This is a genomic window from Actinomadura madurae, from assembly GCF_900115095.1.
Taxonomy (GTDB): Bacteria; Actinomycetota; Actinomycetes; order Streptosporangiales; family Streptosporangiaceae; genus Spirillospora; species Spirillospora madurae.
This window is the reverse complement of record NZ_FOVH01000023.1, coordinates 1-112,749: the sequence shown is the minus strand read 5'-3', so window position 1 is coordinate 112,749 and position 112,749 is coordinate 1. Positions and strand designations below refer to the sequence as shown.

Here is a 112,749-nt window from a genome sequence, read left to right as displayed (position 1 = left end):
ACCACCTTTTGGCTTTGGTGTCAGTCCCACCAGAATGACCAGTTGGTCTTGCCGCGGATCTCCTCGGCGTAGCCGGCCAGCGTCCCCGGGCCCTGGAAAAGGATGTCCGGGCAGAACGCCCAGTGCTCGGCCGCGACGTGCACGGCGTGCCGGGTGGTGACGGGGGGCGCGGCGACGCTGAGCTCCAGCGTGTTGAAGCCGAGCCCGATGACGCGCGCGCCGAACCGGTCCTCCCAGCCTCGCAGGACGGCGGCGAGCGGCGCGGTCCACTCGTTGTGGTTCAGAGCGCCCTGCCAGCCGACGGCGGCGAGCGCGTCGGCGCCCCGGTCCACCGCCACCAGGCCGAGCGACAGGCCGCGGGCGGCGAGCGCGCGGGCGTGCCGGTCGGCCACGGCGTCCGGGTCGTCGACCGGGACGCCCGCCGGGGCCGGCCCGGGGCAGTGCCGGCCGAACGGGGCGAGGTCGTCGTGGTCGCCGTCCGCCTGCTCCGCCCAGTCGGCCCACACCTCGTACATGAACGCGTGGGGCTGGTAGTTGCCGACCTCGGCGACCGGCTCGGGGGCGATCTGGCCGGCCGCCCAGGGCTGGTCCGTCTCGTCCATCAGCAGGGGCCACAGGCCCGAGCGCGGGTGCTCGGCGCGGAACCTGGCCCACACCTGCCCGCCGACCGGGTCGTCGCTCAGCCAGAAGGCGGGCCGCATGAGGAACTGCCGCTGCGGGTAGCCGGGGTCGGGCCAGATCAGGTCCCCGTCGGGCAGCGGCGCCGACAGCGTCCGCCCGGCCGCGCCGTCCCCGGCGCCGCCGTCGAACAGCTGCGGCAGATCGCCCGGCAGGTGCCGGACCTCCACATCATCCATTTCACGCCGTTCCGGTACAGAGCATGCCAGTGGCGATCGTAACGGCGGCGGGGCCGCCCGGGGGACGAGCCGTGCGGTTCGTCCGTCCCGGGCGGCCGGGGCGGGGCGGGATCAGCGCTCGCGCCGCCCCCGGAGCAGGTAGTCGATCAGCACCGCGACGACGGCGGCGCCGGTCACGGCGCTGACGACGATCTGCAGCCAGGCGTCGCCGAGGACCACGTTGGAGATGACGTTGACGGCGATGAGGATCGCGAACAGGGTCCAGCGGGTGGAGTTGGTCATGATGACGTCTCCTTTCAGGAGAGGGAGGGGGAGGTGCGCCGGCGCAGGACCGCCCGCGCCGGCAGGAGGATCGCGGCGGCGGCGGGGCCCGCCGTGCCGAGCAGGACGGCCGCGCAGGTCAGCGGCGGGACCGAGGGGAGCGGGAGCCCGGTGACGGCCGCCGCGAAGGTCAGCAGCGTCACGGTCGCGATGAGCGTCCCGGCCGCGATGCCGGTGCCGAGCACGATCGCGGCCTCCAGCCGCAGCATCCGCAGCACCTGGCGGCGGGTCGCGCCGACCAGCCGCAGCAGGGCGAACTCGCGCCGCCGCGCCGCCGTGGCCACCGCGAGCGTCGTGACGAGCCCGATGAGGATGAACCCGGTGATCGCCGCGACGATCACGCGGCCGACGAACCCCTGCAGCCTGATCTCCTGCGAGAGGCCCGTCCGGAACGCGGCGGGGGAGACCACCCGGACGCCGGCGTAGGCGGCGGTGACGGCCGTCAGGTCCGCGTCTCCGCGGACGAGGACATGGTCGTCTAGCGGAGCCGACGAGTGCGCGGCGACCAGGTCACGCGGGAGCAGCACGTCGCCGAAGCCGAAGCCCCGGCCGTAGACCGCCACCACGCGGGCGCGGACGCGCGTTCCGTCGGCGAGCCACAGCGCCGCCGTGTCGCCGACGTCGAAGCCGCCCGCCACGTCCCGGCTGAGCGCGACCGCGTTCCCGCGCAGGTCGGCGAGCCGGCCCGAGGAGACGTCGGGGTCCATGGTCGCCGCGGCGTCCGGGCCGATGCCGCGGGCGTCCAGCGAACGGAGGTTCTTCTCGCCCAGCTCCTTGACCGCCATGACGACGCCGGTGCGCCTGACCGGCGTCGCGGCCGTCACGCCGGGGACGCGGCGCACCGCCTCGGCGACCCCGTGCGGGAGGCCGGGGCCGGACGACACCACGACCCGGTCGGCGCGAAGGCCCTCTTCCGCCTGCACCCGCGCGGCGTGCGCGACTGTGGACTGCGCGAACAGCTGGACGCCCGCGAAGGCGACGGCCAGGGCGACCGGCGTGATCAGCGACCCGGCGCGCAGCGCGGCGGCGCCGGCCGCGTGCTGGGCCATCCGCCCGGACACCGGGGCGACGGTCCGGGCGGCCCGCCCGAGGACCCGGTTGCCGAACCGGGCCAGCAGGGGGCCGAGGAAGGCCGTCGCGATGATCAGGGAGATGACGAGGCCGCCGAGCGAGGCGTTCGCGGCGGGCCCGGTCGCACCGGCCGAGAAGCCGAGCGCGTTCAGGCCGATGACGAGGAACACCACGCCGGTGACGACGCGCCACCGGGGCAGGCGGCCGGGCTCGGCCGCGGTCTCGCCGAGCGCCTCCACCGGGCGGATCCGCGACACCCGCAGCGCGGCCACGAGCGAGGTCACGGCGGCGGCGAGGACCGCGGTCGCGACCGCGGCCAGCGCGGGCAGCGGGCTGAGCGACAGCCCGAACCCGTCCGGCAGCACGCCCTTGCGGATCATCGCGGCGTGCATCCCCGCGCCGAGCGCGAGGGACAGCGCGCCGCCGGTCAGCGCGGCCGGGACGGCGATGCGCGTCGTCTCCCGCACGACCGCGCCCCGGACCTGGCCCGGCGTCGCCCCGACCGCCCGGAGCAGCGCGAGCTCGCGGCCCCGCTCCCGCACCGACAGGACGATCAGTCCGCCGAGGACCACGAGCGCGGTCAGCACGGCCAGGCCGCCGAACGAGGCGGCCAGCTCCACGATGCCGGGGCGCGCCGCGGCCACGGCCGGGTCCTCGGCGTCGCCGCGCGCCGCCCCGGTCGCGACGGTGAGCCCCGGGGCGGCCTCGCGGAGCGCGTCCCCGTCCGCGTCGCCGACGACCGCGAGGGCGTCGGCCCGGCCCGGGTGCCCGCCGAGGGCGGCGGCGGTCGCCGTGGTGAAGAAGGCCGCGCCGGGACCGTCCGCGACGAGCCCGGACACCCGGTACGGGCGGGGCGTCCCGCCGGCCTGCACCCGGACCGGGTCGCCCGGCCTGATGCCGGTGGAGGCGCTCAGCACCACCTCGTCAGGTGCCTGTGGCGCGCGGCCCGCGCTGAGGCTGTAGGGACGCAGGGCCGCCGACTCCCAGCCGTGGCCGGTCACGGCCCGGCCGGTGGAGAGCAGGACGGGGAAGGAGACGTCCGCCACCACGGCCCGCACCCCCGGGACGGCGCGCAGCTTCGCCGCGACCGCGAGAGGGACCGGCGCGCGCTCGGTCAAAGGGCGGCTCTGTTCCTCCGGCTCGTCACCGAACCGCTTCATCCGGTCCTCGACGCTCTGCGGCCCTGTCACGATCGCCGTGGCGGCACCGAACCGCTCGACCGGGGCGTGCGCCCGCAGCGCCGACTCCAGCAGGACCCCGCACGCCCCGACGAGCGCCGCCGCGAACGCCAGCGCCACGAAGATCCCGGCGGACGGCCCCCTGCCCTTCACAGCGTCTCCCAGCGGGCCATGACGGCGGACACGGTCGGGGCGGCCAGCTCGTCCACGATCCGGCCGCGGCTGAGGAAGACGACCGAGTCGGCCCACGCGGCCGCCATCGGGTCGTGCGTGACCAGCACGACGGTCTGGCCGGTCAGGTCCACCGCCTCGCGCAGCATCCGCATGACGTCGCGGGCCGTGCGCGGGTCGAGCGCCCCGGTCGGCTCGTCCGCGAACACGACCTCCGGACGGGTGATCAGCGCGCGGGCGAGCGCGGCGCGCTGCTGCTGCCCGCCCGACAGCTCCGACGGCCGGTGCCGGAGCCGGTCCGCGAGCCCGACCCGCGCGACGACCTCGCCGAGCCAGGCCGGGTCCGCCTCGGCGCCGCCGAGCCGCAGCGGGAGCGTGATGTTCTGCTCGACGTCCATGGACGGGATCAGGTTGAACGCCTGGAAGACGAACCCGATCCGCTCCCGGCGCAGCCGGGTCCGCTTCGCCTCGCCCAGTCGGCCGAGCTCGACGCCGCCGATCCGGACGGTGCCGGCGGTCGGGCGGTCGAGCCCGGACGCGCAGTGCAGGAACGTGCTCTTGCCCGACCCGGACGGCCCCATCACGGCGGTGAACCCGCCGCGCGGGAACGTGCGGGTGACGCCGTCCAGCGCCCGCACCTCGCCGTAGGTCTTGCTGACCGCGTCCAGGCTGACCGCGTCCAGGACCGTCGCCGGCGCCGGGGCCCCGGCCGTCATCGTCGTCATGTCTTCCCTCCGGGGGACGCCACCTCTCACCTGGACGAACCTAGGTTCCGGAGGGGGCCGGGCACATTGCACCGCACTACCGAATCGGTGGTGTAGCGGGCTACACCACGGCATGGGTGCAGGCCCGGGTGCGCGGTGCCCCGGCGTCCCTTACGGTGTCCTGCGAGGTGACATGGACGGGGCTCTGAGACGCAGCGCGGACGCGACCGCGGAGCTGGTGCGCGCGCTGCGCACCGGCCTCCCCGCGCTGGCCGGGCTCGTCCCGCTGGCGGCCGTCCTGGCGCTGCTTCCGATCGCCCTGCCCTCGCTTCCGTCGGCCGTGAAGCCGCTGCGGGCGCTGGCGAGCGCGGAGCGGCGCCGCGCCGGCCGCGTCCTGGGGCGCGAGATCCCCGAGCCGTACCCGCCATCCCGTGGGGAGGGCCTGGCCGAGGCGCGCCGGCTGCTGCGGTCGCCGTCCACCTGGCGGGACGTGGCCTGGCTGGCGCTCCACGGCGTCACCGCCCTCGGGACGGCGATGATCGCGGTGGGGATCTGGCCGTCGATCCCGTTCACGCTGTCGCTGCCCCTGTGGTGGTGGGCGGCGCCGGAGGGCTCCCAGTCGGCGTTCATCACGCTGGACAGCTGGCCGAAGGCGCTGACGATGCCCTTCCTCCAGGGCGCCTTCGATCTCGCCGTCCTGCTGTGGCTGGTGCCGCGGCTCGTCCGCTGGCAGGCGCGGCTCGCCGAGGCCCTGCTGTCCCCGACCCGCCGCACGAGCCTCGCCGAGCGGGTCGAGGAGCTGACCGAGACCCGCGCCGAGGCCCTGGAGGCGCACGGCGCCGAGCTGCGCCGCATCGAGCGCGACCTGCACGACGGCACGCAGGCCCAGCTCGTCGCCGCCGCGTTGCGGCTCGGGCTCGCCGACCGCCGCTTCGACGGCGACCCGGAGGCCGCGCGGGCGCTGTTCCTGGAGGCCCGGGAGGGCATCGAGGAGGCGCTCACCCAGCTGCGGACGGTGATCCGCGGCATCTACCCGCCGATCCTGTCCGACCGGGGCCTGGCCGGGGCGCTGCGCGCGCTCGCCGCCGGGCAGCCGATCCCCGTCGAGATGGACGTCGAGGACGGCCGGGCGCCCGCCGCCGTCGAGGCCGCCGCCTACTTCGTCGTGGCCGAGGCCCTCACCAACATCGCCAAGCACAGCGGCGCCCGGTACGGCCGGGTCGCGGTCCGCCGCGAACCCGGCCGGCTGACGATCAGCGTGCGGGATGATGGCAAGGGCGGGGCCGACCCGGACCGCGGCAGCGGCCTCGCGGGCATCCGCCGCCGGGTGGCGGCGCTCGACGGGACGACCCGCCTCGACAGCCCCGACGGGGAAGGGACGACGCTCGAGGTGGAGCTGCCGTGCGGATCGTGATCGCGGAGGACAACGCCCTGCTCCGCGAGGGCCTCGTCATGCTGCTCGAATCCGACGGCCACGAGGTCGTCGCGGCCGCCGCCACCGGGCAGGACGTGCTGCCCGCGCTGCTGGAGCACCGCCCGGACGCCGCCGTCCTCGACGTCCGGCTCCCGCCCGGGTTCCGGGACGAGGGGCTGCGCGCGGCGATCGAGGCCCGCAAGAGGCTGCCGGACCTGCCGGTCCTGGTCCTGTCGCAGTACGTCGAGGAGACCTACGCCGCCGAGCTGCTCGCGGGCGGCGCCGGCGGCGTCGGATACCTTCTCAAGGACCGCGTCAGCCGCGTCGACGAGTTCCTGGACGCCCTGTCCCGCGTCGCCGCGGGCGGCACCGCCCTCGACCCCGAGGTCGTCTCCCAGCTGATGACGTCGCGCCACGACCCCCTCCAGGCGCTCACCCCGCGCGAGCACGAGGTGCTCGGTCTGATGGCGCAGGGCCTCGGCAACGCCACGATCGCGACCACCCTCGTCATCACCGAGCGGTCGGTCAGCAAGCACATCGGCGCGATCTTCGCCAAGCTCGGGCTGCCGCCGTCCGACAGCGGGCACCGCCGCGTCCTCGCGGTCCTCGCCTACCTGAACCCATGAGGGTCCGCCGGGCCGTCCGCGCCCTCCTCCTGGACGGCGACGCGCTGGTGCTGCTGCGCCGCACCCGTCCGGACCGTCCCGTCTACTGGACGACGCCGGGCGGCAAGATCGAGCCCACCGACGCGAGCCCGGAGGCCGCCCTGCGCCGGGAGCTGGACGAGGAGCTCGGTGCGACCGCGGGGCCGCTCCGCCAGGTGTTCGCGTGCGGCGAGCAGAGCCCCGAAGTGCACCGCCTGAACACCTTCTACGTGTGCCGCCTGGAGACGATGGACCTGTCCCGCAGGCACGGCCCCGAGTTCGACGACCCGGCCAAGGGCCGCTACGACGTCGACCTCGTCCCGTGCACGCCCGCCGGTCTCGCGGAGATCGACCTCATCCCCGAGACCCTCGCCGTCTACCTGAGCGAGTACGCGGACGACCTGCCCGGCCTCCTTCCCTAGCTGGGGCGGGCGGCCAGCGCGACCAGGTCGGCCAGCTCCGGGATCGGGATCGGGGTGTCGTGCAGGCGGCTCGTCGCGATCCGCAGGTGCGGCGCGGACGGGACGACCTGGTAGCGGCTGCCCGGCGCGGCGGCGACACCGTGCGCGGCCAGCGTGACCAGGGCGCCGGACTCGTCCGCGACGGGAACCCACAGCATCAGGCCGTCGCGGTTGCCGGTCGCGACGCCGCGTTCGGCGAGCGCGGAGGCCAGCGCGTCGCGGCGCTCGGCGTAGGTGCGGCGGGCATGGGCGACGACCTCGCGGGTGGCCGCGTCGGCCAGCAGGTACGCCAGGGCGTCCTGCAGGATGCGGCTCGTCCAGCCGGTGCCGAAGCTGCGCAGCACCCGGACCCGCTCGACCGGCTCGGCCGCGCCGCCGATCACGGCGATGCGCAGGTCGGGCCCGTGCGACTTGGAGTACGAGCGGACGAGGACGGTGCGCTCCGGCAGGTGCGTCCCGACGCTGACGGCGGGGGAGGCGGACACCTCGCCGGTGCCGTCGTCCTCGATCACGAGCGTGGTGACGCGGGCGAGGAGCGCGGCGAGGTCGGCGGCGCGGCCGGCGGTCAGCGCGTGCCCGCGGGGGGTGTGCGCGCGCGGCTGGTAGACGAACGCCGCGGGCCTGGACGCGAGGGCCTCGGCGAGGGAGTCCGGCACGGGGCCCTCGGCGTCGCAGGCGACCGGGACGATCTCCGCTCCCTGCGCCTCCAGGATGTCCAGCAGGCGGGCGCCGGTCGGGTCCTCGACGGCGATCCGGTCACCGGGGACGGCGACCGTCTGGCAGAGGAGCTGGACGCCCTCGTAGCCGCCTCCGGCGGTCAGCAGGCCGGGTGCGGGGAACGGCCAGCCGGGCTCGACCGCCGCGCGCAGCGCGGGCGTGATCGTCTCGCGGGTGTAGTCGTTCAGGTTCGCGGTGCGCGCCCCGGCGGCGAGCGCCGCGTCGAGGGGCGGCAGCAGGGCCGGGTCGGGCGCGGCGACGGCGAGGTCGATCGCGAGCCGGGTGCCGAACTCGCCGATCCGCTCGTACCGGGCCGGATGCGGGACGTTGGGCGGGCCGATCACCACCGTGCCGCGGCGCCGCTGCGCGCTGACGACGCGGTGCCGGCGCAGCGTCGTCCAGGCGTCGGCGACGGTGCCGGGGCTGACCCCGAGCTCGGCCGCGAGGCCCCGGACGGTCGGCAGCCGGGTGCCCGCCGGGATCTCCCCGCTGCGGATCAGGCTCGTCAGCGCGGCGGCGATGCCCCGGGCCGTCCGGTCGCCGATGCGCTCGGCCAGCCATGGCGCGTCGATCACGAACCCCTCCGCCAAGTTTTGTGCAGTAACAAAAGCCCCATTGTACTGGCTACAAACAGACCCTAGAGTCGGGACGCGTCGCCCCCGAGGCGCCTTCGAAACCCCTCCCACATGCGGAAATGGAGCGTCGTGCCGATTCCACGGATACGCCTGGCGGTGCGGGACTGGGACCATGTCGTCCCGCTGCTGACCGGCCGGGCGCGCGCCCGCGGGGCGGCCCTGGAGATCGAGACCCGGGACATCACCCCCGACGTCCTCGCCGAGCCGGGCCTGCACGGCGGCGAGACGTCCTTCAGCCGGTACGCCCTCGGCCGCGCCGGCGGCGACGACCGCCTCGTCGGCCTGCCGGTCTTCCTGATGCGCGGCTTCCGGCAGCGCTGCGTGCTGGTCCGCCGGGACAGCCCGCTCACCTCGCCGCGGGAGCTCGCGGGCGCGACGATCGGCCTCACCGGCTGGCCCGACTCCGGCAACACCTGGACGCGGGCGCTGCTGCGGGCCGAGGGCGTCGACCTGTCCGCCGTCCAGTGGCGGATCGGACCCCTGACGACCGGCGAGACCGGCAAGGACCGCGTCGGCCCCCGCCCGCTGCCCGGCAACGCACGGGTCGCGGAGACCGCCCTCGTCGACGGGCTCGCCGACGGGACGTTCGACGCGATCTTCACGCCGTTCATGCCGCCGGAGATGTTTACCGCCCGCGGCCGGTTCCGCCACCTGTACGGGGACTACCGCGGCGCCGAGGCGGCGTACTTCGGTCGGACGGGCTTCGTCCCCGGGATCCACCTCCTCGCCCTCAAACGCGAGGTCGTGGACGAGCACCCCTGGCTCCCCGAATCGCTCCAGGACGCGTTCGAGGAGTCCAAGCGGATGTGGCTGGAGCGCCGGCGGCTGCTCGCCGACACCACGCCCTGGCTCCTGGACGAGCTGGAGCAGCAGGCGCGGATCTTCGGTCCCGACTGGATGCCCTACGGGACCGCGGCCAACGCCGCCATGACCTCCGCGTTCTGCGCGGAACTGCACGAGCAGGGCATCGCGCCCCGCCCGATCAAGGCCGAGGAGCTCTTCGGATGAGGATCGCCGTGGGCCAGTTCGCCTCCACCGAGGACTGGCAGACCAATCTCAAGACCTGCATGGGGCTGATCGACGAGGCGGTCGAGGGCGGGGCGGATCTGCTGGTCCTCCCCGAGGACTCCCTCGCCCTGTTCATCGACGAGCCGGAGCGGATCGCCGGGGCGGCGCAGCCGCTGGACGGCCCGTTCGTGACCGGCCTGCGCGCCCACACCGAGGGTTCGCGGACGACGGTCGTCGCCGGCGTCCACGAACCGGCCGGGGACGGCAAGGTCTTCAACACCCTCGTCGCCGTCCGGGACGGCGAGCTGGCCGCCGTCTACCGCAAGGTGCACCTGTACGACGCGTTCGGGGCGCGCGAGTCGGACCGGGTGACGCCCGGCGACGGCGAGCCCGTCGTCCTCGACTGCGCCGGCTGGCGCGTCGGACTCATGACCTGCTACGACGTACGATTCCCGGAGATGGCCAGGCTGCTGGTCGACGCGGGAGCGCAGGTGCTCGCCGTGCCGGCGGCCTGGGTGCGCGGCCCCGCCAAGGAATGGCACTGGCAGGTCATGGTGACCGCCCGCGCGCTGGAGAACACCTGCTACGTCGCGGCCTCCGGCGAGTGCGGCCGCCGCAACATCGGATCGAGCATGGTCGTCGACCCGCTCGGCATCGTCCGCGACCGGCTGGGCGAGCGTCCCGGCCTGCTCTGGGCCATCGCCGACCGGGACGAGCTCGCCGACGCCCGCGGCCGGCTGCCCGTGCTCGCCAACCGCCGGTTCCGCGTCGACCCGTCCATCCGTCCCGTAGAGGAGTCCGCATGAGACGCGCCATCGCCGCCCTGTCCGCGGCGGCCCTGCTCGCGGGGACCGCCGGGTGCGGGGCGAACCCGCCGGAGGCGGAGGGCATCCTGAACGGCAAGTCGTCGCAGGGCGTCGACGAGGCCCAGCTCCGCCAGACCCTCGACCGCGGGCTGCACGACCGGCTGCCCGCGAAGACCAAGGCGTCGGGCAGGCTGGTGTCGGTCAACAACGGGTCGTTCCCGCCCTACGAGATCGCGGGTTCGGACGGGCGGTCGCTGAGCGGCGCGTCCGCCGACCTGACGACGGCGCTGAGCCAGCTGCTCGGCGTCAAGATCGAGCACGTCACCGTGGACGGGCTGCCCAGCCTGCTCACCGGGATCAAGGCCGGCCGGTACGACTTCGCGATGGGCCCGGTCGGCGACTTCCCCGAGCGCGAGGCCGCCAACGACTTCGTCGACTGGGTCCGCGAGTTCGTCGTGTTCGCCGTCCTGAAGGGCAACCCCAAGCACATCAACTCGATCACCGACACGTGCGGGACGAAGATCTCCGTGATGGCGGGCGGCTCGGCCGAGGACGTCGTCAAGAAGCAGTCCGCCAAGTGCGTCCAGGAGGGCAAGCCCGCCGTGGAGGTGCAGTCCTACAAGGACCAGCCGACCGCGATCCTCGCGGTCCGGTCGCACCGGGCCGACGGGTTCTTCTCCTCGCAGGCGCCGCTCAGCTACTTCGTCAAGCAGTCGGGCGACGACCTCGAACTGGCCGGGACCGGCAAGCCCAACGGGTTCGACGACCTGTACCAGGGCTCGGTGGTCGCCAAGGACTCGCCGCTACGGGACGTTCTCCTCGAAGGGTTCCGCAAGCTCATCGAGAACGGCACCTACAAGAAGGTCATGACCAAGTGGGGCCTGGCCTCCAACATGCTGGACAAGCCGGGCGTGAACCTGGCGCCCAGAGAGGGGTGAACCGGACGTGACCCTGACCAAGGAGCAGTCCCGCGACACCGTCGCCGACGTCGACGTGGCGGGCGCCGCCCACGTCCGGCACCCACTGCGGTGGGTCGCCTCGCTCGTCGTGCTCGTCCTGGCCGTCCAGTTCGCGCACCTGCTGTGGACCAACGACAACTTTCAGTGGGACGTCGTCGGCCGCTACATGAACGCCTCGATCATCGGCGACGGCATCGCCATCACGATCGAGCTGACCGTCATCGCGATGGCGGTCGGGATCGCGGGCGGTGTCCTGCTCGCGGTCGGGCGGCTGTCCGACAACCCGCTCCTGCGCACCGCCTGCGGCCTGTACGTGTGGTTCTTCCGCGGCGTGCCCGTCCTCGTGCAGCTCGTCATCTGGTACAACCTGTCGGCGCTCATGCCGCGGCTTTCGGTCGGCATCCCGTTCGGGCCGGAGTTCCTGCACGGCGACACCAACCACCTCATCACCCCGCTGATCGCGGCCATCCTCGGCCTCGGCCTGAACGAGGCCGCCTACATGGCGGAGATCATCCGCGGTGGCCTGCTGGCCGTCGACCCCGGCCAGACCGAGGCGGCGCAGGCGCTCGGCATGGGCGGCGCCCGCACCTTCCGGCGGATCGTGCTGCCGCAGGCGATGCGGTTCATCATCCCGCCGACCGGCAGCCAGGTGATCAACATGCTGAAGGCCACCTCGCTGGTCAGCGTGATCGCGCTGGCCGACCTGCTCTACACCGTCCAGTCGATCTACAACCGGACGTTCCAGACCATCCCGCTGCTGCTCGTCGCCTGCCTCTGGTACCTGGTGATCACCTCGATCCTGTACGTCGGGCAGTCGTTCATCGAGCACCACTACTCGCGCGGCGCGACCCGCAACGCCCGGCAGGGCTTCTGGGACTTCGTCCTGATGCGGCGCCGCCGCCCCGCCCCGGAGGTGTCGCCGTGACCGCCGCTGTGAAGGAGTCCGTGCCGATGGTGCGGGCGCGCAACGTCCGCAAGAAGTTCGGGCACCTGGAGGTGCTGAAGGGCGTCGACCTCGACGTGAGCCCCGGCGAGGTCGTGGTGGTGCTCGGGCCGTCCGGGTCGGGCAAGTCGACGTTCCTGCGCTGCGTGAACCACCTGGAGACCATCGACGGGGGCTCCGTCCACGTCGACGGCGAGCTGATCGGCTTCACCGCCGCCGGCGGCAGGGTCCGGCACCTGCGCAAGCGCGCCATCACCCGGCAGCGCCGCGAGATCGGCATGGTGTTCCAGCAGTTCAACCTGTTCCCGCACCTGACCGTGCTGCAGAACGTGATCGAGGCGCCCACCGGCGTGCGCGGCGAGCCTCGCGCCGAGGCCCGGGCGCGGGCCGGCGAGCTGCTCGCCAAGGTCGGCCTCGCCGACAAGTCGGGCAGCTACCCCCGGCACCTGTCCGGCGGCCAGCAGCAGCGCGTCGCGATCGCCCGCGCCCTCGCCATGCGGCCGAAGCTGATGCTGTTCGACGAGCCGACCTCGGCGCTGGATCCCGAGCTGGTCGGGGACGTCCTGGACACCATGAAGACCCTCGCCGAGGAGGGCCTCACCATGATCGTCGTCACGCACGAGATCGGCTTCGCCCGCGAGGTCGCCGACCGCGTCGTCTTCATGGACGGCGGCGTGATCGTCGAGTCGGGCCGTCCCTCCGACATCCTGGACAACCCCACCAACGAGCGGACGAAGGCGTTTCTGAGCAAGGTCCTCTAGGCCCTGACCGGGACCGGACCTTGCCAGGACCGCTGGCATATGTCAGCTTTGCGGGGCCTCTGTGATCAAGGAGCCCCGATGCCGCGCACCGCATCGCCGGTGGCGGGAGCCGCCCTGGCCGCCGCCCTGCTGATCCCCGTCGCCCTCCTGACCCCAGGTGCAGCGTCCGCCGCGACCGTCGGCGGACGAGGCATGTCCGCGACGATCCGCTACACCGAGTACGGCATCCCGCACATCACCGCCAAGGACTATGCCGGTCTCGGGTACGGCACCGGGTACGCGGCGGCGAAGGACAACGCGTGCCTCATCGCGCAGGGCGTCGTCACCCTGCGCGGGGAACGCTCCAGGTACTTCGGGCCCTCGGAGCGGCCGGACGGGTCGCTGTCCTCGGCGTCCACCAACCTGGCCAGCGACGCGTTCTTCACCGCCGTCAACGACAGCGGGATCGTCGAGCGGCTGGCGGCGGCGCCCGCCCCGTACGGACCCACCGAGGACGTGCGGCGGCTCAGCCGGGGCTGGGCGGCGGGCTTCAACCGGTTCCTGCGCGAGGGCGAGATCACCGACCCGGCCTGCAAGGGAGCCCGGTGGCTGCGGCCGGTCACCGAAAAGGACGTCTACCGCCGCGGCTACGCGCTGGCGATGCTCGGCGGCTCGGGCATGGTGACCGACCAGATCACCAGGGCCGAGCCGCCCGCGGAGAACGCGGTGAAGCCCTCGACGCAGCCGCCTGAGAAGGCCGCCGAGGGGGCCCGGAACCTCATGGCGGACGCCGGCATGGGCAGCAACGCCATCGCCGTGGGCGGCGGCGCCACGGCGAACGGCCGGGGCCTCCTCCTCGGCAACCCGCACTATCCCTGGCACAACGGGCGCCGCTTCTGGCAGACGCACCAGACGATCCCCGGCGAGCTGGACGTGAGCGGCGGCGCCCTCCTCGGCGCGCCCTCGGTCAACATCGGCCACACCTCGACGTTCGCCTGGAGCCACACCGTCGCGACGGGCGTCCCCTTCACGCTCACCGAACTGCGCCTGGTACCGGGCGACCCGACGTCCTACCTCGTCGACGGCAAGAGGGAGAAGATGACCCGGCAACGGGTCACCGTCCAGGCCAAGCAGCCCGACGGTTCGCTCAAGCCCGTCACCACCACGCAGTGGCGCACGCGGTACGGACCGATCGTCACGTCCGTGTCGTCCATCGACCTGCCCTGGACGACCTGGAACGCCTACGCGATCACAGATCCGAACGCCACGAACCTGCGCCTCGCCAACACCTCGCTCGCGCTGGGCAAGGCGCGCACCACCGATGACGCCGTCCGCGCGCTGAAGGGGACCCAGGGGCTGCCGTGGGTGAACACCATCGCCGCCGACTCGCGCGGCAAGGCGCTCTTCGCCCAGATCCAGGTCCTGCCGAACGTCACCGACGAGTTCGCGGACCGCTGCAACACCCTGCTCGGCCACCTGACCTTCCGGCAGGGCGGCCTGGCGATCCTGGACGGGACCAGATCGTCCTGCGCCCCCGGCAGGGCCCCGGGCACCGTCCAGCCGGGCATCCTCGACCCCGGCCGCTACCCGGTGCTGACCCGCGCCGACTACGTCACCAACTCCAACGACAGCTACTGGCTGTCGAATCCGGGCGAACCGCTCACCGGCTACGACCGGATCATCGGCGACGAGAAGGCCGCCCGCTCGCTCCGCACCCGCAGCGGCCTGGTCGCCGTCCGGGACCAGCTCGCCGAGGGCCGCTTCACGCGCGCCGATATGCAGAGCCTCGTCTTCGCCGACCGGAACCACGCGGGCGAGCTCGCGGCGTCCGGCACGGTGGCCATGTGCCGCGACATGCGCCTCGGCGAGCCGTGCGACATCCTCGCCAAGTGGGACGGGACGGCCGACGCCGGCAGCCGCGGAGCCATGCTCTTCGACCGCTACTGGCGCAGGGCCACCGACGCCTGGGACCTGTGGAAGACCCCCTTCGACGCGTCCGACCCGGTCGGCACGCCCCGCGACTTCAACACCGGTTCCTGGGCGGCGCGCAAGGCCCTCCTGGACGCCGTCGCCGAGCTGAAGTCGTCCGGCATGCCGCTCGACGCTCCGCTGGGCGACCACCAGTACGTCGTCCGCAACGGTGAGCGGATCCCGCTCGGCGGCGGCACGGAGGACCTCGGCATCCTCAACAAGATCGAGGCGCCGTGGACGCCGGGGAAGGGCTACACCGAGGTCACGACCGGCTCCAGCTACGTCCAGGTCGTCTCCTTCGACGGCGACGCCTGCCCCGACACCCGGACGCTGCTGACCTACTCCCAGTCGGCCGACCCCACCTCCCCGCACTACGCCGACCAGACCCGCCTGTTCTCAAGGAAGGCATGGGTGACCGAACGCTTCTGCGCCGATGAGATCAGCAAGGCTCCCGGGCTGGACGTCATCGGTCTCAGCGGGAACTGAGCCGGCCGAGACCGTCGAGAAGGCAGTTCAGCCCCTCGGTGAACGCGGCGTCCCAGCCGTCGTCGTTGAGATGGCCGTGTTCGGCGAGGCTCGGATACAGCTCGCGGTTGCGGGCGAGGTACTCTGCGGCGCCCTGCTCCCCGCCGGCGTCCTGACCGCGGGCGCCGACCTCCATCAGCGCTGAGCCGATGACGTAGTTGGCCACCGAGTACGCGGCGGTGGCCAGGCGCGCGCCGCTCAGCCCCAGGCCGGCGAGCCTCGCGTAGAGGAAGTCGGTCCGGGCGAGGACGTTCGGGCCGAGGAGCGGGCGCCCGCCGAGGACCGCCGCCGACCACGGATGGCCGAGCATCGCGCGCCGCCAGCCCGACATCAGCGCGACCACATCGGCGCGCCAGTCCGGTCCCGGCGCGGGGACGGGGACGTCGCCGAAGACGGCGTCGAGCGCCAGTTCCACCACGTCGTCCTTGGTCTCGACGTGCCAGTACAGGGTGGTCGACCCGGTGTTCAGGCGTTCGGCGAGCCGGCGCATCGTCAGCCGTCCGGCGCCCTCCTCGTCCAGCAGCGCCACGGCCTCGGCGACGATGCGCTCCCGCGTCAGCGGCGGCGCCTCCCGCCGGGGACGGCCTTCGCGCAACCACACGCTCTCGTTCACGGACCCAGGGTAGTACATTGGACGAGTACCGGATCAATGATTTGGTTATCGAACACTGTGCGAGGGAGGTCCCGTGGGGCATGTCGAAGTGGGCCGCCTGACCTACGCGCTGCCCGACGGGCGCCTCCTGCTGGACGACGTCTCCTTCCGCGTCGGTGAGGGCGCCAAGGCGGCGCTCGTCGGCCCGAACGGCGCGGGGAAGACGACGCTCCTGCGCTTGATCGCGGGGGACGTCCGGCCCTCGGACGGGTCCGTGACCCGCACCGGCGGCCTGGGCGTGATGCGCCAGTTCATCGGCGGTATCCGCGATGACCGCACCGTCGGCGAGCTGCTGCTCTCGGTCGCGCCCGAACGCGTGCGGACCGCGGCGGACGAGCTGGCGCGGGCCGAGCGGGACGTGGGGGACGACGAGCGCAGCCAGTTCGCCTACGCGGAGGCCATCACCGCCTACACGGACGCGGGCGGATACGACATCGAGGTCGTCTGGGACACCTGCACGACGGCCGCGCTGGGGCTGCCGTTCGACGAGGTGAAGGCCCGCGGAGTGACCACCCTCTCCGGCGGCGAGCAGAAGCGCCTGGTCCTGGAGGCGCTGCTGCGCGGCCCGGACGAGGTGCTCCTCCTGGACGAGCCCGACAACTACCTCGACGTGCCGGGCAAGGAGTGGCTGGCCGGGAGACTGCGCGCCACGGGGAAGACCGTCCTGCTGGTGTCCCATGACCGGTGGCTGCTCGCCGAGACGGCCGACCGCATCGTCACCGTGGAGCCGCGCGACGTCTGGGTGCACGGCGGTGGATTCGCGGGCTACGCCCAGGCGCGCCGTGAACGCACCGAACGCCTCCACGAACTGCGCCGCCGCTGGGACGAGGAACATGCTCGTCTCAAGCGGCTCGTCCATACGCTCCGGCAGCGTGCGACCAACAACGACGCGCTCGCCTCGTCCTACCAGGCCGCCCGCACCCGGCTGCAACGGTTTGAAGAGGCAGGACCCCCGCAGAGCGCCCCGAAGGAACAGAACGTGAGGATCCGCCTGAAGGGCGGGCGCACGGGCAAACGAGCGGTCGTCTGCGACTCGCTCGCACTGGCCGAGCTGACGCGGCCCTTCGACACGGAGATCTGGTACGGCGAACGCGTCGCGGTACTGGGATCGAACGGCTCGGGCAAATCGACGTTCCTGCGCCTCCTCGCAGGAGAGCCCGTCCCGCACAGCGGCGCCTTCCACCTGGGCGCCCGCGTGGTGCCCGGCCACTTCGTCCAGACCCACACGCGCCCCGACCTGCGCGGACGCACACCCGCGGACATCGTCATGGCGGAGAAGGCGCTCACCCGCAACGACGCGATGGCGGCGCTCGCCCGCTACGAGCTGGCCCCCGCCGGCGCCCGCGCGTTCGAGACGCTCTCGGGAGGCCAGCAGGCCCGGCTCCAGATCCTGCTGCTGGAACTGTCCGGCGCGACGCTGCTGCTGCTGGACGAGCCCACCGACAACCTCGACCTCGCCAGCGCCGAGGCACTCCAGGAGGGCCTGGCGTCCTATTCGGGGACCGTCCTCGCCGTCACCCACGACCGCTGGTTCGCCGCGGACTTCGACCGCTACCTGATCTTCACGTCGGCCGGCCTTGTCCTGGAGTCCGCCGCCCCGCTCTGGACGGAGCCATGACCGGGCCGTGATAGCCCGGGGCGGGACGGGTATTTGATCATTCCGGCGGCGGGCGGGAGGCTGCGGGGGGATGGGGAGGGGTGCGGCAATGGACGACTGGCCGGGAAGCGGGCTCACCGATGAGGAACTGGACGTCGCCTACAACGTGCGGCGGAAGGCGGGCCCCGAGCTGTTCGAGAGGCACATGGCGCGGTATCGCGAGATGTCCGAGCAGGCGGTCGAAGGGCTTCCCGGGCATCGGGGGATCGTCTACGACGAGGCCAGCGGCGAGCGTCTCGACGTGTGGGGAGTCGGTGACGAACCGCGTCCCGTGTTCGTGTTCCTGCACGGCGGCTACTGGATGGCGCTGTCGCGGGACGTCTCGTCGTTCATGGCGCGGACGCTTTACGAGCAGGGCGTCGCGACGGTCGTGCCCGACTACACGCTCGCGCCGGCGGCGACGCTGGAGGAGATCGTCCGGCAGGTGCGGGCGTCCATCGCCTGGGTCCACCGCCACGGGCGCGAGCACGGGCTCGACCCGCGGCGGATCGTGGTCGGGGGCAGTTCGGCGGGCGGGCACCTCACCGGCATGGCGATGGTCGGCGGCTGGCAGGCGCCGCTCGGGCTGCCCGAGGACGTCGTGAAGGCCGCCATGCCGATCAGCGGGCTGTTCGACATCCGGCCGATCACCCGCGTCTACGTCAACGAGCACGTCCGGCTCGACCTAAAACGGGCGGCGGCGCTCAGCCCGGCGCTGCTGCCGGCGCGCTACCGGTGCCCGGCCGTCGTCGTGGCCGCCGAGCACGACGGGGACGGCTTCCTGGCGCAGTCGCGGCTGTTCCATCCGCGCTGGGACGCCGGCGACCTGATGATCGTGCCGGGGCGCGACCACTTCGACGTGGTCCTCGACCTGGCCGACGCCGCGTCCATGCCGGGCAAGGCGCTCATCGACCTGGTTCGCGCCGTGTGATCGCGGCGGCCTCGCGCCGCAGGTGGTCGAGCATGAGCCGGGCGGACGGGGTCGGCGCCCGGTGCGCGGGCAGCGTGACCCCCACCTGGCGGCGGACGGTCTCCAGCGGCACCGGGAGCGGCGCGATGTCGGCGTCGGTGCGGGCGACGAGCTCGGGGAGCGCGGCGATCATGTCGGTGTCGCGGACCAGCGTCCGGACGGTCAGGACCGACGTGCACTCGACCAGGTTCCCGGGCAGTTCGAGGCCCTCGGCGCGGAACACCTGCTCCAGCTCGGTGCGCAGCGCCGTCTGCTCGAGGGGCAGCACCCACGGGTAGGCGAGCAGGTCGGCGAGGCCCGGCTCCGGGAGGGACCGGGCCGGATGGCCGCGGCGGGCGACGAGGCGGACCGGCTCGCCGTAGAGGGTGATCTGGCGCAGGCCGCGCAGGTCGTCGATCGGATTGAGGCGGCCGAGGATGAGGTCGATCTCGCCGTCCAGCAGGCGCGGCACCTGGGCGTCGAACGTGGCCTCCTGGACGATGACGGTGATGCCCGGCCTGTCCTGCTTCAACGCCGCGATCGCCCGGGGGAGCAGGACGTTGGAGCCGGCCAGCAGCGTGCCGATGGCGACGGTGCCGACCGCGCCGTCCGCGAGCCCGGTGATGCGCTCGCCGGCGCGGCGCAACTCGGCCAGGACGGCGCGGGCGTGCTCGACGAACGCGTCGCCGAACATCGTGGGCGTCACCCCGCGCGGGCCGCGCGTGAACAGGTCGACGCCGAGAATGCCCTCGACCTCGCGCAGGCTCCGCGTCACCGCGGGCTGCGCCAGGTGCAGGTGCTCCGCGGCCCGCAGCACGCTTCCCTGGTCGGCGATGGCGACCACGAGGACGAGGTGCCGCAGCTTCAGCCGCCCGTTGAGCAGATCGATCGCGCGCATGCCGCCTTACTATCACGAGTTCGTGATAGCTCCCAGGTTGTTTGGTATTTGCCAGGCATAGCCGGGCGGGCAGAGGATCGGGGGTGCCGGAGCATCGGGGAGGAGCTGGGATGAAGGCCGAGCACTACATCGGCGGGGTGTTCCGTTCGGACGGGCCGGCCTTCCCGCTCGTCGCGCCGGTGGACGGCACCGAGCTGGGCTCCGTCCCCGAGGCGACGCGGGAGGTCGTCGACGACGCGGTGGCCGCCGCGCGGGCCGCGCTGAAGGGCGCGTGGGGATCGGCGGGGACCGGCGGCCGGGCCGCCGCGCTGCGGCGGATCGCCGACGGCGTCCAGGAGCGGTTCGAGGAGTTCGTCGACGCCGAGGTCGCCGACACCGGCAAGCCGCGGGACCTCGCCTCGACCGTCGACGTCCCGCGGGCGATCGGGAACTTCCGCGCGTACGCCGACCTGCTGTACGGGCGCCCCGAACGGGCGTACACGACCCAGGTCCCCGGGTGGAGCGGCGGAACGGGCGAGGCGCTCAACTACACCGTCCGCAAGCCGCTCGGCGTGGTCGCGGTCATCTCGCCGTGGAACCTCCCCCTGCTCCTGCTCACCTGGAAGGTCGCGCCGGCGCTCGCGGCCGGGAACGCCGTCGTCGCCAAGCCGTCCGAGGAGACCCCGTCCACCGCGACCCTCCTCGCACGGGTCATCGACGAGGCCGGGCTCCCGGACGGCGCGTTCAACCTGGTGCACGGGCACGGCGCGGGCGCGGCGGGCGAGTTCCTCACCGGCCATCCCGGCGTGGACGCGATCGCGTTCACCGGCGAGTCGGCCACCGGCGCCGCGATCATGCGCAACGCCGCGGACCACGTCACGCCCGTCTCGTTCGAGCTCGGCGGCAAGAACCCGGCGCTCGTCTTCGCCGACGCCGATCTCGACGCGGCCCTGGAGGGAACGGTCCGCTCGTCCTTCACCCACTCCGGCCAGATCTGCCTCTGCACCGAGCGCGTCTACGTCGAACGGCCCGTCTTCGAGGAGTTCGCCGCAAGGCTCGGTGAGCGTGCCCGGGCGCTGGACGGCTACGGGCCGATGATCTCGGCGGAGCACCGGGACAAGGTCCTGTCGTACTACCGGCTCGCCCGCGAGGAGGGCGCCACGGTCGTCGCGGGCGGCGGCGTGCCGGAGTTCGGCGACGCCCGCGACGGCGGCTTCCACGTCGAGCCGACCGTCCTCACCGGGCTCCCCGAGACGGCCCGCACGGTGAAGGAGGAGATCTTCGGCCCGGTCTGCCACCTCGCGCCGTTCGACGCCGAGGAGGAGGCCCTCGCGCTCGCCAACGACAGCGCGTACGGGCTCGCGTCCACGGTGTGGACACGGGACCTGTCGAGGGCGCACCGGGTATCCCCGCGCCTCGAAACGGGCATCGTCTGGGTGAACTGCTGGAACCTGCGAGACCTGCGCACGCCGTTCGGCGGTGTCAAGGCGTCCGGGATCGGCAGAGAAGGCGGAGAGTACTCCCTGGACTTCTTCTCCGAACCCGTCAACATCTGCGTCCAGATCTGAGAGCGAGCCCCGTGACCACCGACATCGACGCCGCCGCCGACCGGCTCCTCGGCGCCTACGCGACCGGCACCCCGTGCGCGCCCGTCCGCGACCTGATCACGGCCGCGGGCGACGCCTACGCCGTCCAGGACCGGCTCACCGAACGCTGGCTCGGACAGGGCCGCCGCCTCGCCGGACGCAAGATCGGCCTCACGTCGCGGGCGGTGCAGCGGCAGATCGGGGTGGACAGCCCGGACTTCGGCATGCTGTTCGCCGACATGGCCGTTCCGGACGGGGAGGAGATCCCCGCCGGCGCCGTCCTGCAGCCGCGCGCCGAGGCCGAGGTCGCGCTGGTGCTCGACCGGGACCTGACCCACGAACGGCACACCGTCGCCGACGTGATCCGCGCGACCGCGTTCGCGCTGCCCGCCATCGAGGTGGTCGGCAGCCGCGTCCGCGACTGGGACATCACGCTCGCCGACACCGTCGCCGACAACGCCTCCTCCGGCATGTACGTCCTCGGCAACCGCCCCGTCCCGCTCACCGGCGTCGACCTGCGGCTGTGCGGGATGGTGATGGAGCGGCGCGGCGAGCAGGTCTCCACCGGCAACGGCGCCGCCTGCCTCGGCCATCCGCTGAACGCGGCGCTGTGGCTCGCCGACACCCTCGCCGAGGTCGGCCGCCCGCTGCGCGCCGGCGACACCGTGCTGACCGGCGCGCTCGGCCCCGTGGTCCCGGCCGCCCCCGGCGACGTGTTCGAGGCGCGCATCGACGGGCTCGGCGACGTCCGCGTCGCGTTCGGCAAGGAGGACTCGTGATGGCGGACGTGCACGCGCTGGCCGCGACGCTGGACGAGGCCGCCCGTGACGTGAGGGCGATCCCGAAGCTCACCGCGAGGACGCCGCTCGACGTCGCGACCGCCTACGCGGTGCAGCGCGCCGGCATCGACCTGCGGCTCCGGCGGGGCGAGCGCCTCGCCGGGGTGAAGATGGGCTTCACCAGCCGCGCCAAGATGGTCCAGATGGGCGTGGACGACGTCATCTGGGGCCTGCTCACCGACCGGATGACGGCCGAGTCGTCGGTGGACGTGTCGCGCCTCATCCATCCCCGGATCGAGCCCGAGATCGCCTACCTGATCGGGCGGGAGGTCCGCTCCGCCGCCGAGGTCGAGTCCGCCGTCGCCGGGGTCGCGGTCGGGTTCGAGGTGCTCGACTCCCGCTACACCGGCTTCGAGTTCACGCTCCCGGACGTCGTCGCCGACAACGCGTCGGCGGCCCGGTTCGGGTTCGGGGCCTGGCACCCGCCCCGCGACGTGTCCAACGCCGGGCTGCTCATGGAGATCGACGGGCGCCCCGTCCAGACGGGCTCGTCCGCCGCGATCCTCGGCGACCCGGCGCGGTCGCTGCGGGCGGCGGCGCGGCTCGCGCTCGGCGCCGGGATGGCGCTCGAACCCGGCTGGATCGTCCTCGCCGGCGCCGCGACGGCCGCCGTCCCGCTGCCGAAGGACGCCCACGTCCGCGTCACCGGCGCGGGCCTCGGAAGTGCGGAGGTCACCACCTGATGAGCGAAGCGAACCGGGGGGTGCGGGGGGTCGGCCCCCCGCAGGGGACAGGGATGAGCGAAGCGAACCGGGGGGTGCGGGGGGTCGGCCCCCCGCGGGGGACTGGGATGGGTGACGCGATTCTCGTCGAGGGCAAGGCCCGGCCGCGCGGCCGGTTCCCGCACGTGCGGCGGGCGGGCGACTTCGTGTTCGTGTCCGGGACGAGCTCGCGCCGCCCCGACGGCACGTTCGCCGGCGCGCGCGCCGACCCGATGGGGGTCACCGACCTCGACATCCGGGAGCAGACCCGCGCCGTCATCGGGAACATCCGGGACCTGCTGGAGGCCGCCGGCGGCGGGCTGTCCGACGTCGTGAACGTCACCGCCTACCTGGTGAGCATGAACGACTTCGGAGGCTACAACGAGGTCTACGGCGAGTACTTCGACGAGACCGGTCCCGCCCGCACGACCGTGGCCGTCCACCAACTCCCGCACCCGCATCTGCTCGTCGAGATGTCGTGCGTCGCGCACATGCCCCTCGGAACGTCGACCGGTGAGGAGGCCGGAGCATGACCCTGCCGCAGCTCTCGTACGGGCGCCCCTTCAATTTCGAGGCCTGGATCGACGAACACCGCGACCTGCTGAAGCCGCCGGTCGGCAACGTCCAGGTGTTCGACGAGGCCGGGCTGATCATCATGGTGGTCGGCGGCCCGAACCAGCGCACCGACTTCCACGACGACCCGATCGAGGAGTTCTTCTACCAGCTCAAGGGCAACATGGTGCTGCGCGTCATGGAGGAGGAGGGCCGCCCGCCCACCGACCTGCAGATCAACGAGGGCGACGTCTTCCTGCTGCCGCCGCACGTCCGGCACTCGCCGCAGCGGCCCGAGGCCGGGTCCATCGGCCTCGTCGTGGAGATCCCGCGCCCCGAAGGGACGAAGGAGGCGTTCGAGTGGTACTGCACCGAGTGCCACCACCTCGTCCACCGCGCCGAACTGCAGGTCCGCTCGATCGTGGACGACCTGCCGCCCGCGTTCGAGGGCTTCTACGGCAGCGACCGCAAGTGCCCCAAATGCGGCGCGATCCACCCGGGCAAGAAGTGGCCGCAGACGATGACCCCGACCACGGCGCCCCGTGTCTGAGCACGCCGTGCCCGATGGCGGTCCGGTGCGGGTCGTCGACGTCCACGCCCATGCCTTCCCGCGCATCACGCGGGAGGAGGGACGCGTGCTCGGCGGCGCGGGAGCGCCGTGGCTGCGCGTCGACGGCGGCGGCACCGGCATGATGATGAGCGGGGACGACGAGTACCGCCCCGTCGAAGAGGCGCTCTGGGACCCCGCGCGCCGTGTCGCCGACATGGACGCCGCCGGCGTCGACGTGCAGGCCGTCTCGTCCACCCCGCTGATGTTCGGCTACGCGGCCGCCCCGGCCCGCGCCGCCGACTGGTGCGACCTGGTCAACGAGCGGATCCTGGCGCTCTGCGCGCACGCGCCGGACCGCCTGCTCCCGCTGTGCCAGGTCCCGCTCCAGGACACCGCCCTCGCCTGCGACGTCGCGACCCGCGCCGCCGCGGCCGGGCACCGCGGCGTCCACATCGGCACCCACGTCGGCGCCCGCAACCTCGACGACGACGGGATCACCGCGTTCCTCGCGCACTGCGCCCGGATCGGGCTGCCCGTCCTGGCGCACCCCTGGGACATGCTCGGCGCCGACCGGATGCGCGGCCACATGCTGCCGTGGCTGTCCGGGATGCCCGCCGAGACGCAGCTGAGCATCCTCGGGCTGATGCTGTCCGGCGCGTTCGAGCGCATCCCGGAGTCGCTGCGGCTGTGCTTCTGCCACGGCGGCGGGAGCTTCGCGTTCCTGCTCGGCCGGGCCGACAACGCCTGGCGCCGGCGCGACATCGTCCGCGCCGACTCGCCGCGCCCGCCGTCGGAGTACGTCGGCCGCTTCCACGTCGACTCGGCCGTGTTCGATCCGCGGGCGCTCCGGCTGCTCGTCGACGTCATGGGCACCGACCGGGTGATGCTCGGCACCGACTACCCGTTCCCGCTCGGCGAGGAGGTGCCGGGCGCGGCGATCCGGGCCTGCCCCGGGCTGGACGGCACCGGCCGCGCGCGGCTCCTCGGCGGCAACGCCCAGGCGTTCTTCGCCCGGCCGGACGTGCCCGCCCCCGCCGCGGCGGACCCGGCCGTGGCCGGGACCGCACCGTGAGGAAGGACGCAGTGAGCGACGAGGACGAGGCCCGGCGGCTCGACGAGACCGACCCGCTGCCCACGCTGCGCGGCGAGTTCCTCGTCCCGCCGGCGCCCGGCGGGACCTACGAGGAGGCCGCCTACTTCGCCGGCAACTCTCTCGGCCTCCAGCCGCGGAGCGTGGCCGGACGGCTCCGCGAGGAGCTGGACGACTGGGCGCGGCTCGCCGTCGAGGCGCACACGCGGGGGCGCCGCCCGTGGGTGGACTACCACGAGCTGCTCCGCGAACCCGCGGCCCGGCTCGTCGGCGCGCGGCCGCACGAGGTCGTCGCGATGAACTCGCTGACCGTCAACCTGCACCTGCTGATGGCGAGCTTCTACCGGCCCGCCGGGAGGCGGACCCGCATCGTCATCGAGGACACCGCGTTCCCGTCCGACTCGTACGCGGTCGCCAGCCAGGCCGTCCACCACGGGCTGGACCCGGACGCGACGGTCGTGCGGCTGAGGCCCCGCGACGGCGAGGACAACCTGCGCACCGAGGACGTCCTCGCCCGTCTCGAACGCGAGGGCGACACGATCGCGCTGGTCCTGCTCGGCGGCGTCAACTACCTGACCGGCCAGCTCATGGACATGGCGGCGATCACCAAGGCGGGCCGGGCCGCCGGCGCCGTCGTCGGCTGGGACCTCGCGCACGCCGCCGGGAACGTCCCCCTCCGGCTGCACGACTGGGACGCCGACTTCGCCGCGTGGTGCACCTACAAGTACCTCAACGGCGGGCCGGGCGCGGTCGCCGGATGCTTCGTCCACGAGCGGCACGTCCGGGACGCCTCGGTGCCGAAGCTGCAGGGCTGGTGGGGTACCGACCCGGCGGTGCGGTTCCGGATGGACCCCGGCATCGCGCCGCCGGCGTCCGCCGACGCCTGGCAGCTGTCCAACCCGCCGATCATGGCGCTGGCGCCCGTCCTGGCGTCCCTGGAGATCTTCGACCGGGTCGGGATGGAGGCGCTGCGCGGCAAGAGCGAGCGCCTCACCGGCTACCTGGCGTCCCGGCTGCGCGCGGCCGGCCTGGAGACCATCACGCCGGCCGATCCGGCGGCCCGGGGCGCCCAGCTCTCGCTGCGGGTGGCCGGCGCGGGCGGCCTCGTCCGCGCGCTCGCCGACCGGCACGGGGTGATCGCCGACGCCCGCGAGCCCGATATCGTCCGGCTCGCGCCCGTCCCGCTGTACTGCACCTTCCACGACTGCCACCGGGCCGCAGCGGCACTCGCCGATCTTGCGTAGGGTGTCGGTTCCCCCAACCCGGGCCGCATCGGGTAGGTTCGGTGTGTTGCACGATGGCGTCCGGCCGCGGCCGGGAGCCAGGCAGTCTCGAAGCGTTTTCTCCGGGTGACCGGCGGGCGTGAGGGAGTCCGCTGCAGCCCGGCCCGCCGACCGGCGGGCCGGTGACGTCCATCCGGAAGGAAAGATCATGGCCGAAGGCACCGTGAAGTGGTTCAACTCCGAAAAGGGCTTCGGGTTCATCGCGCCCGACGGCGGCGGCCCGGACGTGTTCGTCCACTACTCGGCGATCGCCACCAACGGCTACCGCAGCCTTGACGAGAACCAGCGCGTCGCGTTCGAGATCACGCAGGGCCAGAAGGGTCCGCAGGCCGAGAACGTCTCCCCGCTCTAACCGCGGCGGAATCAGCGCACCGAGGGCCGGGGACGCTCGCCGTCCCCGGCCTTTCGCGTGCTCGCGGGCCGGGCGCCCCGGTCACCGGCGCACGACGTCGCCGGACGGCTCCGGCGCCGGGGCCTTCGGGTCGCCGCCGCGCGGGGCGAGCGCGCCGGCGGTCACCGACATCACCCCGGCCACGCACGTGATCAGCGCGAACGCGGCCGGATAGGACAGCGCGCCGGCCGTCCAGCCGGTCACGGCGGGCGCGGTGAGCCCCGACAGGTAGGTGATCGTCGCGACCTCCGCCACGCCCTCCCCGGGCGTCGCGCCGGCGTCGCCCGCCGCCGCGAACACCAGCGGCAGCGTCGTCGCCACCCCGATGCCGAGCAGCGCGAAGCCCGCGATGGCGGGCCACGGCGCGCGGGACGCCACGACGAGCACGCCGCCCAGCACCGCCACCACGCCCCCGTACCGGACGGTCCGCACCGGCCCGAACCGCCGCACCAGCCGGTCGCCGGCCAGGCGGGTGGCCGCCATGCACGACATGAAGATCGTGTAGCTCGCGGCGGCCGATCCCGGCCCCGCGCCCGCCACCTCGGTCAGGTAGACGGCCGCCCAGTCCGCGCTCGCGCCCTCGGCGAACGTCGCGCAGAAGCCGACGACGCCGATGGCGAGGACGGCCCTCGTGGGCAGTGCGAACCGGCGCGGGGCCGGAGCGGAGGCGGACGGCCGGACGCGCAGCAGACCCCGTCCCGCCACGGCGCCCGCGGCCACCAGCACGGCCGCGACGAGCCCGAGGTGCAGCCGCGCGTCCACGCCGGCGTGCGCGGCGAGGACGCCGGCCCCGCCGGCCCCGAGGCTGCCGACGCACCACAGGCCGTGCAGGCCGGACATGATCGGCCGCCGCAGATGCCGCTCCACCGACACCGCGTGCCCGTTCATGACCACGTCGGACATCCCGGCCGCGGCGCCGAACAGCAGCATCGCGGCGAACAGGAAGGCCGGCGCCGGGGCGAGGGCGGGGAGCGCCACGGCCGCGCACCACGCCGCGATCAGCAGGCGGGTGGCCCGGCGCTCGCCGATCCGGTGCGCGAGCCGGCTCGCGGTCGGCATCGCGCCGAAGGCGCCGATGGAGGGGCAGAGCAAGGCGAAGCCGAGAATGGTGGGGGACAGGTCGAGCCGGTCCTGGATCCACGGGATGCGGGTCGCCAGGGTGCCCGCGACGGCGCCGTGCAGGACGAACACGATCGCGATGGCGCGATGCTCACGCGAAGGCCGAGAGGTCATGGCGCAGAAACTAACAGGCAGGCTTCCTGATGAAAAGGGGATCAGGCAGGCTCCCTGCCTACTACCATGGGGCCGTGCAGACCGCCGACCCCACGATGGCCCGCGCGATCAACGACCGGCTCGCGCTTGACCTGCTGCTGGAGCGCGGCCCGCTGACCGCCCCGCAGCTGCGGACGCTGACCGGGCTGTCGCGGCCGACGGTGTCCGATCTGATCGAGCGGCTGCGCGCCGGCGGCCTGATCGAGGTCGCGGGGGAGACCGGCGCCGACCGGCGGGGCCCGAACGCCCGGCTCTACGGGCTGGTCGCCGACCGCGCCCACGTCGCCGGGGTGAACCTGCGCCGCGACGCCGTGCACGTGGGCGTCGCCGACATCGCGGGCGACCCGGCGGGGGCGGCGTCCCGTCCGCTGCCCGCCGCACCGGACCTCGCCGCGCTCGTCGCCGAGGCGGTCGCCGAGGCGGCCGGCGCCCGCGTCCCGCACACGGTCGTCCTCGGCGCCCCCGGCCTGATCGACCCGCGCACCGGCCTCGCCACCGACAGCGGCGTCCCGGGCTGGCGGCCCGACCTCGGCGCGGTGCTCCAGGACCGGCTCGGCGCGCCGGTGGTCATGGAGAACGAGGTGAACCTGGGCGCCGTCGCCGAGCACCGGGAGGGCGCGGCGGCGGGCCGGGACGATTTCGCGATGCTGTGGCTGGACGACGGCGTCGGCGGTGCCCTCGTCCTGGACGGGCGGCTCCGGCGCGGCGCGTCCGGCGGCGCCGGCGAGGTGGGGCTGCTGAAGTTCGGCGACGCGGACTTCTGCGACCTGCTCGACACGCGGGCGGTCGCGACCCTGGACGACGGGGAGATCGCCGCCCGCATCGCCAAGGCCGTGTTCGTGCTCGTCGCCGTCGTGGACCCGGGGCTCGTCGTGCTCGCCGGCGCGCAGGGACGGGCCGGCGGCGACCGGCTGGCCGGGCTGGTCGCCGGCCGGCTCGGCGTCCTCAGCCCGGCCGCCACCGAGGTGCGCGCCGGCCGCGTCGAGGGCGACGCGGTGCTGCGCGGCGCCGTGCTGACCGCTCTCGACCTCGTCCGCGACGAGGTGTTCGGCCGGCGGCGCCCTACTCCCTCGGCAGCCGCTCGCCCGCGCGGAGCCGGTCCAGACCGAGCCAGATGAACTCCACGGCCATCTGCTCGGCGCGCTCGCGCGGGGTGTCCGGGTGCTCCAGCCACCACGACACCATCGACAGCATCGACCCGTACATCAGCGGGACGAGGAGCCGCGCCCGCCGCTCGTTCACCTCGAGCGCGGCGGGCGAGAGGGCCGGGTCGGCGCGGCGGCGGCGCAGCAGGAGGTCGGCGAACGCCGTGCCGAGCCGGTCGCGCAGCTCCCGCAGCTCCAGCCCCACCTCGGGCTTGTCCAGGTGCCGGACCACGAGCGCCCACGCGTCCGGCTCCTCGGTGGCGTAGTCGAACAGCACCCGGATCATCGCCCGGATGCCGTCGGCCGAGCCGTGCGCCGCCAGCACGGCCTCGTTCAGCCGGCCGGTCAGCTCGGCGACGATCGCCTCGGTGACCTCGGCGAACAGCTCCTCCTTCGAGGCGAAGTGCTGGTACAGCAGCGCCTTCGACACCCGCGCGGCGGCCGCCACGTGCTCCATCTGGGTGAGGTGGTAGCCGCGCCTGCCGAACTCCTCCAGCGCCACCTGGAGCAGCTGCTCGCGCCGCCGGGCGTGCGGCATCCGCCGCCGCACGCCCGGGTCCGGCGCGACCTCCCCCGCTTCACCGGTCATGTGCCGAGGTACTTGCCCAGCTCGGCGCGGGCCACGGACCGGACGTGGACCTCGTCCGGCCCGTCCGCGAGGCGCAGCGTGCGCAGGCCCGCCCACATGCCGGCCAGCGGCGTGTCGTCGCTGACGCCGGCGCCGCCGTGCACCTGGATCGCACGGTCGACGACCTCCAGCGCGACGCGCGGGGCGATCACCTTGATGGCCGCCACCTCCGACCTCGCCGCCTGGACGCCGTGCCTGTCGATCATCCAGGCGGTCTTCAGCGTGAGCAGCCGGGCCTGCTCGATCGCCATCCGCGACTCGGCGATCTGCTCGCGCACCACGCCCTGCTTGGCGAGCGGGCCGCCGAACGCCACGCGCGACACCGCGCGCTCGCACATCAGCTCCAGCGCCCGCTCGGCCATCCCGATCGCGCGCATGCAGTGGTGGATGCGGCCGGGGCCGAGGCGGGCCTGCGCGATCGCGAAGCCGCCGCCCTCCTCGCCGACGAGGTTCTCCACCGGGACGCGGACGTCGGTGAAGGTGATCTCGCAGTGGCCGTGCTGGTCCTGGTAGCCGAACACCGGCAGCGGGCGGACGACCTCCACCCCGGGCGTGTCCAGCGGGACCAGCACCATCGACTGCTGCCGGTAGGGGTGCCCCTCCGGGTCCGTCTTGCCCATCACGATCATGATCTTGCAGCGCGGGTCGGCGGAGCCGCTGATCCACCACTTGCGGCCGTTGATCACGTAGTGGTCGCCGTCCCGCTCGATGCGGGTGGAGATGTTGGTGGCGTCCGAGCTCGCCACGTCCGGCTCGGTCATCGCGAACGCGCTGCGGATCTCGCCGTTCAGCAGCGGCGTGAGCCACCTCTCCTTCTGCTCGGGCGTCCCGAACAGGTGCAGGACCTCCATGTTGCCCGTGTCGGGCGCCGCGCAGTTCACGGCCTCGGGCGCGAGGCTGGGGGAGCGTCCCGTCACCTCGGCGAGCGAGGCGTAGTCGGTGACGCTGAGCCCGTGCGCGGGGTCCTCGCTGTCGGGCAGGAAGAGGTTCCAGAGGCCGCGCTTGCGGGCCTCCACCTTGAGGTCCTCGACGACCTGCGGGACGTGGTGCTCGCGTCCGGCCGCGCGCAGTTCCGCCCGCTGGGCGGCGTAGACCGGCTCGGCCGGGTAGACGTGGGTGTCCATGAATTCCTGGAGGCGGCCGAGGTACTCCCCGGCCCGCTCGCTCAAACCGAAGTCCATTCCGCTAGAGTAACTGACGAGTCAGTTACTTCGGGAAGGAGTCCCCATGCCAGCCTTCGACGGCACCGGCAAGGTCGCGCTGATCACGGGTGGATCCAACGGCATCGGCGCCGCGGTGGCGCGCCGGCTCGCCGGCGAGGGCGCCCGCGTGGTCCTCGCCGACGTCGACGCGGAGGCCGGGGACGCGCTGGCGAAGGAGCTGGACGGGGCGTTCGTCCGCTGCGACGTCCGCGAGCCCGCCGCGAGCGAGGCCGCCGTGGCGACCGCCGTCGAGCGGTTCGGTGGCCTGGACGTGGCGTTCCTCAACGCCGGGGTCGCCGGGAGCGGCGGCGTGGGGGACGACTTCGACCTCGCCGCGTACCGGCGGGCCATGGGCATCAACCTCGACGGCGTCGTGTTCGGCGCGCACGCCGCGCTGCCGGCCCTGCGCGCCCGCGGCGGCGGCGACATCGTCGCCACCGCCAGCATGGCCGCGCTGACGGCGACGCCGTTCGACCCCGTCTACGGCGCGAACAAGGCCGCCGTCGTCGGCCTCGTCCGCGCCCTCGGCCCGACGTTCGCCGAGGAGGGCGTCCGCGTGAACGCGCTCTGCCCCTCTTTCGCCGACACCGACATCCTCACCCCGATGAAGGGGCAGCTTGAGGAGACCGGCTTCCCGATCCTGGACGTGGGCGACGTCGTCGAGGCGTTCATGCGCATCCTGAACGCCGACGGGACCGGCGAGGCCTGGTACGTCGTACCCGGACGCCCGTCCGAGCCGTTCGCGTTCCGCGGCGTCCCCGGCCCGCGCTGAGCGGGCTCCAGGCCTTCGAAGGAGAGTCATGCGCGCCATCCAGATCACCGAGTTCGGCGGGCCCGAGGTCCTGAACGTCACCGAGCTGCCCGACCCGGTCGCCGGGCCGGGCCATCTGCTCATCGACGTCGCGCGGGCCGGGATCAACTACGCCGACACCCACCAGGCCGAGAACAGCTACCTGTCGGCGTCCACGCTGCCGATGGTGCCGGGCGGCGAGGTCGTCGGCACCGCCGGGGGCCGCCGCGTCGTCGCGCTCGTCGGCACCGGCGGCTACGCCGAGAAGGCCGTCGCGCCCGAGGCGCTGGCCTGGGACGTCCCGGACGCCATCGACGACGTCACCGCGCTCGGCATGATCGTCCAGGGCGCGTCGGCATGGCTGCTGCTGCGCCGCAGCGTGCACCTGGCGCCGGGCGAGTCCGTCGTCGTGCACGCCGCCGCGGGCGGGGTCGGGACGCTCGCCGTCCAGCTCGCCAAGGCCTGGGGCGCCGGCCGCGTCATCGCCACCGCGTCGTCGGAGGAGAAACGCGCCCTCGCCCTCGACCTCGGCGCCGACGTCGCGATCGACGCCAACGAGCCCGACCTCAAGGACGCGCTCATCGAGGCCAACGAGGGCAGGCGCGTCGACACCGTGCTGGAGATGACCGGCGGCACGGTCACCGACCAGAGCCTGCGCGCCCTCGCCCCGTTCGGCCGCCTCGCCTTCTACGGCATGGCCTCGCGCAAGGAGCCGGCACCCGTCCGGCCCGCCGCGCTGATGGCGCACTCCACCACGATCTCGGGCATGTGGCTGGCGCACGTGTTCCGGCTGCCCGGCGACGTGATGGGCCAGGCCCTGGGCGAGCTGTTCGGTCTCGCGACGGAGGGCCGCCTGCGCGTGATCGGCGGCGGCGAGTACGGGCTCACCGAGGTCCGGCGGGCCCACGAGGACCTGCGCGCCCGCCGCACCACCGGCAAGCTCGTCCTCGATCCCTCGCGCTGAGGCCGGCCCCTAGCCGACCAGGCCGTTCTCGTAGGCGTAGACGACGGCCTGGGTGCGGTCGCGCAGCATGAGCTTGGTCAGCACGTGCCCCACGTGCGTCTTGACCGTCTGCTCGGCCAGCACCAGCTCGGCGGCGATCTCGGCGTTGGACAGGCCGCGGGCGATGAGCCGCAGCACGTCCAGCTCGCGCGGCGTCAGGCCGGCGGTGGCCTTCGGGCTCGGTCGCTGGTGCCGGCGGCGGCGGGCGAAGTCGCCGATCAGCCGCCGGGTGATGGACGGGGCGAGCAGCGCGTCCCCGGCCGCCACCACCCGGACGCCGGTCACCAGGTCGGCGGCCGACGCGTCCTTGAGCAGGAACCCGCTCGCCCCCGCGCCGAGCGCCTCGTAGACGTACTCGTCCAGGTCGAACGTCGTGAGGACGAGCACCTTCGGCCGCGCCGCCGCGGGGTCGGCGTCGGGGTCGAGGTCGCCCGCCAGCTCGGCGGTCGCGGCGAGGCCGTCCATCTCCGGCATCCGGATGTCCATCACGACCACGTCCGGGTCGAGCCGGCGGGCCATCTCCACCGCCTCGCGGCCGTTGCCCGCCTGCCCGATCACCTCGATCCCGGGATCGGAGGACAGCAGCGCCGCGAGCCCGTCGCGGATCATCACCTGGTCGTCGGCGATCAGCACCCGAATCGTCACGAACCAACCTTACGGGTCCCGGTGAAGGTCCCGGCGATCATCGGTCCGGATCCCCATAGGGCAGTTCGGCGGCGACCGCCCAGCCGTCGTCCAGCGGCCCGGCGTCCAGGCTCCCGCCGAGCATCGTCACGCGCTCGCGCATGCCGACCAGCCCGTGGCCGCCGCCCTGCGACTGCTCCGGCTCGCCGCGGGCGCCGTCGTCGGTGACCGACACCACGAGTGAGCCGGTGCCGTACTTCACCTCGACGTGCACCCGCGAGCCCGGCGCGTAACGGGAGGCGTTGCTCAGCGACTCCTGGACGATCCGGTACGCCGACAGGTCGACGCCGGCGTTCAGCGGGCGCGGCATCCCCACGACGACGGTCGCGACCGACAGCCCGGAGCGGCGGGCCGCGGCGACCAGGTCGTCCAGCCGGTCGAGGCCGGGCTGGGGGGCGCGCTCGGCGCCCTCGTCGTCCGCGCGCAGCAGCCCGACGACCCGGCGCGTCTCGGTGAGCGCCTCGCGGGCCGCGTCCCGGACCACCCCGAACGTCTGGCGGGCGGCGTCCGGCAGGTCCGGGATCTTGTAGGGGGCGGCCTCCGCCTGCATCGCGATCACCGACATGTGGTGCGCGACCACGTCGTGCAGCTCGCGGGCGATGCGGGCGCGCTCCTCCAGCACCGCCTGCCGGGCCAGGTCGGCGCGGTGCTGCTCCTCGCGCCGGCGCAGCTCCTCCACGGCCGAGTGCCGCCCGCCGACCGCGTCGCCGAACGTCAGCGCGAGCGCCGCGATCCCGGCGAGGATCATCCCGAACCAGCCCGGCATCCCGAGCAGCACCGCGGGCAGGAGCGCCGCGGCGATCGTCACCGTGCCGACGCCGACGGTGGTCTGCCGGTCGGCTCCGACGCCGGTGAAGAACAGGATGACGACCAGGGCCAGGATCGCGGTCACCGGCCACGGCATGAAGCCGTCGCCGTGCCGGACGATGACCGTGAGCACCAGCCCGGTCATCGCGATCCGCCAGGCGGCGAGCGGCCACCGGGCCGCGAAGATCAGCGGCGTCGCCTGCAGCACGCCGAGCGGCCACGCCAGCCCCGGATCGACGCCGTACATCTGGATCGGGATCGCGATGGACCCGCCGGTGAAGCCGACCGTCAGCGCCAGCAGGAAGACCAGGATCGGGACGCGCAGCGCGAGGGACCCGGGCAGCAGCATGACGGCCGGGTCGTCCCGTCCGGGCACGACTGCGGCGCGGACGCCGGCGACCAGCCGGGCCTTGCCGCCGGATGCGTGGTGGTCTGGTTCGTTCATTTGGTCGTGAGCCTAGAACGCGCGGCGCCGCACTGACCTGCCCCCCTGGAGGGAGATCCGGCCCGGCCCCTGGGTATCGGCTACCTGTTATTTCCGATTGACTTTATGGGGAATCTGGACCATCCTTGTCGCCGTGACGATCACCGGACTCCGCCACGAGCGCCTCCACGTCGACCTGCGCCGCCAGGCCAGCGCGCTGTGTCGCCGCCCGTCCTGAAACCGGCGAGGACGAACGGCCCACACCACGAGGAGAACGACCCGGATGACCGTCACCACGACCGATGTCGCCGTGCCCGGAACCGGGGACGGCCGCTTCGCCCCGCCGCGGCTCGCCGAGCGGGCCCGCGAGATCGCCGCCGCCCCGCACGAGTGGGTGCGCCGGGTCCGCCTCGACCCGGACGGGCGCTGGTACGAGCGCGTCCACCTGGACGCCGACCACGAGATCTGGCTGATCAGCTGGCTGCCGGGCCAGTCCACCGGGTTCCACGACCACGGCGGCTCCGCGGGCGCCTTCGCCGTCGCCCTCGGCACGCTGGAGGAGGACCGCGTCCGCACCCGGCAGGACATCGGCGCCGGGCAGGCCCGCGCGTTCGGCCCCGGCTACGTCCACGACGTGCGCAACACCGGCGACGCGCCCGCCGTGAGCGTGCACGTCTACTCGCCGCCCCTGGCCGCCATGCGCCGCTACGACCTCGGCCCGGACGGCGAGCTCGTCCGGCTGGCCGACGAGTCCGCCGACGACTGGTGACCGCGGCGCGCCGCCGCGCCGCGATCTTGCGGTGATCGCCGGGGCGGCGGACACTGCGGGGATGAGCGACCTGAGCCATCCGATCTTCGCCCGGCTCTATCCGCGGCTGGACGCCCAGTGCGCCAGGGCGGGCGGCGACGCGCACCGCGCCGAGTTGCTCGCCGGGGCGTCCGGCCGCGTGCTTGAGGTGGGCGCCGGATACGGGGCCAACTTCGCCCACTACCCGCCGGAGGTCACCGAGGTCGTCGCGCTCGAACCCGAGCCGCGGCTGCGCGCGAAGGCCGACCACGCGGCGGGCCGCGCCCCGGTGCCGGTGACGGTCCGTCCCGGCGTCGCCGAGGACCTCGACGTCGACGACGCGTCGTTCGACGTGGCGGTGGCGTCGCTCGTGCTCTGCTCGGTCCGCGACCCCGCCCGCGCGCTGGCCGAGCTGCGGCGCGCCCTCAGACCGGGCGGCGAGCTGCGCTACTACGAGCACGTGCGGGGGGCCACGCCGGGGAAGGTCCGGTTCCAGCGGTGCGCCGACGTGCTCTGGCCGTTCTTCGCCGCGGGCTGCCACCTCACCCGCCCGACGAGCGAGTGGATCGCCCGCGGCGGCTTCACCGTGCGGACCGAGCGGCGCTTCGAGTTCCCCGAGCCGGGCCGGGGCAACCCGGCCTCACCGCATGTGCTGGGAATCGCCATCCGCGAGTGACCCGGGTCAAGCGTCCCGCATAAGGTTCCCTCTCCCGGGAAGATCCGCCCCCATGAGCGCACCGGGAAGCGGGACGGCGGCGGACGATCGGGCGGAGGGGCCGGCGCACTCGTCGGCCATCGCGGTGCTCCTCGCGGGCGCCGCGGCACTCGGCGGCTTCCTGTTCGGCTACGACTCCTCCGTGATCAACGGGACGGTCGACGCGCTCAAGGAGCAGTTCGGCCTCGGCGGCTTCGCCGTCGGCTTCGTCGTGTCCGCCGCGCTCCTCGGCTGCGCCGCCGGCGCCTGGTTCGCCGGGCCGCTCGGCGACCGGATCGGCCGCGTGCGGGTGATGCTGATCGCCTCCGTGCTGTTCGTGGTCAGCTCGCTCGGCTCGGCGCTGGCCTTCAGCGCGGTCGACCTCACCTTCTGGCGGCTGGTCGGCGGCCTCGCCATCGGCGCCGCGTCGGTGATCGCCCCCGCCTACATCGCCGAGATCGCCCCGGCCGAGCTGCGCGGGCGGCTCGGCTCGCTGCAGCAGATGGCGATCGTGCTCGGGATCTTCGCCGCGCTCGTCGTCGACTACGTCATCGCCCAGGTCTCGGACGGCGGCGCCACCGGGACGTTCCCCTGGGGCGGCGGCGCCTGGCGCTGGATGTTCGCCAGCTGCGTCGTCCCCGCCGTGATGTACGGCGTGATCGCCACCACCATCCCCGAGTCGCCCCGCTACCTCGTCAAGAAGCACGAGACGGCCCGCGCGCGGCAGGTGCTGCGGCGGGTCATGGGCCGCGGCGACGTGGACACCAAGATCGGCGAGATCGCGCGGTCCATCGCCGCGGACCGGCCCGTGCACCTGCGCGACCTGCGCGGGCCCCGGCTCGGCCTGCTGCCGATCGTGTGGGCCGGCATCCTGCTGTCGGTCTTCCAGCAGTTCGTCGGCATCAACGTGATCTTCTACTACTCGTCCTCGCTGTGGCAGGCGGTCGGGTTCTCCGAGGACGACGCGATGCTCACCTCGGTGATCAACTCGGTGGTCAACGTCGCCTTCACGCTGGTCGCGATCGCCCTCGTCGACCGGATCGGGCGGCGCCCATTGCTGCTCACCGGCGCCGCCGGGATGGCGGTCTCCCTCGGCGTCCTCACCGCCTGCTTCGCGACCGCGCCCGTGGTGGACGGCGACCCGCGCCTCGGCGGCCTCGCCGGGCCGGTCGCGCTCGTCGCGGCCAACGTGTTCGTCGCCTCCTTCGCCGCGACCTGGGGCCCGGTCGTGTGGGTGATGCTCGGCGAGATGTTCAACAACTTCATCCGGGCCTCCGCGCTGGCCGTCGCCGCGGCCGCGCAGTGGCTCGCCAACTGGCTGGTCACCACGACCTTCCCCGGGATCTCCGGCTTCTCGCTCGGCCTGGCCTACGGCATCTACACGCTGTTCTCCATCCTGGCGTTCGTGTTCGTGTTCCGCGCCGTCCCCGAGACCAAGGGGCGCGAGCTGGAGGACATGGACCGGCTCGAAGCCCCGAGAGCCCCGAGAGCGCCGAGGGCCCGCGCGTGACCGCGCGGAACCGCCGTGCCGCGCGCGTGACCGTCGGCTACAGTGGTGGCATGCCGCTCGCGTGTTTCGAGACGACGACGCCGGGTCACTCCCGGCGCGAACGCGGCATGTCCTGACATCGCACGCGGAAGGGCCCCGGGAGCGTTCCCGGGGCCCTTCCGCTGTCCGGGGACGTGCCAGGCCTCCGCCCGACGAGAGGAGCGGCCGATGGAGCCGCATGCGTCCGGGGGACACCCCGAGTCGATAGCATCGGAACCCGCTGATCCCAACCCACCATCGCGAGGAGTACCCGTGTCCACCGTGTCTGAGCTGCGCATCACCCTCGACGGGAGCGAGCGGGCGGTGCCGGCGGGCACCACCGCGGGGCAGGCACTGGAGGCCGACGGCCGCACCGTGGTCGCCGCCCGCGTCAACGGCGAGCTGCGCGACCTCGCCGGCGAGCTGGCCGACGGCGACGCCGTCCAGCCCGTCGAGATCGGCTCCGACGACGGCCGGGCGATCATGCGGCACTCCGCCGCGCACGTGATGGCGCAGGCCGTCCAGGAGCTGTTCCCCGAGGCGAGGCTCGGCATCGGCCCGCCGGTGGAGAACGGCTTCTACTACGACTTCGACGTCGCCGAGCCGTTCACCCCCGACGACCTCAAGCGCATCGAGAAGCGGATGCGCGAGATCGTCAAGCAGGGGCAGCGGTTCTCCCGCCGTCCCGTCTCGGAGGAGGACGCCCGTGCCGAGCTGGCCGCCGAGCCCTACAAGCTGGAGCTGATCGGGCTGAAGGGGGCCGGGCCGGTCGAGGACGCCGCCGACGGCGCCGACGTCGAGGTGGGCGGCGGCGAGCTGACCATCTACGACAACCTCGACGCCAAGTCCGGCGAGCTGCGCTGGAAGGACCTGTGCCGCGGCCCGCACCTGCCGTCCACCCGCGTCATCCCCGCCTTTAAGCTGATGCGCAGCGGCGGCGCCTACTGGCGCGGCAGCGAGAAGAACCCGCAGCTCCAGCGGATCTACGGCACCGCGTGGGAGTCGCGCGAGAAGCAGGACGAGTACCTGCGGTTCCTGGAGGAGGCCGAGAAGCGCGACCACCGCAGGCTCGGCGCCGAGCTCGACCTGTTCTCCTTCCCGAACGAGATCGGCAGCGGCCTCGCCGTCTTCCACCCGAAGGGCGGAGCCGTCCGCAAGGTGATGGAGGACTACTCGCGCCGCCGGCACGAGGAGGAGGGGTACGAGTTCGTCAACACCCCCCACATCTCCAAGGGCCACTTGTTCGAGACCTCCGGGCACCTCGGCTGGTACAAGGACGACATGTTCCCGGCCATGGAGGTCGACGGCGGCGACTACTACCTCAAGCCGATGAACTGCCCGATGCACAACCTGATCTACCGGGCGCGCGGCCGGTCCTACCGGGAGCTGCCGCTGCGGCTGTTCGAGTTCGGGTCGGTGTACCGGTTCGAGAAGTCGGGGGTCGTGCACGGCCTCACCCGCGTCCGCGGCATGACCCAGGACGACGCGCACATCTACTGCACCGAGGAGCAGATGGGCGAGGAGATCAAGCGGCTCCTCGACTTCGTCCTCGGCCTGCTGCGCGACTACGGGCTGAACGAGTTCTACCTGGAGCTGTCCACCCGGGACGAGTCCGAGAAGTTCATCGGCTCGGAGGAGATGTGGGAGAAGGCCACCGCCGCGCTGCGGGAGGCCGCCGAGTCCACCGGGCTCGACCTCGTCCCCGACCCGGGCGGCGCCGCGTTCTACGGCCCGAAGATCTCCGTGCAGGCCAAGGACGCGATCGGCCGGACCTGGCAGCTGTCCACCATCCAGGTCGACCCGAACCAGCCCGAGCGGTTCGGCCTGGAGTACCAGGCGGCGGACGGCACCCGGCAGCGGCCGATGATGCTGCACCGGGCGCTGTTCGGGTCGATCGAGCGGTTCTTCGGCGTGCTGCTGGAGCACTACGCGGGCGCGATGCCGCCGTGGCTGGCGCCCGTCCAGGCGGTCGGCATCCCGATCGGCGACGCCCACGTCCCGCACCTGGAGAAGGTCGCGGCGAAGCTGCGCGAGCACGGTCTCCGCGTCGAGGTCGACACCTCCTCCGACCGGATGCAGAAGAAGATCCGCAACGCGCAGAAGCAGAAGGTCCCGTACATGCTGCTGGCGGGGGACGACGACGTCGCCAAGGACGCGGTGTCGTTCCGGTACCGCAGCGGCGAGCAGAAGAACGGGGTCCCGATCGCCGAGGCCGTGGACGAGATCGTCAAGGCCGTCGAGGCGCGCGTCCAGATCTGAGCCGGGGGCCGTGCCCGTCCCGCGGGCACGGCCCGGTCCGGGCACCCTGACCGGGACGGAATTGGTAGCCTCATCGACCACGTGTGAGGACCGGGGAGACAGCGGAGATGAAGTCCAGGAGGCCGGCGCGGACGGCGCGGTCGCTCTGGGCACGGATCGCCGGCTACACCGGGACGCTGGCGCTGGTCGCCGCGGCCGTCATCGTGCTGCTCATGCCGCTCACCGACGACGGCGGGAAGGGCGCCGCCGGCGCCCAGGGGACCGCCGGCCCGTCCGCGCCGGCGGGCGGGGCGCCGAACGGTTCCGGGCTCCCGGCGACCCCGACGAACCCGGTGCCGCAGCAGGACGGGAGCGGCCGGCCGTATCCGCCCGGGCAGGACGGCGGCGGGTCCGGAGGGCAGGGCGGCGGGCCGGTGATCCCCACTCAGGGCTCCGGCGGCATCGGCTGGTGCCCGAAGGGGACGGCGTTCTACAAGGCCACCGCCACGGGCGTGGACGTCGTCGTCACGGTCGCCTCAAGCGGCGCGATCCGGGCCGAGCTGTCGCTGCGAGGGCGGGAGCCCCAGTCCCAGCAGACCACCGTGCGGAGCGGCGGGCCGCACGCGTTCCACTTCAGGGGCGTCGCGCCGCAGCTGGTCGAGCGAGTCAAGGTCAACACGGTCTCCGTCGGCGTCGCCATGCAGACGTGCTACGCCCGCGCCGGCACGTGACGTCCGGGGGACGCGGCGGGCCGGGCGTGCTCAGCGGGCGGGCGGCGCCGTGTTCGGCGCGGCCGCCTTGCGGGCCCCGGACTTCTGCGCGGCGCCTCCCTGGGCGGGCGGCATGCGGACGTCCTCGACGGACACGTTGACGGCGGCGACCCGCGCCCCCAGCATCATCCCGGCCACCCGCGCCACGTTGCCCTTCACGACCTTCGCCACGTCCTTGATCACGACGCCGTAGTCGACGGCGATGGCGACGTCGACCGTCACCTCGTCGTCGTTCTGGACCACGCGCACCCCCGCGCTCGGCGTCTCGTCCCGGGCGGTGAGCGCGGCGACGCCCTCGACCTCCAGCGCGGCGAACGCGGCGATCTTCCCGATCACCGCGTCCCCGATCGTGATGCGGCCCTCCACCGGCGAGGTGAGGTCGCCGGACGAGCCGTGCAGCGTCATCGGCACCGCGTTCGGCCCGGACGACAGCACGCTGCGCGGGGGAGGGGCCGCCTGCTGCGCGGGCGGCGCGGAGAGCGGCGTCCCTTGCGGCGTTCCCTGCTGTGTTCCCTGCTGTGGCCCCTGGGGCGGTACCGACGCCTGGCGCCCGGCCCCGGGTCCGGAGAAGGCGGGCCTCGGCCCGGCCTCCGGTCCCTGCTCCGCGTTCGCGCCGTGCTTGTCGAGCCCGCTCATGATCGCTCCCTGCGTTCGGTCGGGTGACCATGGTGTCGGAACGGCCCGCCGGACGCCATGCCGGGCCGCCGGACGCGGGCGTCCGAGGCGGCGCGCGCAGGCCCGCCGCGGCGGTGCCTTCGGGGCTCCCCGGCTACAGCCCGGCGGGCGTCTCTCTCTATGCTGCTGGTCAGGCCGTGAACAAAAGGAGACCGCCGCCTTGACCGCAGAGCCGGAGGAGTCCGTGGTGCACCAGGGGCGCGAGGACGCGCCCGGGGCCGGCGCCGGGGACGAGCGCAGACCCCGCTTCGAGGAGGAGAGGGGCGGCGCGGGCGTGCCCGACAACTTCCAGCGGCTCTGGACCCCGCACCGGATGGCCTACATCAAGGGCGAGAACAAGCCGACGGGCGCGGGCGAGGGCGACGGCTGCCCGTTCTGCGAGATCCCGGAGATGACCGACGAGGAGGGCCTCGTCGTGTCCCGCGGCAAGTCGGTGTTCACGGTGCTGAACCTCTACCCGTACAACTCCGGGCACCTGATGGTCGTCCCCTACCGGCACGTCGCCGACTACGCCGACCTGGAGGAGCCGGAGTACCTGGAACTCGCCGCGTTCACCCAGCGGTCCCTGACGGCGCTGCGCAAGGCGAGCGGCGCGCAGGGCTTCAACGTCGGCATGAACCTCGGCCTCGTCGCCGGGGCGGGGATCGCCGCGCACCTGCACCAGCACGTCGTCCCGCGCTGGGGCGGGGACACCAACTTCATGCCGGTCGTCGGGCACACCAAGGTGCTGCCGCAGCTCCTGCGCGACACCCGCCAGATGCTCGCCGACGCCTGGCCCGCCTCATGACCGGGCCGGAGCGGCCCGGGCGGCCGGTGCTCGTGTACGACGGCGACTGCGGCTTCTGCACGTCCTCCGTCCGGTTCCTGGAACGGCACGTGCCCGTTCAGGCCACCGTCGTGGCCTTCCAGTTCGCCGACCTGGACGCGCTCGGCACCACGGCGGAGCGGGCCGAGTACGAGGTGCTGTGGATCGACCGGGCCGGACGCGTCAGCGGCGGCGCCGAGGCGGTCGGGCGGCTGCTGACCGCGGCCGGCGGCCCCTGGAAGGCGCTCGGGGTGGTCATGCGCGTCGCGCCGGTGAGCTGGCTCGCGCACGGCGTGTACCGCCTCGTGGCCGCCAACCGCCACCGGATGCCGGGCGGGACGGCGGCCTGCATGCTGCCGGCCGCGCAGCGTCCCGGCGCCCGCGACTGAGTCGCCGTCAGGAGGCGGCGGGCTCGCCCGCCTCCGGTGCCCGGCCGCGCAGCCGCTCGGGCAGCAGCACGGTGAGCCGCTCCAGCGGCAGGAAGGCGGCGAGCCAGATGGCGTGCGGCAGGAAGTGGATCGTCATCAGCGCGTAGGTCACGACGTGGAAGCCCGCGAAGAACAGCACCAGCAGATACAGGGGCCGCCCGCGCAGGAACAGCAGCACCGGTGAGATGGCCTCGGCCATGAACATGAACCACTGGCTGGCCTTCAGCAGCAGCGGATGGTCGATGAAGACGCGTCCGATCGGGGTACCGCGGCGGCTCAGTGCCCACTGGACGGTCGACCCGTTCGGCCACGCGGGGAACCCGCCGATGCGCACCTTCGCCCACGCGGACAGGAAGTAGGCCGCGACCACCGCGATCTGGATGCCGCGCACCGACCACGCCGACGCCTCGCAGCGCGCGGTGTCGCCGACCTTCGCGCGCCCGACGCTCGGCAGCACGAACAGCGCGACGACGAGCGCCAGGTGGTCGTGGTCGACCTTGCCGTACGACATGCTGACCGTGACCCACCACAGGTACCCGCCCGCGGCGGCGTAGCCGCTCGCACGGGGCAGTAAGCGGCCGGTCGCGGCGACGAGGCCGGCCCCGATCGTCACCGCCAGCAGCGTGTACATGGCCCACGGGGTGGGCGCGGGAAGGTGCAGCAGCCGGCCGAGCAGGACCGGCCGGTACAGGTCGGCCGGCAGCCGCGCGTGCGCCAGCGAGCTGCTGGTCAGCAGCAGCATGTCGAACGGCAGGAACGCGTAGCCGATGATCCGCAGCCACGCGATCCGCGCACGCGGGACGGGCCCGAACCACCAGCGGTCCCACGCCGTGCGGGACGGGCCGGCGGCGTCCCGCGAGGACCGGACGGGACGCGGCGCCTCCGGGGTCGCGGCGGCGGTCATCGCACGTCCCAGACGACGCGGTTGCGCTTGGTCGTCGACACGACCTTGCCGTGCCGGAGCGTCCTGATCTCCTGCACGACGTAGATCCTGGTCAGCCTCGGCCAGTCCGGGTGCAGCCGGTGCTGCCCCTCGGCGATGCCCTGCAGCATGGCCGGGTGGTGGACGATCCGGTCCATCTGCCCCTCGATCTCGGCGCGCTTCATCCCCGTTCCCGCCGCGCCCCGGGACAGCTCCACGTGCGTGCCCGCGGCGGTGTCGGCCTCCAGCCAGAAGGAGTTGATGGTGCCGCCGTCGTCCTTCACCGAGAACGCGTACTGCGTCATCGGCCCGAGCGGGAAATGGTCGTTGCTTCCGAACGCGCTGCTGCACAGCAGGGCGCCGACGACCGCGGCGCCGGAGAGGGACCGCCAGAGCCGCGCGCGAGGCGTGAGGCGGAGGACAGGAAGACTCACCGGACAAGCCTAGAGCCCCGCCCGGGGCGCCGGGCGGGGCATCGGCCCAGCCGGGTCAGCCGTCCTTGGCGGCGGCCACCTTCTCGGCGAGATGCGACGGGAGCGGCTCGTACCGCAGGAACGAGCGGCTGAACGTGCCGGTCCCCTGCGACATCGAGCGAAGGTCGATCGCGTACCGGATGATCTCCAGCTGCGGCACCTCCGCCTTGATCATGGTGCGGCCGCCGGGAACCGCCTGGGAGCCGAGCACCCGGCCGCGGCGGGAGGTGAGGTCGGACATGATCGGGCCCACGTACTCGTCGGCGATCAGCACGTCGACCTCGTCGACCGGTTCCAGCAGCAGGATCGGCACCTGGCCGGCCGCGTCCTTGAGCGCGAGCGCCCCCGCCGCCTGGAACGCCATGTCGGACGAGTCGACCGAGTGCGCCTTCCCGTCGTGCAGCGTGACCTTGATGTCGACCAGCGGGTACCCGGCCGAGACGCCGCGTTCCATCTGCTGCCGGACGCCCTTCTCCACCGACGGGATGAACTGCCGCGGCACGACCCCGCCGACGATCTTGTCGACGAACTCGAAGCCCTCACCGGAGGGGAGCGGCTCCACGTCGATGTGGCAGATGCCGTACTGGCCGTGCCCGCCGCTCTGCTTGACGTGCCGGCCGAGGCCCTTGGCCTTGCCGCCGAACGTCTCCCGCAGCGGCACGCGCAGGTCGACGCGCTCGACCTCCACGCCGTACCGGCTGCGGAGCCTCTCGATGAGCACGTCGGCGTGCGCCTCCCCCATGCACCACAGCACCAGCTGGCGGGTCTCGGAGTTGTTCTCCAGCCGCAGCGTCGGGTCCTCGGCGACGAGCCGGCCGAGCGCCTGGCTGAGCTTGTCCTCGTCGGCCTTGGACTTGGCGCGGATCGCCACCGGCAGGAGCGGGTCCGGCATCGACCAGGGCGCCATCACCACGGGCGAGCCCGGGTCGGACAGGGTGTCGCCGGTCTCGGCGCGGCCGAGCTTAGCCACCGCGCAGACGTCGCCGGCGATGCAGGACGACATGGTCCGCTGCGTCTTGCCCAGCGGCGAGGTGAGGGCGCCGATGCGCTCGTCGACGTCGTGGTCCTCGTGGCCGCGGTCCTCCATGCCGTGCCCGGAGACGTGCACGGTCGTGTCGGGGCGCAGCGTGCCGGAGAACACCCGGACCAGCGAGATCCGCCCGACGTACGGGTCGGACGTGGTCTTGACGACCTCGGCGACCAGCGGGCCTTCGGGATCGCAGGTGATCTCCCTGGGCGGCCCGCCCTTCACCGGCGTCACGGTCGGGATCCCGTGTTCGAGGGGGGACGGGAAGGCCTGCGTCATGACCTCCAGGAGCTCCAGCATCCCGATGACCGGCCCGGGGTGGTCGCCGTGCGGGACCGAGGTCGCGAGGACGGGGTAGAAGCTGCCGCGCGCCACCGCGGTCTCCAGGTCCTCGATGAGCGCCTTGACGTCGATGTCCTCGCCGGACAGGTACCTGTCCATGAGGCTCTCGTCCTCGCTCTCCTGGATGATGCCCTCGATCAGCGACGCGCGCTGCTCGGAGATCTGGTCCAGGTACTCCGGGTCCGGCATGCACTCGACGCGCTCCCCGCTGGAGTAGTCGAGGCAGCGCTGCGACAGCAGCCCGATCAGGCCCTTCAGGCCGTCGCCTCCGCCGGCCGGGAAGTACAGCGGCGCGACGCCCTCGCCGAACACGTCCTGGCAGGTGAGGACCACGTCGTCGAAGTCGCCGCGCTGCTGGTCGATCTTGGTGATGACGACCGCGCGGGGCATCTGCACCGCGGCGCACTCGTCCCAGATCATCCGGGTGAGCCCGTCGATGCCGTCCACCGCCGAGATCACGAACAGCGCTGCGTCGGCGGCGCGGAGCCCGGCGCGCAGGTCGCCGACGAAGTCGGCGTAACCGGGCGTGTCGATGAGATTGACCTTGACGTCCCCGTGCACGAGCGGGGCGAGCGCGAGGTTGACCGAGCGCTGCTGGCGCATCTCGACCTCGTCGAAGTCGCTGACGGTGGTGCCGTCCTCGACCTTGCCGGCCCGCTGCAGCGTGCCCGTGGCGGCGAGCAGCGCCTCGACGAGCGTCGTCTTGCCTGCCCCCGAATGGCCGACCAGCGCGACATTGCGCACCCTGTCGCACCCGCCGGCCTCCGGTGCCCTGCCGGGGGCTCCCGGGTGGCCTCCCTTGTCCGCCATGACTACCTCCTCGGACGGGCCTCTCGCGGAGGCCCGCGTGCGGCTGGGGCCCGGCCCGGCGGGCCCGGCCCTGACGTCCGAGTGCGGCGTCCGACCTCGTAGCGCGCGTGACCGACGTCACACCCGTGCCAACACCCTTTCCCGTGATGGCCGGGACCACAAGGGGTGAACGGCAATCAACCGTGATCTGTCCGTGCCGCGCGGCCCCCAAACCCCGCCCTGACCACGGGCCGGCGAGGTCCGCACTACGATGGGCGCGCCACGGCCGGCGGCCCGTCCCGCGTGCGGAGGCCGGCACCCCGGAGACCAGTCGAGAACGGACGGCGATGCTCAACAAGATCAGGCCCGCGCTGGGGCGCGTCCTCACCCCCGTCGGACAGGCGGTCGCGCGGACCGGAGTGTCGCCCAACGCCATCACCGTCATCGGGACCGCGGGCGTCGCCGCCGGAGCGCTCGTCCTCTTCCCGCGAGGGGAGTTCTTCTGGGGGACGATGGTCATCACCGCGTTCGTGCTGTTCGACATGCTCGACGGCGCGGTCGCCCGGGTCACCGGGAAGATCTCCAAGTTCGGCGCGTTCCTGGACTCCACCATGGACCGGGTCGCCGACGCCGCGATCTTCTCCGGGCTGATGATCGGGCTGTACCGGGACGGCCAGGAGCCCCTCGCCGCCGTCGCCCTGTACTGCCTCGTCTCCGGGGTCGTGGTGTCCTACGCCAAGGCCCGCGCCGAAGGGCTCGGCTACACCTGCGACGTGGGCATCGCCGAGCGCGCGGAACGCCTCATCGTCGCGCTGGTCGCGGCCGGGTTCGACGGGCTCGGCGTCCCCTTCATCCTCGCCGTCGCGCTGTGGGCGCTCGCCGTGCTCAGCACGATCACGGTCGGGCAGCGTTTCGCCACCGTCTACGTCCAGGCCAGGGACGGCGCGGGGCCGGGAGCGGGCGACAATGCCGGGAACGGTGCCGGTGACGGGGCCGACAACGGTGCCGGCAACGGGGCGCAGAAGACGCCGGAGCCCCATCGATGACCACGCCCCGCCGCGGAGAGGCTACGCCGTCGCTTCGCGATGAGGTGACCGACGCCGTCTACGCCCTGGGCTGGACGGTCGTGCGCAAGATGCCGGAGAGCGCGGCACGGCTGGCGTTCGCCGCCCTCGCCGACCGCACCTGGCACCGCTACGGCGGCGGCGTGCGGCAGCTGGAGAAGAACCTGTGCCGCGTCCTCGGCAAGGACGCCGTCGACGACGAGGTCCGCGTCCTCAGCAAGAAGGTGCTGCGCTCCTACTTCCGCTACTGGCTGGAGGTGTTCCGGCTCCCCGAGTACGACCGGGGGCGGATCCTCGGCCGGATGCGCGTCACCGGCGAGAAGAAGATCTTCACCAACCTCGACGCCGGGCGCGGCGTGATCCTGGCCCTGCCCCACATGGGCAACTACGAGCACGCCGGGGCGTGGCTCGTGCACTGCGGCTACCCGTTCACCACGGTCGCCGAGCGGCTCAAGCCGGAGTCGCTGTTCGACCGGTTCGTCGAGTTCCGCGAGAGCCTCGGCATGGAGGTCCTCGCCCACACGGGCGCCTCGGCGTACGGGCGGATGGCGCAGCGGCTCCGCGCGGGGCGGCCGGTGTGCCTCGTCGTCGACCGCGACCTGACCGCGAGCGGTGTCGACGTCGAGTTCTTCGGCGCCACCGCCCGGATGCCCGCCGTCTCGGCCGCGCTCGCGCTGCAGACGGGCGCCGCGCTCATTCCCGTGACACTCTGGTATGAGGGCGAGTACTGGGCGGCGCGGGTCCACGAGGAGATCCCGGTCCCGGACGAGGGCGGCAGACAGGAGAAGATCCAGGCCATGACCCAGGAGCTCGCGCGGGTCTTCGAGGCGGGCATCGCCGCGCACCCGGAGGACTGGCACATGCTGCAGAAGGTCTGGGTCGACGACCTGGCGGGCGGCGGGGGATGAGGACCGGGCCATGAAGGTCGGCATCGCATGAAGGTCGGCATCGTCTGCCCGTACACCTGGGACGTCCCGGGCGGCGTGCAGCAGCACATCGGCGACCTCGCCGAGGCGCTGATCGCGCTCGGCCACGAGGTGTCGGTGATCACGCCCGCCGACGACGAGGCCGACCTGCCGGCCTACGCCGTGTCGGCCGGGCGCGCCGTGCCCGTCCCCTACAACGGCTCGGTGGCGCGGCTGGCGTTCGGGTTCCTGTCGGCCGGCCGGGTCCGGCGCTGGATCAACGACGGCGGCTTCGACGTCCTGCACGTCCACGAGCCCGCCGCGCCCTCGCTCGGGCTGCTCGCCTGCTGGGCGGCGGACGGCCCCATCGTCGGCACCTTCCACGCGTCCTACGAGAAGTCCCGCGTGGTGTCGGTCACCGCGCCGATCCTGCAGAGCGCGCTGGAGAAGATCACCGGCCGGATCGCGGTGTCCGAGGCCGCCCGCACCACCCTGGTCGAGCACCTCGGCGGCGACGCGGTGCTGATCCCCAACGGGGTCGCCACCGAGCGGTACGCGATGGCCGAGCCGCTGCCCGGCTGGCGCGGCAGGGCGGGGGCATCCGGCTCCGGGGACGGGGAGGCGCTCGGCTTCCTCGGCAGGATGGACGAGCCCCGCAAGGGGCTGCAGGTGCTGCTGCGCGCGTTCGAGATCCTCGGCCGCCGCCGGCCCGGGCTGCGGCTGCTGCTCGCCGGGCCCGGCGACGCCGGCGACGTGATGTCCCGGGTGCCGCCCGGGCTGCGCGAGCGCGTCGTCGTGCTCGGCATGGTCAGCGAGCACGACAAGGTCCGCGCCTACCACTCGGTGGACGTGTTCGTCGCGCCCAACCTCGGCGGCGAGAGCTTCGGCATCGTGCTCGCCGAGGCGATGTCGGCGGGCGCCCCGATCCTGGCCAGCGACATCGAGGCGTTCGACCGGGTGCTGCGCGGCGGCCGGGCCGGCGTCCTGTTCCCGGTGGGCGACCACGAGGCGCTCGCCGCGGCGGCGGCCGAGCTGCTGGACGACCCGGCCCGCCGCAAGCAGCTGTCCGCGGAGGCCCGCGCGGCCGTGCGCGCCTACGACTGGTCGTCCGTGGCCCGCGACGTGGTGAGGGTCTACGAGACGGTCACCGGCGGCCGCGCCGTCGTCGTCGAGTCCGGCCACGGCACCTAGGAGGCCGCCGGATGTCCTACGACTGGATCATCGACGTCCTGTTCTGGGTCGCCGTCGCCTTCCTGGTCGCCGTGTACGTGTCGTGGCGCGCCACCCGGCTGGACCGGCTGCACGTCCGCGTCGAGACGGCCCGCGCCGCGCTGGACGCCGCGCTGGTCAGGAGGGCCGCCGCCACGCTGGAGCTGGCCGCGTCCCGGCTGCTGGACCCGGCCACCAGCCTGGTGCTGGCCACCGCCGCCCACGAGGCGCGCACCGCCGACGCCGACGCCCGCGAGTTCGCCGAGAGCGACCTGTCCCGGGCGCTGCGCGCGGCCGTCGACCAGCCCGGGTTCGTCGACACCCTCTCCGCCCGGGGCGCCGGCGACGGGGGCGCGGTGCTGGAGGAGCTGTCGTCCGCGGCGGCGAAGGTCGCCTACGCCCGCCGCTTCTACAACGACGCCGTGTCCCAGGCCCGCATCGCGCGCCGCAAGCCGCTGATCCGGATCCTGCCCCTCGCCGGCCGCGCCCCGCTGCCGGACTTCTTCGAGATCGACGACGATCCGCCCGGAATCCGACCGCCGCGTTGATCACACCGGCGGCGCCGGCCCGTACCGCTGGGCGGGGCGGCGCATCCGACCACGTTCGCTACCCTCTGGCAGACCGTCCAAGGGAGGGGTACATCGTGCGTTCCGTATGGGGCACCGTCCCGGGCCGCGTCGCCGCGGGTCTCGGCGTCCTCGTCGCCGGCGCCGCGCTGCAGGCCTGCTCGGACTCCGGGGGCCCGAAGACGGCGCCGCCGCCGAAGAGCTCCGGCACGCCCCTGGAGAGCGGGACGCCCGAGCCCGCGACGCACCCGTTCACCGGCGGCCGCAAGGGCCTGGACAATCCCGTCCTCGCCGTCAAGATCGAGAACACCGCGCCCGCGTTCCCGCAGAGCGGCGTGAAGGACGCCGACATCGTCTACGTCGAGCAGGTCGAGGGCGGCGAGACGCGGCTGATGGCCGTCTACTCGTCCAAGCTGCCGAAGCGCGTCGGGCCGGTGCGCAGCGCCCGCATCTCCGACCTGCACATCCTGCCGCAATTCGGGCGCCCCGCGTTCGCGTTCTCCGGCGTCCAGAGCAAGATGAAGAAGTACATCCGGAAGGCGCCGCTGTACGACATCTCGCAGGAGAAGGCGGGCGGCGCCTACTTCCGGTCCGGCGCCAAGCCCATCCCGTACAACCTCTACGCCGACCCCAAGAACCTGCTGAAGCGCGCCCCGAAGGCGGGCAAGCCGCGCGACATCGGGTTCCGCTTCGGGGAGGCCCCGGCCGGCGGCAAGCGGACCAAGTCCTTCACCGCCAGGTGGCCGGCCGCGACCATGGGGTTCACCTGGTCGGCGAAGGAGAAGCGGTGGCTCGCCAGCTGGGGCGGGCGTCCCGACCGCGCCGCCGAGGGCGGGCGCCTCGGCGGCAAGACCGTCGTCATCCAGTACGCCAAGACGACCCGGTCGAAGTTCCACGACTTCCTCGGCAGCTACACGCCCCTGATCCACACCACCGGCACCGGGCGGGCCGTCGTCCTGCGCGACGGGAAGTCCTACAAGGCCAAGTGGTCGCGGCCGTCCGAGGGCAAGGGCACCACCTTCACCGCGGCGGACGGCAAGCCCATGAACTTCGCCCCCGGCCAGGTCTGGGTGCTTCTCGTCAACGACGGCAAGCCTTACACCCCATAGCGCATGCGCGCACCGCCCGGTTCCGTCACTTCGTAAGCGGCGGGCGCCGCACGTTGACACTCTGCCGGGTCGAGAGGTCGTGCGAGCAGGCAATACCATGGAAAGCGACTTGTCGTCCGTCACGTGAGGAATGCCCGTGTCCACTTCCACTTCCGCTCCTGAGAACGCCGCGCCCGAGACCGGGACCGCCCGCGTCAAGCGCGGCATGGCGGAGATGCTCAAGGGCGGCGTGATCATGGACGTCGTCACGCCCGAGCAGGCGAAGATCGCCGAAGACGCCGGCGCGGTCGCCGTCATGGCCCTGGAGCGGGTCCCCGCCGACATCCGCGCCGAGGGCGGCATCTCCCGGATGAGCGACCCCGACATGATCGACGGGATCATCGCCGCGGTGTCCATCCCGGTCATGGCCAAGGCCCGCATCGGCCACTTCGTGGAGGCCCAGGTGCTGCAGGCCCTCGGCGTCGACTACATCGACGAGTCCGAGGTGCTCACGCCCGCCGACTACGACAACCACATCGACAAGTGGGCGTTCACCGTCCCGTTCGTCTGCGGCGCCACGAGCCTCGGCGAGGCGCTGCGCCGCATCACCGAGGGCGCGGCGATGATCCGCTCCAAGGGCGAGGCGGGCACCGGCGACGTCTCCAACGCCACGACGCACATGCGCAAGATCCGGCAGGAGATCCGCCGCCTGCAGAACCTGCCCGAGGACGAGCTGTACGTCGCGGCCAAGGAGCTCCAGGCCCCCTACGAGCTGGTCAAGGAGGTGGCGCAGGCCGGGAAGCTGCCCGTGGTGCTGTTCACCGCCGGCGGCATCGCCACCCCCGCCGACGCCGCGATGATGATGCAGCTCGGCGCGGAGGGCGTCTTCGTCGGCTCCGGCATCTTCAAGTCCGGCAACCCGGCCCAGCGCGCCGAGGCCATCGTGAAGGCCACCACCTTCCACGACGACCCCGACGTGATCGCCAAGGTGTCCCGCGGGCTCGGCGAGGCGATGGTCGGCATCAACGCCGCCTCCCTCGGCGAGGACCAGAAGTTCGCCGGCCGCGGCTGGTGACGCCCTGCCGCTGATCAGGGGCCGCTGATCAGGGGCCGCTGATCAGGCGCCGCTGAGCAGGCGCCCGCGAGGCGCGCGCCGCCCGGTCCGCGTGACCGGGCGGTCAGGTGGGTGCCCCTCTCCACAGCGGCCCCTGCCAGGGTTTACGCTGGCGGCGCGGCCGGTGCGGGCGGTGCCCGGCCGCGGGAGGGGAGAGCATGGCTTGGTCGGTCGCGCTGGCGTGCGCGAGCGCGGGTGAACCCACCGAGGTGTTCCGGCCGGGCCTGGTGCCCGATCCGGACGCCGCCGCGACGATCGCGCGCGGCCTCTATCCCGCGGCCACCCTCACCGAGACCGGCGACACGGTCCTGGACTTCGCGCTGTGGCCGTACGAGGACGAGCTGTTCGTCGGCGCGTTCGAGCGCGCGCTGCTGCTGTGCGACCGGCGGCTGTTCTGCCTCGACGACGACGCCCGCCGGATCGCCGACACCGCCGCCGCCGCGCTGCCCGGCTCCTGCTGCGGCGTGCTCGTCCTGCACAACGTCATCCGCGGCTGCTGGTTCCGCTGGTACGAGTCCGGCGAGCTGCGCCGCGACGTGTTCGTCACGGCCGAGGACGGCGTCGTCGTCGACCAGGGCGAGCGGCTGCCCGCCGAGCGGCCGTTCTGGCGCGCCATCGACGCGGGCGCCCCGGACGTCCCGCTGCCGTTCGACCCCGAGGAGTTCGGCCTCGCGCTCGCCGAGGCGCACATGTTCGGACGTGGCATCGCCGACCGGGGCAAGGACGGCTTCCTCCCGCTCGAACTCCCGGTGCGCCGCTTCAAGCACGCCTGATCGGCGAGGGGCCGCCCCCGCACCGGGGAAGAGCCGCCAGGTCGTGCGGCGTTGTTAGAGGTCTAGGGTTGAGATGACCCCGCACCCCGGAAGGTTTCCACGTGACAGCTGTGCCCACGATCGGTGTCCTCGCCCTCCAGGGCGACGTGCGCGAGCACGCGCACGCGCTGGAGGCGGCCGGAGCGCGCGCGCTCGCTGTGCGCCGCCCCGGCGAGCTGGAGGAGGTCGACGGGCTGGTCCTGCCCGGCGGGGAGTCCACCACGATGTGGCGGCTGGCGCGCTCGTTCGACCTGCTCGACCCGCTGCGCAAGCGGATCGAGGCCGGGATGCCCGCGTACGGCTCCTGCGCCGGCATGATCATGCTGGCGGACCGGATCCGGGACGGCGCGGCGGGCCAGGAGACAGTCGGCGGGATCGACATGACCGTGCGGCGCAACGCGTTCGGCCGGCAGGTCGACTCCTTCGAGGCCGAGGTGCCGCTGACCGGAATGGGAGACACGCCGTACCACGCGGTTTTCATCCGCGCACCCTGGGTGGAGTCCGTCGGCGAGGCCGTCGAGGTCCTCGGACGCGCGGAGAGCGGCCCGAACGCCGGTAGGATCGTCGCCGTCCGCCAGGGGCGCCTCATGGCGACCGCGTTCCATCCGGAGTTGACAGGCGACTTCCGCGTGCACCACTACTTCGCCGATCTGGTGCGCCGGACCACAGAGGAGGATTGACAGATGTCCGGCCATTCCAAGTGGGCGACGACCAAGCACAAGAAGGCGGCCCTCGACGCCAAGCGGGGCAAGCTCTTCGCCAAGCTGATCAAGAACATCGAGGTGGCCGCCCGCACCGGCGGCGGCGACCCCGACGCGAACCCCACCCTCTACGACGCCATCTACAAGGCGAAGAAGAACTCCGTCCCCAACGACAACATCGAGCGCGCCCGCAAGCGGGGCGCCGGTGAGGAGGCCGGCGGCGCGGACTGGCAGACCATTACCTACGAGGGCTACGCCCCCGGCGGTGTGGCCGTCCTCATCGAGTGCCTGACCGACAACCGCAACCGGGCCGCGTCCGAGGTCCGCGTCGCCCTCACCCGCAACGGCGGCTCCCTCGCCGACCCGGGCTCGGTGTCCTACATGTTCGCCCGCAAGGGCGTCGTGATCGTCCCCAAGACGGGCACCAGCGAGGACGACGTGATGATGGCCGTGCTGGACGCCGGCGCCGAAGAGGTCAACGACCTCGACGACGAGAACTTCGAGGTCGTCAGCGAGGCCGGCGACCTGCTCGCGGTCCGCACCGCCCTGGTGGACGCCGGGATCGACTACGAGTCGGCGGAGAGCAAGTTCCTGCCGAGCGTCACCGTCCCGCTCGACGAGGACAACGCCAAGAAGGTCTTCCGCCTCCTGGACGCCCTGGAGGACTCCGACGACGTCCAGGACGTCTACGCCAACTTCGACGTGTCCGACGAGGTCATGGCCTCCATCGACGCCTGACCTCGCCGCACGCCGCGCGAACGCCGCCGCCCGCCCCGGGACGGCGGCGTTCGGTGTCCCGGGCTCGGTGTCTCAGGCATGGCCTACCGTTCTGGACCATGGAGATACGCGCGCTGGCGCCGGACGAGATGGACGCCGTCCGCGACATCCGGTCCCGCGCCTTCGGGCCGATGCCGGACGCGGCGTGGACGCGGAGCGTCCGGGCGGCGCTGCCGTCGGCGGAGGCGGGACGGCAGTTCGCCGGATTCGACGGCGGCCGCATCGTGGCCGCGGGCGTGCTGCTGGAGATGAGCCAGTGGTGGCACGGCCGGGCCGTGTCCATGGCGGGGGTCGGCGCGATCACGGTCGCGCCGGAGGAGCGCGGCCGCGGCCTCGGCCGCCGGTTGATGACCCACCTGCTGGAGCGCTGCGCCGCGTTCGGCCACCCGCTGGCCGTGCTCTATCCCGCGACGACACGGCTCTACCGCTCGCTCGGCTGGGAGCACGCGGGCGCTCAGCACCACATCGAGATCCCCGCCGACGCGCTGCGCACGGTCACCGCCGAGCCGGTCCCGGTGCGCAGGGCGGGGCCGGGGGACGCCGCCGAGGTCGCCGCGGTCATCGGCCGAGCGCATGAGTCCGCCCGCGACTGCGGCCCGGTGAGCTGGACGGAACCCAAGTGGCGCGGCCTTCTTGACGACCGCGACGCCTACTCCTACCTGGCCGAGGACGGTTTCCTCTCCTACCGCTGGGCCGAGGGCAACTCCGGGCTGGAGGTCAGCCGGCTCGTCGCGTCCTCTGAGAGCACGCTGAGGGCGCTATGGGCGATGGTCGGGTCCGGGTCGTCCACGGCCAAGACCGTCCGGGCCTGCGTCTCGCCCACGGACCCGGTGCTGTGGCTGCTCCGCGAACGCGAGCTCGAGACCGTCCACCGGCACCAGTGGATGCTGCGCGTGGTGGACGCGCCGGCGGCGATCGCGGCGCGCGGCTACCCGCCGGGCGTCACCGCCGACGTCCCCCTCACGATCGACGACCCGCAGCGCCCCGCCAACTCGGGCCACTGGCGCCTGAAGATCGCGAACGGCGAGGGGCGCCTCGAACGCTCGTCCGAGCCACCCGCCGCCGTACGCGTCGACCCTCGCGGCCTGTCCGCGCTGTATGCGGGCATCCCCGTCTCCACCCTGCGCCGCTCCGGGCTCCTGCACGGCGAGCGCGCGGAGGAACTCTCCTCCGCGTTCGCGGCCACGCCGTTCTCCCTGGACTACTTCTGACCGGCGACGCCGATTGATAGCGTTGTCCGGCCGAACAGGTGATCGAAGGAGTGGCCGTGCGGGTGATGGGGGTGGACCCCGGGCTCACCCGGTGCGGGGTGGGGGTCGTCGAGGGCGCTCCCGGGAGGCGGCTGCACCTGGTGCGCGTGTCGGTCGTGCGGACCGCGCCCGACGAGGACCACGCCCGGCGCCTGCTGGGCATCGAGGCGGGCATCGAGGCGCTCATGGACGAGCTGCGGCCCGACGCCGTCGCCGTCGAGCGCGTGTTCTCCCAGCACAACGTCCGGACCGTCATGGGGACGGCGCAGGCCGCCGGCATCGCCATGCTGGCGGCGGCCCGGCGCGGCCTGCCCGTCGCGCTGCACACCCCGAGCGAGGCCAAGGCCGCCGTCACCGGGAACGGCCGCGCCGACAAGGCGCAGGTGACCGCCATGGTGACCCGGCTGCTGTCGCTGGAGACGGCGCCGAAGCCCGCGGACGCGGCCGACGCGCTCGCGCTGGCCATCTGCCACCTGTGGCGCGGGGGAGCGCAGCAGCGCCTCGCCCAGGCCCGGCGGTCGCGGATCGAGGAGGCGGCCAGGGCCGAACGGGAGCGGCTCGCCGCCCGAGGCAGAGGAGGAAGCGTCCAGTGATCGCGTTCGTCAGCGGCCGGGTGGCCGCCGCGGGCCCCGACGGGGCGGTGATCGACGTGCACGGCGTCGGCCTGGCGGTGCAGTGCACCCCCGCCACCCTGGCCGGCCTGCGGGTCGGCGACGAGGCGAAGGTGCCGACCTCGCTGGTCGTCCGGGAGGACTCCCTCACCCTGTTCGGGTTCGCCGACGACGACGAGCGCACCGTGTTCGAGCTCCTGCAGACCGCCAGCGGCGTCGGGCCGCGCCTCGCCCTGGCGATGCTGGCCGTGCACACGCCGAACGCGCTGCGCCGCGCCGTGGCCACCGACGACATGACCGCCCTCACCAAGGTGCCGGGCATCGGCAAGAAGGGCGCGCAGCGCATCGTCCTGGAACTGAAGGACCGCCTCGGCGGTCCCAGCGGCGACGACGCCGGCGACCTGCGCGCGCCCGCCCGCGCCGAGCCGTGGCGTGACCAGGTCCAGATGGGCCTGGTCAACCTCGGCTGGTCCGCCAAGGACGCCGACGCCGCCGTGGACGCCGTCGCCGCCGACCTGGACGGCGGCCCCACGCCGCCCGTCGCCGCCCTGCTCAAGTCGGCGCTTAAGAAGCTGAGCAAGTGATGAGCGGTAGCGAACCGGGGGGTGTGGGGGGTCGCCCCCCACAGGGAACAGGGATGAGCGGTAGCGAACCGGGGGGTGTGGGGGGTCGCCCCCCACAGGGAACAGGGATGAGCGAGGATGCGGAGCGGCTTGTCTCGGCTGATGCCGTGGGGGCCGAGGAGCAGGTGATCGAGGCCGCGCTGCGGCCGAAGAAGCTGGCCGACTTCGTCGGGCAGGAGCGGGTGCGCGAGCAGCTGTCGCTCGTGCTGCACAGCGCGCTGCGGCGGGGCCGGACGCCCGACCACGTGCTGCTGTCCGGCGGGCCGGGGCTCGGCAAGACCACCCTCGCCATGATCATCGCGGCGGAGCTGGGGCAGCCGCTGCGGATCTCCTCCGGTCCGGCGATCGAGCGCGCCGGCGACCTCGCGGCCGTGCTGTCCACGCTCGCCGAGGGCGAGGTCCTCTTCCTGGACGAGATCCACCGGCTGGCGCGGCCCGCCGAGGAGATGCTCTACATGGCCATGGAGGACTTCCGCGTCGACGTCGTGGTCGGCAAGGGGCCGGGCGCGACCGCGATCCCCCTGGACATCGCGCCGTTCACACTGGTGGGGGCCACCACCCGGGCGGGGATGCTGCCCGGCCCGCTGCGCGACCGGTTCGGCTTCGTCGCGCACATGGACTTCTACGAGCCCGCCGAGCTGGAGGTCATCGTCCACCGGTCGGCGCGGCTGCTGGACGTGGAGATCGACGGCGACGCCGCGGCCGAGGTCGCCGGCCGCTCCCGCGGCACGCCGCGCATCGCCAACCGGCTGCTGCGCCGCGTCCGCGACTACGCCGAGGTCCGCGCCGACGGGGTGATCACGTGGGAATCGGCGCGCGCGGCCCTCGCGTTGTACGAGGTGGACGAGCGGGGCCTGGACCGGCTCGACCGTGCCGTCCTGGAGTCGCTGATGCGCAAGTTCGGCGGCGGGCCGGTGGGCCTGTCGACGCTGGCCGTGTCGGTAGGGGAGGAGCCCGAGACCGTGGAGGTCGTCGCGGAGCCGTTCCTCGTCCGGCAGGGGCTGCTCGCCAGGACGCCGCGCGGGCGGATCGCGACGCCCGCCGCGTGGGCGCACCTGGGCCTCGCCCAGCCGCCCACGGCTCCGATGGCGGGTACGCTGTTCGACCTGGGAGAGGACACCGGTGCGCCGGAATAGTGATCATCCGGTAACGGGTTGGGAACTTCCCGGCGTCGCCGATCGTCACGTCGTTGCCGGTGTCTGGCGTACTCTCTAGACTCCGGGACTTGGTTCACCGTCTCCAGCCGGCGGTCCCGTGAACGTGACCGGTCCGGTCACAGGCTGGGCAATCGACATCGGAAGGACGCCCCGGTAATGGGCAGCGAAATGATTCTCGCGGAGAGCGCGGGCGGCAGCGGGGCATTCAACCTGCTCCTCCTCCTCGCCGTTCCCCTGGTCTTCTACTTTCTGCTGATCCGGCCGCAGAGCAAGCGCCGGAAAGAGCAGATGCAGATGCAGAACGCCATGGAGCCGGGGGCCCGCGTCCTGACGACCAGCGGCATCCGCGCCACCGTGGTGGAGGTCGACGACGACGGCCTCGTGCTGGAGATCGCCGACGGCGTGGAGGTCCGCTTCGTCAAGCAGGCCGTCATGCAGGTCCTCAAGGACGAGGAGCCCGAGGACCTCGACGACGAGCTCGACGAGGAGGACGACGACCGGGACGAGGACGGCGAGGGCGTCGACCTGGACAAGGACGGGTCCGAGGTCGACCTGTCCAAGGACGGCGCGGCCGACGAGGCGGCGGAGACCGAGGACGAGGACGGCGAGCCCGAGTCCAAGCCGAAGGGGAAGGCGAAGGTCAAGGCGGACAAGACCGCCTGACCCTCCCCACGGCGACGACAAAGACGGGAAGTACGACGACAAGTGGCTCCGCCCAACAACGCTCCCAAGCCGGGGCGCACGCTCCTCGCGCTGTTCGCGGTCATGGCGGTCCTGGCGGGACTCGCGGTCTGGCAGGGGCAGAAGACCCCGAAACTCGGTCTCGACCTCGCCGGCGGGACGACCGTGACCCTCACGGCCAAGACGTCGAACGGCAAGAACCCCCCGGCCGAGCAGATGGACCAGGCCGTCAAGATCATGACGCAGCGCGTCAACGGCCTGGGGGTGTCCGACGCCGAGGTCACCAAGCAGGGCAGCAACAACATCGTGGTGAACGTCCCCGGTGAGGGGCAGGGCCGCGTCGTCAACCTGATCGGCACGACGGCGAAGCTGCAGTTCCGCCAGGTGTTCGCGGTGGCCGACGGGCGCCCGTCCGCCGGGGGCGCGCCGTCGCCGTCCGCGAGCCCGTCCACGAAGGGCCAGGGCGGGAAGGACGAGGGCAAGAGCCCGTCGCCGTCCGCGTCGGCCTCCCCGTCCGGGTCGCCGTCGTCCACGCCGCGCGGCCGGGCCCTGTCGGGCGCCCTGACCGCCCCGACCCCCTCCCCGTCCGGCACGGGGACCCCGTCGCCCTCGCCGTCGGCGTCGTCGCCGCTCGGCCAGCCGTCCGGGCAGCCGGCGCCCCCCGCGCAGGACTACCCCGGCGTGACGGACAAGGCCGTCATCAAGCAGTTCGAGGCGCTCGACTGCTACGGCGGCGACCGGCGCGCCCCCGGCGCCAACGACCCGAACCGCAAGTTCGTCGCCGCCTGCGACCAGGACGAGGAGAGCGACCAGGTCGCCAAGTACATCCTCGGTCCGGTCCGGGTGCTGGGCGAGAACGTCGACGAGGCCGCCGCGATGCCGCCGGACGCCTCGCAGGGCCAGGCCAGCTGGTCGGTCTCGCTGAAGTTCGACGGCAAGGGCGCCCGCCAGTTCGGGGCGGTCACCACCGACGCGTCCGCGGCCTACCAGCAGGACCCGTCCTCCCCGCGGGCGCAGGTCGCGATCATCCTGGACGGCCAGGTCGTCTCGGCGCCCTCGATCCGGGAGGGCCCGATCACCGGCGGCACCGCCAGCATCGACGGCCCGCCCGACAGCTTCGACCAGCAGTACGCCACCGACCTCGCCAACGTGCTCAAGTACGGTGCGCTGCCGCTGGAGTTCACGCAGAGCTCCATCGACGAGGTGTCGTCCACGCTGGGCTCCGACCAGCTGACCGGCGGCCTGATCGCGGGCGCGATCGGCCTCGGCCTGGTGGTGCTGTACTGCATGTTCTACTACCGGGGCCTCGGCCTGGTCGCGGTGTCCAGCCTGGTCGTGGCGTCGGCCGTCACCTACCTGTCGGTGGTGATCCTCGGTGAGGGGATGGGCTTCCGGCTCTCGCTGCCGCACATCATCGGCCTGATCGTCTCCATCGGCATCACCGCGGACTCGTTCATCGTCTACTTCGAGCGGCTGCGGGACGAGCTGAGAGCCGGCCGCAAGCTGCGCTCGTCGGTCGAGAACGCCTGGAAACGGGCGCGGCGCACCATCCTCGTCGCCGACGCCGTCACCTTCCTCGCCGCGCTGGTGCTGTACTTCCTCGCGGTCGGCGGCGTGGCCGGGTTCGCGTTCGCGATGGGCCTCACCACGCTCATCGACGTCGTGGTGGTGTTCTTCTTCACCAAGCCGCTGGTCGCGCTGCTGTCGCGGACGAAGTTCTTCGGGCGGGGGCATCCGCTGTCCGGGCTCGACCCGACCCGCCTGCACAAGGCCGGGCAGGGCACGCCCGCCGCGACCGCCCGCAAGACGAGCCAGGAGGCCTGAGCATGGGATCGCGTGCGGTCATCTCCCGGATCTACCGGGGCGAGATCAGCGCCGACATCGTCGGCCGGCCGAAGGTCTGGTACTCGATCTCCGGGCTGCTGCTGGCGCTCTCGATCGCCGGCCTGCTCGTCCAGGGTCTCAACTTCGGCGTGGAGTTCAAGGGCGGCTCCGTCTTCACCTTCAAGGCGCCGAGCGCCTCGATCGAGCAGGTGCGCGGTGCCGTCGCCGAGGGCGGCGTCCACCAGATCATCGTGCAGAAGGCGGGCGGCGACTGGCGGGTGACGACCGAGAGCCTCTCCTCCACGGAGGTCACCAAGGTCAAGTCGACCGTCGCCGAGGAGCTGAACGTCTCGGCGGACAAGGTCAGCACCCAGGTCGTCGGCGCCTCGTGGGGCGGCCAGATCCAGAAGAAGGCGTGGCAGGCGCTGCTCGTCTTCATGATCTTGATCATCGGCTACCTGTCGGTGGCGTTCGAGTGGCGGATGGCCGTGGCCGCGGTCGTCGCGCTCGTCCACGACCTGGTGATCACGGCGGGCGTCTACGCCTGGTCCGGCTTCGAGGTCACCCCGGCCACGCTGCTCGGCTTCCTGACCATCCTCGGCTACTCGCTGTACGACGCGGTCGTCGTCTTCGACATGATCAAGGAGGTCACCAAACCGCTCACCGCGACCTCCAAGACGACCTACAGCGAGGCCGCCAACCAGGCGCTCAGCAGCACCCTGGTCCGGTCGCTGAACACCTCGCTGGTCGCGATCCTGCCGGTCGGCGCGATCCTGTTCATCGGCACCACGCTGTTCGGCGCGGGCACGCTCAAGGACCTGTCGCTCGCCCTGTTCGTCGGCATGATCGTCGGTACGTACTCCTCGATCTGCGTGGCGACCCCGCTGCTCGTCCAGTTCAAGGAGCGCGAGCCGAAGTTCAAGCAGATCCGGGAGAACATCGCCCGGCGGGAGCAGAGCGCGAAGCGGCAGGCCAAGACGCTGAAGGTGAAGACCGGCGCCCGCGGGGCCGGCGACGCGTCCGACGACGCGCCGGAGGACACACCGGACGGCGCGCCGTCCGGTGACGCCGACGCGGCCCCGGACGTCCGGAGCACCGTCACCGTGCGGAAGGTCGTGCAGACCGGGACGCGGCAGCAACCGAAACGCGGCACCCGGCAGCAGCGCCGCGGCGGCAAGTAGGCGGGAGACACTCGGACGTGGACCTCGGCAAGCTGATCCAGGAGCGGATCCGCGACATCCCCGACTACCCCAAGCCGGGAGTGGTCTTCAAGGACATCACGCCCCTGCTGGCCGACCATGTCGCGTTCGCCGGGGTGGTCGACGCGGTCGTCAACCACCACGGCCGCGGCACCATCGACAAGATCGTCGGGATCGAGGCGCGCGGGTTCATCCTCGCCGCCCCCGTCGCCTACCACTTCGGCGCCGGCTTCGTGCCGGTGCGCAAGAAGGGGAAACTGCCCGCGGCGACGGACGGTGAGACCTATGATCTCGAGTACGGGACCGAGACGATCGAGATGCACCTCGACGCGCTCGACCCCGGCGACCGTGTGCTGATCGTCGACGACGTCCTGGCCACCGGAGGGACGGCCAGGGCTGCCGCCGACCTCGTCCGCCGCGGCGGCGGTGACGTCGTCGGGCTGTCGGTCCTCCTCGAACTGTCGTTCCTGCACGGGCGCGACAAACTGGGGAATCTGGACGTCCATTCCCTGGTTACGGTCTAGTACGAAATAGGTGCCGGATACACTGGCGCCATCAGGGGTCCGGTGGGGACGGGCGCGACCCGCGGGGCGGGCAGCACACGGCGTCCAAGCGATCAGGGAGGCTGAGTGCCCGGTGAGGTGGTATCGACCGACGCGGTGAAGGCGGCCGCGGACGAACGGCGCGCGCCACCGCGCGATGACCGGCCGCCCGAAGCCGGCGAGCGGGCCGCCGCGGCGAGCCCGCCGAGCGCCCCGCCCGCGACCGAGTCCAAGACCCCCGCTCCTCCCGCCCAGGCCCCCCGGACCGACCCTCCCCCCGCCGAAGCCGCAGGAACTCCCGCGGACGCCGACGACGCGTCCGAGACCGCCGTCCCGTCCAGGCCCACGCCGGCCACGATTCCGCCGTCCGCCGCCCGGGTGCGCCGTAGGCTCGCCAGGTTGGGCGCCCAGCGCGGCCCCGCTATGAACCCGGTACTGGAACCACTGATCAAGACGGTCCGCAACACGCATCCGAAGGCGGACCTCCGGCTGATCGAGCGCGCCTACGACGTGGCCGCGCACTACCACCGCCACCAGAAGCGCAAGAGCGGCGACCCGTACATCACGCACCCCCTCGCGGTCGCCACCATCCTCGCCGAGCTCGGCATGAACACCGAGACGCTGTGCGCGGCGCTGCTGCACGACACCGTCGAGGACACCCCCTACACCCTCGACCAGCTGAGCGCCGACTTCGGCGACGAGATCGCCGCGCTCGTCGACGGCGTCACCAAGCTGGACAAGGTCAAGTACGGGGAGGCCGCCGAGGCCGAGACCGTCCGCAAGATGGTCGTGGCGATGTCCCGCGACATCCGCGTCCTGGTGATCAAGCTCGGCGACCGGCTGCACAACATGCGCACGCTGCGCTACATGCCGCGGCACAAGCAGGAGAAGAAGGCCCGCGAGACCCTGGAGGTGTTCGCGCCGCTCGCGCACCGCCTCGGGATGAACACGCTGAAGTGGGAGCTGGAGGACCTCGCGTTCGCCACGATGTACCCCAAGCGGTTCGACGAGATCGCGCGGCTGGTGTCCGAGCGCGCCCCGCGCCGCGACGTGTACCTGCAGGAGGTCATCGAGAACGTCTCGACCGACCTGCGCGAGGCGCGGATCAAGGCCACCGTCACCGGGCGCCCGAAGCACTACTACTCGATCTACCAGAAGATGATCGCGCGGGACGTCTCCTTCGACGACATCTACGACCTGGTCGGCATCCGGGTCCTCGTCGACAGCGTCCGCGACTGCTACGCCGCCCTCGGCTCGATCCACGCGCGGTGGAACCCGGTCCCCGGCCGGTTCAAGGACTACATCGCGATGCCGAAGTTCAACATGTACCAGTCGCTGCACACGACGGTGATCGGTCCCGAGGGCAAGCCCGTCGAGCTGCAGATCCGCACCTGGGGGATGCACCGCCGGGCCGAGTACGGCGTCGCCGCGCACTGGAAGTACAAGGAGGAGACGGTCGGCGGCCGCAAGGCCGGTGACATGCAGTGGCTCCGCCAGCTCCTCGACTGGCAGAAGGAGACCGCCGACCCGGCCGAGTTCCTGGAGTCGCTGCGCTTCGACCTGTCGGTCTCCGAGGTGTTCGTGTTCACCCCGAAGGGCGACGTGATCGCCCTGCCGCAGGGCGCGACCCCCGTCGACTTCGCGTACGCGATCCACACCGAGGTCGGGCACCGATGTATCGGCGCCCGCGTCAACGGGCGCCTCGTCCCCCTCGAATCGACCCTCGACAACGGCGACACCGTCGAGGTCTTCACCTCCAAGTCGCAGGACGCCGGCCCGAGCCGCGACTGGCTCGGCTTCGTCAAGAGCGCCCGCGCCCGCAACAAGATCAAGCACTGGTTCTCCAAGGAGCGCCGCGACACCGCGATCGAGTCCGGCAAGGACGCCATCGCCCGCGCGATGCGCAAGCAGAACATGCCGCTCCAGCGGATGATGTCGGGCGAGGCGCTGCTCGCCCTCGCCCGCGACATGCGCTACCCGGACGTGTCGTCGCTGTACGCGGCCGTCGGCGAGAGCCAGGTGTCGGCGCAGCATGTCGTCCAGCGGCTGGTGGACGCCCTCGGCGGCGTGGAGAGCGCCGAGGAGGACCTCGCCGAGATCGCGCTGCCGACCCGCCGCAAGCGCGGCCGGCCCGCCGGCGACCCGGGCGTCGTCGTCGCCGACGATCCCGACGTGTGGGTCCGGCTGTCGCGCTGCTGCACCCCGGTGCCGGGAGACGGCATCGTCGGGTTCGTGACCCGCGGCCACGGCGTGTCCGTGCACCGCACCGACTGCGCCAACGTCGCCAGCCTCAAGTCGCAGCCGGACCGGCTGATCGACGTCAAGTGGTCCCCGGGCGAGGACTCGGTCTTCCTCGTCGCCATCCAGGTCGAGGCGCTCGACCGGCCGCGGCTGCTGTCGGACGTGACGCGCGTCCTGTCGGACCAGCACGTGAACATCCTGTCGGCGTCGGTCACCACCACCCGCGACCGCGTCGCCGTCAGCCGCTTCACCTTCGAGATGGGCGACCCGAAGCATCTCGGCCACGTCCTGAAGGCGGTCCGGTCGATCGACGGCGTCTACGACGTCTACCGGGTGACCAGCGGCGCCACCCAGTAGAAAAGCGGCCGCCGGAGCCGGCGGCCGCTCTCCTCGCGCTCCGGTCAGGTGCCGGCGGGCTCGTCCTCGGGGACCACGTCGACGCCGGCCTCGGTGCGCTGCTGCGCGGTGATCGGGGTCGGCGCCGCGGTCAGCGGGTCGTAGCCGGAGGCCGCCTTCGGGAACGCGATCACGTCGCGGATCGACTCCTGCCCGGCGAGCAGCATGACGACGCGGTCCCAGCCGAACGCGATGCCGCCGTGCGGGGGCGGGCCGAACTTGAACGCCTCCAGCAGGAACCCGAACTTCGACTCGGCCTCCTCCTTCGACAGGCCGAGCACGTCGAACACGCGCTGCTGCATCTCCGCGCGGTGGATACGGATGGAGCCGCCGCCGATCTCGTTGCCGTTCAGGACGAGGTCGTAGGCGTCGGCGAGGGCGCCGCCCGGGTCGTCCTGGAAGGTGTCGGCGAACTCCGGCTTCGGCGCCGTGAACGGGTGGTGGACGGACGTCCAGCCGATCTGCTCGCCCTTGTCGTTCTCGACCGGCTCGAAGATCGGCGCGTCCACGACCCACACGAACTTCCACGCCGACTCGTCGATCAGGCCGCGGCGGCGGCCGATCTCCAGCCGGGCCGCGCCGAGCAGCTCCTGCGTGGCGTGCCGCTTGCCCGCGCCGAAGAACACCGCGTCGCCCGGGGCCGCGCCGGTCTTCGCGGCGAGGCCCTCCTTCTCGGCGTCCGACAGGTTCTTGGCCACCGGGCCGCCGAGCGTCCCGTCCTCCTGGACGAGCACGTAGGCGAGGCCGCGGGCGCCGCGGGCCTTCGCCCAGTCCTGCCAGCCGTCCAGCTCCCTGCGGGTCTGGGACGCGCCGCCGGGCATGACCACCGCGCCGACGTACGGGGCCTGGAACACGCGGAACGACGTGCCGGAGAAGTACTCGGTCATGTCGGTCAGCTCGGTGCCGAACCGCAGGTCGGGCTTGTCGGAGCCGTACCTGGCCATCGCCTCGGCGTAGGTGATGTGGGGGATCGGGCGGGGGATCTCATACCCGGCGAGCTCCTGCCACAGCCGCGCCACCAGGTCCTCGCCGACGTTCAGGACGTCGTCCTGGCCGGCGAACGACATCTCGATGTCGATCTGCGTGAACTCCGGCTGCCGGTCGGCGCGGAAGTCCTCGTCCCGGTAGCAGCGGGCGATCTGGTAGTAGCGCTCCAGCCCGCCGACCATCAGCAGCTGCTTGAACAGCTGCGGGGACTGCGGCAGGGCGTACCAGTGGCCGGGCTTCAGCCGGACGGGGACGAGGAAGTCGCGGGCGCCCTCCGGCGTGGACCGGGTGAGGGTGGGCGTCTCGACGTTGACGAAGCCGTGCTCGCGCATCACCTCGTGCGTCAGGAACGACGCCTCCGAGCGGACCTTGATCGCCCGCGCGACGCCCTCGCGGCGCAGGTCGAGGTACCGGTACTTGAGCCGGATCTCCTCGTTGACGTTGACGTCGCCCTCGATGGGGAACGGCAGCGGCGCCGCGTCCGACAGCACCTCGATCTCGGCGGCGGCGACCTCGATGTCGCCGGTGGGCAGCTCGGGGTTCTCGTTGCCCTCCGGCCGGACGCGGACCTCGCCGACGACCCTGACGCAGAACTCCGAGCGCAGGTCGTGCGCCGCGTCCTCCTCCCGGAAGACGACCTGCGCGGTGCCGGACGCGTCCCGCAGGTCGATGAACGTGACGCCGCCGTGGTCGCGGCGGCGGCCGACCCAGCCGGCCAGCGTGACCTGCTGCCCGGCGTGCTCCTTGCGGAGCGTGCCCGCCTCGTGGGTGCGGATCATTTGGAGAGCCTTTCCTTCAACGTCGTGATGAGGTCGGTGAGCGGGACGGCGGTCTGCTCGCCCTCGGCCAGGTCCTTGACCTGGGCGACGCCGTCCGCGATATCTCGCTCCCCGAGGATCACGGCGTAGCGGGCGCCCGAGCGGTCCGCGTCCTTCATGGCGCCCTTCAGCCTCTTGCCGCCGAACGCCATGTCGGCGGCGATCCCGGCGCGGCGCAGGCCGGCGACGAGCCCGAACATGCGCCGTTCCGCGGCGTCGCCGAGCGCGACGCCGAACGCCTCGCAGCGCGGCTTGGCGGCGAACGCGACGCCCCCGTTCTCCTGCGACTCGGCGTCCAGGGCCAGGATCGTGCGGTCCAGGCCGAGCCCGAACCCGATGCCGGGCAGCGGCGGGCCGCCGATGTCCTCCGACAGGCCGTCGTACCGGCCGCCGCCGCCGATGCCGGACTGGGCGCCGAGCAGCGGGTGGTCGAACTCGTAGGTCGTGCGGGTGTAGTAGTCCAGGCCGCGGACGAGGGTGGGCGTGTCCTCCCAGGCGATGCCGAGGTCGGCGAGCAGCTCGCGGACCCGGTCGTGGTGCGCCTTGCACGCCGGGCACAGGTGGTCGGCCATCAGGGGGGCGCCGACGAGCTGCTCGCGCACCTTGGGGCGCTTGTCGTCCAGCACCCGCAGCGGGTTGATCTCGACGCGGGCGCGGGTGTCGTCGTCCAGGTCCAGGCCGCGCAGGAACTCCTGCAGCAGGGCCCGGTAGGCGGGACGGCACTCCTTGCAGCCCAGCGAGTTCAGCAGCAGCCGCACCCGCGTCAGCCCGAGGGACCGGTACCAGTTCCACGCGATCGCGATCGTCTCGGCGTCGACCTGCGGGTCCTCGCTGCCGATCGCCTCCAGGTCGAGCTGGTAGAACTGGCGGTAGCGGCCCTGCTGCGGGCGCTCGGCGCGGAACGCCGCCCCGGTCGTCCACACCTTCACCGGGAGGGCGCCCTTGTGCAGGTTGTTCTCCAAGACGGACCGCAGCACCGAGGCGGTGAACTCGGGCCGCAGCGTCAGCGACCGGCCGCCCCGGTCCTCGAACGTGTACATCTCCTTGGAGACCACGTCGGTGGACTCGCCGACGCCGCGCCGGAACAGGTTGGTGTCCTCGAACACGGCCAGTTCCAGATAGCCGTATCCGGCCAGCCTCGCCTGCTCGGCGAACGCCTCCCGGATGGCGTAGAAGAGGTCCGCGCGCGGCGGGACGTATTCACTGACCCCCTTGGGGGCCCTGAAGTTCGAACTCATGGTCTTTTAGGTCAGAATCCCTTGTTGGGTCCGTCCGCAGGCGCACCCGTTTCCTTCAGGGGGGACGACCCCCCTGTACCCCCCGGCAAGAGCCCGGTGAGAAACGGATTGGTGGCCCGCTCACGGCCGATTGTGGTCTGCTCGCCGTGGCCGGGCAGGACGGCCGTCTCGTCGGGCATGGTCAGGCACACCCGGCCCAGGCTCGCGAGGATCTCCTCGTACGATCCGCCCGGCAGGTCGGTGCGTCCGATGGAGCCGGCGAACAGCAGGTCGCCCGTGAACATCACGTCGGGGACCTGCTGCGTCTTCGGCGTCCGGAAGGTCACCGACCCCGGCGTATGGCCCGGTGCGTGGTCGACGGTGAAGCTCAGGCCCGCCAGCTCCAGCACGGCCCCGTCCGCCAGCTCCTTCACGTCGTCCGGCTCCGACAGCTCCAGGCCGCCGAACAGCTGCTGCCCGGCGCCGAGCGACAGGCCCTTGGCCGGGTCGGTGAGCAGGTCGCGGTCGTCCGGATGGACGTAGGCGGGGACGTCCTTGGCGCCGCACACCGGGGCCACCGACCACACGTGGTCGATGTGGCCGTGCGTGAGCAGCACCGCGACCGGCTTCAGCCGGTGCTCGCGCAGGATCTCCTCGATCCCGTCCTCGGCGTCCTGGCCGGGGTCGATGATCACGCATTCCTCACCCGCGGCGGGTGCCACGACATAGCAGTTCGCGGCGAACGATCCGGCGGGGAACCCGGCGACGAGCACGGTCGTCCTTCCTTAGAACCATCTCGGTTGGGCCTGTCCGAGGGTACCGGCGCCGCCGCGGCCACCGCGAACGAGATAGCGCGGTCGCCGTGTCGGGCCAGGGGTCCCGCGGGCCGGTCCGGCCGGCGCACGGTCGCGGCGGGGCGGCGGGAAAGCGCTCCCTGAACGTCGAGACGCTTTTACTCCCCGGTACCGCTACTATGCGCTGCACGTTCACCTGATCACACCGGAGAGGCGAGGCACGTGGCGGGGAGAGACCGCAAGAAGCAGCTCGCGCGGCAACGCTACGAGCGCCAGCAACAGCGGCGGGCGCAGGAGGCGGCGAGGGCGCGCCGACTCAAGATCATCAGCGCGGCCGCCGGGGTGGCGGTCATCGTCGTCGGCGGGGTCGCCTTCATGGTGTTCACCGGCAAGGACGACGAGTCCACGGCCGCCGAGCCCGCGTGCACCTACAAGGAGGCGCCGGGGGAGGGCGCGCCCAAGGGGCTCGGCACCCCGCCGGCGACGCCCGCGCACAAGGGCGTCGTCCAGGCGACCGTGAAGACCAATCAGGGCGACGTGGAGATGCAGCTTTACGGCGACAAGGCGCCGTGCACGGTCAATTCCTTCACGTATCTGGCGCAGAAGAACTTCTTTGACAAGACCTCGTGCCACCGGCTCACGAGCGGCGGCCTGAACGTCCTGCAGTGCGGCGACCCGACCGCGAAGGGAACGGGCGGTCCGGGCTACCAGTACGCCAACGAGAACACCAATGGCGCCATGTACACCGAGGGAACGCTCGCGATGGCGCACAGCCAGCTTCCCGACTCCAACGGCAGCCAGTTCTTCATGGTCTACAAGGACTCGCAGCTCCAGCCGGACTACACCGTCTTCGGGAAGATCACGAAGGGGCTGGACGTGCTGCAGAAGGTCGCCAAGGCGGGTTCGGACCCGAAGGGCGACGGTAAGCCGAAGAAGAAGGTAGAGATCCAGGACGTCACGATCGCCGGGAAATAGGCGAACGGGATACTAAGGTGTGGAGGGTCCGGAAGGTGAGAGCCGTCCGGGCCCGCGATTCAGGAGGCAAGGGTGTCCAGCGCGACCGATCCCTGGGGCCGGGTGGACGAGGACGGCACCGTGTACGTCAGGACGGCCGGCGGCGAGCGCGTCGTCGGGTCCTGGCAGGCCGGTGCGCCTGAGGAGGCCCTGGCCTACTTCAAGCGCAAGTACGACGCGCTCGTCACCGAGATCGGCCTGCTCGAACAGCGGGTCCGCACCACCGACCTGCAGCCCGCCCAGGCCCAGCAGAGCATCGACCGGCTCCGCGAGGCCGTCGCCGACGCGCACGCCGTCGGCGACCTCGACGCGCTGACCCGCCGCCTGGACGCCCTCACCGAGGACGTGGGGCGGCGCCGCGAGCAGGTCAAGGCCCAGCGCGAGCAGCACCGCCACGAGGCCCGCGAGGTCAAGGAGCGGATCGTCGCCGAGGCCGAGCGCATCGCCGTCGAGGAGACGCACTGGAAGAACGGCGGCGAGCGCCTCCGCCAGCTGGTCGAGGAGTGGAAGGCGGCCGACCGCATCGACCGCCCCACCGAGACCGCCCTGTGGAAGCGGCTGTCGGCCGCCCGCAATGCCTTCACGAAGCGCCGCAAGGTCTACTTCGCCACCCTCGACGACCAGCGCGAGGAGGCCCGCAGGGAAAAGGAGCGCCTGGTCGCCGAGGCCGAGTCGATGTCCGGCTCCACCGACTGGGGCGAGACGGCCGCCGCCTACCGCGACCTCATGCGCCGCTGGAAGATGGCCGGGCGCGCCTCCCGCGACGCCGAGGAGGACCTGTGGGCCCGCTTCAAGGGCGCTCAGGACACCTTCTTCCAGGCCCGCAGCGCCGCGTTCGCCGAGCGCGACGCCGAGTTCCGCGAGCACGCCGAGGAGAAGGAGAAGATCCTCGCCGAGGCCGAGCGGCTGCTGCCCGTCCGGGACGTCCGGCAGGCCCGGCAGGCGCTGCGCGCGATCCAGGAGCGGTGGGAGGCCGCCGGCATGGTCCCCCGCGACCAGCGCGACCGCCTCGAAGGCCGGCTCCGCAAGATCGAGGAGGCCGTCCGCTCCGCCGAGGAGAACGAGTGGCGCCGCACCAACCCCGAGGCCCGCGCCCGCGCCGAGGCCACCGTCGGGCAGCTGCGCAGCTCCATCGAGCAGCTGGAGAAGCGCCTCGGCAAGGCCCGTGAGGCGGGCCGCGACAGGGACGTCCGGGAGGCCGAGGAGGCCCTCACCGCCCGCCGCGCCTGGCTGGAGGAAGCCGAACGCACCCTCGCCGAGTTCTCCTGACCTCCCAGGGGCGGCCCCTGGTCAGCACCTGCCGAGGAAGGCGAGCATCCGGGTCTGCTCGTCCGCGCCCCGGGGGGCCCGGAGGGGCGGGGCCAGGCGACCCGCGGCGCGCAGCGGCGCGGCGAGGACCTGGGCGGTGGCGAACGCGTGGTGGACGAGGTCGGGGTCGAGGCGGGACGGCTGGCCGGTGGCCACGGCCAGGTCCCAGGCGTGCACCAGCGGTTCCAGGAGGTAGCCCTCCAGATAGTCGCCCAGGGGGAGCTCGCCCAGCGCGCCGAACGGGATCAGCGCGCCCAGAGCGTCCGGGGTGAGGGCCGCGGCGCACTCCTTGCGGGCCGTCCGCCAGCTCATCAGCACGTCGCCCGCGACGAACCTGGCGGGGTCGCGGGCGATGTCGGGCTCGGGTCCGCCGGCGGCCAGCGCCCGGATCAGGTACTGCCCGCCGGCCACGTGGCCGGCGACGTCCCGGGCGGTCCACCCCTCGCAGGGCGACGGCGTGTCCCACCCGTCGCGGGGGACGCCGGCCACCAGGCCCTCGAAGAGGTCGAGGGCCCGGTGGTAGCCGCTGAGGTTGTGAGCCATGGTGGTCAGTGACCCGCGATCCGACCCCGCTGTCAAGCGCTATCGCGAAGGTCGCCTGTCCGGGATCACGCCGCGGCGGCGCCGCGGGCGCGGAGCAGGGTGTTCATCTGCCTGATCTCCGCCTCCTGTCCTGTCACCATCGTCCCGGCCAGCCGGCGGACCCGGTCGTGGCCGGTGCGGGCGAGCACCGCCCGCGCCATGGCGACGCCGCCCCGATGGTGCGCGATCATCAGCCGCAGGTACAGCACCTCGGCGGCGCGGCCGGACGCCCTTTCCAGGTCGGCGAGCTGCGCGCGCGTCGCCATGCCCGGCATCGCGGCCTCCCCGCCACCCCGGTGGCCGCCGTGCCCGGACATCCAGCGCATCCGGCCGGACGGCTCCGCCTGCGGCAGGCCCCATTCATCCAGCCATGCCGTCATCATGCCGATCTGGGCGGACTGGGTGTTGATGATGTCGTAGGCGAGCAGCCTGACCTCCGCGTCGTCCGTCCGGTCCCTGACGATGAACGACATCCGCACCGCCTGGGCGTGGTGGGCGCCCATGTCGCGGGCGAACCCGGCCTCCGGGCCGTCGGTTCCGGGACGGCCGGAGCGCGCGACGGCCATCGCCACCAGGACGGCGCCGGCGAGCAGGACGAGCGCCGCGAGGACGACGGTGACCCGCCGTCCTCGCGGAGCCGGGGCGCTCCCGGTCACGCGGTGTCCTTGGCGCCGTCGCAGGCCGCGCCCGGCTCGGGCGTCTGGGGACCCTTCACGAAGGCGCGCAGGAACGCGTCGACGCGGGGGTCGGTGGCGTTCTGGAGCTTGAGCTGCCTGCCCCAGGCGGTGAGCGTGACGGGAGAGTCCTGGGACGGGTACGGGCTCAGCAGCGTGTAGTCGGTGCCGGTGACCTTGCTGCGGAGCACCTCCAGCTGGTCGGGCGCCAGACCGGGGCGGTAGGTGATCCACACGGCGCCGTGCTCCAGGGAGTGGACGGCGTTCTCGTTCTGCAGCGGCGCGTCGTAGACGCGGCCGTCGCAGTTCTGCCAGACGGGGTTGTGGTTCCCGCCCATGGGCGGGGCGGTGTCGTACGCGACGGTGCCGGCGACGTGGTCGCTGCTCAGGCCGTCCTTGGTGACCAGGCCGGAGATGGACACGGAGTCGGCGGACGACGTCCTGGTCTGCATGAACGCGTACCCGATGGCGAGGACGGCCACCAGGCCGATCACACCGAAGAAGGCGATGCTGCCCCAGGGGACCTCGCGCTGCGTCAACGCGTTCTTCCTGGGGGCGTTCTTCTTAGGGGAGTTCTTCGCGCGTGCGTTGCCGTTGTTGCGTGCGTTCTTGATGCGGGCGCTCTTGGACATGAGAGCGGTCCTCTCAGTGGTGCTGCGGATACGGACACGAGGGCAGCGCCGTATCGCGCGAAGGGCGACACGGCGGCGCGGGCGGCCTTACGGCCGGTCCGTCACAGCCGGAGGACCTGGAGGGCGGGGGCGCACGCGGCCGCGGCCGGGGCACCGGGCGGCGGCGCGAGCGCCCAGCCGGCGCGCGCCGGCAGACGCGAGAGCGGCCGGCGGAACCCGCCGGCCAGCCCGAGGAGCAGGAGGGACAGGAGCACGGCCAGGCAGAGGCAGGCCTCCGTCGGCACGGGCGCGGGGGGCTTGTCCGGGCTGGTCAGCACCGCGCCCGCGAGGCCGTGGAAGCCGCTGGACGGCCCGGCCCCTTCCCCCTGCTGCGCGTGGTCGCCGCCGGCGGAAACGGCGCCGACGGGGACGCTGACCGCGTGCTGGGTGCACACGCGCGCCGGAGCCCCGTGCCCCAGCCCGTAGCTGAAGATCAGCCCGCCCACGACGAACAGCGCCACGAGCAGACCGGCCAGCCCGTGGCGCCCACGTGGGGTCGAACCTGACACCGTCACGCTCCAGAACGCGCCTTCCGGGCTGTTCCAACGCCGGACCCCGGCCCCGGGTTCCCGTCCGGGAATGTCCGTGCCGCGAGATAGTGTCGGAGCGTGACCAGCATGGCGGAATCGGGCGAGCCGGAGGGCCTTTTCGACGCCCCGGAGACCGGCGGGACGGCGCGGCCGGCGGCCCCGGACGTGCCGGCCGCGGGCGTGCCCGCCCCGGGCGGCGCGGCGCAGCCGCTCGCCGTCCGGATGCGTCCCCGCGGGCTGGACGAGGTCGTCGGCCAGAGCCACCTGCTCGGCCCCGGCACGCCGATCCGCCAGCTCGTCGACCGCGACGTGCCCATGTCGCTCGTGCTGTGGGGGCCGCCGGGCACGGGCAAGACCACCCTGGCCACCGTCGTCAGCCACGTCACGTCCCGCCGGTTCGTGGAGATCTCCGCCGTCAGCGACGGCGTCAAGCGCGTCCGCGCCGAGATCGACCTGGCGCGGCGCGAGCTCGGCATGACCGGGCGGCAGACGGTCCTGTTCGTCGACGAGGTGCACCGCTTCAACAAGGCCCAGCAGGACGCCCTGCTCCCCGCCGTGGAGAACCGCTGGGTCTCCTTCATCGGCGCCACCACCGAGAACCCGTTCTTCTCCGTCATCAGCCCGCTGCTGTCGCGGTCGCTGCTGCTGACCCTGGAGCCGCTCGGCGAGGACGACCTGCGCGAGGTGGTCCGCCGCGCGCTCGCCGACGAACGCGGCCTGGGCGGCGCCGTCACCCTCGACCCCGCCGCCGAGGACCACCTGATCCGGCTGGCCGGCGGCGACGCCCGCCGCGCCCTCACCTACCTGGAGGCCGCGTCGCTCGTCGTCGAGGACGGCGGCGCGGTCGACGCCGACGTGCTGGAGAAGGCCGTCGACCGGGCGGCCGTCCGCTACGACCGCGAGGGCGACCAGCACTACGACGTCATCAGCGCGTTCATCAAGAGCATCCGCGGCAGCGACGTGGACGCGGCACTGCACTACCTCGCCCGCATGATCGAGGCCGGCGAGGACGCCCGGTTCATCGCCCGGCGGCTGATCGTGCACGCCAGCGAGGACGTCGGCATGGCCGACCCCACGGCGCTGCAGACGGCCGTCGCCGCCGCGCAGGCCGTGGAGTTCGTCGGGCTGCCCGAGGCCCGCATCAACCTGGCCCAGGCGGTGATCCACCTGTCCCTGGCGCCCAAGTCCAACGCGGTGGTCATGGCGGTGGACGGGGCGCTCGGCGACGTCCGCCAGGGCCTCGCGGGCCCGGTCCCCGGGCATCTGCGCGACGCGCACTACAAGGGCGCCGCGAAGATAGGGCACGGGGCGGGCTACAAGTACGCCCACGACCACCCGGGCGGCGTGGTGAAGCAGCAGTACGCCCCCGACACCGTGGACGGACGGGAGTACTATCGCCCGACCAGGCACGGAGCCGAGTCCCGGTTCACCGAGGTGCTCGCGCGGATCCGGTCCGTGCTGCGCGGCGCCGCGGACCGGTGAAGATGGATCTCCACCGGCCGGTGCTCCCGCCATGTGGCGTGGCGTAACGGTAAGGTCTGTCAAGCCATGCCCGGCCCCGGGCCGGACTCACGCGAACGGAAAGCCCTGATGCTTACTGGTGGACAGGTCGCAGGTCTCATCGTGGCCGTGTTCTGGGCGGTGCTCGTCTCGTTCATCGCGCTCACCCTGCTGAAGCTCTCCCGCCTCCTCGGCGAGGCCAGCAAGGTCGTCCACGACATCGGCGACCAGGCCGGCCCGCTGCTGGACGACATGACCCGGACCGTGCAGCGCGCGAACGAGCAGCTCGGCCGCACCGACGTCATCACCAAGCAGGTCGCCGGCGTCACCCAGAACGTCTCGGCCGTCACCACCGTGATGACCTCGGTGGTCGGCGGGCCGCTGGTGAAGGCCGCCGCGTTCTCCTACGGAGTCCGCAAGGCCCTCGGCAGCCGCGACGGCGACGGCCGGACCCACTCCGGCAAACCGGAGCTGCGGGCCCGGTCCTCGGGTAGGGGACGCAGATGAAGCGGCTGTTCTGGCTCTCGGTCGGAGCGGGCGCCGGAGTCTACGTCTCGCACCGCGTCAAGCGGCGCGTCGAGCGGTTCGCGCGCACCTGGTCCCCGGAGGGCGTCGCGGCGCGGGCCGTGTCGACCGGGCAGGGCGCCGGCGAGCGGTTGAGGCATTTCGCCGCGGACGTCCGTACCGAGATGCGTGCCCGTGAAGAGGAGCTGCGCGAGGCCGTCCGCATGGACCAGGAACCGCCGGACGCCGAGGGCCCCCGGCCCCGCCGGGTGCTCAAGGCGCGATACACGATCATCGAAAACGACAAGGATGGCCACTGATATGGAGTCGGCAGAGGTCGCACGCCGCTTCCTCGGATTCTTCGAGGAGCGCGGGCACACGGTGGTGCCCTCGGCGAGCCTGGTCGCCGAGGACCCGACCCTGCTGCTGGTCAACGCCGGCATGGTCCCGTTCAAGCCGTACTTCCTCGGCCAGCGCACCCCGCCGTCCCCGCGGATGACCAGCGCGCAGAAGTGCGTGCGGACGCCGGACATCGAGGAGGTCGGCAAGACCACCCGGCACGCCACGTTCTTCCAGATGCTGGGCAACTTCTCCATCGGCGACTACTTCAAGGAGCAGGCGATCCCGTTCGCCTGGGAGCTGCTGACCCGCCCCCGGCAGGACGGCGGCTTCGGGTTCCCCGAGGACAAGCTGTGGGTCACCGTCTTCACCGACGACGACGAGGCCCAGGACATCTGGCACGACAAGGTCGGCGTCCCCCTCGACCGCATCCAGCGGCGCGGCATGGAGGACAACTTCTGGTCGATGGGCGTCCCCGGGCCGTGCGGGCCCTGCTCGGAGATCTACTACGACCGCGGCCCCGAGTACGGCCGCGAGGGCGGCCCGGTCGCCGACGAGGACCGCTACCTGGAGGTCTGGAACCTCGTCTTCATGCAGTACGAGCGGGGCCCGGGGGAGAGCAAGACCGACTTCCCGATCCTCGGCGACCTGCCCGCCAAGAACATCGACACCGGCATGGGCCTGGAGCGCATGGCGGCGATCCTGCAGGGCGTCGACAACATCTACGAGACCGACACCCTGTGGCGCGTCCTCGACCGCGCCGCGGACCTGACCGGAACCTCCTACGGCCGCGACCACCGCGCGGACGTGTCGCTGCGCGTCGTCGCCGACCACGTCCGCAGCGGGACGATGATGGTCGCGGACGGCATCCGTCCCGGCAACGAGGGCCGCGGCTACGTGCTGCGCCGCATCCTGCGCCGCTCCATCCGCAACCTGCGCCTGCTCGGCGGCCAGGACGCCGGGCTCATGCACGAGCTCACCGCGGTCGCGGTCCAGGCGATGGGCGAGCAGTACCCGGAGCTGGTGCGCACCGCCGCGAACATCCACACCGTCATCGACGCCGAGGAGGACTCCTTCCTCCAGACGCTCCGGACCGGCACCGCGATCTTCGACACCGCGGTGGAGGAGACCAGGCGGAGCGGCGGCGCGACCCTGGCCGGCGAGCAGGCGTTCAAGCTGCACGACACCTACGGCTTCCCGATCGACCTCACCCTGGAGATGGCGTCCGAGCAGGGCCTCCAGGTGGACGAGGAGGGCTTCCGCCGGCTCATGAAGGAGCAGCGGGACCGCGCCAAGAAGGACGCCCGCGACAAGAAGACCGGCAACCTCGACGTGTCCGTCCTGGACGAGCTGCTCACCGGCGCCGGCGGCAGCGTCGACTTCACCGGCTACGGCAGCCTCGCCGGCGACGCCCGCCTCGTCGGGCTGCTGGTCAACGGCGCCAACGCGCCCGCGGCCGGGGAGGGCACCGAGGTCGAGGTCGTCCTCGACCGCACCCCGTTCTACGCCGAGGGCGGCGGCCAGCTCGCCGACCACGGCCTGATCAGGCTCGGCAACGGCGCCGTCATCGAGGTGACGGACGTGCAGGCGCCGCTCGCCGGGCTCATCGTGCACCGCGGGCGCGTCCGCAGCGGCGAGGCGCAGGCCGGCGACACCGCCTACGCCGAGGTCGACGTCGAGCGGCGCCGCGCGATCTCCCGCTCGCACACCGCGACCCACCTGGTGCACGCCGGGTTCCGCCGGGCGCTCGGCGAGTCCGCCGCGCAGGCCGGCTCGGAGAACTCCCCGGGCCGGTTCCGGTTCGACTTCACCGCGTCCGGCGCCGTCCCGCAGAGCGTGCTCCGGGACGTCGAGGACGAGGTCAACGAGGTGCTGATCGGCGACCTGGACGTCCGCGCCTTCCACACCTCGATCGACGAGGCCCGCGCGATGGGCGCGCTCGCGCTGTTCGGCGAGAAGTACGGCGACGAGGTCCGCGTGGTCGAGGTCGGCGACTACTCCCGCGAGCTGTGCGGCGGCACCCATGTCGCCCGGTCCGGGCAGCTCGGCCTGATCAAGGTGCTGGGCGAGTCGTCCATCGGCGCCGGGGTCCGCCGCGTGGAGGCGCTCGTCGGCATCGACGCGTTCCGGTTCCTGGCCCGCGAGAGCGTGCTCGTCGCCCAGCTCGCCGAGCAGATGAAGGCGCGCAAGGAGGAGCTGCCCGAGCGCATCTCCGGGGTCGTCGGGCGGCTCCGCGACGCGGAGAAGGAGCTGGACAAGCTCCGCGCCCAGCAGGTCCTCGCGATCGCCGGGTCCCTGGCCGACGCCGCGAAGGACGTGAACGGCATCGCGTTCGCGAGCCACCGCGCCCCGGACGGCACCGGCGCCGACGACCTGCGCAGGCTCGCCGTCGACGTCCGCGGGCGGCTCATGGCCAGGCCCGCGGTCGTAATGGTCGCCGGCGTGCCGAAGGACCGTCCCGTCGTGGTCGTCGCCGTCACCGAGGGAGCCCGCGACCGCGGCCTCAAGGCGGGCGCGCTCGTCGGCCTCGCGGCCAAGGCCCTCGGCGGAGGCGGCGGCGGCAAGGACGACCTGGCGCAGGGAGGCGGCGCCGACCCGGGCGCCGTCGAGGACGCCCTCGCCGCCGTCGAACGAGCCGTAGGGGCCGCGTGAGGCCGGCACGACGGGGCATGGGTGCGCGGCCGCGCCGGACGGGGGCGGGGTCGTGAGGCAGGGCGTGCGGCTGGGCGTCGATGTCGGGAGCGTGCGGGTGGGGGTCGCCCGCTGCGATCCGGGGGGCATCCTCGCCTCCCCGCTGGAGACCGTGAAGAGCGGCAAGGGCGACATCGACCGGCTGGTGGAGCTCGTCGCCGAGCACGAGGCGATCGAGGTCGTCGTCGGCCTCCCCACGTCGCTGTCGGGACGGGAGGGGCCGGCGGCGCAGGCCGCGCGCCGGTTCGCCGCCCGGCTCGCCGACCGGCTCCCCCCGGAGGCGGTCCGGCTGCACGACGAGCGGCTCACCACGGTGACCGCCGAAAGCGGGCTGCGCGCCGGCGGGGTGCACGGCCAGGCCCGGCGCAAGGTCGTCGACCAGGCCGCCGCGGCGGTCCTGCTGCAGGCCGCGCTCGACGCGGAGCGGTTGACGGGACGCCCCCCAGGAGAGATCGTCCGGGGGAGCTCATGAACGATTTGGACCTGTTCTCGGATCCGTACGGCGACGGGCCGCCGCCCGGCGAACGGCCCGGCAGGCGGGAGCAGCGGCGCGTCCGCAAGAAGCAGAAGCGGCGCCGGCGCAACGGCCGGGCCGCCGCCCTGTTCGCCATGGCGTTCCTGGTGGCGGTCTTCGGCACCGGCGGCGTCCTCGGCTACGCCTGGCTCGACAACAAGTGGCATCCGCCGGACTACGACGGCCAGGGCGCCGGGAACGTCACCGTCCAGATCAAGGACGGCGCGAGCGGCTCGGTGATCGGCGCGACGCTGGAGGAGCACCGCGTGGTGAAGAGCTCCCGCGCGTTCGTGAAGGCGTACAACAAGGAGACGAAGGCCTCCAGCATCCAGCCGGGCTTCTACCAGATGCGGCTGAGGATGTCGTCGTCCGCCGCGATGGCGCTGCTCCTCGATCCGAAGTCGCGGGCCGGGAACCAGATCACGATCCCCGAGGGCCGGCGCGCCATAGAGGTCTTCGAGCTGCTGGCGAAGAAGACCGGCATCTCCGTCAAGGAGTTCCAGGCCGCCGCGAAGAAGCCGCAGGGGCTCGGGCTGCCCGCGTACGCGAAGGGCAAGGTGGAGGGGTACCTGTACCCGGGCCGCTACGACCTGGACCCGAACGGCACGGCCGCGCAGATCCTCAAGCAGATGGTGGGGCGGTTCAACCAGGAGGCGTCGAGCGTCGACCTCGTCGGCAAGGCGCGCGAGGCGAAGATGAGCCCCGCGACCGTCATCACGCTCGCCAGCCTGATCCAGGCGGAGGGCGGCAAGCCGAGCGACCTGCCCAAGATCTCCCGGGTGATCTACAACCGGGTGGCGAGGGGCATGCCGCTGCAGTTCGACACCACGGTCCTGTACGCGCTCAACAAGCGCACCCTCACCGTGACCAACGAGGACCTCAAAGTCGACTCGCCCTACAACACCTACACGAACAAGGGGCTCCCTCCCGGCCCGATCGCCAACCCCGGGCCGGACGCGATCGAGGCGGCGCTCGCGCCGAAGGACGGGACGTGGCTGTACTTCATCGCCACCGACCCGACGAACAAGATCACCAAGTTCGCCACGACGGAGCCGGAGCGGCAGGCGATCGAGAAGGAGTTCCGGGCCTGGCAGAGAGCGCACCCGGGCCAGTGACGGAGGAGACGGCCCGCCGCCGCGCGGCGGTCCTCGGATCACCGATCGCGCATTCGCTGTCGCCGGTGCTGCACCGGGCGGCGTACGCGGCGATGGGGCTGGACGCGTGGTCCTACGACGCCTTCGAATGCGGCGAGGACGGTCTGGCCGCGCTGCTGGACGGGCTCGGCCCGGAATGGGCCGGCCTGTCGCTGACGATGCCGCTCAAACGCGTCGCGCTGAGCCTGGTGGACACGGTGACGGACCTGGCGGTGAACGTCGGCGGCGCGAACACCATCGTCCTGCGGGACGGGCGCCGGCACGGCGACAACACCGACGTGTACGGGATCGAGGCGGCGCTGGCCGAGGCGGGCGTGAAGGCGCCCGCGTCGGCGCTGGTGCTGGGCGGTGGCGCCACCGCGGCGTCCGCGCTCGCGGCGCTCGCCGGGCTCGGGACGCGCGAGGCGGTGCTCGCGGCGCGGACGCCGGAGCGCGCCGCCGGCGCCGCCGAGGCGGGGGAGCGGTCCGGGCTGGCGGTCCGGGTCGTGCCGCTCGACCGGGTGCCCGCGCACCTCCCGGCGGAGCTGGTGGTGTCGACGCTTCCCGGACGCGCCGCCGACGCGTTCGCCGAGCCGGTGGCCGCGTCCGCCGCCGCCCTGTTCGACGTGGTGTACGCGCCGTGGCCCACGGCGCTCGCGGCGGCGGTGGAGCGGGCCGGCGGGACCGTGGTCGGCGGTTTCGCGATGCTGCTGCACCAGGCCGTCCGGCAGGTGGAGCTGATGACCGGCCGCGACGACGTGCCGGTCGCCGCGATGCGCGCCGCGGGCGAGGCCGAGCTGGCCCGCCGGTCCTGAGCTCCGGCCGGGCCGGAGCTCAGGCCCGAGGCGGGGCGCCGGTCAGGGCGGGGGCGGGGCCCGCTGGGTGCGGCGCCGCTTTACCGACTCGTCGATGCTGGTGAGGATGATGGGCAGGATCACGCTCAGCCAGAAGTCCTTCCATCCCCAAAGGCCCGCGCCGACGCCCAGCAGGCTGCCCGCGCACACCAGGCTCAGCAGGCACGCCGCCCAGTGCCGCCGGACGAGCCCGACCGGGTCGATGAGCCGCCGCCGCGGCAGGAGGTCGGCCAGCGCGCGCTCCCTCGCGTGGGAGCGCTGCACGACCGTCGCGTCCGGCAGCCAGTGCAGGACGTCGGCGTTCCCGGCGAGCGGGAGCCGGGACAGCGCGATCAGGGTCTCCAGGCGCCACCACAGCGTCCACAGCGACGTCCGCCCGCTGCCGGGGTAGCCGTTCCAGCGCGGGTCGGCGATCTCTCCGCGCACGAGCGTCCGGAAGGCGCGGGCGACGACCGGGCCGTGCGGGCCCCGCGGGTCGCGCAGCAGCGCGGTGAGCGCGATCGGCAGCCCGTAGTGCCACAGGGCGAGCCGCCACACAGGCTCGGACCCGGTCCCGTGCGGCGAGACGTCGTAGGTCTCGATCCACGTGTGGTCGTCGTCCGGATCGAGGTGGCCGAGCAGCCAGTCGTAGGCGTCCAGCAGCCGCTCGGTGCGCAGCCCGGGGCGCGCCTCGGCGAGCGTCACCAGCGCGAACGCCGTGTGCGTGACGGTGGGACGGGACGCCTGCGTCGGCCCCCACGCGGGGCGGTGCGCGGTCCGGTCGGCCGTCAGCCACTCCACGCCCCGGTCCACCGCGGGGTCGTAGGGGTTGAGCTGGCTGAGCGCGCGCAGCGCCAGGCAGGTCAGCCACACGCGGGACGGGCAGCCGCGCAGCGAGCCCCATCCGCCGTCCGGGTTCTGGTTGTGCCGCAGCCAGTGGTAGGCGCGCTTGAGGTCGGGGGCGTCGTCGCGCAGGTCGCAGCGGGCGCGGGCCAGGAACCGCGCGATCCAGCCGGTCGCCTCGACCACCGGGATGCCGAGGCTCGTCTTGGTGGCCCAGCCGCCGTCCCGCAGCGGATCGGCGGAGGTGGTCTGCCGGTCGGCGAGGAACGCCAGCCCCTCGTCGAAGTACTCGAACGTGCGCCCCGTCTCCACGAACGCCAGCAGGCCGAGCGCGGTCGCGGTGGTGCCGGGTTCCGGCCGGGCCAGCTCGTGGTACCAGCCCCCGCCGGTGCCGAGCGCGGGCGCGTAGGTGTCGCGCAGGACGTCGAGCGACTCGTTCAGCCTGGTCGCGAGCACGGCCATGTCGATGACGGGGGCGTCGGCGCCGCGCGCCGGTGCGGGGAGCGGAGGTGTCTGGTTCACGATGGTGCCTTCGTTGAAGGTGTTCCCGCGGGGCCACGCTTTGTACCCCGCGGGTTCTTCGCCGCGGGGCGCCGGGAACGCTGGAGGACGAGGTCAGCGGGTCCGTGAGCTGGAGGAGGCGTGGCCGAGCCGGCGGTGGGGGAGGAGGCCGGTCACGAGTGCGTCCTGTGCCCGCCGCTGCGGTTCCGGTTCAACGCGATGGCCGGGCTGCCCGGCGAGACGGGCGTCATCGCGGCCGACCGCGACTTCCTCCTGATCCCGGACGTGGCGCCGCTGGCAGACGGGCACGTGCTCCTGGTGACCCGGGACCACCACCAGTGCGCGGGCGACTTCGGCCCCGAGATGTGGGGACGCGCACTGCGGTGGCGGGACCGCGTCGCCCGCCTTTACCGCGAGGCGTACGGCAGCGGCGAGCTGCTCCTGTTCGAGCACGGCCCGGCGACCTCGCAGGGCGGCGGCGCCTGCATCGACCACGCGCACTGGCACCTCATGCCCGGGACACCGGGCGTGCGGGCGGTGGTGGAGCGGGAGGGGCGTCCCGGAACGCCGGCCGATCACGCGACCCTGCGGGCCTGCTTCCGCACCGGCCGGTCCTACCTGCTGGTCGAGGAGAACGGGATCGCGACCGTCCATCCGGGCGACGGTGTGCGAAGCCAGTTCCTGCGCTGGGCCGTGACGGCTCCCGGCGAGCGGACGGCGTGGCGCTGGCAGGAGACGTTCGGTCTGCCCGACAGCAGGCGCCGTTTCCTGCGGACTCTCGCGGGGATGCGCGGCGCGACGGCCGCCCTGCCGGACGGGGGTCAGCCGCCCGAAAGCCACCAGTAGAGCTCGCACGCCGCCATCCGGTCACCGAACCCCGCGCGCTCCACACCGCTGGTGTAGCCGGTCGGGTACTCCATCGGCGACTGTCCCCGCCGGTGGGCGAGCACGCGTTCCAAGGACGACGGGCCGAACCGCAGCAGCCACAGCGGACGGCCCCGCACGGCCTCGTCGACCACCGGCAGCAGCGCCCTGAGTTCTCGTCCGCCGGACGGCGCCGGACACCCAAGCAGCCGCGCGAGCGTGTGCGCCTCCGAGATGACGAGGTCCGCCGACTCCAGCATCGGCTGCACGACGGACGCGGGGAGCCGCCCGTCGACGTCGTGCGGCACGAGATCGAACACGACCCGCGTGCCCGCCGCGCGGGCCACGCGCACCGCCTCGTGCAGCGCCTCCCGGGAGACCGGGGACAGCAGCGCGTACCCGTCCAGCGCCAGCACGTCGGCGCCCTCGATCCCGGCCGCGGCCGCGCGCACGTCGGCGGGGGCGAGGCGCCGCCCCGGCGGCTCGTCCTGGACGACCAGCAGCCGCACACCGGCCCCGCCGCCGCGGGGGCGGTCCCGCAGCATCACCGACACCCCGTTCGGGACGCCGCGCTCGACGCGCAGGTGGTCGTCCGCGCCGAGCCTGCGCAGCTCCTCGCGGATCACCGCCGTGTAGCCGTCGTCGCCGACCTTCGCCAGCACCCCCACCTCGCGGAAGTACTCCGTCGCGCACCGGGCCAGGTTCACCGCCGTCCCGGCGACCATGGCCCGGGCCGGGGCGTAGCAGAGCCGGTCGGCGCGCAGATCGGCGAACCGGACGTCCGGGAGTGACGCGCGTACCTCGATCCCGGCATCGCCGATCACGAAGAGACGGAAGCGCCGTTCCGCGGCCCCGCCGAGACCCGGCCACTCGGCGGGCGACCGGGACGGGAGCATGGGCCGGGTCAGCCCGCCGGGCTCAGGAAGGCCCGCATGACCGGGCGCAGGCTCGGGATGAGGTCGTAGCCGCCGACCTCGTCCAGCGGCACCCAGGCGCACCCGTCCAGGTGGTCTCCGCCGTCCTGGTTCTCCAGCGTGGCGTCCAGCGTGACCGGCCGGCAGCGCCGCGCGACGGCCACCACCCGGATCTGCCCGCCGCCCGGGCCGGTGCCCGGCATGAACCACTGCCACAGGTGGAACGGCGGCCCCGGATCGATCTTGAGGCCGACCTCCTCCCACACCTCGCGGCGGACGTGGTCGTCGAGGTCGAGGTCGGCCTCGGCCTCCAGCCGCCCGCCGGGCACCTCCCAGCGGCCGGGATGGAACGGGTCGGCCGCCGACTTGCGGACCATCAGCAGCCGTCGGCCGGACACGATGAAGGCCTTCTGGGCGAACTGCAGCGCGATCGGTGACAAGGCGGTGAGGGGGCCGGCGGCGCCGACCTCGACCGAGGGCATCGCGGGGACTACCTCCCTGGTGCCGGCCCCACCGGGCCGTCTCCGCTCCACCGTAACAAGCCGGCGCCCGGGACGCCGAGAGGCCGGCCGCGCCAGAACACCGTCACCCGGCGCGCCCCGCCGCAGGGTTCGGGAATCACCGGACGTTCCGGGCCGTTAGGAGAAGCGGCGTATCCCACGCATGCTCCCTGTGCGGCGCACCGCCCCCGCACGGGTGATTCGCTATGGCGCATCAGGTCCCGCCAGGTGGTAGTCTTGGTGGCCGACCGGCCCTGTGCGCGCGATCAGATGGTGGCGCGTGCCGGGCGCGCAAGCGGAGGCCACCTCCCACCTGACCGGCCGAGGCCGCAGGTCCTGCTCACCGCCCACCGGGCGGTTTCGCCGGAGCCCGCGGTGTTCATCTGGGGACACCCCAGACCCCGAGGCCGGTGGGTTCTCGGTCCGGCGAGCGGGCGCTCGGTGCCCGCCCCGCCGTCGTCCCCGGACGGTCCGGCCGTCCTGGGAGACCGAAGGTGGCCCCGTGCGCGAGTCGTGCGGGGCTTTTCTCGTGGAAGCCTTGGGGTACGACCGGTCCAACGAACTTGAGAACGGCCCCAAGGAGGTCCCATCAGCGCCGAACCGCGTATCAACGACCGCATTCGCGTGCCCGAGGTCCGGCTCGTCGGCCCGAACGGCGAACAGGTGGGCATCGTGCCCATCGCCAAGGCCCTTGAAATCGCGCGTGAGTCGGATCTCGACCTCGTCGAGGTGGCGCCCACCGCGCGTCCGCCCGTCGCGAGGCTCATGGACTACGGCAAGTTCAAGTACGAGTCCGCGATGAAGGCGCGTGAGGCGCGGAAGAACCAGGCGCACACGGTCATCAAGGAGATCAAGCTCCGCCCGAAGATCGACCCGCACGACTACGAGACCAAGAAGGGTCACGTGGTGCGGTTCCTCAAGGCCGGGGACAAGGTGAAGGTCACGATCATGTTCCGTGGTCGTGAGCAGTCCCGTCCCGAACTCGGGTACCGGCTGCTGCAGCGGCTCGCCGACGACGTCGAGGAACTCGGCTTCGTCGAGTCGCGGCCCAAGCAGGACGGCCGGAATATGATCATGGTGATCGGTCCGCACAAGAAGAAGACGGCACGCGGGCAGGAGACCGAGACCGCCTGACGTTCCGTCCGGGGATCCGCCCCCGCGGCGGCCCCGACACCGCGACCTCGCGGATCGGCGGGGTCGCGGCGCACGTACATTGAAGCCTGACCCGGCGCGTCCGCGTACCACGTGTGATGTGCCGATCAGGTATGCCTCCGTGCTGGTCCGCACGGAGGCCGGGAAAGAGGGAGACGACGGCGACCATGCCGAAGACCAAGACCCACAGCGGTGCCAAGAAGCGCTTCAAGCTGACCGGCTCCGGCAAGGTGATGCGCCGCCGCGCCAACCGCAACCACCTGCTCGAGCACAAGCCCTCGAAGCGGACCCGGCGCCTCGACGGACCGGCCGTGGTGGCCGACGCCGACGCCAAGAACATCAAGAAGCTGCTGCGCAAGTAGCACTCGACCAGGCACATCAGCGACCGGCCGAGGCCCGTGCGGCCCCGGCCCCCACGAAGGAGTTCAGCACGTGGCACGCGTGAAGCGGGCGGTCAACGCCGCCAAGAAGCGTCGGGTCGTCCTGGAGCGGTCGAGCGGCTACCGCGGTCAGCGTTCGCGCCTGTACCGCAAGGCCAAGGAGCAGCAGCTCCACTCGATGACCTACGCGTTCCGGGACCGCAAGGACCGCAAGGGCCAGTTCCGCCGGCTGTGGATCCAGCGGATCAACGCCGCGGCCCGCGCCAACGGCATCACCTACAACCGGTTCATCCAGGGCCTGAAGGCCGCCGAGGTCGAGGTCGACCGGCGCATGCTCGCCGAGCTGGCCGTCAACGACGCCCCGGCGTTCGCCGCCCTGGTCAAGGTCGCCAAGGACGCGCTTCCGGCCGAGGGCTCGGAGGCCGCCTGATCCGGGCGGCCGGACATCGGGCGAACAGAGCGACATGGCGGGCCGCGAGCTGACCTCCCTCCGATCACCGCGGGTGAAGGCCGCTCGCCGGCTCGCCAAGCGCGCCTTCCGGCGCCGCGAGAACCGGTTCCTCGCCGAGGGGCCGCAGGCGGTGCGGGAGGCGCTGGAGATCCCCGGCGGGCTCGCCGAGCTGTTCACCACGGCCGAGGCGGAGGCCCGCCACCCCGAGCTGGTGCTCGCCGCCGAGCGGGCCGGCGCGCCGGTGCTGCGCGTCAGCGGCGAGGTCATGGCGGAGCTGGCCCAGACGGTCACCCCGCAGGGGCTGCTGGCGGTCTGCGAGTTCGTGGACGTCCCGCTGGAGAAGGCGCTGGAGGCCGCGCCCCGGCTGGTGACCGTGCTCGCGCACGTCCGCGACCCGGGCAACGCCGGGACGGTGCTGCGCACCGCCGACGCGGCGGGCTCGGAGACGGTCGTGTTCACCGACGCGTCCGTCGACCCCTACAACGGCAAGTGCGTCCGCGCCTCGGCGGGCAGCCTGTTCCACCTGCCGGTCGTCGTCGGCCCGCGGTTCGACGCGCTGATCCCCGAGCTGAGGAGCGCGGGCCTCACCGTCCTCGCCGCCGACGGGGCGGGCGGCCGCACCCTGGACGAGGCGATCGACGACGGCCTGCTCGCCCGCCCCACCGCCTGGGTGTTCGGCAACGAGGCGTGGGGGCTCCCGGACGAGATCCTGCGGCACGTGGACGAGGCCGTCCGCGTGCCGATCCACGGGCGCGCCGAGAGCCTGAACCTGGCGACGGCCGCGGCCGTATGCCTCTACGCGTCGGCCCGCGCCCAGCGCAGCGCGTAGGGAAGGCGGGCGCGGCGCGCAGGAGACGCGGGCGCCGCACGGGCGAACGGTCGCGGAGGTTCGATGCATTCCGTGATCGAATGGCCGCAAGCGGTCGCCAAGGGCGCCGTTTCCCGGCCGGTGAGCTGGGAGGATGGGGCTGCACGCGGACGGAGGGTGGGGGCCCGCCGCCGCGGGGGACTCGTCCGCGGGTAGGAGGGGAATCCGGGACCGGCGAGGGATCACGCCGTCCCTGTCCCGTGCCTACCGTGTTGATCAGTGGGTTGACCAGCGCGGCGACGATGCCGCACGGAGTTGGGGGCGTGATGATCGAGGAGACCGGGCGGGCCCGGAGGGCGGTCCGGCGGGCACCGGAGGTGCGATGCCGGCTCGGCGCGGTCCGGGCGCCCGCCGTCCCGGGCGCGCCCGCCCCGCCCGCCGCGACCGGCGGGCTGCGGATCGAGATCGCCCAGGTTCGCGGCGACACGGTCGTCGTCGCGGTCGCGGGAGAGATCGACCTGCCCACGGCCGGTCCGCTGCGCGACGGGCTCGTCCAGGTGCACGGCGACATGCGGGGGACGGGCCGGCACCGGCTGGTGGCCGACTTCGCCGCCGTCCCCTTCTGCGACGCGGCCGGGCTCGGCGCGCTGGTCGCCGCGCACAACCAGATCGCGGCGGGCGGCGGTGAGATCGTCCTCGCCGGGGTCCGGCCCGCGCAGCTGCGGCTGCTGCGCATCACCGGGCTGCACCGGCTGTTCGCGATCCACCGCGACATCGAGACGGCGCTCGCCGCCGAGGATTCCCCGACCACCTCGCGGTAGGCCGCGGACGCCCAGGTGAGACCGCCCTCCGGAGTGGGCGGCACCCCGCCCGAGGGCCACAGAACCCTTGCCGCGGGGCGGTTTCCGGGTCCCGCAAGGTGACCGACTCCGGCTAGAGTCTCTTTTCGACAGGCCGCGTTCTCATCGGTGTTGTGGAGGCCGCTGTGGGCGGAGAGGAACCCCCTCTCGTGGCCGCGCGCGTACCCGAGCAGGGGTCCGGGCCGGGGCCCGAGTGGGGTGCGGCGGACGACCTGCCCGACGGGCTGATGGTCGCCGGCCGGGACGCCCGCGTGGCGGTGTTCAACGCCGCCGCGGTGCGCATCACCGGCGTCCCCGCGGCGTCCGCCCTGGGCCGCGACTTCCGCGACGTCCTGCCGCTGCACGACGCCGAGGGCCGCGACTGGTGGAAGTACCTGGCCCCCTACGACGGCCTGTGCACCCGGACGCGCCACCCCGAGCGCTCGCTGTTCCTGGCCGGCGGCGCGGAGGTGCTGGTCACGGCCGCGTACCGGCGCGACCGGGACGGCCGTGTGGAACGGTTCACGGTGTGCCTGCGCGACGCCCTGCACCGCGCCCGCCAGGAACGCGACCGCGCCGACCTCGTCTCCACCGTCGCCCACGAGCTGCGCTCCCCGCTGACGAGCGTCAAGGGGTTCACCGCGACGCTGCTGGCCAAATGGCACCGCTTCAACGACGACCAGAAGCGGGTGATGCTGGAGACCGTCAACGCCGACGCCGACCGGGTCACCCGGCTGATCACCGAGCTGCTGGACGTGTCCCGCATCGAGGCGGGCCGGCTGGAGATGCACCGCCAGGTCGTCGACCTGCCCGAGGAGGTCCGCAAGGTGATCGCGGGCCGGGTCGCGGCCGGCGAGCCGGAGGACCGCTTCCGGTTCGAGTCGCGCGGCGAGCTGCCCGAGATGTGGCTCGACCCGGACAAGATGGACCAGATCCTCGGCAACCTCGTGGAAAACGCCGTGCGGCACGGAGCGGGTACTGTCACCATTGTGGTGGAGCCGGACGCGCACAAGGAGGGAGCCGCCGTGTCGGTGCGCGACGAGGGCGAGGGCATCCCGCCCGAGGCCGCCCAGCGCGTCTTCCGGCAATTCTGGCGCGGCCCCGGCGGCAACCGCCGCGGCGGCACCGGCCTCGGGCTCTACATCGTCAAGGGCCTCGTCGAGGCGCACGGCGGCGTGATCTCGGTGCGGCGGGCGCCCGGCGGCGGCGCCGAGTTCCGATTTACCGTGCCCGCGGGGGCCCCCGACTACGCCGGCTGAGCCCGGCGCACGCGCCGGAGCACACCGGCCGGCGGATCCCCGACCGGGCCAGCGCGTCACGCGCACGCTTTCCGGATCTTCATCGCCCGCGGACTAGACTGCGGGCGTCCCACGCCGACCGGAGTCGATCACACCACCATGTCTGCACCCAACAAGTCCTATGACCCCGTCGAGGTGTCCGCGCTGCAGCCCGAAGAGCTGGAGCGGGCCCGTGACGAGGCGCTCGCGGCCATCGCCGCGGCGCCCGACCTCGACGCGCTGAAGCAGGTCCGCCTGGCGCACGCCGGCGACCGTTCCCCGCTGGCCCTCGCCAACCGCGAGATCGGCGCGCTGCCGCCCGCGGCCCGCGCCGACGCGGGCAAGCGCATCGGCGCCGCCCGCGGGGCGGTGTCCGCGGCGCTCAAGGAGCGCCAGGCCGAGCTGGAGGAGGAGCGCGACCGCCGCGTCCTCGTCGAGGAGACCGTAGACGTCACCCTGCCGTGGGACCGCGCCCCGCGCGGCGCCCGGCATCCGCTGACCACGATGCAGGAGCGGATGGCCGACGTCTTCGTCGCGATGGGCTTCGAGGTCTCCGAGGGTCCCGAGGTCGAGGCGGAGTGGTACAACTTCGACGCGCTCAACTTCCTGCCCGACCACCCGGCCCGCACGATGCAGGACACGTTCTTCGTCGAGTCGGAGGGCTCCGGCCTGGTGATGCGCACGCACACCTCGCCGATGCAGATCAGGTCGCTGCTGTCGAGGCCGCTGCCGGTGTACGTGGTGGCGCCCGGGCGCACCTTCCGCACCGACGAGCTGGACGCCACGCACGCCCCCGTCTTCCACCAGCTGGAGGGGCTGGCGGTCGACGAGGGCCTGACGATGGCCGACCTGCGCGGCGGCATCGGCGCCTTCGTCGCCGGGATGTTCGGCGAGGGCCTGAAGACGCGGTTCCGGCCGTCGTTCTTCCCGTTCACCGAGCCGTCGGCCGAGGTCGACATGCAGTGCTTCGTGTGCCGGGGCGCGTCGGCGGAGCCGGGCGCCGAGCCGTGCCGCACCTGCAGCTCGGAGGGCTGGATCGAGCTCGGCGGCTGCGGAATGGTGAACCCGCGGGTGCTGGTGGCCTGCGGCGTCGACCCGGACCGCTACAGCGGCTGGGCGTTCGGCCTGGGCGTCGAGCGGACGCTGATGTTCCGCCACGGCGTGGAGGACATGTACGACATGGTGGAGGGCGACGTCCGGTTCACCCTCCCGTTCGGGATGGAGATCTGATGCGCGCCCCGCTTTCCTGGCTGCGCGAGTACGCCGAGCTGCCGGCCGGCGTCACGGGCCGCGCGCTGGCCGCCGAGCTGATCGCGGCGGGCCTGGAAGTCGAGACCGTCGAGCAGGCCGGTGCCGACATCGCCGGCCCGCTCGTGGTCGGCGAGGTCCTGGCGATCGAGGAGCTGACGGGCTTCAAGAAGCCGATCCGCTACTGCCGGGTGGACGTCGGCGAGGCCAACGGCACCGGCGAGCCGCAGAACATCGTGTGCGGCGCGACCAACTTCGCCGTCGGCGACCGCGTGGTGGTCGTCCTGCCGGGCGGTGTGCTGCCGGGCGGCTTCGAGATCGGCGCCCGCAAGACCTACGGCCACGTGTCCGAGGGCATGATCTGCTCGGTGACCGAGCTCGGCATCGGCGACGACCACAGCGGCATCCTGGTACTGCCGCCGGGCACCCCGGTCGGCGCGGACGCGATCGAGCTGCTCGGGCTGCGCGACGACGTCCTGGACATCGCCGTCACCCCCGACCGCGGCTACGCCCTGTCGATCCGCGGCCTCGCCCGGGAGGCCGCCACCGCCTACGGCGTGCCGTTCAAAGACCCGGCGGACGTGGGCCTGCCGCGGGGGCTGGAGGACGGTGGGGAGGCGTATCCGGCGAGCATCGGCGACCCGTCCGCGTGCGACCGGTTCGTGCTGCGCGAGGTGCGCGGTTTCGACCCGGACGCGCAGACCCCCATGTGGATGCGGGTCCGCCTGCACCGCGCCGGGATGCGGCCGGTGTCGCTCGCGGTCGACGTCACCAACTACCTGATGCTGGAGCTGGGCCAGCCGCTGCACGCGTTCGACCGGCGCAAGCTCACCGGCCCGATCGTGGTCCGGCGGGCAGCCCCGGGGGAGAAGCTGGAGACGCTCGACCACGTCGAGCGGACCCTCGACCCCGACGACATCCTCATCACCGACGAGTCGGGGCCGATCTCGATGGCCGGCACGATGGGCGGGCTGGCCACCGAGATCGACGAGCGGTCGTCCGACATGGTCATCGAGGCCGCGCACTTCGACGCCATGGGCACCGCCCGGATGAGCCGTCGCCACCGGCTGCACAGCGAGGCGTCCCACCGGTTCGAGCGCGGCGTCGACCGCGAGCTGCCGCTGTACGCGTCCTACCGGGCCGTGCGGATGCTCGCCGAGCTCGGCGGCGCGGAGATCGTGCCCGGCGTCACCCACGCCGAGGCGCCGGTCGAGCCGGTCACGGTGACGATGCCCGCCGGGCACCCCGACCGGGTCGCGGGCGTGGCCTACGGGCGGGACGCGGTCGTCCGCCGCCTCGAGCAGGTCGGCTGCGCGGTGACCGGCGGCGACGTGCTGACGGTGACGCCGCCGTCCTGGCGTCCCGACCTGACCGCGCCCAACGACCTCGCCGAGGAGGTCATCCGGCTGGAGGGCTACGAGGACATCCCGGTCCGCGCGCCGCGCCCGGCGGCGGGTAAGGGCCTGACCGTCCAGCAGCGGCTGCGCCGCCGCGTCGGCCGGGCGCTCGCCGGCGCCGGGTACGTGGAGGCGCTGGCCTTCCCGTTCGTCGGCGAGAAGGACCTCGACGGCCTCCAGCTCCCGGCGGACGACGCGCGCAGGCGGACGCTGCGGCTCGCGAACCCGATGTCGGAGGAGGAGCCGCTGCTGCGCACCACGCTGCTGCCGGGCCTGCTGAAGGTGCTGGCGCTCAACGTGGGACGCGGCTTCGCCGACACCGCCCTGTTCGAGCTCGGCGTGGTGTTCCGGCCGCGCCCGGACGCGCCGGAGCGGGCGGCGATCCTCGCGGTGGACCGCGGTCCCACCGCCGAGGAGATCGCGACCGTGGAGGCGGCGCTCCCGGACCAGCCGCACCGGGTCGCGGTCGTGCTGTCCGGGGACCGGGAGCCGTCGGGCTGGTGGGGCGAGGGCCGGCCGGCCCTGTGGGCGGACGCGATCGAGGCGGCCCGCACGCTGGCGCGCGAGGTCGGCGTCGAGCTGACGGTGAAGGCCGACCAGCACGCGCCCTGGCACCCGGGCCGCTGCGCCGCGCTCTACGCCGGCGACACGCTCGTCGGGCACGCCGGCGAGCTGCACCCGCGCGTCACGAAGGCCTACGGGCTGCCCGCCCGGACGTGCGCGATGGAGCTGGAGCTGCGCCGCCTGGGCGAGCCGGCGCAGGTCGTGGCGCCGCACGTGTCGTCCTACCCGGTCGCCGTGCAGGACGTCGCGCTGGTCGTCGACTCCGCGGTCCCGGCCGCCGAGGTCGAGTCGTCGCTCCGCGACGGCGCCGGCGACCTCCTGGAGGCGATCCGGCTGTTCGACGTGTACACCGGCGAGCAGGTGGGCGAGGGCCGCAAGTCCCTGGCCTACTCGCTGCGGTTCCGCGCCCCCGACCGGACGCTGACCGCCGAGGAGGCCTCCGCGGCCCGCGACGCCGCGGTGGCCGCGGCGTCCGGCCGTACCGGAGCCGTCCTCCGCGGCGCCTGACGATGTGATCGTGCCCCGGACCTGCCCGCAGGTCCGGGGCACGGCCGCGTGTCAGCCCGCGTAGTCCAGGCTCCCGTCGCGGCGGCCGACGGACACGAGCCGGTGCAAACCCCAGTACCAGCGATCCCCGGACGATCCGGAGCACGTCCCTCATGCGAAGCCCACCGTCCCTTCCCGGCGGGCCCGGTCCACGTAGCGGCGCGTCAGCGACAGCCCCGCCGCCATCGCCGCCGCGCCGAGCCCGGGGATCGCCGTGAACGGCCTGGCCCAGCCGTGCGCCTCACCGCGCACGGCGTCGCGCAGCAGGTCCGCGCTCCAGGACAGGAACGCGGCATGGTTGAGCGGATGCAGCCAGCCGGGCAGCGCTGTGACCGGGACGAGGATCCCGCCGAGGGTGTAGAACGGGTAGCCAAGCGAGTTCTGCAGAACCTCCCGCGCGCGACACCACGAGCGCCGCCGACAGCGGCGTCGCCGTCCCCACCGTCGCGAGGCAGGTGACCGCGACCGCGAGCGCGAGCAGCGCGGGGTCGGCGACCGTCACCACCCTGCCGAATCCGAGCGCCGCCACGGTCCACGACTCCGCGAACGCCGCGGCACCCACCAGCACCACCGTCGCGACCCGTCCGGCCACCACCGGGCCCAGTGGGACGGGCGCCGCGATCATCGGGGAGAACCGCCCGGCCCAGCGGTCCTCGGGGACGATGCGCCCGGCGTGGTCGAGCGCGGCGACCCAGAGCCCGTGTCGGCGACCACGTCGTGGCCGAGGATCCGCGCGGACCCGCCCGACGGCAGCAGCACGGTGGAGAGGATCTTGATGAGGGTGGTCTTGCCCGCGCCGTTCGGGCCGAGCAGGCCGTGGATCTCGTTCTGCCCGACGGTCAGGGTCAGGTCGTCCAGGGCGACGACGGGGTCCCGGCGGCCGCGCTCGTAGGTGCGGCGCAGGCGGGAGGTGTGCACGGCGGCTTCCATGCCTCGACCGTCACCGTAAGGAGGGGCGCGGAGCCATAAGGCGGCGCCTTATCTCACACCAGGCCGCGGTCGCGGGCGGCGGCTGCGGCCTCGCCCCGGGAGGCGACGCCGAGCTTGGCGAGGATGTTGGAGACGTGGACGCTGGCGGTCTTGGGGGAGATGACCAGCTCTTCGGCGATCTCCCGGTTGGACCGTCCGCGCGCCAGCAGCCGGACGACCTCCGCCTCGCGGGCGGTGAGCGGGCCGCCGGACGGTCCCGCGAGGCCGGCGCGGCGGGCGCGTTCGGAGATCCGCCGGGCCAGCGGCGCGGCGCCGAGGGCGGCGGCGATCCCGGCGGCGCGGCCCAGCCGGGACCTCGCGCTCGACCGGTCCCGGTCCGCCAGGTCGGCGCAGGCGGCGTCGAACAGGGCGGAGGCGAGCGGATACGGCCGCTCCAGCCGCTCCCAGATGCCGATCACCGTGTCCCAGGCGGCGGGGCCGCCGGTCAGGGCGGTCACGGCCGCCCGGTGCGCCTCGGCCACCGGAGTCACGGCGGACAGCCGTCCGGCGACCTCCGCGATCCGGGAGAGCGACGGGCCTCCGGCGCGGGCGGCGGCCTCCAGCAGCGGCCAGGCGTAGCAGGGCTGGACGGTCAGCCGCGGATGGCGCAGGGCGGCCTCGGCGGTGGCACGTGCCGCCGCCCGGTCGTCCGCCGACAGCCTCCACTCGATGATCATCTGTGCGAGGGGCAGCGCGGCCTGCGGGAACCCGGCGTCGGGCGGGACGGCCAGGGCCTCCGGATCGGGTTCCGGGCCGCCGCCCCGTGCGGCGAGCAGCGCGATGCGCCAGATCATCATCTGGAGCCGGAACGACGGGGCGTGATGGCGGTCGAGGTGCCGCTGGAGCGTGTCGGCGGCCTCGTCCCAGCGGCCCAGCCGGTACAGCGTCTCGACCAGGTTGGCGGCCAGCGGCAGGCCCCTGCTGTGCGTGAGCCCCGCCTGCTCCGCGGCGGCGAGGCCCTCGGCCGCGAGCGCCAGCGCGTCGGCGGAGCGGCCCGCGTTCATGGCGCAGTGCATCAGCGTGTTGAGCGCCCGGATGCGCTCCGGCGGGTCGAGGTCCCGATGCCGGAGCCGCTCCAGCCCGGTCAGGTCGCCGTCGCCGTCCCGCGCCGCCGCGGCGGCGACGGTGACCTCCAGACCTGAGCCTTCCACCGGCGGGCCTAGGCGGCGGGCCAGTTCCAGCCCCTCCCGGCCGAGCCGCGCGGCCTCGACGGCCTCCCCGCGCACCAGCAGCCGGGCGCTCAGCTGGGCGAGGACCCGGACGCGGACGGGCCCGGGCTCGGTGGCGAGCCGCTCGGCTTCGCGGAGGTCGGCCATCTCGTCGTCGCCGCTCTCCTGGAACCCGCGCATCATCGCCCGGAGGGCGAGCAGCTCCGGGGCGCTCTGGCCGGACTCGCGGAGCATCCGCTCGACGAGCGGGAGGCCGCGGTGCGGATCGCCCGCCGCTCCCGCGGCCTGGGCTGCGTTCATCATGACCTCGTGGCGGGTGCAGCCGGTGAGGGACGCCGCTTCCGGCACGCGGTCCCACAGGTCCAGGACGCGTTCCAGCATGCTCAGCACTTCGGCGTAGGCCGTGGCCGCGTGCCGCTCCCCGGCGGCCCGCCACGCCGCGGCCAGGGCCTTCGCATGGTCGCCGCAGCCCTGCCAGTGGACCGCCAGTGCGCTCTCCGGCGTCTCGCTGAGGTCGGGGGAGCGCTCGATGACCTCGGCATACCGGCGGTGGAGGGCGGAGCGTTCGCCCGGGAGAAGGTTCCCGTGGACGGCCTCGCGGATGAGCGCGTGCCGGAACGCGTACCCGTCACGGTCCGGGACGAGCAGACCGTGATCCACGGCCTGCCGCAGCGCCTCGCTCAGGGCGGGGTCGGCCTGGCCGGTGACCGCCGCCAGCAGCGCGTGCCCGACCCGGTCACCGGCGGCGCTCACCGCGCTCAGCGCCGTCCGGGCGCTGACGGGCAGCCGCCGGACGCGGTCGAGCAGCAGGTCGCGCAGGGACCCCGGCACCGTGTCGCCGGGGTTACCGGCGAGCGCCTCGACGAACAGGGGATTGCCGCCGGCGCGCGCGTGGGCGTGCCGCACCAGGACCGGGTCGGCGTCTCCGAGGATGCCGCGCACCTGGTCGCCCACCTCGGCCGCCGTGAGAGGCGGCAGGTCCAGCCGGGTGACGTGGGGGAGCCGGGCCAGCTCGGCGAACCACGGCCGCGCGTCCGGCTCCTCGGGGCGGAAGGTGACCACCGGCAGCACCCGGGCGCGCGGCGGGTTGCGGAACAGGAACGTCAGCAGGTCGCGGGTGGAGCGGTCGGCCCAGTGCGCGTCCTCCACCACCAGGACGGCCGGTTCGGCCGCGCCCGCCCGCTCGATCAGCGTGAGGACGTGCTCGAACAGGCGCATCTGGCCGGTGCCGTCGTCCGGCGGAAGCGCGGCGGCGGTCAGCGCGGGCATCAGGCGGGCCAGGTCCGGCAGGGCGGCCGCGGGCATCAGCGAGGTGATCGCGTCCCGGCCGAGGTGCCGCAGGATCGCGCTGAACGGGGCGTACGGCAGGCTCGCGGCGCCGAGGTCGAGGCACCCGCCGGTCAGCGCGCGCAGGTCGCGGGTGAACTCGGTGACCAGGCGCGTCTTCCCGCCGCCGGCCTCGCCGCCGATGAGCACGGCGGCGGGCTCGCCGGCGCACGCCCGCGCGTGCGCCGCGCGTAACTCGCGCAGCTCCGCGGCCCGTCCGGCGAAGACGGGGCTGACGTTTCTCATCCGCACAGCATGGCGATTCTTAACGCTACTTGTGTTGCGATAAATCGTGGGGTAGTCTTCGACGCGTCACATTGCCGCCCGGCTGGGGAGTCCGTTGAGGATCTGAGGTCCGACACCGCGCAGTGGCCGCTGACGGCCCCGCGCACGTGACCTCAGTACGGACTCCGAACCCGCCGGGCTTTCTCATGCCCCGCCGGCGCGTCGCGCGATCCGCGGTGTCTCCATGCGTCCCGCACCTTCTCTTCCACCATGGAGGCCACCCCTATGTCTTTCGCGATCGTGTGCTCGGACCTGTCGTTCGCCTGGGAGGACGGCACCGTCGTCCTGGACGGCCTGGACGCCGCCTTCGGCGCCGGCCGGACGGGACTGATCGGCGTGAACGGGTCCGGCAAGTCCACCCTGCTGAAGATCATCGCCGGGGAGCTGCGTCCCGGGTCGGGCGGTGTCGCCGTGGAGGGGGAGATCGGCTACCTGCCGCAGAACCTCGTCCTCGACGGCACGGCCACGGTCTCGGACCTGCTCGGCATCACCGCGACGCGCGCCGCGCTGCACGCCATCGAACGCGGTGAGGCCACCGAGGAGAACTTCGCCGCCGTGGGGGACGACTGGGACGTCGAGGAGCGCGCCCGCGCCGAGCTCGACCGGCTCGGCCTCGTCCACCTCGACCTGGACCGGACCGTCCCGACGCTGTCGGGCGGCGAGGCGGTGATGGTCGGGCTCGCGGCCCGGTTCCTCGCCCGTCCCGACGTCCTCCTGCTCGACGAGCCGACCAACAACCTCGATCTGGACGCGCGGCATCGCCTCTACGACGCGGTCGCGTCCTGGACGGGCGTGCTCGTGGTCGTCAGCCACGACCGCGAGCTGCTCGACCGCGTCGACGAGATCGCCGACCTGCGGGACGGTGAGATCCGGACGTTCGGCGGCAACCTGTCCGCCTATGAGGACCTGCTCGCCGTCGAGAAGGAGGCCGCGGAACGCACGGTCAGGGCGGCCGAGACCGACCTGCGCCGCCAGAAGCGCGAGCTGGAGGAGGCGCACGTCAAGCTGGCCCGCCGCCGGCGGTACGGCAAGAAGATGCAGGAGAGCAAGCGCGAGCCGAAGATCGTCATGGGGGCGCGCAAGCGGGCCGCGCAGGAGTCGGCCGGCAAGCACCGCATCATGCACGAGGAGCGGCTCGCCGACGCCCGGACGAGGCTCACCGAGGCGGAAGGGGCGGTCCGCGAGGACGCCGAGATCCGCGTCGAGCTGCCCGCCACCCGCGTCCCGGCCGGGCGGACGGTCATGACCGTGACCGGGCTCGCCGCGCCCGAGCCGGAGCTCGGCACGCTGACCGAGCTGATCGTCCGGGGTCCGGAGCGGATCGCGCTGGTCGGCCCGAACGGGTCCGGCAAGACCACGTTCCTGCGGGCGCTCACCGGCGACCGCGTCCCGGAGGGGGTGGCCGTCAAGATCGGCGTGGACGGCGTCCGGTACCTGCCGCAGCGGCTCGACGTCCTGGACGAGGGGCTCAGCGTCGCCGGCAACGTCCGCGCGCAGGCGCCCTCGGCGTCGCCGCCCGAGGTCAGGGCGGGGCTCGCGCGGTTCCTGTTCCGCGGCGCGCGGGCCGACCAGCTCGCCGGGACGCTGTCGGGCGGCGAGCGTTTCCGCGCCGTGCTGGCGTCGCTGCTGCTCGCCGAGCCCGCCCCGCGGCTCCTCCTGCTGGACGAGCCGACGAACAACCTCGACATGGCCAGCGCCGCGCAGCTCGGCCAGGCCCTCGCCGCCTACGAGGGCGCGCTGATCGTGGTCAGCCACGATGTGCCGTTCCTGCGCACGCTCGGCCTCACCCGCTGGCTCCGGATGGACCGCGCGACCGGCCTGACCGAGATCGAGCCGATGGAGTGAGCCGCAGAGCGTCCGAGTGCGGAAAAATGCGGTGATCTCCGTATCCGCCGCTGTTACGGTCATGGTCGACACGAGGGGAGTGACGGGGTGCCGACCAAGCTGAACCAGATCATCGCGGTGGAGAAGGGCGTCAAGAGCAAGTCCTTCCAGGACCTGACCGCCGCGCACCACGCCGTCCAGAAGGCTCCGCTGCTGTCCGGCATCTCGCGGGCCTACCAGCCGAAGGACGAGGACGGCGAGCAGCTGCCGCCGGAGTCCACCCGGGTGCAGACCAAGGTGGACGACGTCCTGCGCGAGGTCACGGCCTCGCTGACGCGGCTGTTCGACGTGACCGCCACGAAGGACTGGGCGAACTGCACCGCCCGCGCCGACGTGACGGTGGACGGCACGACCCTCCTGCGCGACGTGCCCGTCTCCTACCTGCTGTTCCTGGAGAAGCAGCTGAAGGACCTGCACACCTTCGTCAAGAAGCTGCCGGTGCTGGACGCCGCGGAGACGTGGACGTTCGACCCCTCCACCGACGTGTGGCGGACGGAGGCCGTCCGCACCGTGAAGACCAGGAAGGTCCCGCGCAACCACGTCAAGGCGGAGGCGACGGAGAAGCATCCGGCCCAGGTCGAGGTGTACTACGAGGACGTCGCCGTCGGGCACTGGACGACGGTGAAGTTCTCCGGCGCCCTCCCGGCGCGGCGCGTCAACGAGCTGCTCGGCCGCGTCGAGCGGCTGCAGGACGCGGTCAAGTTCGCGCGCGAGGAGGCCAACGGCATCGAGGTGACGGACCAGCGTGTCGGCGAGGCGGTCTTCGGATACCTCTTCGCCTGATCCGCCGGCGCGGTGGATACGGGACAACTCAATAGGAACAAGTCGACAGGGGACAGGTCACCAGGATCCCTCCGCCATAGAGCGGAGGGTGCGCGAGGAGCGCAAGCTGAAGCTGAAGCCGAAGCTGATCAGGGCCGGCGACAGTGCGGGTTCGAATCCCGCCCCCGGCATCCAGGCCGGGGTAGCCCAACCGGTAGAGGCAGTCCGCCCGCTCAAACTCAGACTCTCGCTCCAGACTCAGCATTCACCGCCGATCGCCGGATCGCGCGGACGTGGACGATCACCCTTGAGATGCCGGTTCGAGTCCGGCTCGCTCCGCTCGTGGGGCGATGGCGTAACGGCAACGCGCGAGGGCTTCAGGCTGATCCGCGTCCATCCATGTGCCGGCGTGCCAAATGGGCGGTAACCACAGGGGCCCGGGGGGCGGCAAAACCCCCGGGCCCCGCTCCGCGCCCGGCGTCAGGTCAGCACGCGCTTGGTGAACGTGCGGGTCGCGGCCCACGTCAGCAGGACCGTCCCGCCGACGATGGCCACGAGGAACGCCCAGACCGGCATGTGCGGGATGTCCGGTGTGAGCGCGCTGCGCAGCCCCTCGCTGACGTACACCAGCGGGTTGAACAGGCTGGCGATCTGCAGCCAGCGGATGTTCTCCAGCGCCGACCACGGGTAGTACACGCAGCCGAGCATCGTCATCGGCAGCAGCACCATCGCGAACAGCACCTGGACCTTCTGCGGGTTCATCAGCGTCCCGAGCAGCAGGCCGCCCGACGCCGACAGCAGCGACCCGGCCACCATCACCAGGATCAGCACCGGCCAGTTGCTCACGTGCACCTCGGGCGACTGCCCCTCGGCGTGGATGAACAGCACGGCGGGGAACACCAGCAGCCCGCCGATCAGCCCCTGCACGGCCGCCGCGATGATCTTCTGGGTGGCCAGCAGCGGGATGGGCACCGGGGCGAGCGCCCGGTCGGTGATGGACTTCTGCCAGTTCAGCTCCATCATCAGCGGGAAGATCACCGCCATCATCGCCTGCATGATGATCGAGGAGCCGACGAGGCCGGGCAGCAGGATGGTGGAGAACGTCGGCCCGCCCGGCCCGCCCGCCATGGCGCCGCCGCCGAGCTTGGGCAGCACGTAGGCGAACACGAACACGAACATCACCGGCTGCACCAGCACCCGGACGAACGTCGACAGGAAGTTCTTGCGCATGACCCGCGCCTCGCGCGCCATCATCGCGGCGAAGGTGCGGGGCAGGGTCGCCCGCGCCGGCGGCGGCGGGGCCAGGACGGCGGGCGCGGCGGTCGCGGTCATTCTCGGTAGTCCCTTCCGGTGAGGGTGAGGAAGACGGTCTCCAGGCTGGGCCGCAGCTGCGTGGCGTCGGTGACGCCGACGCCGGCGGCCGACCCGATGGTGACGAGCTCGCCGAGGATGCCGTCGGGTTCGGCGGCGAACACGCGCACCTGGCCGCCGGTGACCTCGACCCGGCCGATGCCCTCTCGGTCGCCGAGCTTCCTGATCTCCTCCGGGGCGGCGGAGTCGTAGGTCACGGTGATGACGGTGTCGGCGCCCGCGCTGGACTTGAGCTGGTCCACGGTGCCGCTGGCGAGGATCTTGCCGTGGTCGACGACCGCGACCCGGTCGCAGAGCGCCTCGGCCTCCTCCATGTAGTGGGTGGTGAGGACGATGGTCTGCCCGGCCGCCTGCAGGCCCCGCAGCACCTCCCACAGGTTCGTGCGGGTCTGCGGGTCGAGGCCGGCGGTCGGTTCGTCCAGGAACAGCACCTCCGGCCCGTGCATGAGGGCCCGGCAGATCATGACGCGCTTGGCCTGCCCGCCGGAGATCTCGAAGGGGTTGCCGCCGCGCTGCTCGGTGAGCCCGAACAGCTCCAGCAGCTCGGCGGCCCGCGCGCGGGCGTCGCGCGCGCCCAGCCCGAAGTACCGGCCCCGGAACTCCAGGTTCTCGGCGACGGTCAGGTCGCTGTCGAGGGTGTTGTTCTGCGACACCACGCCGATGCGCCGCTTGATCTCGACGGCGTCCTTGACCACGTCCAGGCCGGTCACGTGCGCGCTGCCGCCGGTCGGGACGACCAGCGTGGTGAGCATGCCGATGGTGGTCGACTTGCCCGCGCCGTTCGGGCCGAGCAGCCCGAAGAACTCGCCGCGCGGGACGTCCAGGTCGATGCCCTGCACGGCGGGCACCGCCGGGCGCGGACCGGACGCGGGGTAGGTCTTCTTGAGGCCGACCGTGCGGACGGCGGCCTCCGGGGGTTCTGTCACGCGCCCTCTTCCTTCTCTTTCTCGTCGGGGGAGTAGTTCTCGAACTTGTCGATCAGCTTGAGCAGGAACCTGCGGACGGCCGCCTCGTCCTCCTCGTCGACGACGTCGTAGAGGCGGGCGAGATCCCGGCCGATGGGCGCGGACTTCTCCGCCAGCAGCCGCCGGCCGGAGTCGGTGATGCGCAGCATCACGCCGCGCCGGTCGCGGTAGGAGCGTTCGCGGCGCACGTGCCCGTTGCGTTCCAGGGTGTCGACCACCGAGGTGACCGTGGCCGGGGTGACGAGCAGGCGCTTGGCGACCTCGCCGGGACGCAGCCCGTCCTCGACGACGAGCAGCCGCAGCAGGAAGAACCCCGCGGGGCTGATGCCGTGCCTCTCGATGATCCGCCACACGATGGGGCCGGACATCCGGGCCGCGGCCCCGAACAGCCGTCCGATCGGCCACTCCTCCACGGGCCCGAAGAGCTTCAGGTCCTCGATGCTGGATTTCTCCATGACCGATGATGTTAGAGGGCTGATGATTAGAGGGCAAATCTTTAGACCTCTAACTACCTCGCATCGGCCCTGTGGCGCTCGTCTCAGCGGGCGGGAAAGGCGACCCCGTCGTTGAATAGACATCCAGCCTCATGCATACTCTTGCTTGATACGCATGAAGGGCGGGGACATGGGAATCCGGACGGCGGTCGCCGGCGCCAGCGGTTACGCGGGCGGCGAGCTGCTGCGCATCCTGGCGGGACATCCAGAGTTCGAGATCGGCGCGCTGACGGCGGGCTCCAACGCGGGCACCGAACTGGGCGCGCACCAGCCGCACCTGCGATCCCTCGCCGGACGCGTCCTGGAGGAGACCACCCCGGAGGCGCTCTCCGGCCACGACGTGGTGTTCCTGGCGCTGCCGCACGGGCAGTCCGGTCCGATCGCCGAACGGCTCGGCGCGGACGTGCTGGTCGTCGACTGCGGTGCCGACCACCGGCTCTCCGACGCCGCCGCCTGGGAGCGGTTCTACGGGACGCCCCACGCCGGCACCTGGCCCTACGGCCTCCCCGAACTGCCCGGCCACCGGGACGCGCTGCGCGCCACCAGGCGCGTCGCCGTCCCTGGCTGCTACCCGACCGCGGTGTCGCTCGCGCTCTTCCCTGCGTTCGCCGCCGGCCTCGCCGAACCCGACGTCGTCGTGGTCGCCGCGTCCGGCACCTCGGGCGCCGGACGGGCCCTCAAACCGCACCTGCTGGGCAGCGAGGTGATGGGCTCGGTGTCCGCCTACGCCGCCGGCGGGACGCATAGGCATACGCCCGAGATGATCCAGAACCTCGGCGCGGTCGCGGGGGAGCCGGTCACGGTCTCCTTCACCCCGACGCTCGCCCCGATGAGCCGCGGCATCCTCGCCACCTGCACCGCCAGGGCCCGGCCCGGCGTCACCGCCGCGGCGCTGCGCGCCGCGTACGAGGAGGCGTACGCGGACGAGCCGTTCCTCGGGCTCCTGCCGGAGGGGCGGTGGCCCGCGACGTCCATGACGCTCGGCGCGAACACCGTCCTCGTCCAGGCCGCCCTGGACGAGGCGGCCGGCCGCCTCGTCGTGGTCGCCGCCGTCGACAACCTCACCAAGGGCACCGCGGGCGGCGCGGTGCAGAGCGCCAACCTCGCCCTCGGCCTCCCGGAAGAACTCGGGCTGACCACGATCGGAGTGTCCCCTTGAGCGTCACCGCCCCCCGGGGTTTCCGCGCCGCCGGCGTCGTCGCCGGGCTGAAGGACAGCGGCAGCCGCGACCTGGCCCTCGTCGTCAACGACGGGCCGTCCCGCGCCGCCGCCGGCGTCTTCACCCGCAACCGCGTGAAGGCCGCGCCCGTCCTGTGGTCGGAGCAGGTGCTCAAGGGCGGCCGCGTCCGCGCGGTCGTGCTGAACGCGGGCGGCGCCAACGCGTGCACCGGCTCCGCGGGCTTCCAGGACACTCACGCCACCGCCGAGAAGGCGGCCGGCGTCATCGAGGACTCGGCGGGCGAGATCGCGGTCTGCTCCACCGGGCTGATCGGCGAGCGGCTCCCCATGGACCTGCTGCTGCCCGGCGTCGAGAAGGCCGCCGCGGAGCTGTCGCGCGGGGACGGCGGGCTCGCCGCCGCCGACGCGATCCGCACCACCGACACCGTCGCGAAGATCGCCTTCCGGCAGGGCGCCGGCGGCTACATGATCGGGGCGATGGCCAAGGGCGCGGGCATGCTCGCGCCGTCCCTGGCGACCATGCTGTGCGTCGTCACCACCGACGCCGACCTGCCCGCGGCGGCGCTGGACCGGGCGCTGCGCGCCGCCACCGGCGTCACCCTCGACCGGCTCGACTCCGACGGGTGCATGTCCACCAACGACACCGTCCTGCTGCTCGCTTCGGGCGCCGCCGGGGTCGTCCCGGACGAGGAGGAGTTCACCGCCCTGCTCACCGAGGTGTGCGGCGACCTCACCCGGCAGCTGCTCGTGGACGCCGAGGGCGCGTCCAAGGCCATCGCGATCGAGGTCGTCGGCGCCGCGTCCGAGGACGACGCCGTCACCGTCGGGCGCTCCATCGCCCGCAACAACCTGCTCAAGTGCGCCATCCACGGCGAGGACCCGAACTGGGGCCGGGTGCTGTCGGCGGTCGGCACCACCGACGCGGTCTTCGAGCCCGACCAGGTGAACGTCGCGATCAACGGCGTGTGGGTGTGCCGCGACGGCTCGTTCGGCGACGACCGCGACAAGGTCGACCTGCGCCCCCGCGACGTGACGATCACCGTCGACCTTTCCGCCGGCCCGCACAGCGCGACCGTCTGGACGACCGACCTCACGGCCGACTACGTCCACGAGAACTCGGCGTACTCCACATGAGCGCGGTCACTCCCGGCGCCGAGATGCGCAAGAACCGGCTCGGCGTCATGTCGAAGGCGGAGACGCTGATCAAGGCGCTGCCGTGGCTGGAGCGGTTCCACGGCAGGACCGTCGTGATCAAGTACGGCGGGCACGCGATGACCGACGAGGAGCTGCGGCACTCGTTCGCCGAGGACGTCGTGTTCCTGCGCTACGCGGGGCTGAAGCCGGTGATCGTGCACGGCGGCGGACCGCAGATCAACGAGGCGCTCGCCCGCAACGGCATCGACTCGACGTTCACCGCCGGGCTGCGGGTCACCACGCCGGAGGCCATGGAGGTCGTCCGGATGGTGCTGACCGGCCAGGTGCAGCGGGACGTCGTCGGGCTGATCAACCGGCACGGGCCGTTCGCCCTCGGCATGTCCGGCGAGGACGCGAACCTGTTCACCGCCGAGCGCAAGCACGCGGTCGTGGACGGCGAGGCCGTCGACATCGGCCAGGTCGGCGAGATCGTCGAGGTGCAGGTCGGCGCCGTCCGTTCGCTGCTGGACGACGGCCGCGTCCCGGTGATCTCCAGCATCGCGCGCGGCGACGACGGCGAGGTCTACAACGTCAACGCCGACACGGCCGCCGCCGCGCTCGCCGTCGCGCTGGACGCGGAGAAGCTCGTCGTCCTCACCGACGTCGAGGGCCTCTACGCGGACTGGCCCGACAGCGACGACGTGATCGACCGGCTCACCACCGACGAGCTGGCCGTCCTGCTGCCGGGCCTGTCGGCCGGGATGGTGCCGAAGATGGAGGCCTGCCTGACGGCCGTGCGCGGCGGCGTCCCGCAGGCCCACGTGCTGGACGGCCGCGTCCTGCACTCGCTGCTTCTGGAGATCTTCACCGACGAAGGGATCGGAACGATGGTGCTGCCCAGCCTCCCGGGCGCCGCTGCGGCGAAGCATGGAACAGAGGCAGAGACGGCATGAGCGGAGCGAACCGGGGGGTGCGGGGGTCGTCCCTCCGCAGGAGACAGGCATGAGCGATCTCAGGGAGCGGTTCGAGGCGGCGTTCATGCCGAACTACGGCGTCCCGCCGGTGGCGCTGGCGCGCGGTGAGGGCTGCCGGGTGTGGGACACCGAGGGCCGCGAGTATCTCGACCTCATCGCCGGGATCGCGGTCAACTCGCTCGGGCACGCCCACCCTGCCCTCGTGGCGGCGGTGTCGTCGCAGGTCGCGACGCTGGCGCACACGTCCAACCTGTTCCTGCACGAGCCGGAGGTGCTGCTCGCCGAGCGGCTGCGGGACCTGCTCGGCGGCGGCCGGGTGTTCCTCGCCAACAGCGGCACCGAGGCCAACGAGTGCGCGCTGAAGCTCGCCATCAAGTACGGGAAGGCGAACGGGCGGTCGTACTTCGTCGCGGCGGAGAACGGGTTCCACGGCCGCTCCCTCGGCGCGCTGTCCCTGACGGGCAAGGCGTCGATCCGGGAGCCGTTCGGGCCGTTCGGCATCGACGTCAGGTTCGTGCCCTACGGCGACGCCGCGGCCCTGGAGGACGCGGTGGACGAGGACTGCGCGGCGGTCTTCCTGGAGCCCACGCAGGGCGAGGCCGGTGTCGTCCCGCCGCCGGACGGCTACTTCGCCGCCGCCCGCCGCGTCTGCGACGAGGCGGGCGCGCTGTTCGTCGCCGACGAGATCCAGTCCGCGATCGGCCGGACGGGGACCTGGTTCGCGTTCGAGCACGAGAACGCCAGGCCCGACGTCCTCACCCTCGCCAAGGGCCTGGGCGGAGGGCTCCCGATCGGGGCGTGCGTCGCGTTCGGGCCGAACGGCGACCTGTTCGCCAAGGGCGACCACGGCAGCACCTTCGGCGGCAACCCGGTGGCAGCGGCGGCGGCCCTCGCCGTCCTCACCACCATCGAGAAGGACGGCCTGCTCGCCCACGCCGCCGCCGTGGGGGAGACCCTCGCTGCGGAGCTCGACGCCATCGGCCACCCGCTCCTCGCGGGCGTGCGGGGCCGCGGGCTGTGGCGGGCGGCGGTCCTCACCGGCCCGCACGCGCCCGCCGTCGAGGCCGCCGCGCGCGACGCCGGCTTCCTGGTCAACGCGCTCCAGCCGGACGCCGTCCGCCTCGCCCCGCCGCTGATCCTCACCGCCGAGCAGGCGCGGTCGTTCGCCGGCGCGTTCCCCGCTATCCTCGACGCTGCCTCCCCTGAGCAGGAGAACTGACCGTGACCAGGCACTTCCTCCGCGACGACGACCTGACTCCCGCCGAGCAGGCCGACGTCCTCGACCTCGCCGCGCAGGTGAAGAAGGACCGGTTCGGGCATCGGCCGCTGGAGGGCCCCCGGTCTGTGGCCGTGCTGTTCGACAAGCCCTCCACCCGGACGCGGATCTCGTTCACCGTCGGCATCGCCGAACTCGGCGGCAACCCGCTCGTGATGGACGCCGGGACGAGCCAGCTCGGCCGCGGCGAGACCATCGCCGACACCGCGCGCGTCCTCGAACGGCAGGTCAGCGCGATCGTGTGGCGGACGGCCGGGCAGGAGCGCATCGAGGAGATGGCCGCCGGCACCACCGTCCCGGTGGTCAACGCCCTCACCGACGAGTTCCACCCCTGCCAGGTCCTCGCCGACCTGCAGACCGTCCGGGAGGCCAAGGGCGACCTGCGCGGCGTCACCCTCGCCTACTTCGGCGACGGCGCCAACAACATGGCGCACTCCTACCTGCTCGGCTGCGCCACCGCGGGGATGCACGTCCGCGTCGCCGCCCCCGCGCCGCTGCCCCCCGACCCCGCCGTCCTGGCCCGCGCCACCGAGATCGCCGGCGCCACCGGCGGGTCCGTGACCGTCACCGACGACGCCCGCGCCGCCGCCGGCGGCGCCGACGTCCTCGCCACCGACACGTGGGTGTCGATGGGCCAGCAGGGCAAGGACACCTCGCTGTACGAGCCGTACGCCGTCGACGACGCCCTGCTCGCACTGGCCGCCCCGGAGGCGGTCGTGCTGCACTGCCTGCCCGCCTACCGCGGCAAGGAGATCGCCGCGTCCGTCCTGGACGGCCCCCAGAGCAGGGTGTGGGACGAGGCGGAGAACCGGCTGCACGCCCAGAAGGCGCTGCTCGTCTGGCTGCTGGAGCGCGCCCGGTGACGACCCCCATGACCAAGGCCGCCCGGCACGCCCGGGTGATCGAGCTGCTGACCCGGCACCCCGTCCACTCCCAGGGCGAGCTGGCGAAGCTGCTCGGCGACGCGGGCGTCGAGGTCACCCAGGCCACGCTGTCCCGCGACCTGGTCGAGATCGGCGCGGTCAAGCTGCGCGCCGACGACGGCAGCCTGATCTACGCCGTCCCCGGCGAGGGCGGCGAGCGGATCCGGCGGGCCCGCACCGGCGCCGCCGAGACCTTCACCGGACGGCTCTCCCGGCTCGCCGCCGAACTGCTCGTCTCGGCCGAGGCGTCGGCCAACCTGGTCATGGTGCGGACCCCGCCCGGTGCCGCCCAGTACCTCGCCTCGGCGATCGACCACGCCGAGTGGCCGTCGATCCTCGGCACCGTCGCCGGCGACGACTCGATCCTCGTGATCGCCCGCGACCCGCAGGGCGGGGAGGACCTCGCGCAGGCGCTGCTCAGGCTGACCGGCGGCCGCGAGCGACGAGCCTAGGCCGGCGCGTTCGCCGTACCCTGTGGCGGACGCCACGAGCGCCGCGCCGCCGCGTGCCGCGTCCGTGCGCGGGGCGCCCGGACGGCGTGGTGAGATGGCAATGACCGAACGTTCAGCGGTGGGAAGAAGAGGATCTCCGTGACCAAGGCACCGACGCGGCTGTGGGGCGGCCGGTTCGAAGGCGGCCCGTCGGACGCGCTCGCGCGGCTCTCGGTGAGCGTCCAGTTCGACTGGCGGCTCGCCCCCTACGACCTGATGGGCTCGCGCGCCCACGCCCGCGTCCTGAACCGCGCGGGGCTGCTCACCGACGACGAGCTGGAACGCATGATCGGTGCCCTGGACGACCTGGAGACGGCGTGCCGCAGCGGCGAGTTCCGCCCCACGGTCGCCGACGAGGACGTCCACACCGCCCTGGAGCGCGGCCTGCTCGAACGCCTCGGCGCCCTCGGCGGCAAGCTGCGCGCCGGCCGCAGCCGCAACGACCAGGTCGCCACCGACCTGCGCCTCTACCTCCGCGACCACGCCCGCCAGATCGTCTCGCGGCTGGTCGAGCTGGAGACCGCGCTGATCGCGCAGGCCGAGCACAACCTCGGCGTCGCCGCGCCCGGCATGACGCACCTCCAGCACGCCCAGCCCGTGCTGTTCTCCCACCAGCTCCTCGCGCACGTCCAGCCGCTCACCCGCGACATCGACCGGCTGCGCGACTGGGACCGGCGCGCCGCCGTGTCCCCGCTCGGCTCCGGCGCCCTCGCCGGGTCGTCGCTCCCGCTGGACCCCCAGGCCACCGCCGCCGAGCTCGGCTTCGACGGCGCCGCGCCCAACTCGATGGACGCCGTCGCCGACCGCGACTTCGTCGCCGAGTTCCTGTTCGCGGCGGCGCTCGCCGGCGTGCACCTGTCGCGGCTCGGCGAGGAGATCTGCCTCTGGGCGTCGCAGGAGTTCCGCTGGATCGAGATGGACGACACCTACGCCACCGGGTCGTCGATCATGCCGCAGAAGAAGAACCCCGACGTCGCGGAGCTGGCCCGCGGCAAGGCGGGCCGCCTCATCGGCCACCTCGTCGGCCTGCTCACGACCCTCAAGGGCCTCCCGCTCACCTACAACCGCGACCTGCAGGAGGACAAGGAGGGCGCCTTCGACGCCGTCGAGACGCTGCTGCTCGTCCTGCCCGCCATGTCCGGGCTCATCGCGACGATGCGGGTCAACACCGAGCGGCTGGAGGCCCTCGCCCCCGCCGGCTTCGCGCTCGCCACCGACCTGGCCGAGCTGCTCGTCCGGCGCGGCGTGGCGTTCCGGGACGCCCACGAGGTCGTCGGGCACCTCGTCGTCTGGTGCCAGGTCCACGACAAGGACTTCGACGACCTCACCGACGAGGAGCTCGGCAAGGTGTCGCCGCACCTGACGCCGGACGTCCGCGAGGTCCTGAACGTGCAGGGCGCCCTGGCCTCGCGCAAGGCCTACGGCGGGACCGCGCCCGACCGCGTCCGCGAGCAGATCGGCGCACTGCGCGCGCTCGTCAACGAGCACGCCGCCTGGGCGTCCGGCTCGGACTCCTGAGCCGGCGCGCGGCGCCGCGGGCCGGCCGGTGAACCGTTTCCTGGACCAGGATGAGGCGATGTACGGAGCGTTGCTGCCACGGGACTTCTTCGACCGCCCGGTGGACGAGGTGGCACCGTCGCTCCTGGGGCATGTGATCACGCATCGCACCCCGGAAGGCGAGGTGGCCGCGCGGCTCACCGAGGCCGAGGCGTACGCGGGTCCCCTGGACCCCGCGTCCCACGCCTACCGGGGACGGACGCGGCGCAACGAGGTGATGTTCGGCCCTCCCGGCCACGTCTACGTGTACTTCACCTACGGCATGCACTTCTGCATGAACCTCGTCTGCGGGCCGGACGGGACGTCCATGGCGGTGCTGCTCCGCGCCGGCGAGATCATCGTGGGGGAGGACATCGCCCGCGCGCGGCGGCCCCGCTCGACCGTCCGCGACCTGGCCCGCGGCCCCGCCCGGCTCTGCCAGGCCCTCGGCGTCGCCCGGGAGCAGAACGGCCTGGACGTGTGCTCGCCCGGTGGGCCGATGACCGTCCACGAGGGCGACTCCGCCGACCCCCGGCTGATCCGCAACGGGCCGCGCACCGGGGTGAACGGGGCCAAGGAGGTCCCGTGGAGGTTCTGGATCGACGGCGACCCGACCGTGTCCCCCTACCGGCCCCACGTCCCGCGGCAGCGCAGGAAGGCCCCCGCCGATGGCTGACCCCGCACCGCCCGCCGCGCTCGCCGGCGGCGCCGCGCCGGCGAGCCGCCGGCGACGTCCGGCGCGGCTGCTGTTCGCGGCCGCCCTCGCCGTGCTCCTGGTGCTCACCGCCGCGGTCATCCTCGACCGCCTGCTCGGGCGGACCTCCGTGGTCGGCGGCGTCCAGAAGCAGCCCGCCTCGGTGAAGTACCAGGACGGCCGCACGCACTACGCCGCGGTCACCCGCACCCGCAGCTGGGTATTCGACCGCCACGTGAACTACCGGCTGTACACGGGAAGCGATCCGAGCCTGCACTACGGATACTTCGTCCGCCTGGGCTTCGGGACGCCCGAGCAGCGCCCGGTCGTCAAGGCCGTGAAATGGGACGACAGAGGCATCAGGGTGACATTCGCGTCGGGCCACGAGGTGTTCGTTCCCACCCGCTACTTCGTCGGCGGACGTTGAATATCGTTGGCGTGACAGCCGCCCGCCGAGGCACCCTGGCGGGCACATGGAAAGCAAGCCGGAGACGAGGGAGACCGTGACCGACATCCTGGACGATCTCGCGTGGCGCGGCCTGATCGCGCAGTCCACCGATCTGGACGAACTGCGGGCGCTGCTCGCCGCGGGACCGGTCACCCTCTATTGCGGCTTCGACCCGACGGCGCCGTCCCTGCACCTCGGGAACCTGATCCAGATCCTCACGCTGCGCCGCTTCCAGCAGGCGGGGCACCGGCCCATCGGCCTCGTCGGCGGCGCCACCGGCCTCATCGGCGACCCGAGCGGCAAGAGCGCCGAACGCGTCCTGAACTCGGAGGACACCGTCGCCGCCTGGGTCGAGCGGGTCCGCGGCCAGGTGTCGACGTTCCTCGACTTCCATGACGGCCCGACCGGCGCCACCATGGTCAGCAACCTCGACTGGACGGGCCCGATGTCGGCCATCGAGTTCCTGCGCGACATCGGCAAGCACTTCCCGGTGAACCGGATGCTCGCCCGCGAGACGGTCAAGGCACGCCTCGAGACGACGGGGATGAGCTACACCGAGTTCAGCTACGTCCTGCTCCAGTCGATGGACTTCCTGGAGCTGTACCGGCGCCACGGATGCCTGTTGCAGACCGGCGGCAGCGACCAGTGGGGCAACCTCACCGCGGGCGTCGACCTCATCCGCCGCGTCGAGGGCGGCAGCGCGCACGCTCTGACCACCCCGCTGCTCACCAAGGCGGACGGGTCCAAGTTCGGCAAGACCGCGGGCGGCGAGACCTACTGGCTCGACCCGGAGCTGACCTCGCCGTACGCGTTCTACCAGTTCTGGATCAACGCCGACGACCGGGACGTGGAGAAGTTCCTCAAGTTCTTCAGCTTCCGTCCCCGCGAGGAGATCGAGGACCTGGTCAAGCAGGGCGCCGACCGTCCGGCCGCGCGTGCCCCGCAGCGGGCGCTCGCCGAGGAGATGACCACGCTCGTGCACGGCGCCGATGAGACCGCCAGGGTCATCGCGGCCTCGCGCGCCCTGTTCGGCCAGGGAGCCCTGGAGGAACTGGACGAGCGGACGCTGAAGGCCGCCCTGGCCGAAGTGCCCCGCACGGAGGTCCCCCCGGGTGAGCTGCCGACCGTCGTGGACCTGCTGGCGGCGTCCGGCCTGTGCAAGAGCAAGTCGGAGGCACGCCGTGCCATCGCCCAGGGCGGCGCCTACCTCAACAACGCCAAGGTGCAGTCGGAGGACGCCGTACCGGCCGCCGCCGACCTGCTCCACGGCCGCTTCCTCGTCCTGCGGCGCGGCAAGCGCAACGTGGGCGGCGTCGAGGTGACGGCGTCCTGAACCAACCCCCTCGCGACCGCCCGTCCGGCCTGTTCCGGGCGGGCGGTCGCCATGGGGAGGGAAAACTTCGGTAGATACACGTCACAGTGCGGTTACGAGCGACGGATCCGGGCATGTTCATAGGCCGGAAAACAACATGTGACCTGCGGAATCATGCCCGGCCGAGTCGATTTGACGCTCCTGTCGGGTGGATCTAATGTTCTACACGCCCCACGGGGGAGCGGGACGCCGGAAGGCGGCCGGCCCGGTGAGGAACCCCTGACAGACCACTCGGCGGAGAGTTGTCTCCGCTCAAATGGGACGTCTAGGGCCGAACCGTCCAGAGTTGGACGAAGAGGACGGATCGGGTACGATTGAAGGGTTGCCCCGGAGTCGGGACCGTGAGAGCGGGGTTCGGCGCGGTGGGTGTCCGTTTCTTGAGAACTCAACAGCGTGTTAAAAGCCAGTGCCTTTATCGGTTCGGCCTGTTGTGGCTGGACCGCCCCGTGACCGTCATCTTTTGTGGTGATGGTCTGGGATTTCTTTGAGGCAATGCACAGACCCTTGGGGTTTTGTGTTTGCTGGGATTTTCTTCGAGGTTTGGCCGGCTGGGGTTCGCGCCTTGGTTGGTCGTTAGGCCTTAATGGAGAGTTTGATCCTGGCTCAGGACGAACGCTGGCGGCGTGCTTAACACATGCAAGTCGAGCGGAAAGGCCCCTTCGGGGGTACTCGAGCGGCGA

General features: G+C 73.1%; 109 protein-coding genes and 1 rRNA gene. 78 read left to right on the top strand and 32 right to left on the bottom strand.

All coding sequences use genetic code 11. The annotated features are described in order from the left end of the window. Positions 1–20 precede the first annotated feature (20 nt). The 4 genes from BM339_RS41860 to BM339_RS41850 all read right to left on the bottom strand — a co-directional run bounded on the left by BM339_RS41860 (position 21) and on the right by BM339_RS41850 (position 4,323). Positions 21–857, bottom strand: coding sequence for a DUF4253 domain-containing protein (locus BM339_RS41860; protein WP_075024440.1), 837 nt, complete (start codon positions 855–857; stop codon positions 21–23). A gap of 111 nt (positions 858–968) precedes the next feature. Further along, positions 969–1,139, bottom strand: coding sequence for a hypothetical protein (locus BM339_RS50410; RefSeq protein ID WP_021600329.1), 171 nt, complete (start codon positions 1,137–1,139; stop codon positions 969–971). 14 nt (positions 1,140–1,153) lie between these two features. Next, positions 1,154–3,580: an FtsX-like permease family protein gene (locus BM339_RS41855; protein WP_083598475.1), complete on the bottom strand. Its 2,427-nt coding sequence runs from the start codon at positions 3,578–3,580 to the stop codon at positions 1,154–1,156. Then, positions 3,577–4,323 (bottom strand): ABC transporter ATP-binding protein, encoded by a 747-nt coding sequence (locus tag BM339_RS41850; RefSeq protein ID WP_111833633.1) that lies wholly within the window; start codon positions 4,321–4,323, stop codon positions 3,577–3,579. Before BM339_RS41850 ends, BM339_RS41855 begins: the two co-directional genes overlap by 4 nt. A gap of 172 nt (positions 4,324–4,495) precedes the next feature. Here BM339_RS41850 and BM339_RS41845 point away from each other — a divergent pair, with 172 nt between their 5' ends. Genes BM339_RS41845 through BM339_RS41835 form a run of 3 tightly spaced genes read left to right on the top strand, consistent with a single transcriptional unit; the run spans position 4,496 to position 6,782 of the window. Then, the gene (locus tag BM339_RS41845) at positions 4,496–5,716 is read left to right on the top strand and encodes a sensor histidine kinase (RefSeq protein ID WP_075024439.1); all 1,221 of its coding nucleotides are present in this window, start codon (positions 4,496–4,498) and stop codon (positions 5,714–5,716) included. Beyond that, on the top strand, positions 5,704–6,342 hold the full coding sequence (locus tag BM339_RS41840) for a response regulator transcription factor (protein ID WP_075024438.1): 639 nt from the start codon (positions 5,704–5,706) through the stop codon (positions 6,340–6,342). The genes BM339_RS41845 and BM339_RS41840 overlap by 13 nt, the downstream gene beginning before the upstream one ends. Then, entirely contained in the window at positions 6,339–6,782 is a 444-nt protein-coding gene (locus BM339_RS41835; RefSeq protein ID WP_075024437.1) for an NUDIX domain-containing protein, read from the top strand. Before BM339_RS41840 ends, BM339_RS41835 begins: the two co-directional genes overlap by 4 nt. On the opposite strand, the gene BM339_RS41830 is transcribed toward BM339_RS41835, so the two are convergent. Then, positions 6,779–8,113: an aminotransferase class I/II-fold pyridoxal phosphate-dependent enzyme gene (locus tag BM339_RS41830; protein ID WP_218163898.1), complete on the bottom strand. Its 1,335-nt coding sequence runs from the start codon at positions 8,111–8,113 to the stop codon at positions 6,779–6,781. The two genes, BM339_RS41835 and BM339_RS41830, sit on opposite strands and share 4 nt — an antisense overlap. 129 nt (positions 8,114–8,242) lie before the next feature. Between BM339_RS41830 and BM339_RS41825 the strand changes: the two genes are divergently transcribed. From BM339_RS41825 to BM339_RS41800, 6 genes are all read left to right on the top strand, one after another. Continuing rightward, positions 8,243–9,181: a substrate-binding domain-containing protein gene (locus BM339_RS41825; protein ID WP_177287905.1), complete on the top strand. Its 939-nt coding sequence runs from the start codon at positions 8,243–8,245 to the stop codon at positions 9,179–9,181. Then, positions 9,178–9,987: a nitrilase-related carbon-nitrogen hydrolase gene (locus BM339_RS41820; protein ID WP_021595026.1), complete on the top strand. Its 810-nt coding sequence runs from the start codon at positions 9,178–9,180 to the stop codon at positions 9,985–9,987. The genes BM339_RS41825 and BM339_RS41820 overlap by 4 nt, the downstream gene beginning before the upstream one ends. After that, complete coding sequence (locus tag BM339_RS41815; protein ID WP_075024435.1) at positions 9,984–10,925, top strand: ABC transporter substrate-binding protein; 942 nt, start codon at positions 9,984–9,986, stop codon at positions 10,923–10,925. The genes BM339_RS41820 and BM339_RS41815 overlap by 4 nt, the downstream gene beginning before the upstream one ends. A gap of 7 nt (positions 10,926–10,932) precedes the next feature. Further along, positions 10,933–11,871 carry an amino acid ABC transporter permease gene (locus BM339_RS41810; protein WP_021595024.1) on the top strand — a complete coding sequence of 313 codons (939 nt, stop codon included), beginning with the start codon at positions 10,933–10,935 and terminating at the stop codon, positions 11,869–11,871. Between the two features lie 26 nt (positions 11,872–11,897). Next, a complete protein-coding gene (locus BM339_RS41805; protein ID WP_033332065.1) occupies positions 11,898–12,650 on the top strand; it encodes an amino acid ABC transporter ATP-binding protein in 753 nt (250 codons plus the stop codon). 78 nt (positions 12,651–12,728) lie between these two features. After that, positions 12,729–15,086 (top strand): penicillin acylase family protein, encoded by a 2,358-nt coding sequence (locus BM339_RS41800; RefSeq protein ID WP_075024434.1) that lies wholly within the window; start codon positions 12,729–12,731, stop codon positions 15,084–15,086. On the opposite strand, the gene BM339_RS41795 is transcribed toward BM339_RS41800, so the two are convergent. Then, positions 15,073–15,738: a TetR/AcrR family transcriptional regulator gene (locus tag BM339_RS41795; RefSeq protein WP_256255779.1), complete on the bottom strand. Its 666-nt coding sequence runs from the start codon at positions 15,736–15,738 to the stop codon at positions 15,073–15,075. The genes BM339_RS41800 and BM339_RS41795 overlap by 14 nt on opposite strands. Positions 15,739–15,811: 73 nt before the next feature. Between BM339_RS41795 and BM339_RS41790 the strand changes: the two genes are divergently transcribed. Together BM339_RS41790 and BM339_RS41785 are read left to right on the top strand one after the other, a co-directional pair. Next, entirely contained in the window at positions 15,812–17,395 is a 1,584-nt protein-coding gene (locus BM339_RS41790) for an ABC-F family ATP-binding cassette domain-containing protein (RefSeq protein WP_075024432.1), read from the top strand. Positions 17,396–17,483: 88 nt separating this feature from the next. Further along, positions 17,484–18,344, top strand: a complete 861-nt coding sequence (locus BM339_RS41785) for an alpha/beta hydrolase (RefSeq protein WP_075024431.1) — start codon at positions 17,484–17,486, stop codon at positions 18,342–18,344. Here the strand turns inward: BM339_RS41785 and BM339_RS41780 are convergent. After that, complete coding sequence (locus tag BM339_RS41780; RefSeq protein WP_021595018.1) at positions 18,319–19,260, bottom strand: LysR substrate-binding domain-containing protein; 942 nt, start codon at positions 19,258–19,260, stop codon at positions 18,319–18,321. The two genes, BM339_RS41785 and BM339_RS41780, sit on opposite strands and share 26 nt — an antisense overlap. 110 nt (positions 19,261–19,370) lie before the next feature. Between BM339_RS41780 and BM339_RS41775 the strand changes: the two genes are divergently transcribed. From BM339_RS41775 to BM339_RS41740, 8 genes are all read left to right on the top strand, one after another. Next, positions 19,371–20,807, top strand: a complete 1,437-nt coding sequence (locus BM339_RS41775) for a 2-hydroxymuconic semialdehyde dehydrogenase (protein WP_083598474.1) — start codon at positions 19,371–19,373, stop codon at positions 20,805–20,807. An 11-nt stretch (positions 20,808–20,818) separates the two neighbouring features. Then, entirely contained in the window at positions 20,819–21,604 is a 786-nt protein-coding gene (locus BM339_RS41770; RefSeq protein WP_021595016.1) for a 2-keto-4-pentenoate hydratase, read from the top strand. Then, positions 21,604–22,347, top strand: a complete 744-nt coding sequence (locus tag BM339_RS41765; protein WP_075024429.1) for a 2-keto-4-pentenoate hydratase — start codon at positions 21,604–21,606, stop codon at positions 22,345–22,347. Before BM339_RS41770 ends, BM339_RS41765 begins: the two co-directional genes overlap by 1 nt. A gap of 107 nt (positions 22,348–22,454) precedes the next feature. Beyond that, positions 22,455–22,898, top strand: coding sequence for a RidA family protein (locus tag BM339_RS41760; RefSeq protein ID WP_075024428.1), 444 nt, complete (start codon positions 22,455–22,457; stop codon positions 22,896–22,898). Next, positions 22,895–23,467 carry a 3-hydroxyanthranilate 3,4-dioxygenase gene (locus BM339_RS41755; protein WP_021595013.1) on the top strand — a complete coding sequence of 191 codons (573 nt, stop codon included), beginning with the start codon at positions 22,895–22,897 and terminating at the stop codon, positions 23,465–23,467. The genes BM339_RS41760 and BM339_RS41755 overlap by 4 nt, the downstream gene beginning before the upstream one ends. Next, entirely contained in the window at positions 23,460–24,539 is a 1,080-nt protein-coding gene (locus BM339_RS41750) for an amidohydrolase family protein (protein WP_256255778.1), read from the top strand. The genes BM339_RS41755 and BM339_RS41750 overlap by 8 nt, the downstream gene beginning before the upstream one ends. 11 nt (positions 24,540–24,550) lie before the next feature. After that, complete coding sequence (kynU, locus tag BM339_RS41745; RefSeq protein WP_218163897.1) at positions 24,551–25,801, top strand: kynureninase; 1,251 nt, start codon at positions 24,551–24,553, stop codon at positions 25,799–25,801. 187 nt (positions 25,802–25,988) lie between these two features. Continuing rightward, a complete protein-coding gene (locus tag BM339_RS41740; RefSeq protein ID WP_021595010.1) occupies positions 25,989–26,192 on the top strand; it encodes a cold-shock protein in 204 nt (67 codons plus the stop codon). Between the two features lie 81 nt (positions 26,193–26,273). On the opposite strand, the gene BM339_RS41735 is transcribed toward BM339_RS41740, so the two are convergent. Next, positions 26,274–27,464 (bottom strand): MFS transporter, encoded by a 1,191-nt coding sequence (locus BM339_RS41735; RefSeq protein WP_075024426.1) that lies wholly within the window; start codon positions 27,462–27,464, stop codon positions 26,274–26,276. A 74-nt stretch (positions 27,465–27,538) separates the two neighbouring features. Between BM339_RS41735 and BM339_RS41730 the strand changes: the two genes are divergently transcribed. Next, on the top strand, positions 27,539–28,621 hold the full coding sequence (locus BM339_RS41730; RefSeq protein ID WP_218163896.1) for an ROK family transcriptional regulator: 1,083 nt from the start codon (positions 27,539–27,541) through the stop codon (positions 28,619–28,621). On the opposite strand, the gene BM339_RS41725 is transcribed toward BM339_RS41730, so the two are convergent. Together BM339_RS41725 and BM339_RS41720 are read right to left on the bottom strand one after the other, a co-directional pair. Next, positions 28,566–29,237 carry a TetR/AcrR family transcriptional regulator gene (locus BM339_RS41725; protein WP_021593350.1) on the bottom strand — a complete coding sequence of 224 codons (672 nt, stop codon included), beginning with the start codon at positions 29,235–29,237 and terminating at the stop codon, positions 28,566–28,568. The genes BM339_RS41730 and BM339_RS41725 overlap by 56 nt on opposite strands. Next, complete coding sequence (locus BM339_RS41720; RefSeq protein WP_024935475.1) at positions 29,234–30,457, bottom strand: acyl-CoA dehydrogenase family protein; 1,224 nt, start codon at positions 30,455–30,457, stop codon at positions 29,234–29,236. Before BM339_RS41720 ends, BM339_RS41725 begins: the two co-directional genes overlap by 4 nt. Positions 30,458–30,503: 46 nt before the next feature. On the opposite strand from BM339_RS41720, the gene BM339_RS41715 reads away from it, so the two are divergent. Both BM339_RS41715 and BM339_RS41710 read left to right on the top strand, forming a co-directional pair. Next, complete coding sequence (locus BM339_RS41715) at positions 30,504–31,250, top strand: SDR family oxidoreductase (RefSeq protein ID WP_021593352.1); 747 nt, start codon at positions 30,504–30,506, stop codon at positions 31,248–31,250. A 28-nt stretch (positions 31,251–31,278) separates the two neighbouring features. Continuing rightward, a complete protein-coding gene (locus BM339_RS41710) occupies positions 31,279–32,232 on the top strand; it encodes a quinone oxidoreductase family protein (protein ID WP_075024424.1) in 954 nt (317 codons plus the stop codon). 9 nt (positions 32,233–32,241) lie between these two features. Here the strand turns inward: BM339_RS41710 and BM339_RS41705 are convergent, their stop codons facing one another. Continuing rightward, a complete protein-coding gene (locus BM339_RS41705) occupies positions 32,242–32,880 on the bottom strand; it encodes a LuxR C-terminal-related transcriptional regulator (protein WP_235206437.1) in 639 nt (212 codons plus the stop codon). A gap of 73 nt (positions 32,881–32,953) precedes the next feature. Further along, a complete protein-coding gene (locus BM339_RS41700; protein WP_021593355.1) occupies positions 32,954–34,207 on the bottom strand; it encodes a sensor histidine kinase in 1,254 nt (417 codons plus the stop codon). A 262-nt stretch (positions 34,208–34,469) separates the two neighbouring features. Between BM339_RS41700 and BM339_RS41695 the strand changes: the two genes are divergently transcribed. The 5 genes from BM339_RS41695 (at position 34,470) to BM339_RS41675 (ending at position 40,164) form a co-directional block, all read left to right on the top strand. Next, positions 34,470–34,955, top strand: coding sequence for a cysteine dioxygenase (locus BM339_RS41695; RefSeq protein ID WP_021593356.1), 486 nt, complete (start codon positions 34,470–34,472; stop codon positions 34,953–34,955). A 61-nt stretch (positions 34,956–35,016) separates the two neighbouring features. After that, positions 35,017–35,649, top strand: a complete 633-nt coding sequence (locus BM339_RS41690) for a class I SAM-dependent methyltransferase (protein ID WP_021593357.1) — start codon at positions 35,017–35,019, stop codon at positions 35,647–35,649. A 52-nt stretch (positions 35,650–35,701) separates the two neighbouring features. Beyond that, a complete protein-coding gene (locus BM339_RS41685; protein ID WP_021593358.1) occupies positions 35,702–37,177 on the top strand; it encodes a sugar porter family MFS transporter in 1,476 nt (491 codons plus the stop codon). Between the two features lie 291 nt (positions 37,178–37,468). Next, positions 37,469–39,454, top strand: coding sequence for a threonine--tRNA ligase (gene thrS / locus BM339_RS41680; protein WP_075024423.1), 1,986 nt, complete (start codon positions 37,469–37,471; stop codon positions 39,452–39,454). A 107-nt stretch (positions 39,455–39,561) separates the two neighbouring features. Continuing rightward, positions 39,562–40,164: a hypothetical protein gene (locus BM339_RS41675; RefSeq protein ID WP_075024422.1), complete on the top strand. Its 603-nt coding sequence runs from the start codon at positions 39,562–39,564 to the stop codon at positions 40,162–40,164. A 30-nt stretch (positions 40,165–40,194) separates the two neighbouring features. On the opposite strand, the gene BM339_RS41670 is transcribed toward BM339_RS41675, so the two are convergent. Continuing rightward, complete coding sequence (locus tag BM339_RS41670) at positions 40,195–40,839, bottom strand: Asp23/Gls24 family envelope stress response protein (RefSeq protein ID WP_024935473.1); 645 nt, start codon at positions 40,837–40,839, stop codon at positions 40,195–40,197. Between the two features lie 199 nt (positions 40,840–41,038). On the opposite strand from BM339_RS41670, the gene BM339_RS41665 reads away from it, so the two are divergent. Both BM339_RS41665 and BM339_RS41660 read left to right on the top strand, forming a co-directional pair. After that, entirely contained in the window at positions 41,039–41,665 is a 627-nt protein-coding gene (locus BM339_RS41665) for an HIT family protein (RefSeq protein ID WP_021593362.1), read from the top strand. Further along, positions 41,662–42,072 (top strand): thiol-disulfide oxidoreductase DCC family protein, encoded by a 411-nt coding sequence (locus BM339_RS41660; RefSeq protein ID WP_021593363.1) that lies wholly within the window; start codon positions 41,662–41,664, stop codon positions 42,070–42,072. The genes BM339_RS41665 and BM339_RS41660 overlap by 4 nt, the downstream gene beginning before the upstream one ends. Before the next feature lie 7 nt (positions 42,073–42,079). Here BM339_RS41660 and BM339_RS41655 read toward each other — a convergent pair whose 3' ends face one another. The 3 genes from BM339_RS41655 to BM339_RS41645 are packed head-to-tail and all read right to left on the bottom strand — an operon-like array spanning position 42,080 to position 45,685. Further along, entirely contained in the window at positions 42,080–43,015 is a 936-nt protein-coding gene (locus tag BM339_RS41655) for a hypothetical protein (RefSeq protein WP_075024421.1), read from the bottom strand. Further along, positions 43,012–43,467 carry a hypothetical protein gene (locus BM339_RS41650; protein WP_075024420.1) on the bottom strand — a complete coding sequence of 152 codons (456 nt, stop codon included), beginning with the start codon at positions 43,465–43,467 and terminating at the stop codon, positions 43,012–43,014. The genes BM339_RS41655 and BM339_RS41650 overlap by 4 nt, the downstream gene beginning before the upstream one ends. A gap of 55 nt (positions 43,468–43,522) precedes the next feature. After that, positions 43,523–45,685 (bottom strand): elongation factor G-like protein EF-G2, encoded by a 2,163-nt coding sequence (locus BM339_RS41645; RefSeq protein WP_021593366.1) that lies wholly within the window; start codon positions 45,683–45,685, stop codon positions 43,523–43,525. A 326-nt stretch (positions 45,686–46,011) separates the two neighbouring features. Between BM339_RS41645 and pgsA the strand changes: the two genes are divergently transcribed. From pgsA to BM339_RS41555, 18 genes are all read left to right on the top strand, one after another. Beyond that, positions 46,012–46,710, top strand: coding sequence for a phosphatidylinositol phosphate synthase (pgsA, locus tag BM339_RS41640; RefSeq protein WP_083598473.1), 699 nt, complete (start codon positions 46,012–46,014; stop codon positions 46,708–46,710). Next, positions 46,707–47,636 carry a phosphatidylinositol mannoside acyltransferase gene (locus tag BM339_RS41635; protein WP_075024419.1) on the top strand — a complete coding sequence of 310 codons (930 nt, stop codon included), beginning with the start codon at positions 46,707–46,709 and terminating at the stop codon, positions 47,634–47,636. Before pgsA ends, BM339_RS41635 begins: the two co-directional genes overlap by 4 nt. Positions 47,637–47,663: 27 nt before the next feature. Continuing rightward, a complete protein-coding gene (locus tag BM339_RS41630; RefSeq protein WP_021593369.1) occupies positions 47,664–48,824 on the top strand; it encodes a glycosyltransferase family 4 protein in 1,161 nt (386 codons plus the stop codon). 11 nt (positions 48,825–48,835) lie between these two features. Beyond that, complete coding sequence (locus BM339_RS41625; RefSeq protein ID WP_083598472.1) at positions 48,836–49,390, top strand: LemA family protein; 555 nt, start codon at positions 48,836–48,838, stop codon at positions 49,388–49,390. A 95-nt stretch (positions 49,391–49,485) separates the two neighbouring features. Continuing rightward, complete coding sequence (locus BM339_RS41620; protein ID WP_075024418.1) at positions 49,486–50,517, top strand: DUF3048 domain-containing protein; 1,032 nt, start codon at positions 49,486–49,488, stop codon at positions 50,515–50,517. Positions 50,518–50,653: 136 nt separating this feature from the next. Further along, positions 50,654–51,571: a pyridoxal 5'-phosphate synthase lyase subunit PdxS gene (gene pdxS / locus BM339_RS41615; RefSeq protein WP_024935472.1), complete on the top strand. Its 918-nt coding sequence runs from the start codon at positions 50,654–50,656 to the stop codon at positions 51,569–51,571. 197 nt (positions 51,572–51,768) lie between these two features. Next, positions 51,769–52,383, top strand: a complete 615-nt coding sequence (locus tag BM339_RS41610; protein ID WP_021593373.1) for a DUF6928 family protein — start codon at positions 51,769–51,771, stop codon at positions 52,381–52,383. Positions 52,384–52,484: 101 nt separating this feature from the next. Next, the gene (gene pdxT / locus BM339_RS41605) at positions 52,485–53,102 is read left to right on the top strand and encodes a pyridoxal 5'-phosphate synthase glutaminase subunit PdxT (RefSeq protein WP_024935471.1); all 618 of its coding nucleotides are present in this window, start codon (positions 52,485–52,487) and stop codon (positions 53,100–53,102) included. A gap of 3 nt (positions 53,103–53,105) precedes the next feature. Then, on the top strand, positions 53,106–53,861 hold the full coding sequence (locus BM339_RS41600; RefSeq protein ID WP_021593375.1) for a YebC/PmpR family DNA-binding transcriptional regulator: 756 nt from the start codon (positions 53,106–53,108) through the stop codon (positions 53,859–53,861). Positions 53,862–53,959: 98 nt separating this feature from the next. Next, the gene (locus tag BM339_RS41595) at positions 53,960–55,111 is read left to right on the top strand and encodes a GNAT family N-acetyltransferase (RefSeq protein ID WP_075024417.1); all 1,152 of its coding nucleotides are present in this window, start codon (positions 53,960–53,962) and stop codon (positions 55,109–55,111) included. A gap of 56 nt (positions 55,112–55,167) precedes the next feature. Beyond that, positions 55,168–55,743 (top strand): crossover junction endodeoxyribonuclease RuvC, encoded by a 576-nt coding sequence (gene ruvC / locus BM339_RS41590; protein WP_021593377.1) that lies wholly within the window; start codon positions 55,168–55,170, stop codon positions 55,741–55,743. After that, positions 55,740–56,345: a Holliday junction branch migration protein RuvA gene (gene ruvA / locus BM339_RS41585; protein WP_075024416.1), complete on the top strand. Its 606-nt coding sequence runs from the start codon at positions 55,740–55,742 to the stop codon at positions 56,343–56,345. The genes ruvC and ruvA overlap by 4 nt, the downstream gene beginning before the upstream one ends. A 107-nt stretch (positions 56,346–56,452) precedes the next feature. Beyond that, positions 56,453–57,520: a Holliday junction branch migration DNA helicase RuvB gene (ruvB, locus tag BM339_RS41580; RefSeq protein WP_024935470.1), complete on the top strand. Its 1,068-nt coding sequence runs from the start codon at positions 56,453–56,455 to the stop codon at positions 57,518–57,520. Between the two features lie 177 nt (positions 57,521–57,697). After that, complete coding sequence (gene yajC, locus BM339_RS41575) at positions 57,698–58,204, top strand: preprotein translocase subunit YajC (protein ID WP_021593380.1); 507 nt, start codon at positions 57,698–57,700, stop codon at positions 58,202–58,204. A gap of 42 nt (positions 58,205–58,246) precedes the next feature. Next, positions 58,247–60,046 (top strand): protein translocase subunit SecD, encoded by a 1,800-nt coding sequence (gene secD, locus BM339_RS41570; protein WP_244938620.1) that lies wholly within the window; start codon positions 58,247–58,249, stop codon positions 60,044–60,046. A 2-nt stretch (positions 60,047–60,048) separates the two neighbouring features. Continuing rightward, positions 60,049–61,227 (top strand): protein translocase subunit SecF, encoded by a 1,179-nt coding sequence (secF, locus tag BM339_RS41565; protein ID WP_021593382.1) that lies wholly within the window; start codon positions 60,049–60,051, stop codon positions 61,225–61,227. 17 nt (positions 61,228–61,244) lie between these two features. Continuing rightward, positions 61,245–61,769 carry an adenine phosphoribosyltransferase gene (locus BM339_RS41560; RefSeq protein ID WP_021593383.1) on the top strand — a complete coding sequence of 175 codons (525 nt, stop codon included), beginning with the start codon at positions 61,245–61,247 and terminating at the stop codon, positions 61,767–61,769. A gap of 441 nt (positions 61,770–62,210) precedes the next feature. Next, positions 62,211–64,385, top strand: coding sequence for a RelA/SpoT family protein (locus tag BM339_RS41555; protein WP_033332044.1), 2,175 nt, complete (start codon positions 62,211–62,213; stop codon positions 64,383–64,385). A gap of 44 nt (positions 64,386–64,429) precedes the next feature. Here BM339_RS41555 and aspS read toward each other — a convergent pair whose 3' ends face one another. From aspS to BM339_RS41540, 3 genes are read right to left on the bottom strand one after another with little or no spacing between them, the layout of a single operon-like run. Continuing rightward, positions 64,430–66,190 (bottom strand): aspartate--tRNA ligase, encoded by a 1,761-nt coding sequence (gene aspS / locus BM339_RS41550; RefSeq protein WP_021593385.1) that lies wholly within the window; start codon positions 66,188–66,190, stop codon positions 64,430–64,432. After that, positions 66,187–67,467, bottom strand: coding sequence for a histidine--tRNA ligase (hisS, locus tag BM339_RS41545; RefSeq protein ID WP_021593386.1), 1,281 nt, complete (start codon positions 67,465–67,467; stop codon positions 66,187–66,189). The genes aspS and hisS overlap by 4 nt, the downstream gene beginning before the upstream one ends. 11 nt (positions 67,468–67,478) lie before the next feature. Continuing rightward, on the bottom strand, positions 67,479–68,219 hold the full coding sequence (locus BM339_RS41540; RefSeq protein ID WP_075024415.1) for an MBL fold metallo-hydrolase: 741 nt from the start codon (positions 68,217–68,219) through the stop codon (positions 67,479–67,481). A 243-nt stretch (positions 68,220–68,462) separates the two neighbouring features. Here BM339_RS41540 and BM339_RS41535 point away from each other — a divergent pair, with 243 nt between their 5' ends. Both BM339_RS41535 and BM339_RS41530 read left to right on the top strand, forming a co-directional pair. Continuing rightward, positions 68,463–69,215: a peptidylprolyl isomerase gene (locus BM339_RS41535; protein ID WP_075024414.1), complete on the top strand. Its 753-nt coding sequence runs from the start codon at positions 68,463–68,465 to the stop codon at positions 69,213–69,215. 72 nt (positions 69,216–69,287) lie between these two features. After that, positions 69,288–70,523 (top strand): DUF349 domain-containing protein, encoded by a 1,236-nt coding sequence (locus BM339_RS41530; protein ID WP_021593389.1) that lies wholly within the window; start codon positions 69,288–69,290, stop codon positions 70,521–70,523. A gap of 21 nt (positions 70,524–70,544) precedes the next feature. Here BM339_RS41530 and BM339_RS41525 read toward each other — a convergent pair whose 3' ends face one another. From BM339_RS41525 to BM339_RS41510, 4 genes are all read right to left on the bottom strand, one after another. Further along, a complete protein-coding gene (locus BM339_RS41525; RefSeq protein WP_021593390.1) occupies positions 70,545–71,105 on the bottom strand; it encodes a TIGR03086 family metal-binding protein in 561 nt (186 codons plus the stop codon). A gap of 65 nt (positions 71,106–71,170) precedes the next feature. After that, complete coding sequence (locus BM339_RS41520; protein ID WP_021593391.1) at positions 71,171–71,800, bottom strand: DUF305 domain-containing protein; 630 nt, start codon at positions 71,798–71,800, stop codon at positions 71,171–71,173. Next, positions 71,797–72,450, bottom strand: coding sequence for a DUF3105 domain-containing protein (locus tag BM339_RS41515; protein WP_075024413.1), 654 nt, complete (start codon positions 72,448–72,450; stop codon positions 71,797–71,799). The genes BM339_RS41520 and BM339_RS41515 overlap by 4 nt, the downstream gene beginning before the upstream one ends. 101 nt (positions 72,451–72,551) lie before the next feature. After that, positions 72,552–72,998, bottom strand: a complete 447-nt coding sequence (locus BM339_RS41510; RefSeq protein WP_143118809.1) for a hypothetical protein — start codon at positions 72,996–72,998, stop codon at positions 72,552–72,554. 243 nt (positions 72,999–73,241) lie between these two features. Between BM339_RS41510 and BM339_RS41505 the strand changes: the two genes are divergently transcribed. The 7 genes from BM339_RS41505 (at position 73,242) to BM339_RS41475 (ending at position 80,515) form a co-directional block, all read left to right on the top strand. Next, positions 73,242–74,501 (top strand): replication-associated recombination protein A, encoded by a 1,260-nt coding sequence (locus tag BM339_RS41505; RefSeq protein ID WP_235206435.1) that lies wholly within the window; start codon positions 73,242–73,244, stop codon positions 74,499–74,501. Positions 74,502–74,609: 108 nt separating this feature from the next. Beyond that, the gene (locus BM339_RS41500; RefSeq protein ID WP_024935464.1) at positions 74,610–75,026 is read left to right on the top strand and encodes a DUF948 domain-containing protein; all 417 of its coding nucleotides are present in this window, start codon (positions 74,610–74,612) and stop codon (positions 75,024–75,026) included. Further along, positions 75,023–75,343: a hypothetical protein gene (locus tag BM339_RS41495; protein ID WP_021599233.1), complete on the top strand. Its 321-nt coding sequence runs from the start codon at positions 75,023–75,025 to the stop codon at positions 75,341–75,343. The genes BM339_RS41500 and BM339_RS41495 overlap by 4 nt, the downstream gene beginning before the upstream one ends. A gap of 1 nt (position 75,344) precedes the next feature. Then, on the top strand, positions 75,345–78,014 hold the full coding sequence (gene alaS, locus BM339_RS41490) for an alanine--tRNA ligase (RefSeq protein ID WP_021599234.1): 2,670 nt from the start codon (positions 75,345–75,347) through the stop codon (positions 78,012–78,014). A 52-nt stretch (positions 78,015–78,066) separates the two neighbouring features. Continuing rightward, complete coding sequence (gene ruvX / locus BM339_RS41485; protein ID WP_075024412.1) at positions 78,067–78,525, top strand: Holliday junction resolvase RuvX; 459 nt, start codon at positions 78,067–78,069, stop codon at positions 78,523–78,525. Beyond that, positions 78,522–79,682 (top strand): endolytic transglycosylase MltG, encoded by a 1,161-nt coding sequence (gene mltG / locus BM339_RS41480; protein ID WP_024935462.1) that lies wholly within the window; start codon positions 78,522–78,524, stop codon positions 79,680–79,682. The genes ruvX and mltG overlap by 4 nt, the downstream gene beginning before the upstream one ends. Next, on the top strand, positions 79,679–80,515 hold the full coding sequence (locus tag BM339_RS41475) for a shikimate dehydrogenase (protein ID WP_075024411.1): 837 nt from the start codon (positions 79,679–79,681) through the stop codon (positions 80,513–80,515). The genes mltG and BM339_RS41475 overlap by 4 nt, the downstream gene beginning before the upstream one ends. A 42-nt stretch (positions 80,516–80,557) precedes the next feature. On the opposite strand, the gene BM339_RS41470 is transcribed toward BM339_RS41475, so the two are convergent. After that, positions 80,558–81,898: a prenyltransferase/squalene oxidase repeat-containing protein gene (locus BM339_RS41470; protein ID WP_021597484.1), complete on the bottom strand. Its 1,341-nt coding sequence runs from the start codon at positions 81,896–81,898 to the stop codon at positions 80,558–80,560. A gap of 120 nt (positions 81,899–82,018) precedes the next feature. On the opposite strand from BM339_RS41470, the gene BM339_RS41465 reads away from it, so the two are divergent. Next, entirely contained in the window at positions 82,019–82,723 is a 705-nt protein-coding gene (locus BM339_RS41465) for an HIT family protein (protein WP_075024410.1), read from the top strand. On the opposite strand, the gene BM339_RS41460 is transcribed toward BM339_RS41465, so the two are convergent. Then, positions 82,699–83,565, bottom strand: a complete 867-nt coding sequence (locus tag BM339_RS41460) for a carbohydrate kinase family protein (RefSeq protein ID WP_177287904.1) — start codon at positions 83,563–83,565, stop codon at positions 82,699–82,701. The genes BM339_RS41465 and BM339_RS41460 overlap by 25 nt on opposite strands. 80 nt (positions 83,566–83,645) lie before the next feature. Beyond that, positions 83,646–84,137 carry an NUDIX domain-containing protein gene (locus BM339_RS41455; protein ID WP_075024408.1) on the bottom strand — a complete coding sequence of 164 codons (492 nt, stop codon included), beginning with the start codon at positions 84,135–84,137 and terminating at the stop codon, positions 83,646–83,648. 606 nt (positions 84,138–84,743) lie between these two features. Between BM339_RS41455 and infC the strand changes: the two genes are divergently transcribed. From infC to pheT, 8 genes are all read left to right on the top strand, one after another. Continuing rightward, positions 84,744–85,289: a translation initiation factor IF-3 gene (gene infC, locus BM339_RS41450; RefSeq protein WP_081842914.1), complete on the top strand. Its 546-nt coding sequence runs from the start codon at positions 84,744–84,746 to the stop codon at positions 85,287–85,289. A gap of 185 nt (positions 85,290–85,474) precedes the next feature. After that, on the top strand, positions 85,475–85,669 hold the full coding sequence (gene rpmI, locus BM339_RS41445; protein ID WP_021597479.1) for a 50S ribosomal protein L35: 195 nt from the start codon (positions 85,475–85,477) through the stop codon (positions 85,667–85,669). A gap of 70 nt (positions 85,670–85,739) precedes the next feature. Next, positions 85,740–86,117, top strand: a complete 378-nt coding sequence (gene rplT / locus BM339_RS41440; RefSeq protein ID WP_021597478.1) for a 50S ribosomal protein L20 — start codon at positions 85,740–85,742, stop codon at positions 86,115–86,117. Between the two features lie 34 nt (positions 86,118–86,151). Continuing rightward, a complete protein-coding gene (locus BM339_RS41435) occupies positions 86,152–86,967 on the top strand; it encodes a TrmH family RNA methyltransferase (protein ID WP_021597477.1) in 816 nt (271 codons plus the stop codon). A gap of 305 nt (positions 86,968–87,272) precedes the next feature. Beyond that, positions 87,273–87,767, top strand: a complete 495-nt coding sequence (locus BM339_RS41430) for an STAS domain-containing protein (RefSeq protein ID WP_075024459.1) — start codon at positions 87,273–87,275, stop codon at positions 87,765–87,767. Between the two features lie 188 nt (positions 87,768–87,955). After that, positions 87,956–89,044, top strand: coding sequence for a sensor histidine kinase (locus BM339_RS41425; RefSeq protein WP_075024407.1), 1,089 nt, complete (start codon positions 87,956–87,958; stop codon positions 89,042–89,044). Positions 89,045–89,182: 138 nt separating this feature from the next. Then, positions 89,183–90,292, top strand: a complete 1,110-nt coding sequence (gene pheS / locus BM339_RS41420) for a phenylalanine--tRNA ligase subunit alpha (protein ID WP_024936531.1) — start codon at positions 89,183–89,185, stop codon at positions 90,290–90,292. Beyond that, positions 90,292–92,778 (top strand): phenylalanine--tRNA ligase subunit beta, encoded by a 2,487-nt coding sequence (gene pheT / locus BM339_RS41415; RefSeq protein WP_075024406.1) that lies wholly within the window; start codon positions 90,292–90,294, stop codon positions 92,776–92,778. The genes pheS and pheT overlap by 1 nt, the downstream gene beginning before the upstream one ends. Positions 92,779–92,928: 150 nt before the next feature. Here pheT and BM339_RS50405 read toward each other — a convergent pair whose 3' ends face one another. The 3 genes from BM339_RS50405 to BM339_RS52385 form a co-directional block, all read right to left on the bottom strand. Then, a complete protein-coding gene (locus BM339_RS50405) occupies positions 92,929–93,069 on the bottom strand; it encodes a hypothetical protein (protein WP_021597472.1) in 141 nt (46 codons plus the stop codon). Positions 93,070–93,438: 369 nt separating this feature from the next. Further along, a complete protein-coding gene (locus BM339_RS41410) occupies positions 93,439–93,747 on the bottom strand; it encodes an ATP-binding cassette domain-containing protein (RefSeq protein WP_083598470.1) in 309 nt (102 codons plus the stop codon). A gap of 53 nt (positions 93,748–93,800) precedes the next feature. Continuing rightward, positions 93,801–96,527 carry an ATP-binding protein gene (locus tag BM339_RS52385; protein WP_075024405.1) on the bottom strand — a complete coding sequence of 909 codons (2,727 nt, stop codon included), beginning with the start codon at positions 96,525–96,527 and terminating at the stop codon, positions 93,801–93,803. A gap of 264 nt (positions 96,528–96,791) precedes the next feature. Between BM339_RS52385 and BM339_RS41400 the strand changes: the two genes are divergently transcribed. Both BM339_RS41400 and BM339_RS41395 read left to right on the top strand, forming a co-directional pair. Then, on the top strand, positions 96,792–98,411 hold the full coding sequence (locus BM339_RS41400; protein WP_075024404.1) for an ABC-F family ATP-binding cassette domain-containing protein: 1,620 nt from the start codon (positions 96,792–96,794) through the stop codon (positions 98,409–98,411). An 87-nt stretch (positions 98,412–98,498) separates the two neighbouring features. Then, positions 98,499–99,233: a DUF7873 family protein gene (locus BM339_RS41395; protein ID WP_021596143.1), complete on the top strand. Its 735-nt coding sequence runs from the start codon at positions 98,499–98,501 to the stop codon at positions 99,231–99,233. Positions 99,234–99,692: 459 nt separating this feature from the next. Here BM339_RS41395 and BM339_RS41390 read toward each other — a convergent pair whose 3' ends face one another. From BM339_RS41390 to BM339_RS41380, 3 genes are read right to left on the bottom strand one after another with little or no spacing between them, the layout of a single operon-like run. Further along, positions 99,693–100,544 carry an ABC transporter permease gene (locus BM339_RS41390; RefSeq protein WP_021596142.1) on the bottom strand — a complete coding sequence of 284 codons (852 nt, stop codon included), beginning with the start codon at positions 100,542–100,544 and terminating at the stop codon, positions 99,693–99,695. After that, entirely contained in the window at positions 100,541–101,509 is a 969-nt protein-coding gene (locus BM339_RS41385) for an ABC transporter ATP-binding protein (protein ID WP_075024403.1), read from the bottom strand. Before BM339_RS41385 ends, BM339_RS41390 begins: the two co-directional genes overlap by 4 nt. Then, positions 101,506–102,003, bottom strand: a complete 498-nt coding sequence (locus tag BM339_RS41380) for a MarR family winged helix-turn-helix transcriptional regulator (RefSeq protein WP_075024402.1) — start codon at positions 102,001–102,003, stop codon at positions 101,506–101,508. Before BM339_RS41380 ends, BM339_RS41385 begins: the two co-directional genes overlap by 4 nt. Before the next feature lie 169 nt (positions 102,004–102,172). Here BM339_RS41380 and argC point away from each other — a divergent pair, with 169 nt between their 5' ends. From argC to BM339_RS41325, 11 genes are all read left to right on the top strand, one after another. After that, positions 102,173–103,201: an N-acetyl-gamma-glutamyl-phosphate reductase gene (gene argC, locus BM339_RS41375; RefSeq protein WP_021596139.1), complete on the top strand. Its 1,029-nt coding sequence runs from the start codon at positions 102,173–102,175 to the stop codon at positions 103,199–103,201. After that, positions 103,198–104,355, top strand: a complete 1,158-nt coding sequence (gene argJ, locus BM339_RS41370; protein WP_021596138.1) for a bifunctional glutamate N-acetyltransferase/amino-acid acetyltransferase ArgJ — start codon at positions 103,198–103,200, stop codon at positions 104,353–104,355. The genes argC and argJ overlap by 4 nt, the downstream gene beginning before the upstream one ends. Positions 104,356–104,378: 23 nt before the next feature. Next, positions 104,379–105,308, top strand: coding sequence for an acetylglutamate kinase (gene argB / locus BM339_RS41365; RefSeq protein WP_024936533.1), 930 nt, complete (start codon positions 104,379–104,381; stop codon positions 105,306–105,308). 49 nt (positions 105,309–105,357) lie between these two features. Then, on the top strand, positions 105,358–106,548 hold the full coding sequence (locus tag BM339_RS41360; protein WP_075024401.1) for an acetylornithine transaminase: 1,191 nt from the start codon (positions 105,358–105,360) through the stop codon (positions 106,546–106,548). A 2-nt stretch (positions 106,549–106,550) separates the two neighbouring features. Further along, entirely contained in the window at positions 106,551–107,468 is a 918-nt protein-coding gene (gene argF / locus BM339_RS41355) for an ornithine carbamoyltransferase (protein WP_021596135.1), read from the top strand. Between the two features lie 8 nt (positions 107,469–107,476). Further along, entirely contained in the window at positions 107,477–107,980 is a 504-nt protein-coding gene (locus BM339_RS41350; protein WP_075024458.1) for an arginine repressor, read from the top strand. A 138-nt stretch (positions 107,981–108,118) separates the two neighbouring features. Further along, positions 108,119–109,537, top strand: coding sequence for an argininosuccinate lyase (argH, locus tag BM339_RS41345; protein WP_075024400.1), 1,419 nt, complete (start codon positions 108,119–108,121; stop codon positions 109,535–109,537). A 58-nt stretch (positions 109,538–109,595) separates the two neighbouring features. Next, a complete protein-coding gene (locus BM339_RS41340; RefSeq protein ID WP_021596132.1) occupies positions 109,596–110,231 on the top strand; it encodes a DNA-3-methyladenine glycosylase in 636 nt (211 codons plus the stop codon). Continuing rightward, positions 110,224–110,676, top strand: coding sequence for a hypothetical protein (locus BM339_RS41335; RefSeq protein WP_075024399.1), 453 nt, complete (start codon positions 110,224–110,226; stop codon positions 110,674–110,676). The genes BM339_RS41340 and BM339_RS41335 overlap by 8 nt, the downstream gene beginning before the upstream one ends. Positions 110,677–110,752: 76 nt before the next feature. Next, complete coding sequence (tyrS, locus tag BM339_RS41330; protein WP_075024457.1) at positions 110,753–112,030, top strand: tyrosine--tRNA ligase; 1,278 nt, start codon at positions 110,753–110,755, stop codon at positions 112,028–112,030. A 619-nt stretch (positions 112,031–112,649) separates the two neighbouring features. Further along, positions 112,650–112,749, top strand: a 16S ribosomal RNA gene (locus BM339_RS41325); the annotation flags it as partial.

Bases quoted from the DNA above. Each gene is read 5' to 3' on its own strand.
- BM339_RS41860 (WP_075024440.1), bottom strand. From the start codon at position 857: ATGGATGATGTGGAGGTCCGGCACCTGCCGGGCGATCTGCCGCAGCTG.
- BM339_RS50410 (WP_021600329.1), bottom strand. From the start codon at position 1,139: ATGACCAACTCCACCCGCTGGACCCTGTTCGCGATCCTCATCGCCGTC.
- BM339_RS41850 (WP_111833633.1), bottom strand. From the start codon at position 4,323: ATGACGACGATGACGGCCGGGGCCCCGGCGCCGGCGACGGTCCTGGAC.
- BM339_RS41845 (WP_075024439.1), top strand. From the start codon at position 4,496: ATGGACGGGGCTCTGAGACGCAGCGCGGACGCGACCGCGGAGCTGGTG.
- BM339_RS41835 (WP_075024437.1), top strand. From the start codon at position 6,339: ATGAGGGTCCGCCGGGCCGTCCGCGCCCTCCTCCTGGACGGCGACGCG.
- BM339_RS41820 (WP_021595026.1), top strand. From the start codon at position 9,178: ATGAGGATCGCCGTGGGCCAGTTCGCCTCCACCGAGGACTGGCAGACC.
- BM339_RS41815 (WP_075024435.1), top strand. From the start codon at position 9,984: ATGAGACGCGCCATCGCCGCCCTGTCCGCGGCGGCCCTGCTCGCGGGG.
- BM339_RS41805 (WP_033332065.1), top strand. From the start codon at position 11,898: ATGGTGCGGGCGCGCAACGTCCGCAAGAAGTTCGGGCACCTGGAGGTG.
- BM339_RS41800 (WP_075024434.1), top strand. From the start codon at position 12,729: ATGCCGCGCACCGCATCGCCGGTGGCGGGAGCCGCCCTGGCCGCCGCC.
- BM339_RS41785 (WP_075024431.1), top strand. From the start codon at position 17,484: ATGGACGACTGGCCGGGAAGCGGGCTCACCGATGAGGAACTGGACGTC.
- BM339_RS41780 (WP_021595018.1), bottom strand. From the start codon at position 19,260: ATGCGCGCGATCGATCTGCTCAACGGGCGGCTGAAGCTGCGGCACCTC.
- BM339_RS41775 (WP_083598474.1), top strand. From the start codon at position 19,371: ATGAAGGCCGAGCACTACATCGGCGGGGTGTTCCGTTCGGACGGGCCG.
- BM339_RS41765 (WP_075024429.1), top strand. From the start codon at position 21,604: ATGGCGGACGTGCACGCGCTGGCCGCGACGCTGGACGAGGCCGCCCGT.
- BM339_RS41760 (WP_075024428.1), top strand. From the start codon at position 22,455: ATGGGTGACGCGATTCTCGTCGAGGGCAAGGCCCGGCCGCGCGGCCGG.
- BM339_RS41755 (WP_021595013.1), top strand. From the start codon at position 22,895: ATGACCCTGCCGCAGCTCTCGTACGGGCGCCCCTTCAATTTCGAGGCC.
- BM339_RS41740 (WP_021595010.1), top strand. From the start codon at position 25,989: ATGGCCGAAGGCACCGTGAAGTGGTTCAACTCCGAAAAGGGCTTCGGG.
- BM339_RS41735 (WP_075024426.1), bottom strand. From the start codon at position 27,464: ATGACCTCTCGGCCTTCGCGTGAGCATCGCGCCATCGCGATCGTGTTC.
- BM339_RS41725 (WP_021593350.1), bottom strand. From the start codon at position 29,237: ATGACCGGTGAAGCGGGGGAGGTCGCGCCGGACCCGGGCGTGCGGCGG.
- BM339_RS41720 (WP_024935475.1), bottom strand. From the start codon at position 30,457: ATGGACTTCGGTTTGAGCGAGCGGGCCGGGGAGTACCTCGGCCGCCTC.
- BM339_RS41715 (WP_021593352.1), top strand. From the start codon at position 30,504: ATGCCAGCCTTCGACGGCACCGGCAAGGTCGCGCTGATCACGGGTGGA.
- BM339_RS41710 (WP_075024424.1), top strand. From the start codon at position 31,279: ATGCGCGCCATCCAGATCACCGAGTTCGGCGGGCCCGAGGTCCTGAAC.
- BM339_RS41705 (WP_235206437.1), bottom strand. From the start codon at position 32,880: ATGATCCGCGACGGGCTCGCGGCGCTGCTGTCCTCCGATCCCGGGATC.
- BM339_RS41700 (WP_021593355.1), bottom strand. From the start codon at position 34,207: ATGAACGAACCAGACCACCACGCATCCGGCGGCAAGGCCCGGCTGGTC.
- BM339_RS41695 (WP_021593356.1), top strand. From the start codon at position 34,470: ATGACCGTCACCACGACCGATGTCGCCGTGCCCGGAACCGGGGACGGC.
- BM339_RS41690 (WP_021593357.1), top strand. From the start codon at position 35,017: ATGAGCGACCTGAGCCATCCGATCTTCGCCCGGCTCTATCCGCGGCTG.
- BM339_RS41685 (WP_021593358.1), top strand. From the start codon at position 35,702: ATGAGCGCACCGGGAAGCGGGACGGCGGCGGACGATCGGGCGGAGGGG.
- BM339_RS41675 (WP_075024422.1), top strand. From the start codon at position 39,562: ATGAAGTCCAGGAGGCCGGCGCGGACGGCGCGGTCGCTCTGGGCACGG.
- BM339_RS41670 (WP_024935473.1), bottom strand. From the start codon at position 40,839: ATGAGCGGGCTCGACAAGCACGGCGCGAACGCGGAGCAGGGACCGGAG.
- BM339_RS41660 (WP_021593363.1), top strand. From the start codon at position 41,662: ATGACCGGGCCGGAGCGGCCCGGGCGGCCGGTGCTCGTGTACGACGGC.
- BM339_RS41655 (WP_075024421.1), bottom strand. From the start codon at position 43,015: ATGACCGCCGCCGCGACCCCGGAGGCGCCGCGTCCCGTCCGGTCCTCG.
- BM339_RS41645 (WP_021593366.1), bottom strand. From the start codon at position 45,685: ATGGCGGACAAGGGAGGCCACCCGGGAGCCCCCGGCAGGGCACCGGAG.
- pgsA (WP_083598473.1), top strand. From the start codon at position 46,012: ATGCTCAACAAGATCAGGCCCGCGCTGGGGCGCGTCCTCACCCCCGTC.
- BM339_RS41635 (WP_075024419.1), top strand. From the start codon at position 46,707: ATGACCACGCCCCGCCGCGGAGAGGCTACGCCGTCGCTTCGCGATGAG.
- BM339_RS41630 (WP_021593369.1), top strand. From the start codon at position 47,664: ATGAAGGTCGGCATCGTCTGCCCGTACACCTGGGACGTCCCGGGCGGC.
- BM339_RS41625 (WP_083598472.1), top strand. From the start codon at position 48,836: ATGTCCTACGACTGGATCATCGACGTCCTGTTCTGGGTCGCCGTCGCC.
- BM339_RS41610 (WP_021593373.1), top strand. From the start codon at position 51,769: ATGGCTTGGTCGGTCGCGCTGGCGTGCGCGAGCGCGGGTGAACCCACC.
- BM339_RS41600 (WP_021593375.1), top strand. From the start codon at position 53,106: ATGTCCGGCCATTCCAAGTGGGCGACGACCAAGCACAAGAAGGCGGCC.
- BM339_RS41595 (WP_075024417.1), top strand. From the start codon at position 53,960: ATGGAGATACGCGCGCTGGCGCCGGACGAGATGGACGCCGTCCGCGAC.
- ruvB (WP_024935470.1), top strand. From the start codon at position 56,453: ATGAGCGAGGATGCGGAGCGGCTTGTCTCGGCTGATGCCGTGGGGGCC.
- yajC (WP_021593380.1), top strand. From the start codon at position 57,698: ATGGGCAGCGAAATGATTCTCGCGGAGAGCGCGGGCGGCAGCGGGGCA.
- secF (WP_021593382.1), top strand. From the start codon at position 60,049: ATGGGATCGCGTGCGGTCATCTCCCGGATCTACCGGGGCGAGATCAGC.
- BM339_RS41555 (WP_033332044.1), top strand. From the start codon at position 62,211: ATGAACCCGGTACTGGAACCACTGATCAAGACGGTCCGCAACACGCAT.
- aspS (WP_021593385.1), bottom strand. From the start codon at position 66,190: ATGATCCGCACCCACGAGGCGGGCACGCTCCGCAAGGAGCACGCCGGG.
- hisS (WP_021593386.1), bottom strand. From the start codon at position 67,467: ATGAGTTCGAACTTCAGGGCCCCCAAGGGGGTCAGTGAATACGTCCCG.
- BM339_RS41525 (WP_021593390.1), bottom strand. From the start codon at position 71,105: ATGGCTCACAACCTCAGCGGCTACCACCGGGCCCTCGACCTCTTCGAG.
- BM339_RS41515 (WP_075024413.1), bottom strand. From the start codon at position 72,450: ATGTCCAAGAGCGCCCGCATCAAGAACGCACGCAACAACGGCAACGCA.
- BM339_RS41505 (WP_235206435.1), top strand. From the start codon at position 73,242: ATGCGTCCCCGCGGGCTGGACGAGGTCGTCGGCCAGAGCCACCTGCTC.
- BM339_RS41500 (WP_024935464.1), top strand. From the start codon at position 74,610: ATGCTTACTGGTGGACAGGTCGCAGGTCTCATCGTGGCCGTGTTCTGG.
- BM339_RS41495 (WP_021599233.1), top strand. From the start codon at position 75,023: ATGAAGCGGCTGTTCTGGCTCTCGGTCGGAGCGGGCGCCGGAGTCTAC.
- alaS (WP_021599234.1), top strand. From the start codon at position 75,345: ATGGAGTCGGCAGAGGTCGCACGCCGCTTCCTCGGATTCTTCGAGGAG.
- mltG (WP_024935462.1), top strand. From the start codon at position 78,522: ATGAACGATTTGGACCTGTTCTCGGATCCGTACGGCGACGGGCCGCCG.
- BM339_RS41455 (WP_075024408.1), bottom strand. From the start codon at position 84,137: ATGCCCTCGGTCGAGGTCGGCGCCGCCGGCCCCCTCACCGCCTTGTCA.
- rpmI (WP_021597479.1), top strand. From the start codon at position 85,475: ATGCCGAAGACCAAGACCCACAGCGGTGCCAAGAAGCGCTTCAAGCTG.
- BM339_RS41435 (WP_021597477.1), top strand. From the start codon at position 86,152: ATGGCGGGCCGCGAGCTGACCTCCCTCCGATCACCGCGGGTGAAGGCC.
- BM339_RS41430 (WP_075024459.1), top strand. From the start codon at position 87,273: ATGATCGAGGAGACCGGGCGGGCCCGGAGGGCGGTCCGGCGGGCACCG.
- pheS (WP_024936531.1), top strand. From the start codon at position 89,183: ATGTCTGCACCCAACAAGTCCTATGACCCCGTCGAGGTGTCCGCGCTG.
- pheT (WP_075024406.1), top strand. From the start codon at position 90,292: ATGCGCGCCCCGCTTTCCTGGCTGCGCGAGTACGCCGAGCTGCCGGCC.
- BM339_RS41410 (WP_083598470.1), bottom strand. From the start codon at position 93,747: ATGGAAGCCGCCGTGCACACCTCCCGCCTGCGCCGCACCTACGAGCGC.
- BM339_RS52385 (WP_075024405.1), bottom strand. From the start codon at position 96,527: ATGAGAAACGTCAGCCCCGTCTTCGCCGGACGGGCCGCGGAGCTGCGC.
- BM339_RS41400 (WP_075024404.1), top strand. From the start codon at position 96,792: ATGTCTTTCGCGATCGTGTGCTCGGACCTGTCGTTCGCCTGGGAGGAC.
- BM339_RS41390 (WP_021596142.1), bottom strand. From the start codon at position 100,544: ATGACCGCGACCGCCGCGCCCGCCGTCCTGGCCCCGCCGCCGCCGGCG.
- BM339_RS41380 (WP_075024402.1), bottom strand. From the start codon at position 102,003: ATGGAGAAATCCAGCATCGAGGACCTGAAGCTCTTCGGGCCCGTGGAG.
- argC (WP_021596139.1), top strand. From the start codon at position 102,173: ATGGGAATCCGGACGGCGGTCGCCGGCGCCAGCGGTTACGCGGGCGGC.
- argB (WP_024936533.1), top strand. From the start codon at position 104,379: ATGCGCAAGAACCGGCTCGGCGTCATGTCGAAGGCGGAGACGCTGATC.
- BM339_RS41360 (WP_075024401.1), top strand. From the start codon at position 105,358: ATGAGCGATCTCAGGGAGCGGTTCGAGGCGGCGTTCATGCCGAACTAC.
- BM339_RS41350 (WP_075024458.1), top strand. From the start codon at position 107,477: ATGACCAAGGCCGCCCGGCACGCCCGGGTGATCGAGCTGCTGACCCGG.
- BM339_RS41340 (WP_021596132.1), top strand. From the start codon at position 109,596: ATGTACGGAGCGTTGCTGCCACGGGACTTCTTCGACCGCCCGGTGGAC.
- BM339_RS41335 (WP_075024399.1), top strand. From the start codon at position 110,224: ATGGCTGACCCCGCACCGCCCGCCGCGCTCGCCGGCGGCGCCGCGCCG.